Source organism: Chitinophaga sp. MM2321 (genome assembly GCF_964033635.1).
Taxonomy (GTDB): domain Bacteria; phylum Bacteroidota; class Bacteroidia; order Chitinophagales; family Chitinophagaceae; genus Chitinophaga.
Genome location: NZ_OZ035533.1, coordinates 2,825,894 through 2,941,236, shown reverse-complemented (window position 1 = coordinate 2,941,236; position 115,343 = coordinate 2,825,894). Strand labels below are relative to the sequence as shown.

The following is a 115,343-nucleotide window of genomic DNA, read 5'->3' as shown; positions in this document are numbered from 1 at the left end:
GCTGCAATGGCCGTGAAAATGTTGTTGCCATGCCAGCCAGATGGCCCGCCTGTTTTACCTGGCTGCTATTATCTGCTGCCGTCTGTAGTTTCCGCTGTGCAACAGTTTCTACCCTTTGATCAGTATAGCGGGATGACGATCCATCTTTCACACTACCGGGATGAAAATCATTTACCACACTTTTGCGGGGATCATGCGTAGCTGAGGGAGATTTTAAAAAGACGGGTTGCATAAGAAATAAAGGTTTTGCAAAAGAAACAGGTATGCAGAAAGGGTTACACAAGGGCCGGGCTGGTTACCTGTATACACAACAAAGTAAGGTAAAAATCTTAACTTCAGGGATGTAATTTTGAGGCATGACCACAGGAAATTGTATCCGGGGTTGTGTGCCTGATACGGACCATGTAAATTTTATACAAAATGATGGTGAGGGGAGATCTGATAAAAGTAATACGCTTTGTAAGCCTGCTGTTTGCAGGACTTACGCTGGGGCCGGGTATGGCGCATTTACTGGCAATGCCCAATAAGATGGCGTTGTCTGAGGAGGCCTATAAAACGGTACAAATGATTTACAGCGGATGGGCAGTGCTGGGAGTTTTCCAGATGGGCGCTATCCTCTTCAGCTTTTTACTCCTGCTGCTGGTGCGAAAAACCGGTAGCATATTCCGCCTTACACTTATTGCACTGATCTGTTATATCGCTGCAATGATCCTTTTTTTCGCTTTCACTTACCCCGCCAATCAACAAACTGCCAACTGGACCGTTATGCCCACCAACTGGCTGCTGTTACGCCTGAAATGGGAATATGCCCATGCTGTATCTGCCATATTGGAAATAATTGCATTTATACTATTATTGCTGGCTGCACTAAAAAAGAAGCCCATAAAGTCAGTATACCGGTGACCGTTACTTCCCGGCAAGCCAGGGAAAATATCTTAACTTGATCTTTTTAAAATTATTACCAGTCATTTAATATCAGTATGCATGATCACAGGCAAACCACCCTTAAATGTTTATAAAGCCTGCCAGGATAAAGCCCCTGTAATCATATCTACTGTTGATACATCAGCCAGGATATGGCAAAGTCATTCCAATTATTTCAGCATATTATGGGTGCAGGAAGGAGCGGGGATGATTGAAACAGATTTTTCAGTAACGGCTTATACCGGCGGTACTATTTATTGTTTTAATAATTACCAGGCCTTTGCATTACAGCCTGAAAGCAGAACGAAGGCCCTGTTGCTGCTGTTTCATCCCAACTTTTTTTGCATTGAAACCTATCAGCATGAAGTAGGCTGTAACGGCGTTTTATTTAACCAGGTATTCGATATTTTCCCCATCGTTATTGCAGCGGGAGAAGATCAGGAACTGCTGCAGTTATTAAGTCATATTGAAGCGGAAACAGCGGTCGATGAAATTGCAAAAGGGGAACTCGTTTTTTCTTACCTCAAAATTTTCCTGGTAAAACTAACGCGGCTAAAGACGGCGCAATCACCGGTGATGGGGCCTGTAAAAACAATTCCACCACAGCTGGAGAAATTAATTACATTAATCAACGAGCATTTTTCTGCCCAACATAAACCTTCATTTTATGCAGATAGCCTGCACATTTCCCTGAAAGCCCTCAGTAATAGCAGCCGGCAGTATTTCAGGAAAAGTATTTCGACCCTGATCCATGAAAAACTTTTATTAAGAGCAAAATGGGAGCTGTTGCACACCAGTAACCAGGTGAAACAGATAGCAGCCGTCCTGGGATTTAAGGATGAATACTATTTCAGCCGCTTTTTTAAAAAACATATCGGCCTGTCGCCAAAACTGTTCCGTGAATCTGAGTGGGACATACGCAGGGGGTATTTGTCCATCCCATAATGCCATTTGTCTATTTATTAAGAAGAAATAGTATGGCAACTTTGCATATTAATAATCAGGTAATGAATATGATGAACAGATTTTTTACATATGCGGCTTCCCTTCAGAATACAGGTATACATTTATGCCGCATCGGGCTGGTGATAGTATTGGTATGGATTGGCGGCTTAAAAGCCTTTCCGTATGAAGCTACGGGCATTGTACCTTTTGTGGCGAACAGTCCTGTCATGAATTTCTTTTATCACTATGATGCGCCGGAATATAAAAAACACATGAATAAAGAAGGGGAGTATAAACCCGACAACATCAGCTGGCATGAAGCCAATAATACCTATATATTCTCCTATGGTTTAGGTGCTGTTATTGTGTTGATAGGGGTACTCATCGCCTTATATCCTCTTTTTCCCGGTGTCTCTGCTGTAGGCAGTTTCCTGAGTTTTGGCATGTCAATCGTTACGCTTTCATTCCTGGTTACGACACCGGAAACATGGGTACCGGCTTTGGGAGATGCACAACACGGTTTCCCTTATTTAAGTGGCGCCGGGCGGCTGGTTATTAAAGATGTCATCATGTTAGGCGCCAGTGTGGTGACGATGGCGCAGGCAGCAAAGAAACACCTGGAAAGACGGTGATACGGACCTGTCACATTTAACCCCCTTAATTGTCAGATTTACACCCTCTTTTATTCAACTAATCGCCTTTAATTTGTATTGTAAAATCCAATTGTGAACAATTTGATTTATAGGGGAAATACATCACCATACGGGTGGTTTTATGAATAACCCAACAGGGGATGCTTTACTAATACTAAGGGCAAATCAATATGGCTGACAAAACCAACAATATACCGGACCAATACCAGGTGCCGCGGCCTAATCCTGCGCTCAGAAGCCTGGATGTGCTGGTGGGTACGTGGAATATGACAGGACGGGATTTCAGCTCTCACGAGGAGTTACGCGGACAGTTTTCTTTTGAGTGGATGGAAGGCGGATTTTTTCTTGTACAACACATACATCTTGTGCATAGCAAGGGAATCGAGATCATCGGCTATGATGAACTAAACAGGGTATGTACCTCGCACAGTTTCGATAATATGGGGAGTGCTTTCACGTATACTTACGTAGTAACTGCTGATACCATTATCATCAGAGGACTCGGATTTCTCCCTGGTATCAGCACCACTACTTTCGATTTGTCGCCGGGTGCGGCGGCTGTTTTCAGGGGAAGGATCAGTAAAGACCGCAACACCATTACCGGCGCCTGGAAGTGGCCTGGAGGCGGCTTTTCGGCAACCAGTACAAGGGTAGGGTATCTTTCCCTCCAGTGATATGGATCTCTTCTATTGCTTTTCCAGTACTGCTTTAAGATTGTCGAGCCCTGTTTGCAGGTCCTTGCCGATCATGCCTTTTATGTCCATAAAAAGCAGGAAGAGGTTAAAAGGATATTTGATTTCACTGCTAAAACCCCATTTTACGGTTGTCTGGTTTTCACTTAAAGGTTCCGTAATCATGTAGGCATCCGCTTCGCCTTCCATAGGTGCTTTGAAGCGGAGTTTGGTATCCATTCTTTCTCCCGGTGTAATTTTCAGGATCTCCTGTTCACCTTTGCCGGCTTCTTTGGTATCGCTATCCCATGCCATAATAAAACCAACAGTACCATCAGTGCCGCTGTAGTTTTTCTTCATATTCGGGTCCAGCTTATTCCACACACTGTAAGCATCCTGGTTTTTTAACTGGCTGATATAAGCAAAAACTTCTTGTGCAGGCTTGTTAATCGTAATCTCCCGTTCTACTGTATAATCCTTTTTTATAAATAATGCAGTGATCAGGGCAATGACGATGATAGTCACGATGACTAATAAAATTCTTTTTAAGATTTTCATTTTTCAATTTTTAGTGGATAATGAATACGTGAGAGGAATGCTATCAGCATTTATTTTGGTTCGCGGCTCTGATGCTAAGGATAGCATTTATAATTTTACGCAAAATAACGTTTTTTATGAACCTGAAGAAAGTTTGTATTTTTTCCAATACACCTCCTCCCACAGCTACTTTGCAGGCAAAATAACCGGCAATTTAGTTCACCCTGTTGACTGTTTTCTCCCGGCAGGGTCCTCCACTTTTTTGGTAGCTAAGTCATGATGGCCTGGTTTGTTTTGCGTGCATGTATCAACTCACAGGGCTTTGCTCATAATAGGAAGAAAATTACCAGTTTTTCTTATTATAATTACTATCTAAATAGTTTCATATGCCCCGATCTCATTGGCCTGATGCCCTGTTATTTGCACTCCCGTTTTTAATCCTGTCTGCCTGTGGTCTATTTGATACGGCGCAGGAGAAAGCATATAATGTTGGGTACAAAATAGCGCAGACCATAGACAGATCCAGGGTTTATAAGCCCGACACAGATAGTAGTGATGCCCTGCATTATCGTCCTTTAGACATTGATATATGGTATCCTGCTGAAACCGTTCAACCTGATTCGCTCCTCGTGTTCAGTGATTTCTTACATGTGCTGGTAAACAGGGCTAATTATTATACTGCTACCAACACCGCCACAGGTATGAGCGGACAAATAGCCCAGTCATTTTGTGAAGGTGTTAAGTGTTCCGATTCCACCAGACTACTGCCTTACAAGACTGCCTCTTATAGAAATGCCGTTCCTGCCAAAGGGCGTTTTCCTTTGGTCATCTATCTGGCGAGCTATAATAGTATGGGGTATGAAAATTATATGCTGTTTGAAACGCTGGCGAAAAAAGGGTTTGTGGTGCTGTCCGTGAATTCAATCGGGCGTTTTCCCGGTGATATGACCATGAAAAATGAGGATATGCTGGAACAGGTCAATGATGCAATTGCTTCCCTGAAATATGTAGCAGGGAGTCCGGATATAGATTTCTCCAGGATTGGCATTGTAGGCTATAGCTGGGGTGGTTTATCAGGTACGTTGCTGGCCGGTAAGATTCCGGAGGTGGATTGCCTGGTTTCACTGGAGGGGTCTGAATTTCATCACTATGAACAGGCGGCAGACGAAGATGCCGACTTTGAAGAGATCAGAAATTCCGGCGATTTTAAAAATCTCGCCATTAAGGTTCCTTATCTCCGGTTCGAAAGTGCGCCTGGGGGTGATGCGCAACAGGATTCTGTCTATAATTTTGCCGAAAAAGTGGCAGCAGATAAAAAACTAATCCTGACCGTTGATTCAGCCACCCATCAGGATTTTAGCTGTCTGCCGGATGTTGTAAGAGCATCAGGGAACTGTAAGGATAACCAGTTGTATCATACTGTTACAAAATTAACGGTGAGTTTCCTGGAAGCACACCTGAAAGGAAAGGATTCATTTTCACGTGCCCTTGCGCAGGAAATGGACGAAACCGTGCGGAAGAGGGATTGAGTAAAACATGTCCATTTTTGCAGGAATAGATTTTTGGGGAGATGTTATAACTTGATAAATAACGCGCAGACCTTTAAAATTTAAAAACCGCGCAAAATATAGGCGTAACTTCCTGTTGAATAGATCTTTTAAAGATCCCATTTTGATTTTCCAGCTATAAGTATTAATTTATCCCACGGCTATACACAAAAAACCGGCCTTCCCACGTATGAAACATGCACTGATATTGGCTTTATGCCTGTTTGCAGGTACAATATTGCAATCGAATGCACAACAGAAATTGCCGGTCATCGGCCTTACTACATCTTATGGAAATGATAGTCTTGCTAAAGCAAGTGGATTTACCTGCATGGAGGAGACAGTCAAAAAGCTACTTTCACCCTCACTTACCGAAGCAGAATTTAACAAACAGCTACCCTTGATCAGGAATACCCGTTGCAAACTGGAGAGCTGTAACGTATTCATTCCCGCCAACATCAAAATTGTAGGTCCCGAAGTAAATGAAGCACAGGTGCTGGGTTATGTAGATACAGTAATGCAACGCGCGCGTATAGCCGGTATCCGCATCATAGTATTGGGAAGCGGTGGCTCCCGCAAAATGCCGGAGGGTATTGACAGAGAAGCCGCAAAGCAGCAGTTCATCCAGCTGGCGCGCAAGATGGGCGTTGTAGCTGCTAAATATGACCGCACCATTGCCATGGAAAATCTCAACAGCACAGAAACCAATTTTATAAACACCCTGGCAGAAGCCAACGAAATCGTTACCGCCGTTAATCATCCTAATTTCCGCCTGACGGCAGATATCTATCATATGCTGAAAGAAAATGAACCAGCTGCCAATATTGAAAAGGCAAAAGGTAACCTGGTACATTGCCATATTGCAGAAAGAGAGAAAAGAACACCACCGGGTGTAGCAGGAGATGATTTCCGTCCCTACCTGGCCGCACTGAAAAAAATAGGCTACAGTGGACGTATCATGATGGAATGCCGCTGGACAGACCCGGTTACAGAATACAAACCCGCAGTAATCTACCTGCAACGCCAGCTAAGAGAGGCTTACGGCGTTGATCCTAAAAAATAAAACAACTACTCTAAAATTTATATCAAATGTCTCAATCCAAAAAATCAAGGCGGGAGTTCCTGCAACAATCGTTGATGGCAGGCGCCGGTCTTACCATCACTGCTATGGGCGTTCCTGCCAGCAGCTATGCACGCATCATGGGCGCCAACGACCGTGTAAACGTAGGACTGGTAGGCTTTTCCGACCGTGCGCGGCAAGCCCTGTTACCATCTTTCTTTAATAATAACAAGGAGCTGAACTTTGACCTGGTAGCAGTATCAGATATCTGGAACAGAAGAAGGGAAGAAGGAAAGGCTTTCCTGCAACAGAAAACGGGTCATAACGTACAGGCATGTATGAATAATGATGAGCTGTATCGTGTGAAAGACCTGGATGCTGTTTTCATTGCTTCCCCTGATTTCCAACATGCGCATTTTACGATTGAGGCGGTAAAGAACAAGTGCGACGTGTACAGTGAAAAGCCTTTCGCTGAAACAATGGAAGATGCACGCAATGCCCTGAAAGCGGTGAAAGAATCCAAAAGGATTATGCAGGTAGGTACTCAGCGCCGCAGTGGTACCAGCTATCATGCTGCTGCTAACTTCATCAAGGAAGGTAAGTTCGGCCCCATTACTATGGTGGAAATGACCTGGAATGTAAATCAGCCCGGACGCTGGAGAAGACCAGACCTGGTGAAGTCCATCAAGGAATCCGATACCGACTGGAAACGCTTCCTGGCCGGACGTCCGCAAGACAGCTGGGATCCGCGCAAATATCTTGAATACCGTTTGTTCTGGCCTTATTCTTCCGGCATCTTTGGCCAGTGGATGACTCACCAGATTGATACCGTGCATTGGTTCAGTGGACTGAAACATCCACGTAGTGCTGTTGCCAACGGCGGCATTTATATGTGGAAAGATGGCCGCAAGAACCCTGATACCCTCACCGCCGTATTTGAATATGGTCCGGAAGATGATCCCACCAGCGGATTCCAGGTGATGTATAGCAGCCGTTTTCATAACTCTGCCGGTGGTACGAAAGAAATCTATTATTCCAATGGTGGTACCATTGATATGTCTACCAATAAAATAAATTCTACCGGTGGGCTCACTGAAAAAGAAGCAGCAGAAATGGGCATGCATGCCAACCTGCTCCCTTCCATGACGCTGAACACACAGGAGAAAGTAGAAACAGGTGCCAATACCGGCGGTGACTCCCTCACCAATGCACACGTCCGTAACTGGATGACGTGTGTGCGTGAACGTAAGCAACCCAATGCGCCGATTGAAGCGGCCTATTCACACTCTATTGCCCTGATCATGGGGAACGCCGCTTACCGCACCGGTATGAAGGCTACCTTTGATGAGGCTACACAGGAAGTAATGGTAGGCGGTAAGGTATTTAAGATGTAAAATGAAAGCGAACGGGTGCAGGAGGCACACAATAATGATTTTTAAGAAGGCTGGAAAATGCTTGCATTTGTGAAACGGGCGCGTTATATTGTATAACAACCCTCATACAATTGGAAGCTGCCTCAACCCAATTAAATAATCATTGTTATGAAAAAACTCATTTGCATCCTCCTCGTTTGCTGCTCATTCGCCGTATTACCTTTATTAAGTACGCACGCAGAAAAAAATGTTATAAAGCCTTTAAGTATTGGCCTGAATGTAAGTAATGGCACAACCTATACGTTGGCTATTTACTTATACGGACCAACAAATTTAAGTGCATATGTGAATCCTGGCGGTGGGTCCTACGGTCCGCTGACAGCCGGAAATTATACCATAAACATGTATTGTTCCGCGCCGGGGTCGCATACATTTTATTTTAACGGACAATCTATTACTACATCTACCGGTTCTGTTACATTTAACAATGTAAGCATAACCGGTACTTCTTCCGCAGCCGTTTATTAATCATAAGTAAGCCAGCTGTGAAAGCATTACGGGGATTATCTTCTGAGGTAGCCGATCATTGTAATTGCTTTCGCAGCTGGTTATTAACACGCCCCTCCATTCCTTGTCCGTTTAAATAATTATTAAATAGCGAACGGATTTTATAAATTTAGGCATGCGATTACTCTTCTCTGCATTTTTAGTGCTCCTGTGGCAGCTCTCCGCAACTGCCCAGCCATTGCGGGTAGCGGTTGCCGGTGTGGCACACGGCCATGTGGGCTGGATCCTGGGACGCCCGGATAAAGGCGATATTCAGCTTGCCGGCGTATTTGATAAGGATACGGCGCTTGTAAACGGCTTTTCCCGTCACTATGGCTTCCCGGCTAAGATCGTGTACAATAACCTGGAACAGATGCTGGATGAAGTAAAGCCGGAAGCGGTGCTCGCATTCGGATCTGTATACAGTCATATGGAAGTGGTGGCGGCATGCGCCCCCCGCGGCATTCATGTGATGGTGGAGAAACCGCTGGCCACCAACCTGGCAGACGCGCTGCGGATGGAAGCACTGGCGCGGAAACACCATATTCATCTCCTTACAAATTATGAAACCAGCTGGTATCCTACGGTGGCCAAAACTTTTCAGCTCGTGCAGGACAGCAGTTATGTTGGACAAGTACGCAAAGTAGTGATCCACGATGGCCACCAGGGCCCGAAGGAGATAGGTTGCAGTCCGGCATTCCTGGCCTGGCTTACGGACCCTGTACTCAATGGCGGCGGCGCCTTAATGGATTTCGGATGCTATGGCGCCAATCTCATGACCAGCATGATGAAAAATCGTTTGCCCGTTGCCGTTACTGCCGTTACCCGTCACTATAAACCATCCATTTATCCAAAAGTGGAAGATGATGCCACCATCATCGTAGATTATCCCGATACGCAATGTATTATCCAGGCCTCATGGAACTGGCCCTTCAGCCGCAAGGACATGGAGGTATATGGCGACAAAGGCTACCTGATGGCAGCTGATAAAAACACGCTGGTACTACGGAATAAAGAATCATTGCCCGCCACCACCCGCCGTATAACGGCAACGGATATACCTGTATATGAAGATCCGTTCCTTTACCTGTCGGATGTTATACGCGGTAAGATCACCGTACCTGATAACAGCTTCTATGCTTTGCCAAATAACGTAATAGTGGTACGCATCCTGGAGGCGGCAAAAGAATCGGCACGCACTGGCAAAACAGTACGCCTCTGATCAACAAACGGAAACATTATCATCAGGATAAATAAATTAACATATAATGAGAATTCTTTTTTGCATCACGTTACTGGCTTTTTGTGGGTTGACCGGAAGCCTGTCTGCACAAACCGTAGAAACCGTTCAAGCTGCACCAGCTGTCAACCATTTCCAGGGAGACATTGATGCCATTCGCCGTTACGACCAGATCTACACGCCACCGGCTAACCCCATCCTTTTTATAGGTAGTTCCTCTATTGTAAAATGGCACGACCTGGAAAGGACTTTTAGTAATTATGTGGTGATGAACAGGGGCTTTGGTGGTTCTGTAACCAATGATATCATCTACTTTGCTAAAGATATTATCTTCCCTTATCATCCCCGTCAGATAGTAATATATGTGGGAGACAATGACCTGCCGCAAGAGGGGGCCACTGCCGATACCATTTTAAACCGGTTCAAAAACCTGTATGCACTGATCAGAAGTCAGCTGCCGCAAGTGCCCATCGCTTATATATCTATCAAACCAAGTCCTTCCCGGGCTGTGTTCCTGCCTAAAGCCATGGCTGCTAATAAGCTGATCCGCGAGTTTTTGGAAAAGGAAGCAAATACGAAATTCATTGACATTTATACACCTATGCTGGATGATCAGAATAATCCGCGTAAAGAACTTTTCCTGGGAGATATGTTGCATATGAACAGCCAGGGATATGATATCTGGCGTAAAGCGGTGGAGCCGGTACTGGTACCACTTAATCAGCAATAAGTGTTGCTGTCAGGGCTGTCATGCCTGTTAAAAGGCGCTTGTATTTTAGCAGGCATGACGGTATACAGCTGAGTCGCTGTAATCATCTTACTACTTAAATTTTCTCTTCAAAAGTAAGCTGGTTATAAAAAGGATCTATCACGGTCATCATTAATATGTCAGGATTCCATTCTGCTCTTTCCAATCCCGGGTTCATGTATTTATAGTTCTTGGTAGCCAGCTCTGAATGAAATGCTTTGAGTCCTTTGAAATCGGCGATGATTATTTTCGCACCGGGACTGCAATCACCATGATGTTCTGACAAGTCTATAACAGCATCTCCTTTTGATATCTTCATATACACAGGATTGCCCTCCGGCTTATGTTCCCATACGATTTCAAAGCCCAGCCAGTCAACATAAAACTGAATTGTTTTTGTATAATCAAAAATCCTTAAGATTGGAATAACCTGCGACATGCTACGTGGATTAAGTACTTAAATATAAAAAATATTTGTGAAGAAAGGAAGGCGTTGTAAGGACTCCTCGTAGTTAACAGAAAAACAAAAGGCGTCTTCGGTTGGAAGACGCCTTTTGTTTTTTACAGATCAGTAATATTATTGTGAAACACTCTTCTTCTTCTTGCTATGGTCTACAATGGCTCCTGTGGCGGCACCTGCGCCAGCGCCTATCAATGTGCCGATGGCAGCTCCTTTCAGGTGGTCTTTATTGACGATTGCTCCGGTAACAGCACCGGCGCCCGCACCTACTACAGCTCCTTTAGCAGTATGGCTCCATCCTTTTTTCTTTGCAGGAGCCGGAGCTGCCGCAGGCGTTTCCGTTGTTGCAGGAACTGCTGCGCCGCTATTTTCATACTGACTGTTGCTGGTTGCTGTAGCAGCATGTCTGCTGCGACCTGCATTAACAGTATTCATTGAATCAATTACTTTTTGTTTTACTGCACTGATCGTATTCATAGAATCAATCGTTGCTTGTTTCGCATTTTCTATAGCAGTGGCCGTTTCTGTGGCTGTATTACCCTGACAGGAAAAGAGTGCTACTGAGGTTGCTAAAGCTATCAATACATGTTTCATGGCTAAAATTTTTGGAATAATGATCATCTACCCGCAACTGTCCAAAATGATGCCAAATCGTTATAGTAAGGCTGGTAAAGGCTTGGAATGGCTTATGCTATACGTTGATTTTTTATAAATCCGGATAATCATCTCTATTTATTTAAAAATATTATAAGATTAATATGTTATCTTAATACATCAAACATTATAAAATATATTCATTAATAACAAGTAAATATTCCACCATTGTCTCACAAATTATCTTTCTTACTGATCAGCATACTGCTCAGCACTTACTTTGCCAGTGCACAAAAAACTTACCTGTTTGTCGGTTCTTATAATGAAAACAAGGACAGCAGCGGCATTTACGTTTACCGGTTTGATCCTGCAAACGGGCAACTACAGCCGGTAACCACCGCAAAAGGTATGCTCAATCCATCTTATCTGACCATCTCAGAGGATGGTAACTATATTTATACCGCTGCCCAATCAAAAAAGAAGGATGATGGCCGTATCGGGAGCTATGTCTTCGATCGTAAGAATGGCTCCGTTGGTTTTATCAATGAACAAAGCAGCGGCGGCGCCAACCCGGTATATGTTACCGGTCATAAGAACGGGCAGTGGCTGGTAAACGGCAATTACAGCGGTAGCAGTATCTCCGTTTTTCCTTTGAATGATGGTGGGAGCGTAGGGGCTGCAAAACAGGTCATTCCGTTTGTCGATAGCAGTGTGATGAAAAGCAGGCAAAAACAATCGCATATACATGCCGTTTTCTTTTCACCGGATTTCCGTTATATATTTTCACCAGACCTGGGCGCCGATAAAATCAGGGGGTATCGCTTTGATGAGCAGCAGGATGAGCCTTTACGCACAACTGACCGTCCCTTTACCAGGACCGCTCCTGGTAGTGGCCCCCGGCATATGGCATTTCATCCCAATGGTAAATATGTTTACAGTATAGAAGAAATGTCGGGAACGGTGACTGCTTACAAATATGCGGCAGACAAGCTGGATAGTATACAAACGATTACTGCGCACGTTGCAGAAGGTGTAACAGATTATGGCAGTGCGGATATCCACTTTTCTCCGGATGGCCGTTTCTTATATGCCACAACCCGCGGAAAAGAGAATCTCATTTTCACCTATTCCGTGAATGCGCGTAATGGCAGGATAAAGCTAATAGGTTCTGAAGGAACGGGTGGTAATCATCCCCGGAATTTTGTGATTGATCCCACCGGGAAATTCCTGCTGGTAGCCAATATGATCAGCGGAAATGTGGTTGTGTTTGAGCGGAATATGAAGACAGGGAAACTGCGTAAAACGGGTACTGAACTAACGATGAAAGGCCCATCCTGCCTGAAGTTCAGGGAATATGCCGATTAATTTTATCACTTACCGATATACAAAGAGGGCATCTCCGGAGCGGAGATGCCCTCTTGTATTTATAAAGAAATGTCTTAGTTCCGGTCCCAGAAAGGAGGGGGCGCAATTCCCAGGGCGCGGAGATAAACGTATCCCTGTCCGCGGTGATGCACTTCATTATCGATCCAGTAAAGTATAAATGAATAAATAGGGCCTTCATATTGTCCGAAGGCAGTGTCAAGCTCCGCGAAACGGCCGGGTGCTATCTGGGGCCAGACTGCATTGATCTTATCCGTCATCTCATCCCATTGTGCTAGGATTTCCGCTTTTGTCCGGGGCGGGGTTGCTTTTGCTTGCTGCACCTGTTCGCCTGCCTGCTCCCAGTCGCCGGATACAACTGCCGGAAGACCTAATGACTGTATCAGTATCTCTGTCGCCAGCTCCGAAAAAGGGCGCATGCCGCCAACACTGTAAGTAAAGAGTTGTTCTTCGGGGAATGCCGCTATCACGCGGCGGGTCAGCCGGCGATGTCCCTGCCAGTGTTCGAGGACTGCTGCAGGATTAATAAACAGGGGTGCTATAACAGGAATAGTGTTGTTTTCCATCTGCTGAATGTATTTAGTGGGTGATTGTTTGTTTGTAATACAAAGAAAACATGGGCAGGTGACAACCCTATGTCAGCAGTGGAAAATGGAATAAAATATTTTTTCAGGATACGCTAAAAACAGCAGCGGTTACAAAGTCTAAGACCTTGTAACCGCTGCTGTTTTTACTACTTTTTACTGTATAAATTTCAGCCATTCCAGCGAAAACAAATGCTGATCCGGCTTGTCCTTTTTACTGAAAACAAAATAAAGATCATTTTTACCACCGGGATCTTTGATGGGAACGGTTACCTCTTTGTATTTTTCCCAGCTACCTGTGGCTTTGTAGTCCAGTCTGCTGATCACGGGGCCTGTGGCGTTTTTAACATGCACTTCCAATGTGGCATCCTTGTCCAGCGAGGAGTAGCGGTAAGCAATCCGGTTGATCCCTTTCAGGTCAATATCTTTCAGTACAAAGAATGACTTGTTATGGATAGCTCCGAGATGTTCATTACTGCGGTTGATGTTGTGTACTTCATCTGCATCCCCTGCCGGTACCTGTGGCGAGCGGAGGGCGAGCAGGGCGGTGCCGGTTAGTGGTACTGCGTTGCCGCCGCCATCAGTGTAGGTAGCAGCAAGCATATAGCTGCCCTTATTGCCTTTGGCGCGGGGATCTTTCAATGCTACGCTGCCTTCAGTTGGTAAGCTCACCGTTGGTTGCTGTGTGGTCAGCGTCATAATGTATTTCACAATTTCAGCTGCATTGTCGGTAGACAACTGTGGATGCGCACTCATAGAATGCTCTCCCCAGGCGCCGCCGCCACCTTTGATGATTTTGCTGGTGAGATAGGCCAGGAAATTTTTATCATGCTGATATCTTTTGGCTACTTCAATGAAAGCCGGTCCTACAGAGGCTTTATCCAGCTGGTGACAGGCTTTGCAGTCGCTGCCTTCCATCAGGAGCTTACCCGGATGTGCCGGTACCGTTAGCTGGTGACCTGTTTGCGGTGCGCCTGCTACACGCGGTACATAGTGCAGTCCGATCATCAGCCTTTCGGGGCTGATCGTTACATCTTCCTTATCTGTTACTGCTACCTGGTAGTGTAAGGGCTTTTGGTCAAAATAGAAAGTGCTGTTATCCGGCGTGGTGATCTTTACTACCGGTAAGGTGTTACCTACTTTTATAGCTATTGTATCTTTGCTGGTTAACCCGGCAGGATCAGTTACCTGTAGCACCACCTGGTATACACCGTTCTTTTCAAATGTATGAACAGGGTTAGGTTCAGCAGATCCTTTCTGATTGCCTTCAAAGTACCATGCATATGTCAGCTGATCATCTTCATCAAAATCATAGCTGTCTTTACTGCTGAAATTTACTTTCAACGGCGCGGTGCCTACAGTGTCAACGGTAGTGATATTGGCTACGGGTGCGCGGTTGCCGCCATTATAAGTGATCCGTACCAAACGGGCATCCACATTATCTATCCCGTATACGGAGCCGTATTCCAGCATATAAATATCGCCATCGGAACCAAAGGCCATGTCAATAGGCCGTCTGAAATCGCCGTTGGTAGACATGAACGGCTCCATGCGTTTGTATTGTTGCTGATCATCCAAACGTACGGCAAACACCCAGTTGCGCATCCAGTCGAAAATGAAAAGGGCTTTATCATAGTATGCCGGCAGCTTGGTGGCAGACTGTAAAGCAGCATCGTAATGATATACAGGACCCGCCATAGCAGAGCGGCCACCATTGTTCAGCTCAGGAAATTCAGTGGACCGGTTGTACGGATACCAGATCATCGCTTTTTGTGCGGGCGGCAGTTCTTTCAGACCGGTGTTGCTGGGCGAGTTATTCACCGGTGCGGCTGCATTGTACAGGGCGCCTATTTTTTTGGTGGCAAAATCATACTGGAAATATGCTTTGTTGTCGCCAACAAAATAGGGCCATCCGTAGTTGCCTGCTTTCTTCGCCTGGTTGATCTCATCATAGCCACGTGGGCCCTGCTCTCCGTCCTGTCCTGCATCCGGGCCTACTTCTCCCCAATAGAGGATGCCGGTAGCCTGATCCACCGAAATACGATAAGGGTTACGGCAACCCATGACATAGATCTCCGGTTTGGTGCCGGCTGTTCCTTTTGGAAACAGGTTGCCGGCGGGAATGGTATAACTGCCGTCGGCTTCCGGATGTATGCGCAGCACTTTGCCACGCAGATCATTGGTATTGCCGGCAGAGCGTTGTGCATCAAACGTAATGCGGCCGGGGATTTCGTCGATAGGGGCGTAGCCGTTGGATGCGAAAGGAACGGTATTGTCGCCGGTAGAGATAAAGAGGTTACCATCTTTATCCCAATCCAGTGAGCCGCCGGTATGTGCGCTCACTTCATTTTCCAGCGGCACTTTCAGCAATACCTTTTCAGATGCCAGGTCAAGGGAATCTTTACCGATAATGGTAAACCTGGAGAGATGTTGAACCGGTACGGCCGCCGGTGGCGTATGAAAGCAATAGATATAATGATTGGTAGCAAAGTTCGGATCAAGGGTGAGGCCAAGTACGCCGTTACCAAATCCTACTTTCGTATCGGGCATTACCGGGAACGTATATACGGTTTTGGTCGTGTTGCTGGCCGGATCATAGCGGTATAATTTACCGCTGCGCTCAATAAAGTATACACTGCCATCGGCGGCAACCGCCAGTTCCATCGGTTCATTGAGGTCATCGGAGAGGATGGTTTTGGTAAAGCGGTTGTCTTCCGGTGTTTTAACGGCGTAAGCTTTACTGTAGTCCAGTGGCTGTCCATCGCCCATGGCGTACTGGATGCCTCCCAGCAGGTGTTGGAGGAACAGCGGCTCCTGGTAGGTTTCATCCGTATGTCCGCCACCGGTATAGAAAGCGCGGCCACCATCATAGGCGTGGTACCAGGCAATCGGATGATTATCTCCATTCTCTCCACCTTCATAACTGCTTTCATCCAGCTTTGCCAGTACTTTAATATCCGGGTTGATATTTTTATAACTATACCATTCATCGGTACGTTCCCATTGTGTGGGGAGGCCCTTCATGGAAGGATGAGCGGTATCTGTAACGATGATCATGCCTTTGCGCACATTCGGGTCGTGGGGGTGACTTTTAAAATAAGCGCCCACCAGTTTATTATACCATGGCCATCCATATTCCGTGTCTGCGGCAGCGTGTACACCTGCAAATCCGCCACCAGACTGTATATATCTTTCAAAAGCTACCTGTTCATCTGCATTGAGCACATTACCGGTGGTACTCAGAAAAACGACTGCCCGGTATTTTTTTAGTTTGCTCTCCTTAAACCAGCTGGCATCACTGGTGGTATCCACCTTAAAGCCATGCTCACTACCCAGCTTTTGGATGGCTGTTACCGCCATTGGTATGGAATTGTGGTGAAAGGCGCTGGTCTTTATAAATACCAGGATGCGGGGAGATGAGTCACTGCATGCCTGTAAAATAATTGTCAGACAAACGATGAAAATGAAAGAGAAAGCATAACGCCCCGATTTGCTGCGATAGATCATGTATTTCTTTTAAGTTTAATAGGAAAGTATAAAAATATAATAATATCGCATTTTGCTACCTTAAATTATTTGAGCGGATAGGGGCCATGTAACCTTAACGTCTGTACGTAACCGCAAATTGTAATTATCAAGTAAGAAGAGAATTGTTTAAATTTCTTTTTGGATGAGAGATGATACATGTAAACATATAACTTTGCAGCATTTATGCCCGGAACCTTTTTGAAATATACGCGACTTATTATCTGGCGTTACTGGAATCTGGTGATCAATATAGGTGTGCATCCCCTGATGTCATTTATTGAAATCCGTCGTATCAAGTTATTGAACCTGACGTCATTGCCCGCAGTCGTTTTAACTTTTTTCTTTTGTGTGCTGAATATCATACAGGGGCGGTTCTTATTGGCCGGGATAAACCTGCTGATGATGCTGGGCGGCCTTGCTGTGCTGTTCCTTCACTACCGGAGTAATTACCAGGGTGCCAGGATCTGGGTAATTAGTTATGGTATCCTGCTGTATGGTTTTTCTGCATTGGTTTTCCATAATGGGTGTGAATATTATCTCATCAATATCCTGATCCTCGTATTCCTGATCTACGACAATAAATGGGTGCTACGTTTTTTTGCTGTTCTTATCATTACCACTTTCATGTTGGTGCACTTTGCGCCGGTTGACTGGGCGCCGGCTGTTCCGGTACCTGTGTCAAGGATTATCATTAACGTTGTTATTTTCTTCCTGTTCGCCATTATCATATTGACGTATTTCAAGCAGGTACATGAGGATTTTCAGAAAGAAACAGAAGCACAACGGCAGGCATTGTATCGTATGAACCGGGATAAAGAGAAACTTTTTTCGATTATCGCTCATGATGTCCGTAGTCCGCTGGCCACGCTGGAAGTATTACTGGATATGTTCGGGAAAGATGAGTACCCCGCCGAAGATATGAAGGAGGCGGCTGCCAGTCTGAATGAAAAGGTGACACAGGTACGTGGTTCTCTGGATAATTTGTTGCAGTGGAGTGCAGGACAAATGAAAGGCATCCGTGCTGCGCCGGTTAGTTTTGACGTATACCCGTTGGTGTTGGACATACTGGAATTATTTGAGGTAAGTATTTTGAAAAAAAATCTACAGATATCTACAGCTATTCCGGAAGGACTGTCAATGTATGCCGACAAAGACCACGTGAGCGTCATCTTCCGGAATTTGATCAGCAATGCTGTTAAATTCAGCAAACCCGGCGACACTATTGAGTTGCAGGGAACGGTATTGAATGGAAATACCCTGTTCAGTGTGGCTGATAGTGGCGTAGGCATAGCACCGGATAAGCTCAGATCATTGTTTTCATTTAACAATGCACCTGCCTATGGTACGGATGGAGAACGCGGTACAGGGGTGGGGCTTATGTTATGCGACGAATTTGCCCGGCAAAATAAAGGAAAAGTGAAAGTAAAGAGTGAAATAGCCAAAGGAAGTACGTTTACCTTGCAACTACCTACGGGTAAAATACATTAGTGATATTTATTATGTTTTTTGTTTGAAACTTTTTGTTTAATTTCCACCTACTATGAAGGACCCTTAACTAAATCGGTCTGCACTAACCAAAACAATAATGCCTCAAACGTATCGTAATATTCCCGGTTCCCATGTAGTATAAGTATGACGGTTCATTTATTACGGTTTAACTATGAAGTAATATGCGTCGATCACTAGTTTTGTTTATTACCGGCTTGCTGGTAGCATTTGTGTTGCTGGCTGTTTTAACATTGTCGGGCTACAAAGTACACCGGGAGAGCACCCGCGGGTTACTGGCAGCTACCGATGACCTGTCACGCGAGCACCCTGGCATGCGGCTGATGGATGCCGCCTTACTAACCCTGAATGATGCTGAAAATAATTTCAGGATGTTTACGGTGTTGTATGATAAAAAGTACCTGCAAACTTTCTCTACACAATTGGGTGATGTATTATCGATGGTAGATACCATCAGCGTCTCCCTCGACGGATTAAACAACACCAGGCAGTTTGATGAATTGATCCGGGAGAAAGGAGCTGTGTCTGAGAAGATCGGTGCGCTTAAAAAGTCAACGGATTCTATGTTGAGCCGTTCCATCAAAGATGACAGGATAGATAAATTATTGAGCAGTATTCCCGCCTACAAAGTATCGCAGATTAAGAAAGAAGAAGTGACGATGGATACCGTGAGCAATGTGCAACAGGACACCGGTAAGAAAAAAGGCGTTTTCAAAAGACTGGGCAATGCTTTAGCTAATAAGAAAGACACGGTTAAAGCACAGATGGCAATCACGGTGAAAACGAAAAGTGGCCAGGTGATCGATAAAGAGGAATATGACGCGCAGCGGATGCGCAACATCATTACAGACGTCAATAGTTATTACAAAAATATATTGAAAAAGCAGCTGAGCAGCCGGCTGCAAATCAATAGTGCAGAACAATCCCTGGCTGTGACCAATATCGCCATGCTGGAGGAGCTAAGGACATTGATTACGGCTCTCAGAAACCAGACGGCCACCGCACTTGCCTTGAAAAAACAGGGAGCAGAAGGCGTTGTAACTGCCAGCGTGAACAAGATGAAAAGTATTGCTGCCTGGGCTTTGGTGGCATTGCTGCTAAGTCTTGCAGCCATCGCCTTATTTATTTATGTGGTGAGGAATAATAACCGCAGACTGGAAGCGGCCAGGCTTGCAGCAGAGGAGGAGGCGCGTGTACGCACAGATTTCCTGACGAATATGAGCCATGAAATCAGGACGCCACTCAATTCCATCGTGGGTTTCAGCGAGCAGTTGTCGTATACCGCATTGGATACACAACAGCAGCGCATCCTGCATTCCATAGAAGTAGCCGGTGATATGCTGATGCAGGTAGTAAACGATGTACTGGATTTCTCCAAACTGGAGAAAGATTATATTTCTATCCAGCAGCAACCCTTTGTATTGTACCATGCTTTTGAAGAAGTGATGAACACCATGCGTGTACAGGCTTTTCAGAAGAAGCTGTCATTTAATACCAACTTTGAGGGCGATGAGCAATGCCAGGTAAGCGGCGACATCTTTCGGTTGCAGCAGATCCTGTTGAACCTTGTGAGTAATGCCATCAAATATACAGACCAGGGTAATGTAACGGTAACGGCTAAACTGAAAACTGAAAATGGCAAGGTCATGTTCAACCTTACCGTATCAGATACCGGGGAAGGGATCAGTGCAGCAGCACAAACCCACCTGTTTGAACGTTTTTACCAGGTGTCATCTTCCCGCACCGCAGTGAAGGGAACCGGATTGGGACTGGCTATTACGCAGCGACTGATAAAATTGCACGGGGGAGATATCTCTTTGACCAGCGAGGTGAATAAAGGAACCACGTTTGTCTGCCATATTCCTTATACGATTGCAGCTGCACCGCTGGCAGCCGTGAGTACGCAGCAGGATCCGCAACAGGTAACCGGCGCTTTAATGGAAGGCCGTTATGTACTCGTTGCTGACGATCAGGAAATGAACCTGTTGCTGCTGAAATTGATCCTCACCCGCTGGAATTGCCGCTTTGATATGGCGATAAGCGGGCAATCGGCACTGGAGCTGTTTGACCGCCACCACTACGACCTTGTGCTCCTGGACCTGCACATGCCGGGAATGAGCGGCCTGGATGTGATGGAAAAGATCAGGAAAAATAAAGATCCCGAAAAAGCAGGGGTGGTGGCATATGCGCTGACCGCCAATATCTCGCAAACGGCCATTGAAGAATTTAAAAGGGCCGGCTTCAACGACTGGCTCATGAAGCCCTTCCGGGAAAAAGACCTTTACGGCCTTATCCTGAAGACATTTAAGAAGGCGTAAACGGAGTAGGGGAGCCGGGTGAAGAAAAAGGTGTAAGGTTCCTGTATTTTAGTTATATTCACCTTATGTCGAAACAAAAAGATGTAATCGTTACGTTATCAAAGAAACACCCCAAGACCGGAGAACCGGCCCAGACCGGCCATATGTTCGTTATCGGGGTGTTGGGTCATAAAACGGACTGGTATGAAATAGATACTGAGAAGTTGAATAACCTGAAAAATGAAGACCTTCAAAGAGATCTGTTTGCACTCCTCCACAAGCGAACACATTAATCCCGCCCACCTGTCCTTTCCGGCTGCTTTCCACGAGATTTAATTTTTAAGTAATTTGCAGCCGAATTCAAAGGTAACTATGGACACAAGTGTTAACAAATACATTAGCGAAACAGGCTTTTGCAGCAGAAGGGAAGCCGATAAATACATAGAACAGGGCCGTGTAACCATCAACGACAACATTGCCTCCAAAGGCAACAGGGTAAAGGATGGCGACGTAGTGGAAGTTGATGGCGAACCGCTGAAAAAGAAGAAAGCTACCGTATACATTGCCCTTAATAAACCCAAAGGGATCACCTGTACCACTGACCTGAAGGACAAGACCAACATTATTGATTATATTAATTTCTCATCCCGCATATTCCCGATCGGGCGCCTGGACAAGCGTTCAGAAGGGCTTATCTTCCTCACCAACGATGGTGATATCGTCAACAAAATTCTGCGGGCAGGCAACCAGCACGAAAAAGAATATTTTGTTGCCGTAGATAAACCCATCACCCTGGAATTTATCAAAGCGATGCGCAACGGTGTGCGGATCCTGGGCGTAACCACACAGAAATGTTTTGTGCAACAGGAAGGACCCCACAAGTTCCGTATCATCCTCACCCAGGGGCTAAACAGGCAGATACGCCGCATGTGTGAGGCGCTAGGCTACAACGTAGAATCGCTGAAACGTACCCGCATCATGAACATCTCACTGAAAGACCTGGCCCCCGGCAAATGGCGCTATTTCACCAAAGACGAAATAGATAGCATCAATGCAATGGTCGCTTCCAGCAGCAAAACTGCCGGCGCTAATAACAGTGATGGAATGGATGAATAGCCGGTACCTAAAATACTTATCGGGCCGCCATGCTGCAAAGCTGGCGGCTTTTTATTTAGCCCAGCTTCTTGGTATAGGTAAATGAAGAAGCTATTTTGTTATAGGAATTACGGGTATGCCTATATTCTTTTGTTGGTTGGCAGGCGCCCGCCAGTAATGCTACAGCGAGTATGGGGATTGTCTTTTTCATATAGGTAATCGTACCTAACTTTAATTTTTTGCGAAAAAAAATTTGGTAGAGAAAGTTTAATTCCTATTTTTGCACCCCGCTTAACAGCAGTACAGTAAAGGATTCCCTAGCTCAGTTGGTAGAGCAATACACTTTTAATGTATGGGTCTTGGGTTCGAGTCCCAAGGGGATCACAAAAGGAGACGTTCAATTTTGATCATCTCCTTTTTAGCTTTTATCAACTCATCATTTTTGATCCTTTAAGAGCCCCTTCTCCGGGATCAATAGCCATTACTTGCGTATTAAGATGATAATACCGGCCCCACCATAAAATATTCGCTCAATTACTTGTCATAGTTGATTTTCTATAAGGCTAAGTGTATCCTGTATAAGATGGTCTAATTCAGGTGCGGAAATCGTATTAGGGTTCATTCCCAAAGTCGTGTAGTCGGGAGCTGGATCGCCATGATGTGTCTTCCAGGAAACCCCATTGATAAGATTGAGTGAAGATATAATTGATGCTCGATTAGCATTATTTCTAAAGGTAACCGGATAGGTATTTAAAAACATAATTAACCTTCCAAAGGTTTGTTGCCCCGTCATAGAACGGATTTCCCGATAGAATTTGAAGCGTAGGTGGGATTCAAGTACGTTTCTCAACCACCCTAATACCGAATCTTTTATAGAATGATCAGGATTTGTTCTGAAGCCTTCCAGAGCTTCGATTTGTTTAAAGTATTCTGTTTTTACTAACTCGTTTAAATCACAAGCTTCTATTTCAGATGCCTTAGCGGCAAAATTTTCCTTAATACGAAGGGTACACTTATGGGCTAGTGCAATGTCTTTACCAATTTCATGTAAGAAATATTCATTATGGCTTAATACTACGATTTGTTTTAAATGTTGAAACAAATGTTTTATTATACCAATAGTATAAGTTCTGCGATTGGTGTCCAAACTGGATAATGGGTCATCAAAAATTAAAATCTTATTATGCTGATTCGGGTCAATGTCAAGTTTGGACAGGAAAAATGCTAAAGCAATGGTACTTTTGTCACCTTCGCTCAAACATTCTTTTGCGTGAAATGGCTGATTGGGGGTAAATGAAATATCTTTCCCGTCAATTGTCAACTTGTAAGATATTTTACTTTGAGTTGCCCTTCCTTGTGGAGGAACATGAACAACATTGTCTATTCTAAAATGGGTTTTGAAAACAGTTCCTAAATAATGATTTATTCGAGTTTGGTAACTACTGAAAAATGTTGTTGCTGCTACCTGCTGTTGTTGAGATAACTGTGGATAGACAGCTTCTAAACCCTTAAGGGTTTGTCTTTCAGTAGACAGTTGATTGCAAAGTGCAATTATAGAAGGTTCAAATCTTTTTTTTATTCTTTCTAGTTTATCAACCTCGAGTTGGGCTGCTGGAACTGCCTGAATAGTCGAACGAAAAGCTGTGATTGCAGTGTTATAAACTGTGACGCTTTGGTTGTAGTGATATGTCTTGGCCTTAATGGCTTCTCCTGAAGCCTGAAAAGCGGTAACGGCATCGGTAGTAACGGCTATTGTAGGGTTTAGTATTTTTTGTTGGACAGAAGCAATCAAAATTTGAAATTCTGCATTCAACGCTACTTCGTCAGCAACAATGTTAAATATCGGTGGTTGGGAGGTGTTTGGTAAGTGTGTAGCCCACGAAGCTATCCTTTCTGAATTAGTCTGGTTGATATTCTTCATAGCTTGTATGGCCGCTTCCAGGTTAAAGTTTTGTAGTGTGTTGAGGTGTGCTTGAAGCCGTTGAACCAATGCGTTGAAATTTTCATTGAATTTACTGATGTATGCATTTAATATCTCAACATTTTCATTAATGGTCTGTTTGCAAAATGGACATGAAATTGTCGCTTCATTCGCTGTCTGCTTACTCTCCACATATGCAAACCCTTTGCGCAGCCAATTTTCGGGCCCATCAAGAGCGTTGGCTGCCAAGTCTCGACAGTGGTTTGAAAACAAGGCTTCCAAAGTCTCATTTTGCATAGCTTGAGACGTTGTTTTTAGGTCCGTGATGAGAGACGCGAAATTAATGCCCGAAGTTGTTTGCTGTATGGGAGAAAGAGTATGTAGTGATTGTATAATAGCATTTGCATTTGCGGCCGCCAATACTGTTTTTGCTGTTGCAATTTGTTGATCAATACCGGTTGTTAGTGCTGGAGGAATCGAAAGAAAGTTGTTAATTAAAGTAGAGGTTAAGTTATTCCCGACTTGTTGAATTAACTGTGATTCAACATTTACTTGAATTTGTTTTGAAGTAGCCTTATCAATTTTATTTTGTTCGATTTGATTCTGAATAGAGACACCTTGTGCGCCGACAACAAATTGATGTAGTTGTTTTTTTTGATCTTCATTGAAGTCAAAACCAGAATAGATATTATCATTGACAAAGTGAATGTCGAAAATTTCAATATCAGGGAATTGATTAGTCCAGCCGGCAGCCCCGAAAGTATGGAATATAGCTGGCGTCCCGATTTGGGTTATCTGGGCAGCTTGGGCTGCCGTATGATTTGTTGAAATTCGGCTTCTAATAATCTCCGGCCTGTTTGTAGTTAGAGAACGGAATACAGAAGTTAGCGTTGTTTTGCCACCTCCATTGTCTCCATAGATTAAAGTCATTTTTTTAAAATTGACTTGGCCAGTTGCCCGATAGTTTCGGAATTTACCAATGGATATTAGTTGTTCTACTTTGTTTATCATTTCTTAGGGATTAGCTTTGATTGTTTGGTACAGGGTAATTTTAATTTACGGTGTTGATCATAGTTGTGAAGCTCAATCCAATATACATAAGTTTTAAATGAATAAAGAACAAATACTCAAATCATTTTTGGGCCAATAAGATTTTCGTTACTAAAGCCATGCAAGACGCTCGTATAGCGCCTTTATTTTATCAATTAGGCAAATATCAGGATTTGCTGTAAAGCATTATTGGTGTAAATCAGAAGGTCAGGAAATTGTTGAAAAAAGCAGAGCCATCGAATAAAGATGCTACGTTTTTTGAGATTTTGACAGCATTGCTATGGATGCGAAACGGCTGGGTAGTTTTGTTTATTACAGATTCATTAATTGACCTGAAGTTGGAGACACAAAAACGAAGGTATTGACTTTCAAAAATGCTCGATTTGAGCGAGTTTGCAAAGATCCAAAAGTAAAAGGTTCGAGTTTTGTACCAGTGGGTCACAAAATTTGTGTAGTTAGCAAAGCTAAGGCCGGACGAATGCCGGCCTTAGCTTTTTTTATCCATCAGCCTATAAAAGACATGTTAATACTGTGTCTTATTTTAGTATAATCGAGTAGAATTACAGCGGATGGTTTAACCTGGTGTCGCTACCGCGGGCTGGTGCCTTATGAACGGATGTTTTTTGCAACGGTGGAATACTACCTGACTGCATCGGAAAAAACATCTGGTCATAAAGCACTTTTGTTTTGTGGGATGCCTGTTTTTCCTTTCACCAGCAAATACGCTTCGGAGAGCAGATAAAATGGGTAGCCTTGCTACTCGTTTGCGAAGATTGAACTGGCGGCGTTGCCACCAGTTCGGGAAGATTATACAGGTAGCTTCGCAACCTGTATGCAGAGATAAACCGGCCGGCTACGCCATCCGGTTGCAGAAATTGAATGGATCTTCGCTCCATTAGCAAGCTGTTTTTGCTACGCAAAAACAGCTTGCTAATGGAGCCCGGTGGTCACAAAAGGGAAATCTAATTCGTTAATAATACTTCTGTCCACCAATTTCTTGTATCCTGGTCGCCGTCTAATCAAGCAATAACCTTAATTCAAATTCAATTGCCAGGAAATTCCGAATTGATCGGCAACCCATCCAAACTTCTGGCTGAAGCCATAATTATCCAATGGCATCATCACAAATCCATTTTCCCCTAACCTGGAGAAAAGCGTTTTCAATTCACTTTCATTTTCGCATTCCACCCAGTTGGAGATCGCTGGGGTGAAGGTCCAGTCATGTTTGATAAAACTATCACTACATATAAATTCCTTTCCATTAAGTTTAAATGTAGCTTTCATAACAGATCCTTCTTTCCCTGGCCCATCTTTTTCGTAACGCTGGATGCCTATAATTTTGGAGTTCTCGAATAAACCGATGTAAAAGTTCATCGCTTGTTCAGCGTTGTTTTCCTGGAAGGTCAAAAATGTGGTTATCTGTGTTTTCATGTCCAATGTGCTTTAGTTATTTATTGAATAGGTCTTTACTTTTTTCTTTAATATAAATCCACTCACCAAGGCAACTGCGAACCCAATAGGTAATGCTTCTGAATAGGTAATTAAAATCACGAGTAAGGGATTTTTGTACATCACTTTAAAGTTTGCCATCTTCCTGGTTTCTCCGGCAGATAGGAAGGCGAACATTGTTTTAGGACATCCATGAAATCAGGAACAAAAAGATAATAATAAAAGAGTCCTAGCACAACATAGACAGTAGAGCCTTATGTAATTTAACTAAAAGTTTTATCCCCGTCAAAGATCTTCAGTGCCCAGATTAATTAGAAGCATGATGTTATCCTTCGAAATATTGAAGTTGTATAATTTATCGGATTCACTATTGAAGAACTTACAGTTCCTGTTGCACACCGCCATACATTATAAATTCGAAAATGCCAGATCCCTGTAAGCGATACCTTTTTTTCTACTGTTTGGGCAGAACAAAAAATACAACCTGACAATAAAATCAACGTAAAAAAAACTTATTATCATTACAGAATTATTTGTACAGTAATTGCTGAATATCCAATTCGCTTTCATTTATCGATGCCATTGAAAATATTTTGTCGCTCCATGGCCAGGTTAATCCTTTATCAAAGCTGACCGCAGGTCCGTGAACACCAATCACATTCATTGGAGGATATTCCTTCCAGGGATGCGTAAAATGAAAAGTAAGCGTACGTTTTTGGCCATTGTTAACACTGAAACACGATGAAGGGGAAATGCAGCGGGGATGGGAGGGGAGATCGGGTTGCCGGTGAAAAGAAAAAGCCAGTGTTTTGTTATTGAATATGATTGAGATGGATTGCCTACCAGCTTGGTTACCATAGTTACAGATGGGGGAAGACCTTTACGACAGCCTTTCCGGGCAATTTTAAAAAGAAAATATCATGAGTACTAAGCTAAAGGAATGCGAAAGCATGAAGAATAACGGTTTTGGTATTACAAAAACATAAGCGGCTATAATTTAAAGGAGGGGAAATACTTTGGATAAGAAAAATAAATTACTTTTAAAGGCATTAAATTTATAATATATCTATGAAGAAATGTTTGTTCTCCATCGCCCTAGGTTTTATTATTGTACATGTTCATGCGCAAGACTTACAAACCGTAACTACAAATGGGAATAAAACCACTAATCGTATAGTACTAGGAGCTACAGATGATGGGTTTAGTAAACTTCAGGTAACTGGTGGGGTATCCATAAACTCTGGGTTGACCAATACCAGCAATCGCCCTGCTATTGTTAATGGTACTTCTAATGAAATCCGGGGACAGAGCGCCACATCTTATTACAGTGACGATGGTTTTTTAAGGCTGAGTGCAGGTGGAGGTACCGGTGGAAATACGAAATCGTATATTGACCTAAGTGGCTATTCGACAATACCTGACATGCATCGGAATATAGTTTTTGGGACTTTCGGTACAGAGCGTGTGCGCATAAATTCAGCAGGAAATGTAGGTATTGGTACACCTAATCCTCAGTCATTACTAGCTGTGGCAGGGACCATTACCGCCCAAAAGGTAAAAGTAACATTGACTGGTTGGGCGGATTGTGTATTTGATTCCAGCTATGTTCTGCCATCATTATCTGAATTGGAAATGCATATTACCCATAATAAACATCTTCCTGACATTCCTACTGAAGCTGAAATTGTCAATGAGGGTTTGGATATGGGTGAGATGCAACAAAAACAAATGAAGAAAATAGAAGAATTGACGCTGTACTTGATTGATCAGAATAAGAAATTGGAAAAGCAGCAACAGCTGATATTGAATCAGGAGCGATTGTTATTAGCGTTAAATAATCGACTAAAAGAGTTGGAAGGAAAACAATCTAAGTAAAGTTACATTAAGTTGTAAACGGGGATGACTGTTTTTTTAGACACCGCTATTCGAAATAGTAAAGCTTTTAATACATAATTTTCTGTATTAATAAATTTGATAACTTTATTATCTGTCAAATATATCGACAAAATCCACAATATGAAAAAACAAAACATTAGCAGGCGCCAGTTTATCGGTACGGGGGCAATTGCTGCCACTGGCATGCTGTTCCTTTCAAAAACATCTTTCGCGGCATCATTTTTAGGTGCTGCCAATAAGCCAAACTCAGTAATAAATGGGGTGCAGATTGGGGTGATCACTTATTCGTTCCGCAGCATGCCCACCACGGCTGAAGACCTGCTGAAATATTGCATCGACTGTAATATAAATGCCATTGAACTAATGGGCGATGCTGCCGAAGATTATGCAGGCGCACCTAAACGGGCTGCCAGCCAGAGCAAAGCAGATTTTGCACCAAAAATGGCCGAATGGCGTGCAGGTGTGGCCATGGATAAATTTAAAGAGTTGCGCAAAATGTATAACGATGCCGGTGTAAGCATTTACGCCTGGAAACCAAACGCCCTCGGTGCAACAAATACCGATGCCGAAATTGAGTACGCATTTAACGCAGGCAAAGCCCTGGGTTGTAACCACGTTACTGTTGAACTGCCCAACGAAGCCCAAACCAAACGCCTTGGCGATTTGGCTACCAAACATAAAATGATGTTAGGCTACCACGCCCATACGCAAGCCACCCCAACACTTTGGGATACTGCCTTAAGTCAATCAAAATATAATGGTATAAACCTTGATATTGGACACTATGCTTCGGGTACCAGCAGCAGCCCAATACCATTCATGGAAAAATATCACGACCGTATTACGAGTATCCACGTTAAAGACCGTAAGTTTCATGACGGACCAAACGCGCCATGGGGTGGGGGAGATACACCAATAAAAGAGGCATTGCAGCTGATGAAAAAGAACAAATATAAGTTCCCGGCTACGATTGAGCTTGAATATAACATCCCTGCCGGATCTGATGCGGTAGCTGAGGTTAAAAAATGCCGCGCTTATGCAGTGGATGCATTAAAATAAATAAGAGGTGCGTTTTCCCGGAAAAACGCACCTGAAAAGCATTCAATTGGAACGCTGAATGTAACGAACATTTATATGATTAAGCCTTCGGGTTTCGTACCAGAGGGAAGTGAAGCTGAACCAGTTTTTGTTAACTTAAAACAAGTGTTGTATGACCCGTTTTTCTGTTCTTTTCTGGCTGATGAAAAATAGGAATATAAATGCATTAGGGGGAATGCTGGGGCTATTGGCCTTGTTCACCATGGCCGGCAATGCATATGCCCAGCCTTTAACAGACAAAAAAACAGATACCATTCATTCACTGGAGAAAGTCACACTGGGTGGGATCAAACAGACAATCCTGATTACCGGTTCCGATACAATTAATAATCCCATACTGCTGCTGCTTCATGGTGGGCCAGGGTTTTCTGAGCTCCGGTTTTTCAGGTCCTATAATACGGCTTTAGATTCCGGCTTTACGGTCGTGAACTGGGATCAGCGCGGCACAGGCCTTTCCTATGATCCAAAGATTCCGGTATCCAGCATGACCCTGGACCAACTCATTGAAGATACCCATCAACTTATCGGCATACTAAAAAAAAAGTTTAGCAAGCAAAAGATCTTTCTGGTTGGACATTCCTGGGGCTCACTGCTGGGCATCAGTGTTGCACAACGTTACCCTGAAGACATTCAGGCCTATGTCGGGGTCGGTCAGGTGGTCAGTATGAGGGAGAGCGAAAAAATTGGTCTCGCCTATGCCATAAAAATGGCAGAAAAAGAGCATAATACAAAAGCATTGCTTGAACTTCGCCCATTGACAGCCCGTTACCCATCCACGGGGACTTCAGGACTGAACGATCTCTTTGTTCAGCGCAAATGGTTAATGTACTTTGGTGGGGTGGTTCATGGAAAGCGTAATTACAACGATATCTTTAAGGGAATTACTGCCGGCGAGAATAAACTTTATAATGATTCTTTGAATGCAGAAGGTGAGATGTTTTCCATAAACGCCCTCTGGCCAAGTCTTTTAAATGCAGATCTTTTCAAAAGCATACCAAAATTAACAGTACCCGTATTTTTTATTACCGGTAGGTTTGATTACAATACCAATGCTAAGCTTATAGCGCGTTATTTCAATTTCCTCTCTGCCCCGCACAAAGAACTGATTTGGTTTGAAAATTCCGCCCATATAATGCCCTTTGAGGAACCGGAGAAGTTCAATGAGGTCATGAAAGAGGTGAAAAATAGCGAGTACATGAAGCAGTAAACATTTATTAGCCGGATTTTCCTGATATTCTCTCTACACGATTCATTCTTTGCAATAATATGGTCCCCTACAGTCCATGCACCAGTTACAGGCGTGTTATTATCTATTAGAGCTTTCCTTATCCTGTTCCCGGATTCATCCAACTGTGCGCTACGGAGCATTCAAAAATTTGGCTGAAAGCCCTACCGCGAGGACACATTGTTTGTAAGCATTCACCTTACAACATATTTTTCAACCCAGTGGAACTTAATGATTTGTGGTAGGCTAAGTGTATCCGACCACTCTTGCCAGCATCATCTATGAATCAACGGTGTATAGTCAGGTAGTCAAAAAGAGGTGGCAGCGTTTTTCCACCCCTTTTTTCCATTTTTGACTTATAGATGTACGTTAAAGTTTGACCATATGGACACCTGAAAACACCCCTCTTGCTTCGATAAACCTGCTGCCTGAGGACAATGTACCCAGATCGACAGGAGCAAAACCGATTGTATTGATTAGTTCGATTGTTTCTGCTTTTGCACCTTCATCATCTCCGGCAACGAAAACTACCCGGCGGCCTTCACCGACTACCGGATCTGCTGCAATCCTTGCTGCAAAAAGGGTATTGAATGCTTTGACAATACGGGCACCCGGAATCTGTTCCAGCACAATGCCGGTTGATGTTTTATCTCCTAAGTCAGCGATCTTACCACCCGGCAGGAACTCGTTGGTGATATCGATCACAAGTTTATCTTTCCAATCAATCAGGCCGGTCAGTTTATTAACTTCCCACCAGGGCAACGCCAGCACCACAATTTCAGCTGTGGCTGCTTCCGCAGTTGTTACCGCCTTTGCATCCTTGCCTAATTTGCGAATGACAAGTTCAAGAGTTTGAGGCCCCCTGCTATTACTGATCAAAACTGATATGTTATTTTTCAGCAGTTGTCCGGCAACAGATTGTCCAATATGGCCGGCGCCAATTATCCCGATTGTTTTCATGCTATTCTTATTTACTGATATTTAATGAAGATTGTTAAAATGCAGATTTGATCACTCCGCCGTCGGCACGAAGTGCCGCGCCGTTTGTGGCCGCTGAAAGCGGGCTGGCGATGTAGGTTACGAAGCTCGCAATTTCTTCCGGCTTGATAAAACGCTTAAGTAGTGAGGTGCCACGCATGCTTGTGAAAAACACTTTTTCCATTTCCGCACCGCTGATGCCTTGCTGTTCAGCGGTGGCTTTCATGAAATTAGTAATGGCCTCAGTTGATGTCGGTCCCGGTAAAACGGTATTCACCGTAACTGCTGTGCCTGCGGTCATTTCTGCTAATCCACGTGACAAGCCGATCTGCGCGGTTTTGGAAACCCCGTATTGTATCATCTCCGCAGGGATCTGAACACCCGATTCGCTGGAGATAAATATGATGCGGCCCCAGTTGGCTTTCAGCATCTGTTCTATATAGGCACGCGAAAGACGCACACCACTCATTACGTTCACCTGATAGATATCAAGCCATTCCTCATCCGGAATATCTTTGAATGCTTTCGGCTGGGCAATACCGGCGTTGTTGACCAGGATATCTACTTTCGGATATTGCTGAATAAGGGTATTTACCTGGTCCACCTGTTCTAGATCTGCCACCGCCGCATAGATGTTCAGGTTACCGGTTTCCGTTTTGATCTGCTCAACAGCTGTATTCACACGCTCGGGGGTGCGCCCATTAACAATAACTTTTGCGCCTTCATGTGCCAGCGACCTTGCTATGGCAAAGCCAATCCCGGTAGTTGAGCCGGTAACAAGGGCGGTTTTTCCTTTTAATTGCAGATCCATGATCTTTATGTTTTAATTGTTTTGATAATTGCTTTTATAAAATGTAACCTGAAAAAGGAACAAACGCCTCTTCCTATGGTCTTTCCTTCCGGGATTTATTTGCCTGCTGCCATTGCTTCGGCTGCAACTTTAAGCCTTTCCACCCAATACTGGTGGTAAGTGTAAAGGCCTCCCGGATGTTTGTGGCCCAATATGTCCAGAAACCATTCACCCTGCTGTGTTTCTTCGGTCAGGACATGGACGCCCTCTTCCGTGGGTGTGATCACCCAGCCGTGGTAAGCGGTTGAACCGGTCTCGTCACCGTCAACGGTCGTTTTCCAGGCCAGTCTGTGGTTAGGTTCAAACTCGGTTACGGTCAGATGCATAAGGAAACCAACAGTTGTGCGGGTCCATTTGGTACCCAGTTCCAGTTCTTTTTTATTACCTAATATCTTCACTTGGTCTTCAGGCGGGAAATATCTCACCCAGTTTTCCGCGTCGACCAATAATTTCCAAACCACCTCTGCCGATGCTTTAATATCGATGTCATTCAGCGCATAGATTGCAGACATTTTTGGATCCTGATCTGCCGGCCAATTTGTTTTGTTATACATAATATTATTCTCCTTTATTTTTTACCAAAGTTCCGATAACCTGCTCCAAAGGACGAGGACATTTGAACGAATTTGTATGTGATAAATGTCACAGTATATGATTCCAAACGAATCTGTGTGCACATGAGAGATCCATAAAATCCGGTCGGCTTTATCCCGATTCTATTTGCTGCAAGGCGGATTATATTCAGCGTGGTATTATGTTTTGTAGCTGTCTGGTACAACTCTATAATGATCACGTACAGCTAAGAATCAATTTTGACTGTTGGAATTTATCGGAAATGAGAACCGGTTTTGCAGAGCCATTTGTTCATTGGCTACAGGAGGATTTTATGATACATGGAATTCAGCTTATTGGGTGCGGATCAGCGCTAATTGCCCTGCATGGTGAAAAAGGTGGGCATTTCTGTTCAGCAGCACATTGAATTTGTTCCTCTTTGGTTCAAAAATAAAATCAGTTTCGCTGATATAATTATGTTTTGATTTCCAGTCAGCCGGATTCAGTTGCCTGAGATAGGCAGACAATACTTCATTGATGGAAACCCATTGCTGCAATAAAAGCTCATAGGCAGGATATTCATTGGCATGATGCTGAGGTGTAAGAAAAAGCGCCTCGTATTCCGGATAACGTCTTGCGTCAGGCTCCAAAGCCGCCAAAAAGCAGTCACTCGCAACGATCAGGTGGCCTAAGAGGTAAATCACCCTGTTTTTTCCCGGAGCCACCGGTTCCATTGCAAACTGTTCTCCAATAGCTACAAACAGATCTGTCGTTTCCTGTATCTTGTTTTCCCATTGATCCAGGAGTTGATCAATCATAAAATTATAATTTTCCATTGACCCTATTAGAAAAGCTATTTAAATAAAGTACGGAACAATATCTGTCTTTTCTGTTGCAAAGTTGCTAATATTGAAGCCTGGTTAACAAGGACATTTAACACAAATTGAGCGTGACATTTATCACATTAAACGTTCGCCTGAAACATTTTGTGAACGCGAAAGGAAAACTTTAAGAAGCCTGTTTTGGGAATTGGCTGTGCATAACCAGTATAGTTAATGCGCTTTGGCATATTGCGTTCTGATCCGGCTTAATGTCTCGCGGGAAACACCAAGAAAAGAGGCGATCATATGAAGTGGTACGCGGTTAAAAATGTCCGGATAAGATTCTATAAAATTTATATATTTTTCTTCGGCAGTGTCGCTGATATTGCTCATGATCCTGTTTTGACTGACATCATAACTCTTGGCTTTTAAGGCATCCCTGAAAGTCCTGAAGTTTGGAAAGCTACTGACTATACGGTTGAAATCATTTTTTTCGATCAGTAAAAGTTCACTGTCTTCGAGTGCGTCAATATTATTTTTGGAAGGAATTCCATTATTATAACTCTCCTGATCGCTGATCCACCAATTTTCTACTGCAAACCTCAGAATGTGTTCCACGCCGTCATCGCCAACACGGTATAATCGCAGGCAACCTTTTGCCAGGAAACAATTATGGTGACATACATCGCCCTCTTGTAGGAGGTATTGCCTTTTACGCAATCTTTTGTTGATTGTAACGGCACGTACTTCTTCTAATTGCTCGTCGGTAAGACTGGCTTTTTCCTTTAAATACGCTGCAAACTTTTCAAACATTCAGGTCACGTTTTAACAAATCTATTTAAAAAAAGTCCGATGATAAGAGCAAATTACAAAAATGTATTTAATGTGACTAAATTATAAAATGCGTAAATGATACAGAAAAATATTACAGATATTGCCTGGATGTCGATTAAAAGGTTTGATAAGAGCCTGCGCGTTACTTCAGAAAATAAGTTGGTTTTATTTTACGACTTCACTTACCAAGATGATAGGAATGACATTGGTATAGTTTACAAAATCTGCACGAATCGCATCTCTATTTGGAGCGACGGCCGCTTGATATTCACTTAAGCTTTTTACATAAAAAGTGCCAATAGCCATAAAAGGTAAAGGTTGCTTAGGAATACCACTGGAAAGCCCTTTTTCAATAGTATATTTAACCAAATTTGACCCTAAAAAACTCGCAACCATAGGCATGTGCTTAGTTTCATAGTATTCCATATTGAAAGTTTTACCCTCGGCATAAGGGTACATGATCGATATCTTAATTAAGCCCTTTTCAGCAACAGAAATATTATCTTTTTGGGATTCTCCAGATCGCTTTTCTTGACTAAACGCAACAAAACAAGCTGTTAAAAGCAAAAATGATAAGATAAGTTTGAACATCATGATTAGTTAGATTTAAGTTAAAAAATACTTTAATTATTTTGAATATAGAAACAATGAATCACATTGTCAATGGATTTAGAGGTAATCGAATTCGAACCGGTCTGATCTTCCTGCTTTATTGTGCGCTATCATTTTGAACCGGCAAAAGCCAGGACTGCAACCCGTGTTACAAGTTATTTCAAACTTTTGGACCACTGTATTGTTACTCATTCGGGATATAATCGATAGACTCTTTTAATTATTTACTTGTGTTAGCTTGTTCATAATTATTCAGTAACCAAATAGGTAATAAATATGAAATGTATTTTCCCCTTTATTGTTGCAACATTCCTTTTCGTTCAGGAGGCAACACTGGCCTGTACACGGGTTGTGTACAAGGGGCCGGATGGAACCACTATAACCGCTCGGAGCATGGATTGGAAGGATGATATTGCAGCTAACCTATGGGTATTCCCCAGGGGAATGGCCAGAAATGGGGAAGTCGGCCCCCAGTCTTTAAAATGGACATCCAAGTACGGCAGTGTGGTGTCAAGTGCTTGGGATATCGCAACGGTAGATGGCTTAAATGAGAAGGGACTAGTGGCCAATGTATTGTGGTTGGTAGAATCCAGCTACCCAAAATTTGATCCAAGCGGTACGAAGAAAGGTATACCACCAACTACTTCGCCGATGAAATTTCTAAGCGGGAGTCCAGACTTTCAATTTGCTGTGTTTAGCAATTTGGTCAAAGTCCGCATCGGCATGTACGAAACCCAGTTTATAGGTAATCGCATATTAGACAATGAGGCATGGTAGCTCCTTTCTTTCTTATACTTCTATATAATTGGGAAGCACCACATTCAAAAAACGGGGCTTTAAGCCCCGCTTTTATTAATAATATTTTTTATACGACACCCTGGGCGATCATGGCATCTGCAACTTTTACAAAACCTGCGATGTTGGCACCTTTTCCATAATTTACATAACCGTGATCTTCTTTACCGTATTTCACACAGGATTCATGGATCTGCCGGATAATCAGTTTCAGTTTGTCATCGATCTTTTCCCTGCCCCATGAATAACGGAGTGAGTTTTGGGACATCTCCAGACCAGAAACTGCAACACCACCTGCGTTGGCTGCTTTGCCTGGTGCATAAAGAATTTTTGCCTGCTCGAACACAAGGATGGCTTCAGGTGTGGAAGGCATGTTGGCACCTTCAGCAACACAGATGCATCCATTTCCCACCAGTGTCCTGGCATCGGCTTCATCCAGTTCGTTTTGGGTAGCATTAGGGAAAGCAATGTCACATTTTATACGCCATGGTTTCTGACCGGGAAAAAACTGGCAGCCAAACTTGTCCGCATATTCCTTAATTCTTCCACGCTGTGTATTTTTAAGTTCCATGACAAAGCGCAGTTTATCTGTATCAATTCCCTCAGGATCATAGATAAAACCTTCAGAATCTGAAAGTGTAAGCACTTTAGCACCTACCTCTATACATTTTTCAACGGTATACTGTGCTACGTTTCCTGAGCCGGAAACCACAACAGTTTTTCCTTTAAGTACATCTCCACGCGCTTTCAGCATTTCCAGCACAAAATAGACTACACCATAACCAGTTGCCTCCGGACGGATCAAACTACCGCCCCATTCATGACCTTTACCTGTTAAAACACCCGTAAACTCGCCCTTTATCCTTTTGTACTGGCCAAATAAGAATCCGATCTCCCTGGCGCCTACACCAATATCACCTGCCGGTACGTCAATATCCGCACCTACATGGCGATACAGCTCGGTCATAAAGCTTTGGCAGAATTTCATCACTTCTGCATCAGATTTTCCCTTAGGATCAAAGTCTGAACCGCCTTTACCCCCGCCCATAGGCAGACCGGTAAGGCTGTTTTTGAGTACCTGTTCAAAAGCAAGAAATTTAAGGACGCTCAAGGTTACGGAAGGATGGAAGCGCAACCCCCCTTTATAAGGACCAATCGCACTGTTCATCTGTACCCTAAAGCCACGGTTGATTTCAACTCCACCCTGGTCATTTAACCAGGGAACCCTGAAAATGATTACCCGTTCGGGTTCAGTCATCCGCTCTAAAATCTTGTTGACCTTATATTTTGAATTTTTTTCGCTAAAAGGGACCACTGACTCGGCTACTTCATATACTGCCTGTAAAAATTCGGGTTCATGAGCATTCCGGATCTCTATTTTACTCATAAACTCATTAATCGATAAATCCATGCGTTGGTTTAAATATTAAAAAAATGACAAATAAATGCCAGCACATCAAAATGTGTGACATCATACTTCAGCGTTAATTTGGATTTTCCATAGGAAACGGATCAGTATTGAAACCGTCAGTGTAGTGAATTGCTGCATCTAATTTTATTGGTTTCGCTATAAAAATATGTTTTTCTCTATAAAACCAGTAAAAAAAATGCTACTCATTTAGAAATTGAATAAAAAAACATGCAAAAATGTTATAAATCAGGTAATCTTCCGCTGTTATGGAATCCCTGATATGCCAATGCATTGAATATGGGGGGTGGATTTTGTTTTGTAATCAAAAACCGCTAAAAGTTCATTTTTAGCGGTTTAAGAGCTCTTTTGAGGCAATCGCAGGATCATAAAAATTTTGGCCCTCCGGGCCATATCGGATTTTGATCATGAAATCTGATGATGATTAAATAGGAAGAATATGTTGATCATTCGTTTTGATAAATCGCTTTGATATGGCCCGGAGGGCCTATACAATGGTAGCCCGGTGGCTTTAGCCCCGGGCCAGGTTGCACAATGACTGAAGATGTGTCCTAACGGTAGGTTTTAACCCCGGGACCCAGGTGGTAAACTGTAAACTTTTTTAGGACAAGAAATACTTTGGCATCGAAATTTATGTTAAGTTGATTTGGCAAAGCCTTGGGAAAGCCAGCATGGAATTAACCAACTATTGGGAATAATACGCAATTTACAGGTCGAAAAATTACATAACGGATTTTTTTGACTAAAAAGATTAATTATGGAGAAAAAGGCAATAAAGTTGTTTTTGAGATTTGCTATTTCAATCGGATTTTTATCAGCAGTTGCGGATAGATTCGGAATGTTGAACAAAGAAATTTCTGTTTGGGGGAATTGGGATAATTTTTTGGACTATACCCGGTTAATAATTCCTTGGATTCCAAATTCATTAATACCAATAATGGGTGCTACAGCAACTGCTGCTGAAATTGTTTTTGCGATTTTCCTTATAATCGGATTTAAAACAGAACTGTTTGCGAAATTGAGTGGATTTCTATTGTTAATATTTGCGCTATCAATGACTTTTTCGACAGGAATAAAGGGCGCTTTTGATTATTCTTAGTGCTTCTGCCGCAGCTCTCGCTTTAAGCCTTATGAAAGAGAAATATCTGGAACTGGATAACTTAATTATCTCTGTACCTAAATCATCCTTTGAGGATTAACCATATGTTTTTTGCAAATGGCAACCATTGTTAGCCCTGAAGTTTATAAATAAATTCTTCAATTTCTGCTTGTCGGGCATTAGCAAATCCTTTTTCCTTTCCGATTTTTACAAACCCACATTTTTCTAAAACTTTTTGTGAGCCATAATTGTCAAATGCAACACGTCCATAAATTGGCCTGATTTGTTCAATTTTTAAAAATTCATCGAGTGCAGTTGTGGCAATTCCCTGTCCCCAAAATTTTCTGTCGATCCAATACGTAATCTCTGCTTCGTTTTCCATAACAAATTTTGCTATGCTACCTGCGATTACATCATTTACTTTTATTGTCCGCATATTTATGGTCGGATCAGCTAAATGCTTTGTATACTTTTCAATGTAAGCAGTTTTGTCGTTTGGGTCTTTAGGTGTGAACGCTGCTAAATAATTGGCTTCTTTGTCAAGCTGAAATTGAAAAAATGCGTTTAAATCATCTTTTTCTGTTTCAGTCAATGTGATATTGCTCTTTGTCATTGTTTGAAAGCTTGTAAAATTTTGTTGTTTTGCTGGTGGTGGATCAATATTATTGGTTTAAGGCGCTCATAAATTTTTCCGGATACCTGTTACCTGAAACACTACCCGCAGGCATGATGTCTTCAATACTTTTCAGGTCTTCGGCAGTGAGGTTTACCTTTTCTGCTGCGATGTTCGCTTCCAGATTTTTGATCTGCCTGGTGCCGGGAATAGTAATGATATCTTCTCCTTGCGCAAGCACCCAGGCAATCGCCAACTGAGAGGGCGTGCAGCCTTTTCCATCAGCCAGTGATTTAATCTTCTCTACCATTTCCAGGTTTTTATAAAAATTTTCACCCTGAAAGCGCGGCATATAAGCGCGGCCGTCCTTTATGTCTTCCGGCTTCTTGTATTCTCCGCTGAGAAAGCCCCGGCTTAAAGGTGCATATGCGACCATACTGATGCCGAGCTCTCTTATAGTGGGTAATACCTCAGCTTCAATATCGCGGCTCCAAAGAGAATATTCTATCTGCAATGCCGTGATCGGATGAACGGCTGCAGCCTTGCGTATACTTTCAACAGATGCTTCAGAGAGGCCAATATACCGGATTACTCCTTTTTGTACCAGATCTGCCATAGCGCCAATCGTCTCTTCAACAGGCACGTCCGGATCTATGCGGGCAAGCGTATAAAGGTCAATATAGTCAGTTCTGAGGCGTTGAAGGCTATACATCACAGCATTCCGGATGTATTCAGGGCGGCCGGTTACCGAACCAGGTCCCACAGCGCCGTTTGGACCGGGAGCAACCAGCTGGCCTGTTTTTACAGAGAGAAAAGCTTTGTCACGTTTGCCTTGAATTGCCTGACCAATCAATCCTTCGTTATGGCCAACAAGATAATAATCGGCTGTGTCCAGAAAGTTGTGCCCAAGCTCCAGGGCTCTTTCGATTGTCGATATCGATTGTTTATCGTCGGATTGTCCGTAAGCACCGGACATTCCCATACAGCCTAAACCTACAGATGAAACCAGCGGCCCGTTTTTTCCAAGTTGTCTATCCATGATTTTTAAATTTATTCTGGTAACAAAATTCGCGGAAAGAATGGATAGAGAACTGGACAAAAGCCGTTAACTTCAGGACAAATCCTTAAAGAATGCCGCTATCGTTTTGCCAGTCACTTTTTTAAATATACGGGAGAAGTAATCAGGGTCGTTAAAACCCAATTCAAAAGCAAGTTCCTTTACGGAAGAACTTTCACCATAAGACATCCGGCGCCTGGCTTCCAGTATAAGGCGGTTTGTAATAAATTCTTTGGGTGAAAGTCCTGAATACTGTTTAACAATCTGGTATAAGCTATCGGTACTTAATGCAAGTTCGCCTGCGATATTTTTAATTGTAGGATGATCTACCAGGTTGTTCTCTACAAAAACCTGGAAATCGATATACTTGGAAAGCCGGTCATCGGCCGGGCTTTTATCCGTGGCAAAATACATCAGATTGACCTCGGTCAGCAGACTGTTAAGGTGCGCCAGGATAAGCTCAGGATCAGTATCCGGTATGCTTAATAAACCAATGAGTATTTCGAAGATGGCTTTGAGCCTGATAGCAGTTCCCGGGGTGACGCTTATCTTTTGTTGATTTAAAGGGTTAATTAAAAACGGATATTGTTTAGGCAAACGGGAAAGACAATTTTCATCAAAGCCTAATTTAAAGTAATCGGTCCCATGTCCGGAAGCTGAATAACGGTGGATCTGGTGCGGACGCACTGTAAGTAATTGATTACTTTCAATATCGAATTCTTCAAGGTCAACAACATGCCGGGCACAACCGTTTACCATAAATAGAATAAAATAATAAGGCGAACGATGAGTCAGCTCAATCTGATCCGCGATCTCTTGGGCAAGGTGCCCAAAATTTGGGGAAACAATCCGGATGGGCAGTTTATCGTTTTGCTTATGATCATCAAGCAACGACTTTATAGTTTGCATAAGCAAATAGTAATAATGAGTAGACTGTATAAAATTACATAAAAAACGGGGGAATAAGATATAGAAAGTAGCAACCGATAGTACGACGGCAATGTTCCGGTTAACCAAGGAGCAACAGTAGCCTGCCGCCCAAAAGGAGGGGGGCTGGAAGTGTAATCCGAAACTTTCTGCAAAAAGCGAAATGAAAAAATAATTGTAATTAAAACCAAAAAAAATATGAGAAAACTAGTTGCAGCAATCAATATGACACTAGATGGTTTTTGCGACCATACGGCAGGCATTGCAGATGACGAACTACATCAACATTATGCTGACCTGTTAAGTAACGCAGGCACCATTCTATATGGAAGAGTAACATATCAGCTTATGGAATATTGGCGAACTGTGGTGGAAAATCCTACAGGAAACAAAGCAATGGACGAATTTGCTGTGATAATGGACTGCATTCCCAAAATTGTTTTTTCCCACACGCTGAAAAATGTGGAATGGGAAAGTGCAAGGTTGGCAAACCGGGACATTGAAGAAGAAGTTTTAGCACTCAAACAACAATCGGGCAAAGACATTTTAGTTGGTAGTCCGGGTTTAATTGTAGCCTTAACGCAACTTGGCTTAATTGATGAATACCAACTCTGTGTTCACCCCGTTATAATAGGAAAGGGTTTACCCTTATTTAAAAACATAAACGATAAGATTATTCTTAAACTCTTAAAGACAAAATCCTTTAACTCTGGTGCAATAACGCTTTACTATGAGCCATCAGAACAATAAACAATGCACGACTAACAAGCACGGTAATCATTATCACATATAAATCAAGGTCTAATCCTGGCTAAAGAAAAAATCGCTATTTTCCGATACTTTTTTCGATTTCAGTAAGAGATAAAAACTATTAATAATGAAGAAATGGTTGTTTGGCCTGCTCATCGCTACCGTAGTAGTAGCTGTTGCTGCATTTACGCCCCGGAAAGTAACCTGGGTGGCCATCGGGGATTCTTTCTGACCCTTCAATCATTGAAGTAAATTTTATTTCTTTTTTGGCTTCTTTGATGGGTTGGATAAATTTTCCATTAATCGGTATTTTACAATTTTTGATATTAATTTAAAAGGTATAGGTTGATCGAGTGGGAACTGTACAGATCCTTTCCCTGTTTTATACAGAGAAAGTTCTTCCTTGAATTTTTCAGTAGCAGGTGGTATCGGATAAAAGCCAATATGATTTTTGTACGCTGCAAAGTAAGCGAGGTATCCATTTTGTTTAAAAGCAGGCATACTGTAACTGATGGTTTCTTCTGCATCAGGGGCTGCCTTTTTGATGGTGGCGCGGACTTTTTCCAGTATTACCTGCATCTCTTCCGGAAAGCCGGCAATGTATTCATCGATCGTATTGATTTGGATAGCCTTCATGGTGATTGTATTTTAAGTATCAGAGGTCTTATATAAATTTACCTAATCATTTCAATGCAAACGCGGTGTAAAAGCGACATTATACGGTGCCGGATGCGACAAAAAAACAGGGATAAAATATAAACACCCATAATAAATCGCTATTTTCCTGTACTTTTTTCGATTTCAGTAAGAGATAAAAACTATTAATAATGAAGAAATGGTTGTTTGGCCTGCTCATCGCTACCGTCGTAGCTGCTACTGCATTTACGCCCCGGAAAATAACCTGGGTGGCCATCGGGGATTCTATTACCTATCTGAATGAACACCTGGATGAAACGGGCAACAGAATTACCAAAGGATATATGACCCGTGTGGCAGAAAAGCTGCCCGGTATCCGGTATATCAACAAAGGCTATAATGGCTGGACTTCCGGAGGCATCGCCGATGCTATAGAGAAGCTGGACCTGGTAAAAGCAGATGTATACTCCGTGTTCCTGGGCACAAACGACTGGTGGGCGGGTCGCCCGGTAGGCCATTTATCAGACTACCTCGATAAAACGGGGAATAGTACCGTGTACGGCGCTTTCCGGACCATCACTGATAAATTGAAATCACTGAATAAAAACGCTCGTATCATATTGATTACACCCTTGCAGCGCGGCGATTTTGTATACATCGCCAATATGAAAAATAATGCCTGGGGTTCTTATAAAGCAAAAAATGGTCAGCAGCTGTCGCAGGTGGTAGCGGCCATTGATTCCATCGCAGACTATGAACACTTCGATAGGGTAGACCTGTACAATAAAAGCGGTATCACGCTGGAAAATATGGTGAAATACAAACAGCTGAAAGACCCTGCCACCGGCAGTTACCGGGAATACCGCTGGCCGGATTATAAAGAGATACCATTTCATCCGGATACTGACGAGTACCCGTACCCGATAGATGCCATTGATATGACCTACGATGGTTTGCATCCATCTGATAAAGGCTTTGCGGTGATTGCAGATATGCTGGTAAACATAATGAAGGATTATTAACCGGGCAGCTGCTGGTATTTAAAAATGATATCCGCGCGGCTAATTTAACCTCTCCCTACCTGATTCTCTTTTATATAGCGCCGTTGGTCAATTGTAAAATCAGTATAAATACGCAAAAAAAGGTATTTATACTGATTTTGAATGCGTTTAGATTTGGTTAACAAATTGATATGCGCTAAATCTTAATATTGCCCCGTATTACTTATTCATGAAAAACCAAAGTCTGAATACATGGCGCATCTGTAATTAAGCCATTGGGGCAAATTGCCCGTTACTAACCATGATCACCAAAACCTATCATATGGATCAACATTATCAGTTGTCGTTTTTTGAAAGGCTTATCCGTGTTGAACTTAAACAACATGCCATCACATTGGGGCCGCCGGATAAAAATCTTTTCTCTTCCACAACGGCCCAAGCGATTCGTGAGAAAGACAAAATGTTACAATGCTTCGGAAGGGACGTATATGGTATGGGCAATGATAAGCAGGTAGAATGGCATATCCAGATGCACCAATATCAACTCGTTGTACTTATGGACCAGATAACCGGTCTTCTTTCACCGGCTGAAATTGCCACGATCAATGAGCTGACCGCTGACCTTACATGGAACAATTTTTACAAAATTATTTACGCTAATCTTGCTGAATTGCTATCTTTCCTGGAACGCGAATTTTCACGCTATCTGAACCTTAGCTATAAAATCCCGATCACTCACTGGCTTTCTGCTCGAAACGGATTTGTAAATGAGATGAAGATCATATCAGACGGCTTTACAGCGGCGCAAATCGATGAACAGTTATCATCCATTGTATTGCAGTCGTTCCTTGATTTCCCCTCCGCCGAAAATAATGACAGCCTTATTACTTATCGCCAGCTCTTCTATTTAAGAAGATTACAGAAAGAGTTATCCGCATTATTGATAAATAATAACGGTGGTCCGGATCTTGCTGAAAAGCTTAAAGACTTGTTGCTATATCTCAATTTTAATAACGTGCACTATTTAAGATATTGTACCGATTCCATCACGATGGAAATAACGGAATTACCTACCATACGTGAAAAGTTGGATCACCTGATTTTCCTGCAAAAGAAAATTAATCAGACCAACATTAAGCCGGGATTTATTTTCAATAAACTTCATCCTACCCTTCAAAATCAGTTGAAAGCCTGGTTGAACGAGGAGATTTCATATCTGCATAGAAAAACGCATTTATCAGCTCCGGGCCATTCTCCTGATGAATTAAGTCGCTGGAAAGACTTTAAAGTTATTACTGTTCTCTCTGTAGCGCAGCTGGGTTACATCATAAAACTGCTGCTGGGCAATGGTGTTTTTCTCAACAGGAATAAAACAGAATTACTGGATTTCTTTTCCCAGTTTTTTACAACAGTTAAGCAGGATAATGTTTCTTCCGGGAGCCTGCGCACTAATTTTTATAAAGAGGATGCGAACGTATCGAAAGCCGTAAGAGGAATTTTTATGGACCTGGTTAATTACTCACTTAAAGGGGTAAACGTAGCTGTATATTTTGTGTTGGATTTTTTCCTCCGGCAATTCTAAAGTTCCCGAAACGATAACATAATTCTTATTATAAAAAGAACTATATAAAATTAATATATTAATTATCAAATGGTTACAGGGGGTACTGTCACCCCTGTGACTGTTCTTGTATTGATAATAACCCTTCTTTTGCTGCCATACCAAACAAACCTAAATCTTATGGCAGCAGAAATGCTTACGCGGGATGATCTCGCAACTTTTAAAACGGAACTATTCTTTGAATTCCGTAACATTCTAAAATCCGCGTCCACACAGCCTCGCAAATGGCTTAGGTCTTTTGAAGTCCGGGATTTGCTGGGCATTTCCACAGGTACCCTACAGCATATGCGTGTTAACGGTACCCTTTCCTACACCAGGATTGGCGGGATCCTATTTTACGATTACGATGACATCATCAAACTGATGGAAGGCTCCAGGAAAAATATCAAAGGTTCCTGATGGCGGCATCACCTACACAAATCAACTACATCCGGCATTTAAATGCCTTCTTCGCACAGGTGAGGGGAGAGGATCGCTTACATGCAAACCATGTAAGCCTGTACCTGGCCTTGTTTCAGGTATGGAACTATCACCGTTTCCAGCATCCCTTTCCCATCCTGCGCGAAGAAGTGATGCGCCTTTCCTGTATTGGCTCACGGAGTACCTATGTACGTTGTCTGAAGCACCTGGATGATTGCCGCTATATCATCTATGCACAAGCGAAGCAGGCTTATGCGACCAGCTATGTGTCCATCATTCCCCTGGCCGATTTTATAGCGGACCCTGATCCCGAACAGTTAGTTCTTTTTCAGGACCCGAAAGCCGGCACTATGCGACCCAAAAGCGAGCCACCGGACCCGTGCAAAACAGGGCCACATCAGCGGCTCAATAATGGGCCTGATACAAGGACCAATTCCGGGCCACGTGCAGGCCCAAAAGTGGGCCACTTTAATAAACATATAAACAATAATAAACGAGGGGGAGAAAACAGGCTCCCGCCCTCAAAAAAAATTTATAAAAATGAAACTGAAAATCCTCCGTTCGATCCGGGCACACCCGGCGCGGAAAATGCACCCGGCGCCGCCCGGATGCTCCCCACCTTATCCCAGGTGCAGGAACTTTTTAACGCCCACGTCTACCCGGAGATGGAAGCAGGTAAGTTTTTCCATCACTACCAGGCCAACGGCTGGCGGCAGGGTGGCAAAACGCTGATCACCGATTGGCAGGCCGCCGCCCACAAATGGATACTGAATATTCATCCTCGAAAAACTGAAAACAATGACAAATACACCAAATCTACAGCCAGGCCAGGAAGGCTTCATGTCAACGAAAACAAAAGCTACTCAGACCCGCTATGATTATTACGACCTGGTGATGCATGTAACAGCGCGAGGGAAGGCTATTTATGGCCCTCACTTCGAAATTGAAGATATTGACAGACCCATTGTATTAAAGCTATTGACCTACTTCCTCCGTGATGAACGGGTAGCCCTGGATGAAGGGATTGACCTCAACAAGGGGATTTTACTTACCGGTAAAATAGGATGCGGTAAAACCTCGCTGATCAGTATCATACGCAACCTTAGCCAGGAAGCATTTAAGCCGGCCATTATCTCGTGCCGGGATATCAGCTTTGAATTTGGAAAAATGGGGTATGATGTGATAGCAAAGTATAGTAAGAATGCTTTCTATCCATACACCAGTATCCCTCGTATCCATTGCTTTGATGACCTGGGGTTGGAAACCACGATTAAGTTCTGGGGTAACGATTGCAACGTCATGGCGGAGATACTGTTGTCACGATATGATTTGCTTATTTCTCATAAAATGCTCACGCATGTGACCACGAATCTTGTTAGTCAGGAGTTGGAGGATTTATACGGTAACCGATTGCGCAGCCGCATGAGGGCGATGTTTAACCTCATAGCTTTTGACGCTGGTACAAAGGATAAACGGCGGTAGAAAAGTGTTTAAAGTGGGTTGTATGTAAGCGTACGCTGTTTCCCAAGTTGCAAGCAGCTAATGGAAGGTTGGTTACCTTGTTATTTCAATTCTTAAAATGAGAGATCGGATGCTTTGACTCTTGTTTCCTAATTTCCTCTTATTTTCTCCCCTTGTAATCAATTTTAATGCTGGTTGAAATTAGATCGGGAAGCTTTTTTTAAGGTATCCTCCATATAATTCCGAAAAGTTTTTGCATGTACTGTCACACTCCCGCTAAGAAAACTATGTACATTTTCTGATAGGTTTTTAGGGAAGTCTGAGTACATTCTATCTGAGGCTGCAAAAATCTTCAGCATAACCATTAAATCAAACTCATTCTTTTTAAAGGAAGGATCTATTATTTCGATGTGTAAATTCTTATTTTCCTGTAATGCTGTTCTTATGCTAGAATTTATATGCTCGTCACTAAAAGAATAACCAATAATAATCAGTTTGTCGCAGAATATGCAATCTCTGTCGAATGCCGCCTGCATCTGCCTGAAAGGTGAGAATATCGCTCTTTGGGTTTTCTGATAGCCGGTGATCAGGTTTGTCAAAAAAACTGTCTTCCCTTTTTCACTTTGAAAGGTTGGGAATTCGTTTGTATTCTGCTCTAAGTAAGCACCACAGGCTAGATAGAATTCAGGCAGCTCTAATTGGTATTGATTAAGTGCCCTAACGCGCCAAAATACACTTCCGTGCAGGTTATAATGTGTGTTAGAATCTTGATCTGCGAGGATGCGACGGGCTTGCGGTTTCAATTGATCAGTGTATCCAACTACATCACCACAATCAAAGCCTTCAAAAATTTCATATTGGTATTTTGATCTTGCAAGTAATATTTTAAAGTTCCTGTCATAGTTTAGTGTGTACATCCTTAATGTATCATTTCCATTGACAAGGTGAATCCAATCTTGGAAAAGTTCGTTAATCTCCTTATTCGATTCTGTAATTACATTGGATTTGCTAGCAGTATGGTAAGCATAATGATCTATCTCAATAGTAATGCCAGTAAGTAGATGGGCAAGAAGCTGTTGTAAAAAGAATTGCTCTGGTGTTTCTTGGCCGTGATTCATTAATGCCCACTCATCATCTTTCCCAGGTATGTGAAGCTTATAGAGTTGCTTTATTTCACCTCCAATAACTGAAAAATTTAAGATTTCTTGCTCAAAATTAGGGCTAAAGAATGGTTTCATCAATGCTGGTACCTTTTTTCGTTGACCGTGATTTGCATAGTAAACGATTAGTTCCTCAATCACATTAATGATTGTCTCAAAATTTATATCATTTTTATCATAGCCAGGGGCATTAATAAGCTTATTATATATGAACTCAGTAATTCGAGTTTTACCATCCCTAGTGTAAAAACCACAGTTTCTAACAAAATCAGTGAGATCGGGGGTTTTAGGGCCTCCCCAATCAATTACAGCTCCTGCACCAAATAAGACAACATTTCTCTTTTTAGTCATTGGGGGAAGTTCGTGGGTATAAAGGATTTTTTCATTTGCTAATTATTTGCTTTGCTATTCTTCTTGATAAGATATGAATGTATTGTCATCAATATTTATACCATTGATATTCAGATTGATCGTCATATTAATCGACTTCATCGAGCTAAAGTCTTTATCTGACCAATCATGGAATAATCTAACTGAATTGAATTCTTTCCAGTAAGCTTGATATTCGGTTTCAGAAGTATAGTTCTGATTATCATTATCACAGAAAGGTATTAAGAATATAAACACCATATCGGCGTAATGAAATTCGCCAATCATATAAGGCGACGTTTGATCGCCTTTGCGTTGGAAATAACAAATCATAGATTGCTCGGAATAGAAGGAGTCTGTCTGCAGGAATGATATCTTCGGTAATGCATCTGCATCAAACGTCCCGTTTACCCAATCAATCGTCTTCGAAAATAAAGACATGTACTTTTCATCAATCAGGCTCAGTACAAATTTTACCAAACATCTGTAAATATCCTGTGGAATGATGGTTTCTTTTAAGTTCAAATCAGTTTTGATATGGTCAATATTAGTTTCAGAGTCTATTATTCCATCATATTGGATGTCAAGTCCTTTGTTAGGATCTAAGACAAAGTTTTCACCGACCAGCTTTTTAACACCATTTTTGCCTTTTAACCCATAAAGGCTTCTAAAGACAGTAACATAATTTATCAAAGAAAGCTCAATGTTGCGACTGAATCGATCGTTACAGGCATCACACTCGTCAAGGCAGACAACAGTTTTATTACCCAGTGCTTCTGAAAAAGCGTGGGACTTATTTCTAAAAGTCACAACAGAACCGAATTTATTGGTCTGGCTGTTAATTGTGTCGCAAAACCTGCAAACACGACTTTTTTTTTCAATACTTCCACCAATATTTCTCCGCTGGTGCCCATAACTATGCATATTGTAATGTTCGAAGGTGGTTCCCCAGTCAAAGGTTTTCTCATGAATTTCTTGCTGCATCCCTCGCTCATTATGATATCTTGTTAAGAATGCGAAGTGTTTCATGATTAACGCAGTATCAGTAATCTTGCCTTTTACAATAAGAAAATAATAATTTTCGGGTAATGGCTTCAGAAAAGTCCTGAATCCATTCAATGCTGGGAATTCAGATGAGTATTTGTCGATGAACTCATGAATTTGTACCTTCAATTCTGATGTATATTGTTGTACCGGCTCAATCAAATAGGTGAATCCATTTATGTTAGTTGAATGCTTAAATAATTTTAATAGCTGGCCTAACAGGTGACCACTTCCGGTAGATTTGATATAGCAACTCTCTTTAAGCGATATCAATGAAATTGTTATGTAGTTGTTTGGTTGAGGTTTTAATTCCATCTTTATTGATGTTTGTATGCTATGGGAATCAAAATAACATTTCTAGACTAGTAGGGAGCGGGATAAAGACCTGTATTTAAAAAGCTCCATTATCTCGTGTTTCCTGTCCGTTATTTTTGAAAATCATAATGCTGCTTTTGGATATTCTCCAAAATTTCTTTAGCAGCTGTAATGTACGCATTGACATACTCTTCTTTACGAATAATGTTCTCTTGCACAAAAACCTTTTCGGGCACTAGATGGCTCAGATAGGAGACGATTTTCTCCTTTTCAAAAGATAGAGGAGCAATTTCCAAAAACAATTCATTCCGGGCTATGTCCACTTCCTTCAAACGCTCAAAAGCTTCATGCTTCGGCTTGTTCATATAACTTGACTCCACGTCGGGTCGGTAAGACCGGGCGAAATAATTATTTGCCTCGCAACCGTCCCAGTTGGCTTTGCGGTACTGTTCACACAACTGGGCGTCCCGTGCTGCGTGCCTTTGTTTTGCTGTTTTCATACTTTATCGTTGTTCTATAACCTAAAGATAAAAAACCATCTTTTTATCTATAATATAGAAAATGAGCGGTGGCCACATAAAAGTATTATCTATGGCGAGTCTCGAAACTTGGAAAGTCCAAATTCGCTAAACTCCAATCCCCGTCAGCTATTACTAAAGGCAGTGTGAGTTGTCTGCGTAATAAAGTATTTACTGTCGGCCAGGTCATTAATATATAATTTAAAATTTGTATGCTGCTTATGAAATTTACTGCAAATCTTTTTTCAATCCGATAAGAGACCAATAATACACATACGTTCTATTTTCCATGCTTACGGTTTGTTCATAGTCCTTAGCGATCTCAGGGAATAAATTTAGTACTTCAGTTATAGTCACACAGAGAATCATTATAGTGAATTCTAACGTATGATACAGTGCTTCCTGTAAATCTTTATTGTCCAATAAGTAGCCATTAAACTGAATTCCCCCAATGAATTCTGAATGGGCGAAATTGGAGTAAAGTTTCCAAGTTGAAGCCAGATAATTCTCTTTAAATCTAGTTAATTCAATTATTCTTTCCCATCCGATTAGCCTGGCCGCCGGGTATTGTTTATCTACTTTTTTCTTATCTCCCTGAGAAAGATTTTGATACCAAACATTTTGTGAAATTTTATGCCGTAGGACATTTATTTCGTTTGCCTCAGTATGTTTTTTGGCAAGTGACTCAGGCATGGTACAAAAATAACTTTGCCTGTTTGAAAGCCCGCTTAACTCATACAGCATTTGTTTGAAGTTCCCTTCGTCATTATTTGTTGGAGATAAAACAAAATAAAACAAAGTCAGGTAACATTCCATTTGCGCTCGCGACAAAACATAAATAGAACTTATGTCCTGTACCAGCAACACCTCACCGTTATCACCTCTAAAAAGCGGTACTGGTATCATAAGTTTATTAATTGATGAGGCATGCAAACATTGCTTAAGCAACAATACTTCAGATGGCTTCATCCAGTTTTGCATTAAGACATTTTTGCTATGGAAAAGATCAACCAGTTTGGTCAACGTATATATAACTTCGTTCAGTTTTTTTCTAGCTTCATCAAAATTCAGCTCCTTCGCTGATATTTCAATCATATTGGAACACTCTATAAATGGTTTCTGCTCGACTTCTATTCCTGGACGGTAATTAAAACTCATATTTTCATTTTCTACCTAAATATCGCTACTCTACTACGCAACCTAATTGCGCATTTACACATTGTTTTCAAAAAGCACATCAAATATTAAATAATGTATAATTATACATTGTTTAATATTAATCTTTAAGCCCCATTTTAATAAAACTCAGCCCTTAATATTTTACCTAAATAATCAACAAAAAATGAGCAGGCGGAACAAATGTTATCGGCGCAATAAGTGATTTTTTAGCATACCTGTCTTCCATAATTGTAAAAGTGCAAGCTTAGGTGTTTATTAAGATTCTTTAGACCAAAATCTTCCGACACAAGAAGTGGGTCTTTCCCAGCTGGTTTAAGATTGTTTAAGTTGCAGACTTAAATCATAACTATCTCAAAATCCATCTCGGAAGTCCTGAAGCATATAGTCCTGCATTTCTAGTTGATGCAAAGACAACATATCAATTTTAGGAAGAGCTAGGGCTGCAGGTTTATTTAGTGCCAGGTATGGATAATTTTTGTACTTTGCTAGTAATGTGGTTTTAATATGGTTAGAAATTGCCTGCCGATTACTTATAAATACATCGTATAAATTTGTTACCGACATATCAGCTTTTCTGTTCAAAAACAGATTACTTATCTTCCACACATCATCGAATAATTTATCCCAGTTCATTGAGCGTAACTGACCCTTATCGCGAAGCATATTATGTAGATAAGTCATAATATATTGAATTCTGATTACTGGATGTGGGTGCTTGAATTTCTCTACATAAAAATCTGCTGTTGGCAACAAGGAGAAAAAGCAAGCAATGCTAGCTATGCCCGAAGTAATTAATATCCGTAGGTATTCTTCCGTTTTTTTACATTCCTCTGTGCTATCCCAATACCCTAATATGGCTGAGGTTGCCCCAAATGCTCCTCGAATATCAGCATCGAATTCCCTGATGTGACTTTCTTCCGAATATATCTCATCGCAATTTGTCAATTCATTAAATTCTTCAATTGACCAACTTGATCGATTGTCTGATTGCTGTATAACATGACCGAATTCATGGTCCATAGCGAAGCGAAGGCTAAAATCTCGCATTAATGACTGCAAACTATTAATACCAATTTCATTAAGGTTGGAAAAAGCATCGTCAGCGAATCGGATGAAAATATCCTCATTATCTTCGATAAAAAACTTTTTAAGCTGATATACCATTCCTGCTGAGATACCAACTATAAAACATCCTTTGTCAAATCCTCCTATTGCTTCCATGCTGGTCTTGTTTATATAATAAAATCTGCATGGGCGCACATTTAAAAGGCGGTCATAATAACTCATAGAAGTTTGCCATGTCCAAAAAAAATTTAAATAATCCTTTTTATCCGGGCTTGCAAAAGGGTAGAAAATATCTGATTTCTTAATGCCTGCATTAATAAGATCAGCGGTGGTTTTAGTGTAGTCTAAATATAAAATTGGCTGACTCATTTGGATTGTATTTAAGTGATAGGGGTTTTAAACGTGAATTTATTTTAAAAATTAATGTCCATTATTGGCAGATAGGTCTTGTAATAAATTCGCAGCACCAATATATTGAACAAGAGTGCACTTCGTACTATCTTTGGTTTTATTATTCACTGGCTTCGCAGATCCGACTAATACATAGATTGCATCGGTATATTTAGATATCGATTAAATAGATAAAGGGTATTATTTCCTGAATTAATGTAATGCTAGTGTTCCTCATCCCGCGCAAAATTATTTGTTCCTTGGGAGAAATAAAATAGTTGTGGTAACCTACTAAATATACTAAAATTTTGTATGGCTAATAGGAGAATGTTATATATAGGGGAATGTATGAAAAGACTCCAGTGTTTGGTGTCCTTTACTACTTTTTGATCTGTCATTAAATGAAGGTTCAAGGGGCACACTGCGGCTTCAGTGGGCATAAATCGCGCCAGGGCTCCGCTGCGCTCCATCCTGTCACGCTTTATGTGCTCCTTCTGCCTCCGTTCGGCCAGCTCCGGTCTGGCTAGGGCTATCACCAGCAAGGTGGTTTTTATAGCTGGCATCCCTTCGCTGTCCATTTTGTTCGCTGTGGCCTTCCATCTTTGATTTTGCCATCCGCTGCGCTCCCGGCTAGATAAAGTTCAAAGGCGCCAGCTGCGGCTCTTACTTAGCTTGCCCTTTCCGCTGCGCTTTAGGCGCAGTACGTGCGCAATGGCCGGGGCGGAATGGCAGTAGGGCGACAGTAACGCTATTTAGCGGGAGAATCAGGCGCGCGAACACCAGCGCCGGTACCCTGATCAGCTTTGCACTATCTTGCGGCGTCCGCGAGAACAAATGATGCGGGCATCGGTAGAAAATAGGCTCAGCATTATCACTTCGATCGGCAGTAGATCATAGTCCCAGCAACTGTAACGCATCATCTATTCTCCCGGACGTTAACCGCTTTTACTGAAAGATTCGTATGACGTTCTTGCTGATCAATACGATAGTGCCTACTCACATGCCACCTGACCGATATAGGAAGCCGGCAGTATCGATGATGTTTTTGGCGCAGCACCTTATAACTACGCATAGTTGCATAGTAGTGCAGGCCGGCACACCATCGATTTCAGCCGGTATTCTTTTTAAATTCTAAGAATTGATTGTTTACTGCGCTATCTGGAGTTTCATTATAGAGAGAATGCAGCTATGTAATTAATGGTTTCTCGCGTCCTTTAGTCGCTGACTATATCTTTCTCTTACAGCTTTAAGGTCTTTTAATAACAAATCAGGATGCCCCCAATATTTCAGGCTTAACTCTTCCCTGATTTTTCTCACCTCGGCCACTGCATCGTACTTTTTACCTTTTTTCATGGTCGTTTGGTTTTAAAATTTCTCTTGGTGTTCTGATTTCAATTACCCTGTAACCCATCTGCAAATTAATGGAATTATATAACTTTATCCGGTCAAGGTTTACAATATGCTTAAAATTCCAACTGGCAAGTATGTCAGCACTGTGAAGCGTAGCGAGTGCAATATGTAGAGCATCATTATAACATTTGTTGCTTAGTGCACCTTCTGCTATATAAGTTGCAGCCAGCTTCGAGGCTTTTAGTGTGCTTTTAATTTCAATTTTATACCGCCTTGGTACTTCATCGGGCTTTTCATTAACCTCTCTGCTAGCTAATTCAAGCTCCATTTTGACCAGGTCGGATAAAATCAGTTTTTTTGCTCCCCTTTTGAACTCTTCAAAAAGCGCCAGGCTGTGTTCTTTAAACTCTTTATCAAAACAACCTCCCACTACTGAGGTGTCAGTATATACATGTATCATAAAATTATAAAGGAAATTGGATTAAGAGAGAGGGTTAAAGACGGTCTGCCCGTTGTTCGTTGGTTGCGCCACCTCCAAAACACTGGTTGCTGCTGTTCCGTAGTGAGCATACTAATTCTGGCGCATCTTCCAGGTATTGGGTAAACATTTTAAGCCGGGCTTTAATAACAGCCCGAACTATTATTGTTTCTGCCTCATTAAGCCCTTTATGATTATAACCAGCGAGTGGTGGCAGTACCCTTTGAAAAAATTCTTCCTTCGTCCAGCCCAATTCACGGGATAAACATTCCTTTATGTAAATCGGGAAGTTGCATAGCCTGGTATAGCTATCATGCAATTCATTTTCCGATAAGGGTAAAAGAGGGAATAATTTAGACAAAGATTGCTCGAACGCCATCTGCTGGCGATTGTGTTTTTTGGAGTTCATAAAATATGTGTTTGGGTTATAAGGTCCTGCCCTTGGGGAAGTTTGGTAGGATGCCCGTTGTAGGGTTAACAGAATGTTGTTTAGTCTTCCATATATTCTTCATATTCTTCTTGTTTGGGAGCCTTAGTGGCAATCTTTATCACCAGCTTATTACGTTCTACGGAAACAGCTATGTTATCTCCGATTTCGAAACCAGCGTTTTGCAACCAAAGCCCCGCTAGAGATATGAGGGGTAATGCTTTTGAATTGTAAGCACGTTCCTGATAAACATACTTTACGGTTAAGTTTCTCGTTTTCTTTATGCTTTTCATAATTAGTATTATTGTGCTATAAATATAGCTATAATTCTATTGTTAAACAAGTATTATCGCTCTTTTATTGGAGTTTTATGTCTTTAAATTGTCAAGTTTTGATGGTTCTAGATTAGTGTTATAACTCTATTTTGCATTAAATAAATATTTAATTCAATTGTTATGTTGTTTCTTATTCCTAGATTTAAGAGAATTGAATTTTTTATAAATCAATAGAATACTATGACTTTTGGAGAACGCCTAACTATTTTGCGGAAACAGAAAAAAATGAAGCAGACAGAACTAGGGGATCATATAGGTACCAGTGGGGATATTGTAAGCAAGTATGAAAGGGATACAATAACACCATCCATAGATGTCGCTTCTAAAATGGCTAAAGCCTTAAATGTTTCTTTGGATCATCTTATCAATGGAATTCCTAAAGGCAGTACTGATTCAAACGACATTCCTATACAGTTAAAGCAATTTGACAGTTTATTAGCAGAAGATAAAGCTCACGTGATTGCAGTCATTGAAGCCTTTAGTACAAAAGCAAAGCTACAATCCCTGATTGGATAAAAAAGCCCTCTGCTATCTGGCAGAGGGCTTTTACACCAAACAATCCGTAAGGTAACCACACCTTTAGCCGGAAGAACTATTTCTTAGCGGATGAACCGCTCTTATTATCTACTGCCGCCTGACTTACTCCCGCCATTACAGTACCAGCAACCGCCAGGTAACCGGCAATTTTGGCAACTATAACGGGGAGTACCGGTACCCCCAAAAGGGCGCCGCTGATGGCTGTCAGGATCAAGCCTATATTTCGGACCTTGCTAAAAAAAGGCGGCGTAGATGATGTAAGACGTTGCGCTATTTTCATACACTTTACTTTTAGATGTTAAAAAATATGGTGTCGTTCAATGCCATAGAAGAACTATGGCGCCGTTGCAACACCTGAAACAGCAACCAACGCCAGTGCATTGTAAGCGCCGTTCTTGATGCTATACAGCACACCGTTTACTTGCTGGTAAAACACGATGCCCAAAGCCAGGAACAATGGTTTTGTACTGTTTGCCGTAACATTTATCGCCAGACTTGCAACATCAGCTGTCGCTGCATTAGTAGCCGTTTCAGGAGTCGCAGCATTTCCATTGATAAACGTTTCCGCTTCGAAATCTATCTCAGCGCCAGCGGCCACAATTTTAAAATGTGTGGCTCCAGCTGGTGCTGCCACCATATTAACAGGAATGAAAGCTGGAACGTCTACCGTAAGCATGCCGGCAGCACGATCAATTGTAGCCGTGAAAGGTGCATAAAACGAGCCTTCTAAACGTGCATTGCTATTGAATTCAAACCCGTTCAGCAACTCGGCTTCACCATCGATAATGTTGCGTTGCCCCCGTACATTGGTGGCATCTGCCTTGATGACCTTCATCATCTCACGAACCAACCGCGCTGCCATGTAACTATCCCGGGTGTTTAACAGCATTGCCCGGAAGGCGGCCCGCAGCACTTTCCCCGCCTTACCGGCACGGCCAAACTCTGCACCATTTTCACGGGTACGTATAAACGCCGGATCTGTAGCGATACGGTTGCCATCAACACCACCTTTCTCACGGGCGAGGTGACCGACCTTTGTTTTATAAAAGGTGATATTGCCAATTGTTCCTTTCAAAGGAATTATTCCGTTTTGTCTTGCCATTGGAAAATAATTTTAGATAATAAAAAAGGGCTTTCACATAGCCAGCCCCGTTAGGCTCACATCTGCGCAGAATGTTATAAATTTGCATTTAACCACACCAAACTAAGCCGGCATTTTAACCCTGCAAAATTTCCATTCCGATTATGCCGAATTTGCACATATTAGTACCTAATCGCATAGTGATTTATGCAAAAGACATCCAGAATATTACCGGTAGGAGTGAGCGTACCGCCCGGAAAATGCTGCAGCAGATCCGTAAAGCCAATGGCAAAAAGAAAGGAGAATTTGTGACGGTGGCAGAGTTTTGTATTTATGCAGGATTGAAGGAGGAGATTGTTGCTGGCTTTCTGAAATATTAATATAGCCTGGTGGACCATGAATTGGCTGCCCGCTTTTATGGAAAAACAACTTTTTATCATCTTATACTCCAAAACTAAAAGTGGTATTCTACTATTTTGCCTGCGGTAGTATCTGCCTGTTGTCGTTTGTATTACTGAGCGATGCAACTAAAACAAATACCATCGCGAACCGTTGGCTGGGCGCATTTTTCCTTTGTGCCGGAGGTGCTTTGTTGGCCTATATTGCAGAACATACGGGGTTGGATAAACGCTATTCTTACCTGGTACCCCTCACAGAAACTGTGCGTTTTGCAATGGCGCCTTCGCTGTATCTTAGTGTGCGGTATTTTACGGCCATTACACCCGGGCCGGTAAGGAAAGAGAGCTGGCATTTTCTGCCCACAGTTTTATTTCTTCCTTTGCTGATGGGAGGAAGTGCTTACATGCCGCCATTTATGGGGGCTGTTGTTGGAATTGGCTTGAAACTGCAAATGCTGCTCTACTGGTTGTTATCTTTCTGGCTGCTTTGGAGGCACCAGCGGGAGCTGAGACAATTTACCGGCAATACCCATGTGATCAGCCTGAAATGGCTGCAATGGTTGTTGGGAGGTATTGCCGCCATGATATTGTTATGGTATAACCAGGTATGGCAGATCAGCACTGCGATAATACCCGTTGCGGGTATAGGTTATTGCATCGCCGTATACCTGGTTGCTTATGCCGCTTTGCAGCAGCGGGAAGTCTTCGATTATACGGAAAACGACCGGGCGGCACTCAGGAAAGTGTTGACTGTGGCGCCTGTTGCTCCGCGACTGCAACCCCGGGAATTGGAACACCTGAAAGAAAAGTTAGCCTGCCTGATGGAGCAGGAGCAGGTATACCGGGATAGCGATCTCACATTGCCCGGACTGGCAAAGCAAATGAACATTTCTATTCATGAATTGTCCTGGCTTTTAAATAAGGGATATGGTCAGAACTTTTATCAATATATAAATCACTATCGCGTAGAAAAGGCAAAAATGTTGTTGCATGCGGAGGAATGTAGTCACCTGAGTATACTGGGAATTGCATTTGAAGCAGGCTTTAATGCAAAAACTACTTTTAACACCGCCTTCAGGAAAATAACTGGTATGTCGCCCAGGCAATACCAGCAATTACAGGTTCGGACGGATACAGACGGGCATTGAAACATTTTTCCATGGCTATTATTGCTCAAAATAAATATGCTATGGAAAAAGTAAAGTTCTCTAAAAAGTTGTTGGTTTGTTTGCTGGCCGGATTACTGAGTGGTGCCGTCTTACGTCGTTTGCTGAGCCTGTCTGCTGATGGCTGGATGCCCATGATAGTGATCTGGGCATTGGCGTTATTGCTGGTGTTTGGTTGCCTGGAATATGCCTTCATCTGGCACCGCCGCGAAAGAAAAGGAAAGGGCAACAGCCTTGTTACCCTTTCCTTTTTGCATGGGTTACTGCTGTACACACTGGCTTATGATTTTTCGGCCTTTGGCTGGCATAAGATCTTTCACCTGCAAATGGTGGTGCCACTTGGTGTACTGGATCTGCCGTTCGGCAGTCTTGACAGTGAAACGCTGACCTGGGCCTATTTCAGGAGGTCTTATCCTTTTACAGTAGCGATTGCTGTGTCCCAGATCTCCAGCGCCTATCTGCTTTTATTCGCCCGTACCAGGCTCCTTGGCCTCATCATTATGGTGCCTGTGCTGCTCAATATTATTCTGATAGATATTTTTTACCAGCTGCATCCGGGTGTGCTGGCACACGCGCTTATTCTCTTTGCCTGCGTGATATATTTACTGATGCAGTCTTACACCAGCCTGGTTAACTTTTTCTTTAAAACTATTCACCTGGTATCGTTGCCGGATACGACAAAATATACGAAGCAATGGCTTCGGGCGGCTGTAGTGCTGATACCGTTGGCGTTGCTGGCTGTCCATCGGTTCCCGGACAGGCATCCGCAGTTCACCGGGAAGTATACCGTATCGGATCTGAAAGTGAATGGAAAACCGGTAGCAGCGCAAAGCGTTAAAGACAGTGTATTGACTACCGTCTATATGGATTTGCAGGATGACCTGGTCCTGGAATTTAATCATTATAAGAGCCGCTATATCGGCACCTACCACTTTAACAAGGCCACAGACAGTATCAACGTAAACTGGCGATTCCCACGGGACTTTAAAGCCGGCTTTGCAGGTACGTTTCTGCCTGCAGGCAAGCCGGGTAGCTACCATTTTTCAGGAACGTTGCAGGAAGATAAAATAGAGATGAACCTGAACAAAGTGCCGGAGCCATAAAACGTCGTGTTAAAAAATCCGGACTATCGGAGTACCCGCCATGGCGCCGCTAATCAGATAGTCCGGATAAAATTATTTTGGTATTTCTATGCGTCGTTTGGGATTATCTAGGGCTCGAATCTCCTGTGACGATCTCCTGATGGGATTATTCGGAAACGTAACAAGCGTGCTTTTAGCTGCGATCTTTTATTTAATTTGCTGTATCGTATGTGGAAGCAACTATTCAAATTCAATAAAACAGACCGGGCCTGGCATCTTCCGGTTGTAGCAGGATTTTGTGTCGCCATTCCATTATTACTAGGCCTTTTGTATGATGATATGAATGCAGGGAAACTCGCATCAATCGGGGCATTGGTCATTCTGTATATTCAATCCAACAGGCTGGTTAATCGCATGATGATTCTGATGGTTTGCGGATTCGGCTTTATTTTCTCGTTTGCCATAGGTGTAGTTTTTTCATTTAGTGCGTGGTTGACTCCCTTGATGTTGGCGTTATATACTTTCGGCGTGCACTATTCGCTGAATCGGCTTGAGCTGACCCGTCCACCGGGAAACTTTTTCTTCATTATGGTAGCTTCGATAGCAATATCGCTTCCCCACAACCGGACAGATATAGCCAGCAGCATCGGAAATTTTTCCATTGGCGTAATGATTGCCTGTATGATAGCATTGTTTTACAGTATCCTTGTCTTACGGGAAGCCACTAACAAGCCTGATGTAATGGTTTTACAGAAAAACACCTATATAAACATGACAGAATCGATAATTTTTGGTGTCATGGTAGGATTGGCGTTGCTGACAGCCATTTTACTAAAACTTGAAAATCCCTATTGGGTACCCATTTCCTGTATGGCGGTCATGCAGGGAGTAACTGCCAAACACATCTGGATGAGAGCAGCACAAAGGGTATTAGGTACTTTTATCGGTCTTGGCTTAACCTGGTTCATCTTGCAAATGAACATTACTACATTAGGAATATGTATAAGTATTTTGATCCTTCAAACGATCGTCGAATTTCTTGTTGTGAGAAATTATGGGATAGCTGTTGTTTTTATTTCCATGTTAACCATATTCCTTGCGGAACCTAATATAAGTTTAATGGGACACCCTGATCATCTGATAGCAATAAGGTTTTTGGATATATTAATCGGAAGTGCAATGGGCGCTGTCGGAGGTTGGATGCTGTATCATGAGCGAATACATTTCTTTACGAAAAAGCAGCTGTTAAAGTCTAAAGTTCTATTAAGGAAATACAGACCTTGATAGGGGAACTGATGCCGCCATCAGTAGTCGTGAAGGTCATCTATTTTTTCCTTTCTATCTGGTCTATTTGGCCGGTTCTGCTTTTAAATATATTCCGCTTTTTAACTATTTAGTGACTAAGCATCTGATCTTACGTATTAATGTAGTTCTTTCAATAATTATTCCATGATTACTGTCTTTTAATATATTGATAATCATAGTTTTATTTTGTTTTTTGTCAAGTTTATTACGCTAAAAACTTGACAATTGCCTGAATTTTCTTACTTTTATCTTAGTAAGCAAATGATAAAGCAACAAACCATATCAAATAAAGTAAAGCGTAAAGTCGCTTCCATCCCATTGGGAGAGGTATTTACGTATCGGTATTTCTCTGGAGGTCCGGACGAGGAACAGGCCCTGGCCCAGGTTTTAAGCCGGTTAACCCGTGCTGGCAAACTTGTAAGAGTAGGGAAGGGGAAATATTATAAACCGGTAACCACTCGGTTTGGCACCTTACGCCCATCTGAAGCTGAAGTTATTAAAACACTAACCCAAAAAGGAAATGAAAGTACAGGATACCTGACCGGCACTGGTCTATACAATCGTTTGGGGCTTACTACGCAGCTCTCCAATGTGATCACCATTGCCCGTAATAGTCGTCTGCCGCTGAAAGAATTAAAAGGATACAAAATAAAATTTGTCATCAGGGCCTTTAAAATCAAGACAGCAGATATCTCTTTATTGCAGTTATTGGATGCTTTTACTGACATTAAAAGGATTCCTGATACTTCCCCATCAAAAGCAATTCCTGTACTTGTAAATAAAATCAAAGGTTTTCAGGATCTGCAAATAAAGCGGATGGTTCAATTGGCAATGAATTATCCACCGTCTACCAGGGCACTATTGGGCGCTGTTATAGAATATTACTTCCCCACGCAGGCCACAGACAAGCTTAGTAACTCACTCAATCCAATGACCCGCTACCGTTTAGATATACAGGAAAGTATTTTACCTAATAAAGCCAAATGGTATTTTAAATGACGCTACACCAGGATAAACAAATGTTCAAGGAAGCTATCGAAGCTACTGCCCAGTACTTTCAAATGCGCCCTGTATTTATTGAGAAAGATTACTGGGTGACCTATGTGTTGAAAAATTTGTCACGTTCTGTGTATGCCGACAACATAATTTTTAAAGGAGGTACCTCTCTGTCAAAAGCCTATCAATGTATAGCCCGTTTTTCAGAAGATATTGATCTGGCTATTCTTTCTCCAGGTGATTATACCGGAAGCCAATTAAAGGCACTCTTAAAAGACGTGACAGAGAACATCACGCAGGGAATAACCAATGTTGCAGGACACGTCGCTGAAAAGAAGATGGGGCGTATGAGAGCTACTGTTTATTCCTATGATAAATTAATTGAAGATGCAGATTACGGTGTTGTAAAAGATTATATCCTCATTGAGATTAACTGTTTCACTGATCCGGTACCATATAACGTAATTCCCATTGAATCATATATCACCCAATTTTTCAGCGAGACAGGAAATGAGGCGCTGATTCTGCAGTATGAACTCTCTCCAGTCTCAATAAAAGTACTTTCCCTGGAAAGGACTTTCTTTGAAAAATTATTGTCTATCAATAGGCTGTCTTACGAGGGGACCGCCATCTTGTTGGAAAAAATACGGCACTTTTATGATTTACATCAACTATTCCATTACCCACCACTAGTTGGGAAGATATTGATTCAAGAGAATATGGGCATTTTAGCCAATGCACTTAAAGATGATGAGGCCAACCGAACAATGGACGGAGCCTGGCAGGGGCAGCGCCTTCAGGACTCTCCATTATTTAGTCAACTCGAAGATCAATGGACAAGTCTAACACCTGGATATACATTGGGATTAGCAGATCTGATCTGGATAGGCGAATTACCAAAACCAGCAGCCATCCTGGCTGTTTTGCAGGCGGTAAAAGCATTCGTGGTAGTATTCGATGAACTAAATCCTCTATCACATTAACTTTCCGAAATCCGTCTAACTACATCGGTCAGCATGCTTTTGATGAAGTCATGTCAGTGAATCAGTTTACGCACACCATGGAAAAGCATCAATCCACCAGTGGCAATGCGTAAAATAAGAAGACCTGAATCTGTGTTTTTATATTTTGGAAATGTATTCATTTTCCTTTCTTCATTTTATGAATCCAACGCTTTCTTAATGGTATCAGCCAAAACTGTGGTTGGGCGGCCGATCAATTTCGAGAGTACCTTGTTATCATCGAACAGGTCATCTTTTGATGCCCCAATATCCCAACCGGCAATGGCTTGAGCAAGTCCTTCAGGTAAACCTAACGATTTCAATACACCTGCATACTCCTCTTCGGACAGGTTGTGATACGGAATGTCTTTCCCTGTCTGTTTAGATATCTCCAGTGCGAGATCTTTTAGCGTATAGGCCACATCGCCCGCCAGCTCGTACACTTTTCCCTGATGCCCTTCGCTGGTCAATACTACCGCAGCAGCTTCGGCATACTCTTCACGTGTAGCTGAGGATATCTTGCCCTCACCTGCACTACCTGTGAGTGCACCGGCCTCTACTGCACCCGGTACAGAACCTGTATAGTTTTCTGTATACCATCCATTTCTTAGAATGGTATGAGGAATACCCGAAGCATTGAGCAATGCTTCCGTTTCTAAATGCTCCGCAGCCAAGCTTAATGAGGAGGTGTCAGCATGGAGCAGGCTGGTGTAAACGATCCACTTGACATGAGCCTGCTGGGCGGCCTTGATTATATTTTTGTGTTGAGCTGCGCGCTGACCAACTTCGCTTCCCGAAATCAGCAAAAGGTGATCGATCCCTTGTAAAGCATCGGCTAACGCTCCCGATTTTGTGTAATCGAATTTACGTGCTTCAATTCTTAGGTCAATAGCTTTTTCAGGTGAACGCACCAACGCTACCAGATCTTTCGCATTCACTCTTTGTTTTAATTTTTCTACTACCAAACGACCTAGTTGTCCCGTAGCTCCAGTAATTCCAATTTTCATAATAATTTGTATTTATATTTGTAATAAAACTTGTTACATTAATGTTCAAATTTTTTAAATGAACTGCTTCACAAAACTTTCCAAGGTCCGGTGCTGGAGGGCGTTGAATACGCTTTCATCGATTTCCATAAACAGGTCTTCCAGCTCCTTATTGATATCCTTTCCAATAGGGCATTTCGGATTAGGGTTGAGGTTCTTTTTCCCCAGCACATCCAATTTTTTTACGGTCTTGTAGATGTCTGCCAAGCTGATTTCTTTACTCGGAACAAGTAACATGTAGCCCCCTTCTTTTCCCTTTCGGCTGATTACCCATCCTTGATCCTGTAACGCACTCAGCTCTTTTCGGACAATAACCGGGTTAATTTGGATACTGCCCGCAATCCAGTCCGAGCTTAACCATTCGCCTGGGCTTTTGGCTAAAATGGTCAGGATATGTATAACCGTTGCAAACTTTGTGTTGTTCATATTGGTAACAAAGGTAAGAAGATTTTTTAATTGTAATATATTTTGTTACAATTAAATTACTAGCTTTATTCCTGGCTTCGGCTTTTACTTCATTCTATCCCAGGTAAATAGGGTATTATTATTCTTCCTGTCGAATAATAAATGGTTATCTCGCCATCCATATTTCCCTCTTCGTAGGTGCTTCGTTGCTTTAGTCTATTTCCGAGAAAAGACTTGATATTAATTCCATCAAATTCGATGGAATTAAAAGTTCTGTAAATTAGTGTCCAAGGTTTATAACTAAAATCAGAATTATGGCAAAAAATAAAAAGATACAGGTTGAGGGCAAAGAAATCACAATAATTATAGACAAAGAACAGGAATACATCTCGCTTACTGATATGTTGAAAGCTAAAGATGGAGATTTCTTTATTTCAGATTGGCTTCGTAACAGAAATACGGTAGAATATCTGGGGATTTGGGAAACCGTTTACAACCCTAATTTTAATTATGGCGAATTCGCCATAATTAAAAGGACCAAAATCTCTAATTTACCGCATCCAAGATTGAGGCAAGCGCAGGGGCTGTTTTGCGCTCTTTTTTTTTATTTCCTTAATTTTAGTTAGATAATACTGTTTTTTTTAATAAAATTATTATTACTTTTAGGGTCATAACCTGGTTTAAGAATTAATCGCGTAGGATTAAATCTAAATAAAATATCTATCCATTTAATTTTTATGAGATGTTAACTTTTATTCCCTGATGAAATAAATATTGTTGTTTTATTGACCAATTTCTGATCCAATATGGCTGTTCTAAAGCTGGTAGTTTAAGTCAATGTCTTGAGAGAACTGGAGGCATTGTAAGCATGTTGACCTGTTTTGTTTTTTGGTAAGTATTATATGCCTGTACTCAGAGTATTACCTATGAATCTTTTCTTAAACCAGAACTGGAACCCTCCTCAATTGAATTTTAAAAAAAAGTTCATAATATCTATGCAAGTAAAGCTCTCACTTAAAAGAGGAAGTAACTTATTATGCTTTCTTTTGACTCTTTTTGTTGTGCGATCTTCGGCACAGGTAAATTTCGTTACCGGTAGTGCGGAAGTTAGCCTTCCAATGTTCAATTATTCCGATGGAAATCGTTTGGCTGCTAGTCTTTCTCTTATTTACGAAGCGGGATCTGGTGTTAAAGTAAACCAGATGGCCGGTGACGTTGGATTGGGATGGCTACTTAGTGGTGGTGGAAGCATTACAAGAATTGTAAAAGACCAGCCTGATGATCAAATGGGAGGGATGTATGATGGGGTGTTGTATGCTACGGGGAATTTATACAAAACTTCCCGGGAAACGTCTTCTGTTTTTCCGGAAGGCATAGGATTCACTCCAATGGCCATAGGATTACTGTCCAACTATAGATTCAGTGCACAATCAATCGTTGATCGACAGCAAGATGAATTCATATTCCAGTTCAACAACCGATCGGGATCTTTTGTTATTGGCGGGTATGGGAATAGATTTTACATAGCGGATGATTCAAAACTTAAAATTGAGAAAGTAGAAGAGGACTTGACCGGGCAGAAAATTACCACCAGGATCAGTAAGTTTATAATCACAGATGAATCAGGTGTGAAATATATTTTTAGCAGTAAGGAGACTTCAAAAATTCTAACTTACCAAGGTGGAGTCCGGAAATTGGCTAATTCTACTTTTACCCTGCCTTATTATTACACCAAACAAGGGATTATTGAGAGTAACTATTCTGTAGTAAGTAAATGGAACCTAACGGAAATATATGATCCATTGACAAGAAAATCCATAAAGTTTAATTATGAATCATATAACGTACAGTTTTTAAGTGCCATACATGCCAGCCGGACTATTACTTTGTCTGGCAGAGGTGTGGGTGATGAAACACTTACAAAAACGGATAGTAAGATAGTTGGTACAGTGAACAGATTAAAGGAAATGATACTTCCTGATGCAACAAAAGTGAAATTTACTTATGCGGCAGTTGAAAGAAAAGATTTACCGGGAAGTACACCTCTTGAACGTTTAGTAGTTATTAAGAATGGTATGGAGAATACCGGATTTACCTTTTCGTATAAATATTTCTCCGGATTGAATTTAAGGAATTACGATTATAACTTCCCTGCTGAAGAATTGTCAAAGGCACGTTTAATATTGGATAAAGTGCAACGCTTTGGAAAAGATAACTTACAAGAACGGCCTTACAGCTTTGAATATTTTAATGGCTTCTTAGGAGTGCCTGGCCGATGTGAAGGTACTACTGATCAATGGGGGTATTTTACAGGAAGTTATTTCCTTCCCTGGGCTGGCCCAGGAGTATATGAGAATAATTTGATAAATAACCTTAATGATATTTGTAACCCATCAAAAAAAACACCTTCTAATCAACTCAGTATAGTTAGCCTGGGCGTTTTAAAAAGGATAGTCTATCCGGATGGTGGAAATATGGAGTTTACTTATGAATTAAACGATGCACAGATTGCTTCTTCAAGGGTATTTACTGGTGGGCTACGTGTTGCGAAAACTGTCTGGAATGATGGGATAAATGCTAGTCCAAATGTTGTCAGGGACTATAAGTATACAAATGCCAGTGGGGTCAGTTCCAGATGGGGGTATGAAATACCAAGTTATGAGTTCAACGTATCTAATTTTACTACGATTCCGACAAAAGGAACATATAGCGCGGGAAATGTTGCTGTGGATATTATGAATACCTGGGCTTCTGCTACTACCAGGGCCGGTAAACAATTATATTCTAGTCTTGAATCAAAAAGCGCATCTGTAAGTAATCAGATAGCTACCTCAATCATATTTGCGCTGATAATGTGCGTATACAATAATTTTTTTGCTCCTGATTCATATGAAGTAGAATCCCAGTACAAAATAATTTCTTCTATTCAAGGAGAGCGTCTGAATGCTTTACCAGCACAGTATAGCCAGGTAACTGTATTTAATGGTACAGAGACCAACAATAAAGGGAAAGAGGTGTATGAATTTACAAATGATAAGGATTTTCCTATCCTTTATCCAACTACCCCTTTTACAGTGAAGAAAAGATATGCACAAGGTTTGTATGGGTTACTGAAACGTAAGCGCACCTATAACAAGAGTGATGAGTTGATAACTGATGAATATAATAATTATAGTGCAAATGTACGCGAATTGAATAGCCCTGATAATTATTCAGCGTACTTTGACGTAAAGGTCACAGTATCTTGTCCAATAGGATGGTATGATCAATACGAGTATAGACGGGGTGGACCAATTACAGAATTTTACCCATTGGCAGGCCATCCTCAATTGAATTATACAATTAGAAAAGATTATAAGGACGGTACAAATTATATGGAATACCGGACTGATTATGTTTATGATGATAAACTAAATATTAAGAAAATTATTTCAAGTAATAGTCAAGGAGAACAACTGGAAGACCGTATTTACTATCCTTACGACTATAATATTGAAGGCGCCTTAAAAGTAATGAATGATAATGGCATAATTTCAGTTCCTGTGAGCACTGAAACATGGAAGTTAAGCAATAATGAAGAGAAGCTGTTGGCAGTCAATATAGCAAAGATGATTGTTGTTAATACAGGAGAGATTAAACCTGAAGAAACGTATATATTAAATAGTAAGTCTGCAGTACCTAAAAATGTTGCAGGTAATTTTGATGGAACAAAGTTATTACGTAGTACGTCTCTTTTTTCATTAAAAGATAAGAAGGTTTATAATGATAATGGGGATCTTGTGGAGACAGTAATCAATAATCATACAGAAACTAATATTTATGACGATGCTGGGGAAGTGGTTATTGCAAAAATATTGAATGCGGGGGCAACAGATGTGGCCTATAGCAGTTTTGAAAAATATGCTAAAGGAAACTGGAATATTATTCCTTTAGGTCAGAATGTTGCTGAAGTGGTGACGGAAACTGTAAGTGGTGCACAATGTCTGAATTTGTCGATGGTAACCAAAATTGAAAAGGCAGGATTGTCTGCCTCCAGGAAATATTTGCTTTCCTATTGGAAACAGGGAGGTAATGTTAATGTAACCGCATCTGTCAAAGGGAACGAGACTACTGTTATATCAAGAGGAGGTTGGGCCTTGGTTACAGTCGTGGTGTCCAACTCCACTATTGTGTCATTAACGGGTACCACTCGAATTGATGAATTACGACTTATTCCCATAGATGCAATGATGACAACCCAGACATTTAATGATCTCAATAGGGTTACTACTATCATAGATGCGCAAAATCGGGCTACATACACGGAGTATGATGGATTAGGAAGGACAACATGTGTGCGTGATTGTGATCGTAATATAATTCAGACTTATTCATATTCTTACAAATAACATTGCCAATTGCAGCTTAAATGTATTGTTGAATGAAAAATATTATTAAAGTCCTTATTGCTTTAATCATTGTATGTACGATTGGACTTTCAAGTCAATTACATGCACAATGCACTGTTGAGTTTCCGCGATTTATGGATAATACAACCGGGTATTATACTTTGCCAATTAGTAAAAATCCGGATTGGTCATATTGGAGTGTAAGTGGATATGCCGATGTTATCAATGGAGGTGCCGCAGATGATAAATTTATTGAAATACGTTTTACGCGTCCAGACCATTACATTATATCTGTTGATTATCAGGTGGAGGGGGTGTCATATAATAATTGTTGGGAAATCACTATAGGAGAGCACTTGGTAGGAGGTACTATCAGTGGCCCACTAAGCTCTCAGGGGAGTGATGTGTTTGAGTATTCTTCACTTATAAACGTTCAACCAGCTTCGTTTGGAATTGGTACTACGGCAGGTAATGAATATCAATATGAGTGGCAAGAGTCTTCAGATGGGATAAACTGGGAGAAAATATTGGTGGCATCAGGCCTGAATTGTGCTGGATCCGGATATTTGATTAGCAAGGTTTATTTTAGAAGAGTTGTTGCAGATGGTATAGAAACGGCCTATTCTAATACTATATCTGTAAATCCTATACCTGTATTAAAGGCTGGCACAATTAGCGCTTCACAACAACTTGCCTCGCAAAATTCCCCTTCAGCTTTTAATAGTACTACTCCATCAGGTGGTTCTCAAAGCTATACTTATAAATGGGAGAAATCTGAAGATGAAATTAACTGGGTAGTGATTAGTGGTGCAACTTCGCCTAATTATCAGTCTCCTGCAGTTAGCAAAACTACATACTTCAGAAGAAAGTGCATTTCTGATTTGCAATCGGGGTATTCTAATACGGTGCAATTGTTGATAAAGGATGACCTTGAACCTAATATTCCAGCGCAAAAAAATATACAGGCATCAGCACCGAATATTCCAATTGCTGATTATTCTTCATTTACCACTGCTAATTTCAATAAGGTTGTTAAGGCCACTTTTTTTCGCCCTGGTATTAAAACTATTTCTGATGCTGAATCACTCAACAATCAGAGAGATGTTCAGCGCCTTGTAAGCTATGCAGATGGTTTAGGAAGAATAGTACAAGGTATTGCGGTCGCAGCCAGTTATTCCGGAAAAGACCTGGTGGCAGTAAATTCTTATGATCAATTTGGACAGGTACCCACTAACTATCTTTCTTATTACACTGAGAGTAATACTAATAATGGCGCTTTCAGGGCAGATGCTGCAGTTAAACAACCGGCCTTTTATAAGGCACTTACCGGAGATGATTATTTTTATCAAAGAAGGATTGCAGAAGACGCACCAGAACCTCGCTATATCATGAACCAATTGCCAGGTAAGGCATTGGTAGGAAATAATATTGGTAAAAAAGTTGAGGCGCGGGTTAATTCTGCAGTAGATAAAGTACGTTTATGGGTAGTTGAAAGCAGTGACAATTCATTGCCGAAAAGTGCTGTAGTTTACGAAAGCGGACAGCTGGTTGTAAAAGTTACTACCGATGAACATCAGGTAAAAAAGACCAGTTATATAGATAAGCAGGGTAAACTTATAATGACGACAGAACAGGAGAAGGCCGACAATGAAGATGGCCAGTTAAGAACCTGTTATGTTTACGATGAAATTGGTCAGCTTCGATATATTTTGCCTCCACTAGTTGTTAAGTACTGCATCACAAAGAATATGTGGGATTTTTCGGATGCAGAATCAAAGCGCGTTTTATCAGAGCTAGGTTTCCAATATCTCTATGATGAAAAAGGAAGAAATATTTCTTACAATTTACCTGGAAGTAAAAGCCCGGATCTTTTGGTTTACGACAATAAAGATCGGATTGTTTTCTTTCAGGATGCATCTTTAAAAGGTGGTATTCAAGGAGGATGGATACTGAATATTTATGATAATCGTGATCGAATCGTGATGAAAGCGATTTACAAAGATATTAATGCAACAAGAGAGAGTTTGCAAACAATGGTAAATCAATGGACTATTGCCAGTCAAACAATTACATACAAGAATGCTGTTCCTGCAATACTGAATGTTGATAAGTATGAAATGCCAGGGGTATACGAGGCAAAACAAGAGATTCTGTTTAATGACGGTTTTGAAACACCTGCCGGGGGCATAATGGAAGCTGGGATTAATCCCTTTGCAGCTGATAGGATAGAGAATATTGTTGTTAATAGCTATGTTCCTGCTATTACTGGATATGACCCTTTGATAGTTTATTACTATGATAACTATAACTGGGACGGAAGGAAATCATTTAGTAATGACTTCGTGCTTGCTGCGGGATCTAATCTTTATCCAGAGCCGGTAATTCCAACCCAGGACGCCAATGGTAAGGCAACGGGTATGAAAGTAAAGGTATTAGGCAAAGATAAGTGGCTAAGTTTTACTGTTTACTATGACGAAAAGGGTAGAATCATACAATCATTGTCAGAGAATATTGCCGGTGGGACCAATATAACTACTGGTCAATACGATTTTAAAGGAAATCAACTTTCTTTATATCAGGTTTTAGGTGTCCCGTCAAGTACAACAGATCCTGTAATAAAATGGCAACTACGAACTGAGTATGATGCATTAGGTAATCCATTGAATAGCTATCATACTCTTTATAACACGGCAACTCCTGTCACAAAAACAATTATATCTAATGTCTATAGCGATTATGGACAGCTAAAATCCAGTAATATCGGTAATCTTGAAACATTAAATATGAGCTATGCACTGGATGGAAGTGTAAAAGCTATTAATGGTAATTTTGTAAGCAATAAATCTGCAGGTAATTTTTTTGGTATAGATTTATCTTTTGAGAATGGATTCTCTCGTACAAATTTGAGTGGTGAATTATCAGGAACTACCTGGAGACGTAAAGGAAATCCTGATGAAATGCATGCTTATGGGTATACTTATGATAATGCAAAGAGGCTTTCAAAAGCTGATTATTCCCAGAATGTCGGTGGAAATTGGAATACATCATTGGCTGACTATTCTACGGGTATATCTCAATATGATGAGAATGGAAACATAAAAAGATTAAAGCAGGAGGGAGTATTAACTGGAAACATAAAAAGTACAATAGATGACTTGACATATTTCTATGGAAATAATGGATGGAGCAATAAATTAGAAGGAGTAACAGATGCCCAGGGAGATAAGAAAGTTGGGGATTTTAAAAATTATAACGGTAGAGTCACAACATTGGACTATGACTATAATGATGAGGGTAGCCTGATTAAAGATCGTAACAAAGGCATAACTGTCATTAATAATTATTTGTTAAATAAGCCTGAAAAAATCACTGTAGATGGAGCTACTGTCAGGTCGGTTGAATTCGTTTATGATGCTACAGGAGTCATCTTGCAGAAAATTGTTACTGACGGAAATACTGTTACTACATATACTTACATTGGGGACGCGGTGTATAAGAACAATGAATTAATGTATATGTCGCACCCGGCTGGCCGGGTAAGAAAAAATGCAAACGGCAAACTTGTTTACGATTATTTTTTATCAGATCATCTTGGGAATGTAAGAACGGTATTGACAGAGGAGACAAATGAGCTTTTATATAGGGCTACACATGAAGATAATCCACAACCAACGCCAATAATACCAGAAAGAGAAACGTTTTCTTTCCCTGTAAATATTGATGTAATTCCATCGGGGCATAAATTCTATGATTACCAGGGAGTTACTAACAGACGATATGTTAAACTTAATGGATCTGTAGTTGATAGAAGAATAGGTACCGGTAAGGTCCTGAAAGTTATGGCAGGTGATAAAATTGACGTATCAGCGTTATACTATTATCAACAGAATTCCCCAGCGAATAATACAGCCAATATGACTCCGGCTGAAATTGTAAACCAACTTATTAATGTTCTCCTTGGACCGGTAACCGTAATTCCCAACGGGCATGGTAATTTGATGACCAGTATCGCCAGTGGGGTTACATTAAATAAAGATAATTTTACTAGCTTTATAAGTAATACACAGGAGGACAACCCTTCTTCAAGTGTCCCAAAGGCTTATCTCAACTATGTTTTGTTTGATGAAAACCTTAATTTTGTTAATGGTGGTGCCAGGCGGGTGGAACAGCCGGACGAAGTGCTCCCGTTACTCGGGCATTTAGATATCACGAAGAATGGGTATCTGTATGTTTATTTAAACAATGAAAGTCCGTCAGATGTATATTTTGACAATCTTGTTATAAAACATACTACAGGTCCTTTGTTGCAGGAGGACAGTTATTACCCATTTGGTTTACAGATAAGAAACCTGTCCAGTAAGGCACTGAACAGAATGCAGAATAATCAGTTGTTTAATGGGATTGATAAACTGGATGAATTTGAGCTGGAACTTTATACTGCATTTTATCGTACTCTTGATCCACAGATAGGAAGATGGTGGCAAGTAGATCCTGCAGAAGAGAAGTACGCCGGTATTTCACCGTATAATCTTAGTAATAATAATCCGGCAAATTTTTCTGATCCTTTAGGAGATGATTGGTTTACTAACGGAAGCGGTGCATTTATTTGGTTGTGGAATAACGATAGGACTGCAGTTGTAGCAGGTGAGATTTACAGGAACGTAGGTAAGAATTTAATTCATCAATATGGAGATCATCTCTATACTTTCATTGAAGAAAAATTAATGAGTATAGATAAGATTCCGTTGAATAACCTGGGAAAAGAATTTGTGACGTATTTCTCTAATCTTAATCAAGAATATCTCCAGGAATTTAGAGATGAGATTCGAAGAGAGAAAATTTCCTTGGAACAATATGCTGGGTACCCATTATTACCAGAAGATCGAAAAGATCAGCTTCGAAAGGATGCAGATGTTGAAACAATGTATAAAATTAAGACTGGCTGGACAGCCAGGATGTCTGGAACTGATCCGGAGCATTGGAGCTTCTCTTTGAATCCATTGGCGAGAGCTAATTTTAATAGCTACAGAGCCTATGCCGTTACATCAGTAGAGGAAGGTCGTTGGTTAGCTACTTCAACGCTGGTTGACGTAACTGCAAGCTGGATAACAAGTAGGGCAGCAACAAGGATTATAACAAGTGCTATGCCAAGTGCCGTAATACCAAAGCCCAATGTTGCAAATAGTAGTTTGGCCGCTAAGGGGGGAATGCAGGCAATAGAGGCAGGAGAATATACGATTACCAAGACAGTAGCGAATAATCTTGCCACTCGACCATACATAAATTCTCCGTATACAATTACAAATATTATGAAATCGGGTAAGGGTGTGCCTGATGCCTTCTTTAAGGGAGGGGTGAATTATAAAGTACCTGGTGCTTTCAATAGCTCAAATGGAATATTTGAATTAGGTATCAATCCTGAAACAAATACAATCTATCACTTTCTTTTCAAAACAGTTAAATAGTTGTACTATGAAATTCGTTATAGAGTATGGAAATCCCGTAGAACAGCGATTACTAACGTATATCCCGGAAGAATGTTCTTTTGATATGGAGCCAATAGTAAGCGGAATTGATTTTGAATTGATACTAAATAAAATAAGCCTTTCCGTTGTTGATAGTAAGATTATTCAACTATGGGGTTTTTGCGGCTTAGATAAATCAATGAAATCAAACTATCAAGTTCCTGAATACAAAAAAGGAGCTTTACGTGTTAAGCACAATTTGAACTTTGGTTTTGCATATGGAATAAATGACGATGATTTACCAGTATATGTAAATGTTCAAACAGGTTGGGTATGTATTGGAAATCCCGAAAAGAAAGGTAATGCAGTGGAGTTTATAAATAACTGCGTTGCAGTTATAGATGATGATAAGGGATTTGTTTCTCTTTGGCTAAAGCCCGAAACATTACCTGATATTTAAGACAAAGCCCCGGACTTCCGGGGCTTTTACATTTAATTGGACACTATCTCAAAAAGACACTATCTCAAAAACTGCGTAACCATAAAAATCGAAGCTTTTTTCAGCCCACCCCGATTTTTATGTTTACGCATTTTTTGGGATAGTGTCGAACATCTATTCGAAGGAGTTACAAGTCAGCTATGATCTGGCACTAACGATGAAATTATGTTTTCATTTAACAATGTCTACCTGTTTGGCGGCTTTTTTATAATTTAGAGCTATCATTGTTAAATATTTATTTCTAAAGTATTTCACTCATATTGCTATGCCTCAACCAATATTGTATATCAGTTATAGCCAATTGGTCAAAGGACTTGTTGATCAGGGGGTTCCTCCTGGAGAGATCTTTGACTACATCGGTACTCCATGTGAGCAGAAATTCCGTAGTTTGTTAAATACTTTGCAGTCATTCTTATATTACTATGAAGAGGATCTAAAAATAAAGCCAGCAAAAATATACTTCACGAATCATAGAACTTTTAATGCTCGTGCGGGATTTGCTTACGATCATTTTTTAATTAATTTTCACTCCGGAATTGTAGTTGAAACATTTGAATTTTTCCGATCTAAGGCCGAGGAGCTCTCAAAATGGGGTTTAGAGATCTTGGAGACAAATCAGCCTTTTAAAGATCCCCTAAGCGACCTAATGGGTGATTTTTGTGTTAGATTCTTTTTTGACCATGAATTAGCACATCTCATCCAAAAATCTGAGCCGCTTAATAACTTGGCAGAAGATGAATACCCTGAAGGCCCTGAACAGATATATTCGCTCGAACAGCATATTAAAGAATTTGATTCAGATTTCAGAGGTTCTGTTGCGCTCGCATCTGTTATTATTGATTACTGGATAAATTTACCAGAGGGTACAAAGACAAATGCCAGTCTTAGTGTACTTGTATCTTCCGGTATTGCGAGTGTATTAGGCTCATTTACTGAGTTAATTGGAATTGATGAAGATTTTTATATGGAAAAATATAAGCATCCTCATCCACTGGTAAGGGTAAACTATATACTTAATTTTTTAGAAAATATTTTCAACACAAGTAACGTTGAAAAAATTGACTGGAAAGCTACATTAGATAATGCACTCGTCCTAACAACGAAAGTTCTAGTTTCTGATGAAACTAAGTTTAATAAGAACTTTTATTTAATGAATACCAACCATCAAGAGGAAATAAGAAATTATATTAATAATGTACTCATTGCTAATCTTCATTCATACCCATATTTAGGAATTTATAATGCCAACGCATTCCCAACAGAGGCGATGAATTGGCAGCGTTTTACAGAGATGATATCAGACGATAAGTTTAGTGGACACCAAAGGATCAATTTTAATAATCTACATGAATTTTTCCCAGAGGCTTAGATGTCTGGAAAAGTGTCGAAATAAACTGAGGATCTTAAAACACCCTCTTTTTATATCACTACTTCCTGACATTCTTTCCTCAAAGCTGTTCTCTTTTTCTTCCGCTTACCCCACCAGATATAAAAACCGGTTACCGGCAAACTGGCCGCCACAAAAGAAGCCAGGAAGTAAATCAGTTTTGAAGGAAATCCCCATATAGAGCCTACGTGCAGGGAATAATTGAGCCGGCGCAGCTGATCACCACCATTAGCTTCGCTAAAACGGGTAACGTCGGTGCCGGTGCCTTTTAGTAAAGCGCCGCTTACCTGGTCAAAATAATGCACCTGGTAGCGCGGACCTTCTGTATTGGTGTATACGTATACAGCTTCCTCCTTACTATCGGGAATGCCGATGATGAGGGCTTCACTGAGGGGAGATGATAATTCTTTGATGGATTTTTCCCAGACCTGATCAATGACCGTCAGCGGTGTACCACCGGCAATCAGCGTGGTATCAGAGTGCGGTTCATAATAGGCCGGCATTGACTGTCCGCCGGAAGCTATCCAGTAGCTGCTTTTAGCCACCCAGCCCAATCCCATGAACAACCCGGAGTACGCAATGATCAGGGTGACAGGCAGGGTATAAAAGCCCAGTACATTATGCAGATCATAGTTGACCCGTTTAAACTTTGCTTTCCATAAAATAGTAAAGGCGTTGCGGATATTGTACCGGTTCCATTTCTTTGGCCACCATATTATCATGCCGGTGATCAGCAGGATGGTAAATACCAGCGTGCTGTAAGTAACCACCATGCGACCGGCTTTGGGTGGCAACCACAGCGAAGTGTGACCTTCCGTGATTTCATGGAAAAAATCTTCATGATCCACAATAGCCGTCACCTTTGCGGTGTAGGGATCGACGTACACAACAGAATCGGAGCGGAAAGACACTTCCGCTGCTCTGCCCGGGCCCTGGTACCGGATGTTATTGGCCTGGAGGCCGGGCATCCGCTTTTCTGCCGCTGCTGCCAGCACAGAAGGTGGAAGAAGGGGCGTATTGGCCGATGCTTCCGCATGCATATAAGGACGGGTCAGTAATTTTATATCTTCTTCAAACACGAGTATACAACCGGTCACAGATATAAAGAAAACAATAGCCCCTGAAACGAGCCCCAGCCAGAGATGCAGCCAGGCATTTATTTTTGAAAAAGACATCATGCCGATAAAAAAGAGAACTTTCCTGCGATAAAGCAGGAAAGTCCGGTGAACAGTAATAAGAGGTATTATTTAAATTTATCAACGCGCAGCATGTAATCGTAACCACCTACGATTTCCAGGCCAGGCTTCACGGTGCCGGCTGCAATATCATACACCCATACATAATCTTTTCCGCTTTGTGCATTCACCATAATATAAGCTTTTTCGTTGCTTACCGTTACGGTTTCCAGCATTTCGCCTTTATCCAGCGGAAGGTCGGTGAGTTTTTTCGCAACGGTACCGTCGGAGAGATTGATAACGGCATAGGAATAAATATGATTGGCGTCAGCGTCATCTTTGGTAGCGTCCGGGTTTTCGTATTTAACGATCGCCTGACTGTTGCCAATACCCCAGAGGGCAACAGTAGCTCCTGCAAGAGAAGAAGTACTGAGATTAAAGAAGTAGGCCGGATCAAATTCGGTTGTACCGCTTTTTATCCGGTATATCGCCGACGGGCCGGTGCCCATCCAGCTCGGGTTAGCGAGCATGTACAGGTCGCCTTTCTGATCTACCACTGAGCCGGACATCCACATATCGGATTGTCCCATGCCCACGGTACGTGCATCTTCGATTAGTTTTACCAGCGTAAGGGAAGCGTAATCGTAAATGGCTACAATGGCTTTTGCATAAGCCGGTGCGGGCCAGTCGGTGGTATAAGCCATGGCGATGAACAATTTACCATTGAGGTATTCTACACTGCTGGTAGAGATATATTTAAAGCCTGCTGGAATCGGTTGCCCCGGTAGTTCCACATTCTGAATACTCAGGGTATTGCTGTTGACTACAGAACATAATATTTTATTGCGATCTCCATTGGTGCCGATCAATACAAGCGCCGTATCGTTGGCCCACGTATAACCGCTTACGCCTGTCTGAAAAGTAAACGGCACCTGCTTTACAGTAGCGAGGGAATTCATTTTCATTTCAAATTTGGAGAAGCGGCCGTTGGTAGAGCTGGTACTCGGGTAATAATAGAAGCCATTGTGCGGGATGATACCGTAGTCCGCTTTGTTGGTAACGTTGGCGCCATTGCCGATGAGGCTCACGGTACCACTTTCTAGTGAATTAACGCCCACCACATATTGGGTGGTGTTGGGCCAGCTGCCTAATTGCAGCCATATGCCGTAGTCGGCCGGTACATCCGGTTCGGGGGTGTCGTTTTTGGTACAGGAACTCAGTAAACTGATCAAAGCACCGGTATATAATAATTTCTTTTTGATAGCTAACATGATCTTATCAGTTTACAATTTTATTTAAGGAAGTAACGGAACTTAACAAACAATGCCCTGCCTGGTTTTTGCAGGCGGAAGTTGTCGTAAGCCAGTGCATCGGTGAAATTTTTGCATTCGGCAGAAATATTGTATTTGCCGTTCTGCAGGGAATAGGTCAGCGAAGCATTCTGGATGTACTGATCCGGTATTTTGTTATTACTGTATTTGGAACCGTAAGATTCCCAGGTTAAATAAAACCAGTGTACATACTGCATATCCCAGTTCAGCTGCAGGCGGGTGTTTTTACCCAGCAGGTCATTTTTACCAATGCTGATAGCGGCGTTCCCGTACAGCCAGGGCATATTGGGGATCTTATTTTTATAGGTAGCCTCTATGGTACCGGAGTTGCTGCCTTGCGGATATTTGGTATTGTTGACAGCATTCTGATAGCTGCCGTTTATATTCATGTGTAACAGATCTTTGTAATCATACTGCAGTTCTGCTTCCAGTCCGTTTACCTGCACTTTGGAGGTATTTTCAAAGCGACTCACTTTTGCATTCGACTGGTATACTACGGAGTAGATGAAGTCGGCTGCATCCCGGAAATACCAACCTGCTTCTGCAAAGAAGCGGTGGGGGCCTTTCTGAACGGCGTAGTAGGCGCCGGCGTTAAAGTTGTTACTGTTTTCAGGTCTTAGTTTGGGGTTGGCGATCTGGTCGTAGCCGTTACCAAACATTTCTCCTACTTCCTGTAAGCGATAGGCTTTTTCGTAAGATGCTTTTATGCCGAGGGTTGATGTAAGCTTCAAACGGGAAGCGACACCATATCCGAATTTACTGGTGAAATCAGAAGCAGTGGTGACAGCACCGGTGCTGGAAACGGTTTCGGGCTGGCGCATATCCATGCCATAGTATTTACCAAAGAAGGTATTGGTCCATCGTCCTTCCAGCAGGTTTTGCTGATAGGCGAGTCCCAGTATATGCTTGCCGATCTTGCCGGGGTTATGGTCCTCGTCGGTGATCAGTTCATTATAGTTATGGTTCTTTACCTGGTCAAACGTATAGTTCAGGTTCAGCGAGTGTACGGTATTGATGTTATAGCTGAAGTTCATCCTGGCAAAGTTCCGGGGACGGTTAATATGGGTAAGGGCTTTTATGGAGCCCATTTCAGCCTGGTTGGTATATATCCGGGAACCATCCCAGAAGTAGCGGTATCCTGCGGTATCAGTCACCTGGTATTTATCGGCTGTATGGGAAGCGAATATGCTCAGTTCCAGTCCTTTGGTAAACAGGTCAGTCTTTTTGTAGCGTAAGGAAGCGTTGAAGGCGTCCCCGTTTTGGGTGGCGTCACCATATACGTTGTCAGGGTTGGTACCGGTTTGTATTTCCCGGTCGGTGGCAGAGTAGCCTGCCCCCAGGAAGAACACATCAGCCCATTTTTTATGGGTAATGCCGATTTCTCCCTGTACCATGGCGGAGCGGTATTGGTCATGAAAGCGGCGGAGGTCTTTTTTCACATATTCCTGCTGGTTATCATCCCATATCTCCATGCCTTTCATCTTATAATCGTTGTTGGAGTAATTATAGAAGGCGCTTAAACGGGTAATGATACCGGTTTTCTGGTTAGTGGCCTGTCCGGTGATGGCTGCGCGATGGGTATTAAAAGAGCCAAAGCTGTAGCTGGCATCCAGGTAATTCTTTACAGTTTGGTTGGTGACCAGGTTAACAGCGCCGCCCAGGGCATCCGCGCCGAGAGACACTGGCAGCACGCCTTTATATACTTCAATCCGTTCCGCCAGGTTGACGGGGATATTATTAAGGGTCATGGTGCTACCCATTACATCCATAGGCACGCCATCAATAAAAAAGCGGATGGCTTTGCCGGAAAGACCATTGATAGAGAAGTTGAAATCGGAGCCTACGCCGCCCTGTTCCCGTACTTTCACGCCGGTAGTGCGGTTTAGGACACTGTTCATATCAGCGGTGGTATTGGCAAATATCTTGGTGTCGATGGCATTTACAGCAAAGCCGCTTTCCTTTAATTCACGGGTATGTGTTTTAGATATAACCGTGGCGCCTTTCAGGAGCACGGTGGTATCTGTCAGGGATTTTTGATCGTTTGCCCGTCCGCGGCCATTAGTAGCCGCCTGGGGAGCCTGTTGTGCCTGTGTAATGATCACCTGCAACAATAAGGTGCCGGTGATAATGAAGTTCTTTGGTTGCATTGAATTTATTTTCTGCTATCGATTTGGATGGCAAAGGTGCGGATAACTATCCCTGATGGTTTATGTATTCGGGAAAAAAAGTATGTTAATGCGGAAAAAATTCAGCATTGGACTAACGGGAAAGGCAATACGTTATTAAACAAAGACTTGTTTCGCTGATCCCCGCGGCCATTATTAAATAACACGAACGTGTTGTTCTTTTTTAATTACATATAAATATTTACGCTTTGGGAAAAAAGAAAATATATCTTTGATACAACAATTTAAATTTTACCCTATCCTTTTTCAAAGACCTCTTATTGTTTTATCTGTTTTTGCGAGCCTGAGTTTAATCTTTATATCCTAATAGGAATTCTATCGTATGCATAAACCCAAGCAGACGGCATTTTTGAAAGAATGCTGCTATCCTGGCTCCTGTACTGTCATTTTTACCCACATCATTGGTCACAGCCACCGGTTCCCGTATCGCTTTTTCAATAGGTGTTAGCCTATGGAACAGCAATATCTGTCACATTTATTATTCCTGATCAGTGAAAAGGAAGGCGCTATGATGCGAAAGAATTTGAATTGATCCATAACGAACCTGTATGAGGATGGCAAACCTCCTTTCTCTGTATCTAACTAATATGTTCATATGAAGAACACTTTTACAAAACTTATCAGCAGATTATTGCTGATGTTATGTTTTTTATTCACCGGCTATCAAGGCTTTGCGCATTATACTGCTACAACTATAGCAACCGGTGGAGCTTATGGACCAATCGTACGCCTCGTTCCACCTGCATCTTTGGTTAACGCTGTTACGCGCTTAAATACAACACCAACAGCTGGTACCAGTGTTAATTACTCGGTAGTTTTCGATCAGGCCGTTACGGGTGTTACCATCTCATCATTCAGTCTGGTTACCAGTGGCGCTATTACAGGTGCAGCTGTTACCGCTGTAAGCGGCAGCGGAACTACCTATAATGTGACCGTGAACAACGGCACCGGCGATGGTACGCTGCGGCTGGATGTAGCAGGAACTGGCGTTACGCCTGCTCCTATCAATGTTCCTTACACCGCCGGTGCTGCATATACAATAGACAAAACATCACCAACGGGTTCAATAGTTATCAATAGTGGTGCATCGGTTACCAATAATGCCACTGCAACATTAACACTTGCAGCTACAGATGTGACTACCATGCAGATGCGTTTCTCAAATGATGGTTCCACATGGAGTGGTTATGAACCACTGGCACCCGGTAAATCCTGGCCGCTTACAGCAGGTGACGGATTGAAAACGGTATACGTGCAGTATCAGGATGCTGCGCTGAATGTACAGGGTTATTCCGCTACGATTACACTGGATCAGACAGATCCGGTAGCAACAATATTAACGGGTCCGGACAATCCTGTCAATAGTACAAGTGCAACTTTCACTTTCTCTTCCGATGAAGCTGGCAGTACTTTCCAGGGTAGTCTGGATGGAGGAAGCGATGTAGCTATTTCGTCTCCGGCTACCATGAGTGGTATTGCTGCCGGTGCACATACGATTTCTATACGCGCAACAGATCCTGCCGGTAATGTTTCAACACCAGCTACTTACAACTGGGTAATTGATCTCACTGCACCAACTGTTACATCAGTTGCCCCACCTGCTGTTGGGGATTATGGGATCGGCTCACCGATGAATTTTGTTGTTAATTACTCAGAGAATGTGATCGTAAATACTGCAGGGGGAACACCATATATAAACATTATACTTACTTCGGGTACGGTGAAAGCATATTACATAAGTGGCTCCGGTACCAGCGCATTAACATTTTCATATGCTGTTGTGGAGGGAGATGCAGAACCTTCCGGCCCGGCCTTTGGTACCACCTTACAACTAAACGGTGGTATAATAAGAGATGCGGCTTCAAATGATGCCGATGTCATATTACAGAATACAGGTAACACCAGTGGAAGAATAGTGAATACGATCAGACCAACTGTTACATTGACGACTACAGAAGCGGCTGACGTAAGTTATTCAATTACAACTGTTATCACGTTTAGTGAAGAGGTATACGGGTTTACAAAGTCTGATTTGATTCCTGTGAATGCGATTGTTACGTCGCTCGTTACTTCAGATGGTTTTACTTTCTATGCAGAGTTAACTCCAATTGCTGAGGGCCCTGTACAGTTAAATATACCTGCTGCTGTAGCAGCGAATCTGATTGGTAATCCCAATAAGGCGTCTACGAATACACTAACCTTTAATTATGATGTTACCAGTCCGGTTGTGACTTCTGTAGATGTACCAGCGGATGGTTATTACAAAGCGGGCGATATACTGAACTTCACTGTTCATTTCAATGAAACAGTGATTAGGGATGGTGGCAGTGGGAATCAATACCTTGCTTTAATGGGGGGTGGTTCTGTTATAATTGCACCATTAAGCAGTGCTACATCCAATTCACTGACATTCTCTTATACGGTAGTAAATGGGGATTATGGTGGTGTTTTAGTACTCAGCCTGGCAGTAATCAGCAACACTTTAAGAGATGCAGCGGGTAATAATGTAACGAGTGCATTGAATAATGTAGGCAACACTTCCAACGTGCTTTTGAATACGAGACATCCTTACGTGGACTTGTCCACTACCGCTCCTGCAAATGTAAATGCACCATTTACGGTTACTATCACTTTTAGTGAAGTAGTGACAGGATTTACTATTGGCGATATTACGACTACCAACGCAACCCTCAGCAACCTGCAAACAACAGATAACAGAATATTTACGGTATTAGTTACACCAACTGCAGATGGTACTGTTAGCCTGAATGTAGCTGCAGATGTTGCACAAAACATAGGTCTTAACGGCAACACAGCCGCTGCGCAGTTAAGTGTTTTGTATGATATAACATCGCCCGTTGTCAGCGCCGTAAGTGTACCTGCAAATGATTATTACGTGGCAGGTAACAACATGGACTTCACCGTTACATTCGATGGACTTGTTAGTATAAATACTGGTGGCGGTGACCCATCTCTTAATATCACCATTGGAAGCAGTGTTGTACAGGGAGCATTTCTCAGTAAAACAGCATCGTCGCTTACATTCAGGTATACCGTAATGGATGGAGATCAGGATATGGATGGTATTGCAGTAAACAGCCTGGTATTAAACGGTAGCACTATAAAAGATGCAGCAGGTAATAATGCAACGCTTACATTGAATGGTGTAGGCAGCACTTCCAACGTGTTTGTGAATACGACACATCCTTCAGTAGTATTGTCCACTGGTACTGCAAATGTAAATGCACCATTTACGGCTACTATCGCTTTCAGTGAGGTAGTAACAGGATTTACCATGGGCGATATTACGGCTACCAACGCTACCCTCAGCACCCTGCAAACTTCAGATAATACAACATATACTGTACTGGTTACACCAGTTGCAGATGGCGCTGTTAGCCTGAATATAGCGGCAGATGTTGCACAAAATATTGGTCTTAACGGCAACACAGCTGCTGTACAGTTAAATGTTTTGTACGATGCAACACCGCCTGCTGTCATCGCTGTAAGCGTACCTGCGGATGGTTATTATGTAGCAGGTAGCAATATGGAATTCACCGTTACTTTCGATGGACCTGTTAATATAAATACTGCTGGTGGTGCCCCATCTCTTAATATCACCATTGGAAGCAGTGTTGTACAGGGAGAATTCCTCAGTACAACAGCATCTTCGATTACATTCAGGTATACCGTAGTGGATGGAGATCAGGATATGGATGGTATTACAGTAAACAGCCTGGTGTCAAACGGCAGCACTATAAAAGATGCGGCGGATAATAATGCAACGCTTGCATTGAATAGTGTAGGCAGCACTTCTAATGTGCTTGTGAATACAACACATCCTTCAGTAGTATTGTCCACTACAGCTCCTGCAAATGCAAATACAGCATTTACGGCTACTATTGCTTTCAGTGAGGTAGTAACAGGATTTACCATTACAGATATCACGACTACCAACGCTACCCTTAGCAGCCTGCAAACAACAGATAACATCACTTATACGGTACTGGTAACACCAACCGCAGATGGAGATGTAAGTTTAACTGTTGCGGCCAACATTGCAATAAATATAGCTGACAATGCTAATACTTCATCCAACACCATACATGTAATGTATGATATAACAGCACCTGTTGTTTCAACAGTTGACGTACCTGCTAACGGATATTATAAAACAGGTGCTACGATAAACTTCACCGTTAATTATTCAGAGAATGTTGTGGTGGATGTAACAGGCGGTACTCCTTATCTCAATGTGGTACTCGCTGACCATACGGTATATGCCGGTTATGCAGGCGGCAATGGTACAAATGCATTAACCTTCAGTTATACCGTGCTGCCCGGCGATCTTGATATGGACGGACCAGGTCTGGGAACCAGTCTGCAAACGAATGGTGGTATCATAAGAGATGCGGCTACCAACGATGCGGATGTCACATTGCAGCATATAGCTAACCTGACGGGTGTATTTATAAATGGAATAAGTCCAGCTGTAGTACTGTCAACTACTGCGCCGGCATTAGTGAACCATGCAATAACAGGAACCATCATCTTTACTGAAGCTGTAACAGGTTTGGTAACTGGAGATTTCATTGCAACGAATGCAACGCTGAGCAATCTGCAAACTGCTGATGATATTACTTATACGGTACTTGTAACACCGGTTGCAGATGGTGCCGTGAATTTCAGTGTTCCTGCTGCTGTGGCGCAGAATGTTGCTGATAATAATAATACAGCGTCCAATATTGTAAGTTTCACGTATGATGGAACAGCACCTGTTGTTTCATCTGTAGCAGTGCCTGCAAATGGATATTATAAAGCTGCCACCACGCTTAATTTTACAGTTAATTTTGATGAAAATATTATCCTGAATAAAGCAGGTGGTACACCTTATATTAATGTAACCATTGGTGCTACAGGTATTCAGGCAGCATGCACCGGTACATCAGGACCGGCTGCATTAACCTTCAGTTATACCGTGCAGGACGGAGATATGGATATAGATGGTATCACAATAGGTAGCCTGGTATTGAATGGGGGTGCTATAAAAGATGCAGCTGCCAACGATGCGATACTAACACTGAATAACGTACCAGGTACAGCAGGGGTGTTTGTCAACACATCATATCCTTCGGTGCTACTGTCTACCACAACTGCTTTATTTGTGAACGCGCCATTTACGGCAACGATCACATTCAGCGAAGTGGTAACAGGATTTGTAATTGGAGATATTGTAACATACAATGCCACATTAAGTAATCTGCAAACTGCTGATGATATTATTTATACGGTACTGGTAACACCGGTTGCAGATGGCCCGGTGAATGTCAGTGTTGCTGCTGCTGTGGCGCAGAATGTTGCTGGTAATGATAATATAGCGTCCGGTACAAAAAGTTTCATGTATGATAGAATATCGCCTGTAGTTACATCCGTAGCAGTGCCTGCAGGTGGATATTATAAAGCTGCCACCCAGCTTGGCTTTACAGTTAATTTTGATGAAAATATCATCCTGAATACAACAGGTGGTACACCTTATATCAATGTAACCATCGGTGCTTCAGTTGTACAGGCAGTATGCACAGGTGCATCAGGACCGGCTGCATTAACCTTCAGTTATACCGTGCAGGACGGAGATATGGATATAGATGGTATCACAGTGGGCAGCCTGGTATTGAATGGAGGTTCCATAAAAGATGCGGCTGCCAATGATGCGATACTAACGCTGAATAACATGCCAGGTACAGCAGGGGTGTTTGTCAACACATCATATCCTTCGGTGGTACTGTCTACCACAGCTGCTGCAACTGTGAACGCGCCATTCACGGCAATGATCACATTCAGCGAAGTGGTAACAGGATTTGTAATGGGAGATATTGTAGCCTCCAATGCCACATTAAGTAACCTGCAAACAACAGATGATATCACTTATACAGTATCGGTAACACCTGTTACAGATGGTCTGGTGAGTATAAATGTCCCTGCTGCGGTGGCCGTGAATATAGGTGACAACGATAATACCGCATCTGCCGGCTTAAGTATAACTTATGATGTTACTGCACCTGTTGTAACTTCTGTAGCTGTACCGGCGGATGGATATTATAAGGATGGCAATACACTTAGCTTTGTGGTTAATTACAATGAAAATGTGGTAGTAAATCCGGCAACAGGAGTCCCTTACATCAATCTTGTGCTGGCTACCGGTACTGTAAAGGCTACCTATGCAAGTGGTAGTGGTACCCCTGCGTTGGTCTTTAGTTACACAGTGAAACCAGGGAATATGGACATGGATGGTATCTCATTGGGCAGCCTGGTATTGGATGGGGGGACTATAAAAGATATCTCCACCAACAATGCTGTATTAACACTGAACAATGTAGCCCCTACTACCGGAGTATCGGTCAATACAGCCACTCCATCAGTAGTGCTCTCTACTACAGCAGCGGCCCGTATCAATACAACATTCGACGTGAAGATCGTCTTCAGCGAAGCGGTATCCGGCATGGTGGCTGCTGACCTGAATATAACAAATGGTACAGCGGCTAATCTGCAAACAACAGATAATATCACGTACACCGCTACTATCACGCCAACAACAGATGGTATCGTACAGGTATACATACCAGCAGGTCAGGCTGAGAATGTAGTGACCAACACCAACACTATTTCAAATACGGTTAGTCTGGTGTATGATATCACTGCACCGGTGATCAATGCTAATCAAACCTTCAATAAGCCGGAAATAAGCCCGGTAGGTACACTGATAGGTACTGTAACAGCTATGGAAACGGCCGGTACTTTACAAGGCTGGACCATCACCGGCGATGATTCCGGTGGCGCCTTCTCTATTGATAACACAGGTCAGATCCTCGTAAAAGATGCAGCGATCCTGAACAGTAATGATAACGCCACGGTCCACCTGACCATCACGGTAAGCGACGGACTGAATACCAGCAGCGGAGCATCAGTGGCCATCATCATCAGCCTTGCAAACAAGGCGCCTGAACTGGATGCTATCACCAGCGCAGTAATGTGTGCGAATACAGATGTGCAAACTATCCAGCTTACTGGCGCATCAGCTGTAGAAACGGATCAGACATACAGCTTCTCAATAATGACAGACCAGCCTTATTTTGATGCACTCGCTGTTTCTGCAACAGGTCTTGTTACTTATCAGCTGAAAGCAGGTGCAACCGGAATGGCAACCATCACCGTAACAATAAAAGATGACGGTGGTACCAGCAATGGTGGCGTGGATTCATTACGCCGCAGCTTTACGGTCACAGCTAATAGCTTACCAGTTATCAGCATCAGCTCAGATAAAGGAGCAACCATCTCCAAAGGGGATATCATCCATCTTACAGCAACGGGTGGTAACCGCTACAGTTGGGCTGCTGCAGACGGTAACATCAGCGGAGAGCAGAGCGATATCCTCGAAGCAAGACCAATGAATACCACCACTTACAATGTAACCGTTACTTCAGCTGCTAACTGTTTCGATACCGCAAACTTCACCGTGAAAGTAATAGAAGACTTCAAAGTGGATGCAATCAATATCCTTTCACCAAATGGTGATGGTAAGAATGATAAGTGGGTGATCCGTAATATAGACAGCTACCCTAATAATGAAGTAAGGATCTATGATCGTACCGGCAAAATGGTATACAGTCGCAGAAACTACAATAATGAATGGGATGCCACAATGAATGGTAGTCCACTTGCAGAAGGTACTTACTATTATATCCTAACCGCTGCCGGTGGCAAAATTGCGAAAGGGTATATCACTATTATCAGAGATGCGTATTAACTAATTATATGAGAAACATACAAACGTTATTACTGGGCTGCTTTTTTCTGACAGCAGGTCTGGAAGCAAGAGCACAGTCGCTTAGTAATGCAGGGGCATTGCTGGAGCCATCCGGCACCCAGTACTTTCAGAACCAGTACCTCGTCAATCCTGCTATGGCAGGCTTTGAAGAAGGATTACACCTGAATGCTGCCTATCACCGCCAGTTAAATGGCATTGATGGTGCACCGGTTACTAAATTCTTCACGGCAGACTATGCAGTGGGGAACAGGGTAGGAGCAGGACTCAACGTCTTTAATGATGTGGCAGGTCTGATCAATCGTACCCGTATTGCGCTTACCTATGCGTATCATCTGCCCTTCAGCAATCCGGATCATCAGTTACACTTCGGTTTGTCAATGGCCTGGAATGTTCAGCGTATCGACTATAAAAACCTGAATGGTGAGATAACGGATCCTTCTATAGGTGCATTCAACAGCCGGGATGATTACTTCGAAGCAGATTATGGGATGGCGTATACCGATACTAAACTTACCCTGCAGGCATCACTGCCCAACGTGAGAAGCCTTTTCACCGGTGATAATAAAGTGGTAGATGGAGGTGGGATCTTTTTCGCGGCTGCCGCTTATAAGTTCGCAGTGGATGAAACGATCTCCTTTGTGGAACCTAAGCTTTGTTACCGTGGTGTAAGAGGTTATGATAACATCATCGATGCAGGTGTGAATGTAGCATTCCTGAACAACGTTGCAAACGTTATGGTGATGTACCACACGTCTAAAAGCCTGACTACAGGAATTGGCGTGAATATCATGAAGACAGTAGCGATTCAGGGTATGTACACCGTCCAGACCAGTAAGGTTAGAACAACAGTAGACGGTACCTACGAAGTAGGGGTAACTATTGATCTGTTCAAATAAGGAAAATACTTTTATAATAGCAAAGGAAGGGTTGCCCCATTGGCAACCCTTCCTATTTTACAGGTAATGTGTAATATCATTGAAGGGGTGAACGCACCACCGGAAGATGCTGCAGCATCTTCGGTTTCTCATCTATTGATGGCGCTGGTTCTAGGCTGGTATAAGCCGTGTATACTTCGAGGTTATATAGCGTGTTAACACAGTGAAAATCTATTATTTCAATTTATGGTGAGTTTGCGTGCCGGGGGTCTCAAATACCACGATAACACAATAAAAATGGTCAGTAAAATGGGGGCAATTATTTGTATAGAAACATCCCCGGCGGCAATATGCGAAATCACTGCGCCGCTCATTACAAAAAATAAACCCGCATACGCCCATTCCTTAAGCAATTGAAATTTCGGGATTAATATCGCAACTATGCCCAATACTTTCCAAACACCTATAATCGAAATAAAGTAGTCAGGATATCCCAGGGGTTTGAAACCCTGCACCACCTCTTTTACCTGCACTGCTTGTGCGAATCCGCCCGAAAGAAGGCAAAAAGATAATATGGCAGTAATTATCCAATACCAGATCAGCTTTCTCTTTTCCATTTTTAGTTATTTTAAAGTGTTTAATTTTAATATTTCCTGTATCCGGTTATGCGCCATATTTAGGTTCTGAGCAAAGGGTAACTGTAGCAACTGGTCTCTTTGCGCAACGGATTCATATATTACGTGCATATTGAGTTTACTGGTGTTGTCAGTAAGTTGTTCAAATTCATAAATCTCAAGCTGAACACCAAATGGCGTATGATCCATTTCAAACGTCCGTATGATTTTCTGGTTTGGAACAAATTCATGGATTGTTCCATTGGCCCTGAATACCACGTTTCCCTGAGGATCAGTTGTTTCAAATTGATAACCACCATGCTTTTTATTTTCAAGTTTCAGCACCTTCGTACCCATCCATTGCGCAACAATGCTGTGGTCTGTATACGCTTTAAAAAGTAATCCCAATGGCAAATCAAATTCCCTTGTAATCACTAATTCTTGTTTGCCGTCCCCGGCATGCATTTTTGTTTTTTGGTCCATGTTTTTTGCGGTTATATTTTTCATTAATGTTTCTAATTTGGTGAATCGGTCTTCACAAATTTTGCGGATTAGCTCAATGAATTCGGCTATCTGTTTCATTCTTAAATTCAATATGTAGCTATTTGACTACAAATATAAGTGTAGTTATTTGACTACGCAATTTTTTTTGAGAATTTTCAAAAAAAAGTTAAGCCGATACCTTTTGTAGCTACTAGGGGATCCAAATAAAAGATGCCACCTCATGTTTTGAAGTGGCATCTTTGGTTTTATTATTAAAGGCGGGAGATGGAATACTTATTTTGAATTACTTCCAACCACCTCCCAGGTTTCTGTAAATATTGACAACCGCATTCAACTCTTGTTTTTTGGTTTCTATCAGTTCACGTTTAGATTCCAGTGCATCGCGTTGTGTCATCAGTACTTCCAGGTAATCGGCCCTGGCGGACTTGAACAGATCATTGGAAATGTCTATCGACCTGGTCAGTGCATCTACTTGTTTAGACTTCAAATCATAGCTTTTTTCCAGGTTACTGATGTTAGAAAGCTGAGAGGAAACCTCGAAGTAAGCATTTAAAATAGTACGCTCATAATTATACATGGCCTGCAATTGTCGTGCATTGGCATTATAAAATTCAGCTTTGATGGCATTCCGGTTAATCAATGGTCCCGCAAGATCACCGGCCAGCGAATAAAGTAATGACTCCGGAAACTTCACCAGGTAGGAGGGCTTGAATGCCTGGAATCCTAATCCGGCAGAAATACCGAACGAAGGATAAAATTCCGCCCTGGCCACTTTTACATCCAGCTTCGCTGCCATTAATTCAAGTTCCGCTTTTTTAATATCCGGACGATTGGCCATTAATTGAGAAGGTATGCCGGTGTTCACTGCCGGAGGCATGGCATTTAAAAAGCTGCTTTTATCCCGGGTAATTTCCTGCGGATACCGTCCCAACAGGAAGTTGATCCTGTTCTCTGTTTCTTTTGTTTTTTGTAGAATGTCAAACTCCAGGCTTTGGGAATTCAGTACTTCCGCCTGGAATTTCTGAACAGCCAGTTCTGTTACCCTCGTGGCTTCTTTCTGAACTTTTACAATCTCAAGGGCATTTTTTTGCAGGTCGATGTTTTGTCTTACTATCGCCAGCTGATTATCCAGGGCCAGCAATTCGTAATAAGAATTGGATACCTCAGCGATCAGGTTGGTCACCATAAAGTTTTTGCCCTCCACGGTTGATAAATACCTGGTAACAGCGGCTTTCTTGGCGTTGTGCAATTTGTTCCAGATGTCCACTTCCCAGTTTGCATAAACGCCTACGTTATAATCCATCAACGGATCAGGGAACTCCTTGCCGGGAGCAATCTCTGTAGTCGCATCACCGGCACCCTGACTGGTATATCTACCCACTTTTTCAACGCCAATACCTGCCCTTGCATTCACCGTTGGTAGCAATGCCGCATGTCGGGAGCGGATATCATTCCTGGCAATTTCAACCTCCTGTAAGGTGATCAGCATCTCCTGGTTATTTTTCAGCGCCGTATCGATCAGGTTCACCAGGTTCCTATCTGTAAAGAAGTTCCGCCACTCGATGACGGACATATTCGTCGTTGTATCCGGGTTGTTGCCGTACGTTCCGGGAGCTGCCTTGTTTTCAGTCGATGACATCATCGCCGGCACCTTGCAGCCGGCCACAGCCAGGCAAATGCTCAGCAGACCAATGCCGCTATGTGTCCTTAATAATTTATACATTATGATCAATTTCTTCAGTTAAAGGATTTTCTTCTTCGTCTTTAACAAGTAAATGTCTTGCTGCAATGCTGCCGAATATGTAGTACAGCCCGGGTATGATCAGTACCCCGAAAATGGTCCCGAAAAGCATACCTCCGGCAGCGGCAGTGCCGATTGTTCTGTTCCCAATTTTACCCGGACCAGTGGCCATCACCAATGGGATCAATCCTGCAATAAATGCAAATGAGGTCATCAAAATAGGACGGAACCTTACTTTCGAACCCTCCATGGCGGCTTGCAGTACTGACGCACCAGAACGGTGTTTCTGCACCGCAAACTCCACGATCAGCACGGCATTCTTGCCCAGCAAACCGATCAGCATCACCATGGCCACCTGCGCATAAATATTATTTTCCAACCCTAATAGTTTCAGCAACAGGAATGCACCAAAAACGCCGGCTGGTAATGAAAGAATTACGGCTAAAGGCAGGATAAAACTTTCATACTGCGCAGCCAGGATCAGGTATACCAGACCAAGACAGATAAGGAAGATATAAATGGCCTGATTACCCTGTGCCACCTCGTCTTTGGAAATACCTGCCCAGTCAATCCCGAATCCTCTTGGCAAGACTTTCTCCGCCACTTCGCTAATGACCTTGATAGCCTCGCCACTACTATACCCGGCGCCGGTGGAACCGCTTATTTCCGATGCATTGTACATGTTGTGCCTGGTAATCTCAGACAGGCCATATACCTTCTCCATTTTCATAAAATCGGAGAAGGGTACCATCTCATCACGGTCATTCTTTACATACAGTTTCAGGATATCTTCTGGCAATGCCCTGTACTCTGGCAATGCCTGCACGATCACTTTGTACTGATGGTCGTATTTAATAAAACTGATTTCGTAGTTACTTCCCACAAGCGTGGAAAGCGTGTTCATAGCATTGTCAATGCTTACGCCTTTTTGCTGGGCAATATCGTTATCAATTCTCAGCATATATTGTGGGAAGCTGGCGCTGTAAAAACTGAATACAGATGACAGTTCCGGGCGCTTGCTCAGCTCCTTCACAAAGTCATTGCTCACCGTTTCCATTTTTTTGTAATCTCCCGATCCTGCTTTATCCAGCAAGCGCAATTCAAAACCACCGGCGGCGCCATAACCCGGCACAGCAGGAGGCTGGAAGAATTCGATGTTGGCGCCGGTGATGCCTTTGGATTTCTCTTCCAGTTCATTGATGATTTCCTGGACAGCGTGTTTCCGGTCCTCCCAGCTTTTCAGGTTAATCAGGCATGTTCCTGAATTGGACCCGGTTCCTTCCGTCAGAATCTCATAACCCGCCAGGGAAGAAACGGATTGCACCCCTTCAATACCTTCGGCAATTTTTTGCAGTTTTTCGGCTACCTGGTTGGTCCGTTCCAGGGATGATCCCGGAGGTGTTTGAATGATGGCATAAAACATACCCTGGTCTTCGTTCGGGATAAAGCCTGAAGGAAGGGTATTATTCAGGAAATAGGCGCCGGCGCAGAGCGCGAGCAACAGGAGGAAGGTGACCGCCCGCCGGTTTACAATGACGCCCAGTACCCGCAAGTATCCTCCTGTTAGTTTGTTGAAGCCGTTATTAAAGACATCCAGTATTTTATCCAGTCCTGTTTTCTTTTTGGGTTTTCCATGCGTGTTCTTCAGCATGCTGGCGCAGAGTGCGGGAGTGAGGGTCAATGCCACCAAACCTGAAAGAATAATGGAAGTTGCCATGGTAATGGAAAACTGCCTATAGAATATCCCCACCGGACCAGACATAAATGCCACCGGAATAAATACCGCAGCCATTACAAACGTGATAGCGATAATGGCTCCGCTGATCTCATGCATGGCTTCTTGTGTAGCTTTGAGTGGCGAAAGATGCTTTTCTTCCATTTTGGCATGGACTGCTTCAATCACCACAATGGCATTATCTACCACAATACCAATCGCCAGCACCAATGCAAACAGGGTGATGAGGTTCAGCGTAATGCCCAGGAATAACATGAAGGCAAATGTTCCGATAAGGGATACCGGCACGGCAATGGCAGGGATCAGGGTGGAGCGCCAGTCGCCCAGGAAGAGGAATACCACCAATCCCACCAGGAGAAAGGCTTCTATCAGGGTATGAATTACTTTTTCTATAGACGCATCCAGGAATTTGGAAACATCATAGCTAATCTCATAATCCATTCCTTTTGGGAAAGACGTTTTCTTGATCTCCTCCATTTTTGCCTTAATGTCCTTGATCACCTGGCTGGCATTGCTTCCATAAGATTGCTTCACCGTAATGGCGGCCGAAGGGCTGCTATTCAGGTTGGAATAAATATCGTACATCGAGCTCCCAAACTCCACATTCGCCACATCTTTCAGGCGAAGGATCTCCCCGTTCGGACTGGATTTTAAAATGATATTTTCGTATCCTTCCTTAGTGGTGAACCTTCCGGGATATTTTAGTACATATTCAAACGTCTGTGATCTTTTACCAGAACTTTCGCCGGTTTTACCGGGGGAAGCTTCCAGGCTTTGTTCATTCAAAGCTTCCAGTACTTCATCGGCAGAGATCTTATAGGCTAGCATACGATCTGGTTTTAGCCAGATCCGCATGGCATATTCCCGGTTACCTAAAATATCGGCAACACCAACACCATCCACCCGTTTCAGTTCCGACAAAACGTTAATATCCGCGAAATTGAACAGGAATTTCTGGTCCATCTTGCTGTCCTTACTGTACAGGTTGATGTACATCAGCATGTTCGATTCTTCGCGGGTGATCTTTACACCTTCACGTACCACCAGCGGCGGCAGTTTATTGACCACCGAAGCTACCCGGTTCTGAATATTGACCGATGCCTGGTTGGGGTCGGTTCCCACGTTAAATACGACCTGTATAGAGGCTTCACCGTCATTACCCGCATCAGAGGCCATGTATTTCATTCCCGGAACGCCATTGATCGCCCTTTCCAGGGGAATGATTACCGATTTAATCATCAGTTCACCATTTGCCCCGGGATATTCTGCTGTGATATTCACCTTTGGCGGTGAGATAGATGGAAATTGCGTAACTGGCAGATTGGTCATGGCCAGCGCCCCCAGAAATACAATGATGAGCGATATTACTATAGACAGGACAGGCCTGTGTATAAACTTATTAAACATTGATTGGCTCGTTTAGAGATTTGAACTATTCCGCTTTTAATCGCAAATGGGAAACAACTTCCTTGGGTGCCAGGTAGTCAAAACTGATCTTTTCATCGTCCTTTGCCCTTTGAACACCATCCAGCAGGATCTTGTCATTTTCCAAAATGCCACTTTCAATGACATACAGGTCTGGCATTTGACCGCGGATGGCAATGTTCCTGGATCTCACCACGTGGTTGTTGTCAACCACAAAAACGTATAGCTTGTCCTGAATTTCGTACGTTGCTTTTTGTGGGATGACTAATGCATTTTTAAGCGGAATGGTCATCATGACCTTGCCCGTTTCTCCATTCTTTAAAAGCTTATCAGGATTGGGAAATTTTGCCCGGAAGGCAATATTTCCGGTTGCATTATCGAATTCACTTTCAACGGTTTCCACATCTCCCTTATATGCCAGTGGTTGGTTATTGGCTAAAAGCAGGCTTACTTTGCTGTCTCCGCGGCCTTTTGTATTGGTTTCATAGTCGAGATACTCCGGCTCAGAAACATTAAAGTATGCGAACATCTGGCTGTTATCTGACAGGCTGGTCAGTAATTCGCCTTCATCAATAAGACTTCCCAACTTCTTCGGAATGCGGTCAATGATGCCGTCAAACGGTGCCCTGATTTCCGTGAATGACAGGTGGAGTTTAGCCAGCGTCATTTCGGCTGTTGCCTGATCCAGCTTGGCCTGCGCCATAGCCTGCTCATTTTTTGATACCACATTTTTATCGACCAGGGTTTTCGTATTCTGCAGTTCTATCTCTTCCGCTTTGACTTCCGCTTCCGCTTTCAGCAATTCGGCCTCATACACTTTCGGCATGATCCGGAACAACAGTTGACCAGCTTTCACAAACTGGCCCTCATCGATGTAGATGTTTTGCAGGTAACCCTTTTCCTGTGCCCTGATCTCAATGTTCCTGACAGATTTTATCTGCGAAACATATTCCCTGGTAAAGGAAGTATCGATGCTTAAAGGACTGGTAACAGTATATTTGGCTGCTTCGCTGGCTTCTTTCTTTTCTTCTTTTTTAGATGCACAACCTGTTAAGTACACCAGGGCAGACAAGCCCGCGAACATGACAATTTTATTCATGATATTAAATGGATATTAAGCGATGGAATGCTATAATGCAGAGATGGTTTGTGAGCGCAAAAATATCAGTCGCCAGGGTAAGACCTGACTGTAGTGCAGGAGGAAGCAATATTAATATACATCCACCATGTTGGCATGGTCATAGCTTCGGTAACTGATGTATGTGATGGATCAGATCTTTAAAACGCCTTGTGTAAGATATATAGAAGACAAATATGCCACCAGTGGAGGTGGGGCTTTAAAGCATTTATGGAGATAAAAGGAGGAGGGCGCTGTCAGATAGTACCTGTCCTGTAATTTATATTTTCTGACAAGAAAAGTACTTGCATCCTCGTCTTCAACATCAGTGACCTCTATAATAGTGACTTCCGGATTTGTATCTGCAGATTTTAGCTGTTGCCCTATATTAATATTCTCAGCCGGAGAGTAGTGGCTGTAGTTGTGGTGGGTACCTGTAAAAACATATTTATTCCCGCTTATCAGCAGGAAACATAAATATGTGAAAAATATAACTACTCTCATTTCGCGACCAAAAGTAAATAAAAGTTTGATAGCAACGAAAATCATATAGCCGGATTTATAAAAGAAACATATTTTTTAACATCTATCTATTTTTTATACGTAATAAAATGATTTAATATATGTCGGCAAGCGTATTTCACCAGTTGTGCCGGCATTTTGTCGAATAATTTATTTGTGATATTTTTAATTTGATTCTATTGTTTTAAACTCACAAACCTGCAATATGAACAAAGAAATACAAGCATATAATGATTCGATGTCAGCCGCAGATAAGGCTATTTGCCAAAAACTGGCGAAGGAAATTGATAAACATATAGCGGAAGCAGAAAATAAAATCTGGCACCGGCACCCGGTCTGGTTTCTGAATGGGAACCCGATCGTGGGCTATAGCAAATTGAAAGACAGCGTGCGCCTGTTGTTTTGGAGTGGCCAGTCCTTTGATGAAGACGGTTTGCAACCTGAGGGAAGCTTCAAGGCTGCTGAGGCCTGCTACACGGATGTAAAACAGATAGATACTGATCAGTTAAAACGCTGGCTTGAAAAATCTGTAAATATTCAGTGGGATTATAAAAATATCGTTAAGCGCAAAGGCGTCTTGGAGCGATTGCTATAGTTTCCTATGCTATTGAATTGTCGCAAAAAATGGATGCCCCTTATCCTGTAGCTTTCTGCAATAACTTCCTGCTTTCCTTATTCACAAATGTAATTGGCACAAATTTATCCGTAGGCGCGCCGATATAATATACCGTCCACTCAGGATCGTGATGCGCCAGCATTTCACTGATACAATCTGCCCGGTGTCCCATGGGGTTGGAACAATCGTCCCAATAAAACAACTCCACCCGGTAGTGCAGCTGTTGCTTCTGATTGTTGATCGTTACTTCAACCTGTATCTCTTGCTTACCGGGGAGTGGGGGAATGGGAATGACAATGTGACTCATGGTCTTGATATTATACAAGCATTTCCACAACAAAGTTGCCATATCTGAACAGTATACAAAATATATCATTTATGTATGATTCTTTTTCTGTAGCTGTTCATGTGTGGGCGTCCGGCGTCCGGAAACGGACAATTGGAGGCACTCGATTATATGATGAAAATATTTTTTGCGGACATGTTTTTAAATATATCTGATGATGTACCGAATACTGAAAGGGGAAAGGACAAAATTTATGAATCGATTTGTTTTATTTTTACAGATAATATTCTTGAGTACAACTGGTCATCATCGGTGAATTCACAAAATATCCAGGAAAGAGCATCAAAGATTTCATTTACGAAAGCAATAAAGGCAGGCAGGTCAATTTCCTGGATTCGCTGGAATTAGCCATTGAAAAACTGTCAAAATGATTACCGCCTTACTTTACTTGGGTCACCATCCCCATCCATTAACCGTGTTTCGGCTCATAATGAAGCACAACAATCCCACAGTCGAATGTTGTAGCCTTTACTAACGTCAGATTTTGTTTGCTGTCAAGTTTATTGAAGATTGCCATTCCGCTACCAATGGCAGTTGGATTAATGAATAAATGATACTCATCAATTAGTCCTTGTTGGATGAGAGCCGATACAAAAGTAGCGCCACCATAAGCGATGATGTCTTTACCATCTTGTTTTTTCAGCCTGGTGATCTCGTCAGTAAGGTCGCCTTTTGCTAAAACGGTATTATCCCATTCTGATTTGTCAAGCGTTTTGGTGAAAACGACTTTTTTCGAGCTATTCATTTTATCAGCGCCTTCTTGTTCCGGTATAGAAGCCCAATGCGGGATAAAACCTTGTGCAAGTTTCCGTCCAAGCACGATACAATCAACAGGATCTGTTATTGCTGTTACATAATCTTTAAGTTTATCGTCCCAATTCCACACCAGCCAATCCATTTCCCCATTGGGGCCCGCAATGTATCCTTCAATGCTCATTTGTACCTGAAGTTTTAACTTTCTCATTTGTCTGTATTTTTTACAAATATAGTTTGTGGAATTTATATCATTTCTGAGGAAGAATTTTTGTAAGACAGATGTGATATTTCATTATAATTAAATATGATTTTTGGATAGAAAAAAATTATATAGTCAGATATAAAATTAGAACGGGAAATTTGTACAGACGTTTGGAATTATTTGTCAACACCCATCTGACTTGACTTTTTTGAAACAATAGGATAATAAATGTTATTTTTAAGCTTACCATAATGGAATAGCTATCTCTATGCATTTTTACTGTACCTGTTTACGCCCCGATAAACGCTATTTAATTATTCTACATATCATAGCAGTTTTGTTGTTTGGAAGCTTTGCTTCTGCTCAGCCGCAACCGCCAACAATCACCTCTTTTTCACCTGTCAGCATTTGCCAGGGGGAATCCGTTATTATCACCGGAACAAATTTCACGGGAGCTACAGAGGTGAAATTGGGAAATAATGATGCAGCCAGCTTTGAAGTCACCAGTGCTACAAGTATAAGAGCCACTGTTTCCGACCAGGCTGTAAGTGGGAAGATAGCGGTCACTACTCCTGATGGTACGGTAGTCAGCAGCACGGACTTAATCATCCGGCCGGCGCCTAAACCTGCCTTAACGGACATGAATACCCAGAATGCTCCTTTTACCAATTGTTCGGGTGATGCAACTTATGATCTTATCGTCAGTAATAGTTCTGTTACATCGGGTACTGGTAATATCTATACAATTGATTGGGGAGATAATACAGCACCCTTTACACAAACAGACTGGCCCGCAAACGCGCAAATCAGCCACAATTATGCATCTCAGGGTTATTTTTCTATCGTTATCAGTATTACCGCTACTAGTGGTTGCACAAAAAGTGTAGCATACCAGTTTTACAATGGTCAGAATCCATTAGCCAGTTTTAGTACTACGTCTCCTACCACAGGATTATGCGCTCCGGCCTCCGTTGAATTTCAGATTGGTGGTAACTGGTTCAAGAACTCACCCGGTACTATTTATGTAGTTGATTTTGGGGATGGCAGTCCACTTTACACTTTATCACACCCGCTGAATCCAACAAACACTGTCCGTTTGTTAACGCATCAATATACAACGTCATCTTGCCCCAGTATTGATTTTACGGCTACATTGAAAGTAATCAATGGCTGTTTTATCACTACCTATACGCTCAATCAGATTATTATAAGAACTAAACCTAAAGCGGATTTTAGTGTAAATCCCATTAAGCCGTGTATAAATGTGCCTGTTTGTTTTACGAATCTTACAACAGACGGTTACAGTGGTAACAATAACTGTAGCAGCGCCAGTAATTTTACATGGGATTTTGGAGACGGTACCACTTCGAATGAGAAAAATCCTCCCTGTCATACCTATACAGTAGCGAAGACTTATACGGTTACCTTAACAGCTTCCAATGCCACCTGTGGAAGCGATGTTATAACAAAACAGGTTGTAGTAAGTCCTACATCCCCGCCACCCGTTCCAGGCCCCCGCGTCGTTTATTGTCAGGGACAACCTGCGGTGCCGCTTACGGCTACAGGTACCGGATTGTTATGGTATACAACTGCAACGGGTGGAAGTGGTTCAACTGTTGCACCAACACCATCTACCAATAGACCAGGCACTGTAACTTATTATGTGAGTCAGACAGTAACAGATAAATGCGAAAGCCCCAGAGTACCCGTTACTGTAACGGTTAACGCTTTACCACCAATACCCGTTGTGACTTCACCCGTGCAACTTTGTCAGAACCAGGTGGCGCCGCCGCTTACTGCAACAGGAAGCGGGTTGCTATGGTATACCAGTGCTACAGGTGGTATTGGTTCGTCCGTTGCGCCAACACCATTAACTGCCACCATTGGCAATACCACCTATTATGTAAGTCAGACTACTAACGATTGTGAAGGGCCACGGGCAGCTATATTGGTAACAGTTAATCCTTTAGCCGGCGCCCCTGTGGTAATGTCTCCCATCATTTACTGTCAGCACCAACCGGCAGTTCCTTTAACTGCAACCGGAAGCGGGTTGCTATGGTACACCACTGCTACAGGTGGTACAGGTTCGTCCGTTGCCCCAACGCCATCAACCGCCACCGCCGACAATGCTACCTATTATGTAAGCCAGGTAACGGGGTGTGGGGAAGGACCCAGGGTACCTATAACCGTGCATGTGAACGCAGCGCCATCAGCTTCAATTGTCTATCAGCCGGCAAGCTTGTGTAATGCTGCCAGTACACTCACTACGCCCAACCTGCCGGTACCGGTAACGCATACCGGAACACCCGGCGGTACTTATTCAATTAGTCCGGCAACCGGATTACCGATAAATGCCACAACCGGAGAAATCAATCCTGCCGGTGCTACGGCAGGTACTTATACTATCCGGTACACTGTTCCGGCTTCAGGCGGATGCCCGGATTATAGTGTAACCGCTACCGTTACTGTGAGCAGCACACCGACTGCTGCTATAACTTACCGGGACATTTGTACTTCAGATGCCGCCACTTTAGTTAATCTTACGGGAGTTTCCGGCGGTACTTTTACTTCCACCGCAGGGTTAACGATAAATCAGGCAACGGGAACAATTACGCCTGGTACCAGTACGCCAGGAACATATACTGTAACTTATACGATTGCAGCTGCTCCGCCCTGTGGCGGCTTTATTACCAGCACCAATGTTACGGTCAGTAAAGCGCCGTTGGCTTCCATTGCCTATCAGCCTGCAAGCCTGTGTAATGCTGCCAGTACACTCACTACGCCCAACCTGCCGGTACCGGTAACACATACCGGAACACCTGGCGGTAGGTATTCAATTAGTCCGGCAACCGGATTACCGATAAATGCCACAACCGGAGAAATAGATCCTGTCGGTGCTACGGCAGGTACTTATACTATCCGGTACACTGTTCCGGCTTCAGGTGGATGCCGGGATTATAGTGTAACCGCTACCGTTACTGTGAGCAACACACCGACTGCTAGTATAGCTTACCCGGCCATCTGTACTTCAGATGCAGCGACTTTGGTTAATCTTACCGGAGTTTCCGGCGGTACTTTTACTTCTACCGCAGGTTTAATAATAGATCAGGCAACGGGAACAATTACGCCTGGTACCAGTACGCCGGGAACATATACTGTAACTTATACGATTGCAGCTGCTCCACCCTGTGATGGTTTTATTACCCACACCAATGTTACAGTCAGTAAAGCGCCATCGGCTTCCATTACCTACCAGCCCGCCAGTTTGTGCAATGTCGTAAATACAGTCTCCACGCCAAATCTGCCGGTCCCGGTAATACATACAGGAACAGGAAATGGAAGCTATTCAATCACGCCGGTAACCGGACTTTCTATCAACACCATAACAGGAGAAATCAATCCTTCCGGTGCTACCGCTGGTGTATACACGATAAAATACACGATTCCGGGTGCAGGCGGATGCGCAAATTATAGTACTACCACTACTGTTTCCGTAAATAGTACCCCGGTTGCCACCATTACTTATCCGGGATCTCCGTATTGCGGTGGGAATACTGCTGCACAACCGGTTTCCTTATCTGGTACACCGGGAGGCACCTTCAGTGCAGGGCAGGGATTATCTGTGAATGCAGCAACAGGCGAAATTAATCCGGGTCTGAGTACACCGGGTGTTTATACTGTAACTTATACCATTGCGGCTGTATCGCCCTGCCCTGGCTATGTTACCACCACCGATGTGGAGATAACGGAAAGTCCGGTACTGACTTTTCCCATCGCCACGCAATCCATTTGTTCCGGTGATATGGCGGTATTCAGGCCATCTTCCACAGTTGCCAATACTACTTATACATGGGCTGTGGTTGGATCATTGCCTGCCAATGTTGCGGGTGTAAGCTCGGGTTCTTTATCTGGTCCCAATCCTGCTATATCTTTATCTTTTACGAATACCGGCACTGTCAGTCAATCGCTGACGGTGAGAGTAATACCTGTTAACCCTGCTCAAAATCCTTGTACGGGTGTGCCTTATGATTTAACGCTGGTCGTTAAACCGATAACGCCTGCACCAGTTACTGTCAATGCTGATTTCTGCATGGGAATGCCACCTGCGGCGTTAAGCATAAATCCATTACCGGGAACAACGGTTAAATGGTATGATAAAGATGGAGTACTGATAAATGGCGCTCCTGTTATAAATACCAATGTTGCCGGCCGGTTTGTATACAATGTCAGTCAGACGAACAGCTACGGTTGTGAAAGCCCCAAATCCGGTATAGTGGCTATTGTTCATCCAACGGCTAAAATAATCAGTGCAGCCTATACGGATCCCGTCAACTGCGGTATTCCATCGGGCGCCATTACATTAAATGTGCTTGACCTCAATAATGGTGCGTTGCCCAATGTGCCAGTGACAGTTTATTATAATAAATTTCAAACAGCCTATACATTTTCCACAAATACAGATGCATCCGGAAAAATTACCGTACCACTAACGGCAGGTACTTATTCCGGTATTTACGTGGAAACGGATGGTGGTTGTGCTTCGCAAAAGATACCGGATGTATTTGTGTTGAAAGATCCTACTCCGCCAGCAAAGCCGGTTGCGGGATACAATCCTCCGTTATGCAGTGGGCAACCGTTTACATTAACGGCTCTTTCACCTGGTAATAATCAGCCTGGCAATATTGAGTATGTCTGGGCAGGCCCTGCTTTCGGCGCATTGGCAGATACCGTCCCCAATGCGGTTGTTCCCTTTCCATCCGCTGCTTTGTCGGATGCCGGCACCTATGTTGTATATGCTATTCAGAATAATTGTATTTCACAAACGGCAAACTTCGATGTGCGCATCAATCAGTCACCTTCCAAACCGGTGATCGTTACAAAAACACCGCTGTGCGTTGGGCAAGATCTAGTATTGCAGGCCTACAGCTCTATTCCGGGGAATGCAACATTGAACTATTTATGGAAAGGACCAGGAGCAGGGTTTCCGGTCAACCTGCCAAATGCAGGGATTAACAACGTAGCTGTTAAAGATGGAGGCATCTATTCCATAACGGTTAGTTCACCTCAAACGGGTTGCAGCGTTACCACCGATACCTTGATACAGATTGGAGAAAAACCTGTTGTAGTCTTTGCGAGAGATACACTGATTCTACCTACCGGCTCCCGCCTAAACCTGGCGCCGGTAATTACAAATGCGGCTGATCCGGGTGTCTTACCGATACAAAGCTATACATGGACGCCTTTGCAGGATCTTGATTGTAATGATGCTATATGTTCCTCACCGCTTGTAACGGTAAAAAATAATATCTGCTATAATGTAAAGGTTACGAACATCTATGGTTGCAGTGGAAGTGATGATGTTTGTATCAATGTATTTTGTAAGAATTCACAGGTATTTATTCCCAATGCATTTGCTCCCAACGGAAATGTGCCGGAAAATAGAATACTAATAGTAAGAGCATCGGGGATTGCTTCTGTTAAGTCATTCAGGGTATTTAACCGCTGGGGAAGACTGATGTTTGAAAGAAGTAATTTTCCTCCTAACAGTATCGAATTTGGATGGGATGGCAGGGTAAATGGGAAACTGGCAGATACCGGTGTATATGTCTATACAGTGGATGTTATCTGCGAAAATGGTGTTCCATATTCCTTTAAGGGTAATGTTACATTATTCTAAACAACTTATTTATGAGACGGTATTATAAACTATTCTTTTTACTATTGACAGGTTGTCTGTCTGCTTCCTGTGTGTTTTCACAGGACGTAGGTTTCTCTCAGTTTTATGATCAGCCGCTCTTGCGTAATCCTGCATTAGCGGGTATTTTTACGGGAGATATCCGGGTAACAGCCTCCTACAGGAACCAGTGGCAAAGTGTTACTGTTCCGTATAGAACATTTGGATTAAGTACGGAAGTAAAGTTTCCTGTCAATATTACAAGTGATGATAACGTTACGATTGGTCTTCAGCTGCTCAGGGATGTTGCAGGTACTTCCCAGTTCAATACAACGCAGATAATGCCCGTCATTAATTATAGTTTACCGCTAAGCAGGGAACGTAATTCTTATTTATCGCTGGCCTTTATGGGCGGTTCTATGCAACAACGTTTTGATCCCACCAAACTGGTGTTTAACGATCAGTTTGTTGCCGGCAGTAATGGTAGCTTTAGCGTGCTGCCTTATACCAGCCAGGTCTTTAACAATACCAGTGTTAACTATTTTGACCTGTCTACCGGCTTAAGTTATAATGGTGTTATCAAAGAGGATATAGATTATTTTATTGGCGCAGGATTATTTCATATTACAAAGCCCAAGGTGGGTTTTTTCGAAAGTAATACAATCGTGTTGAACAGAAAATTTGCTTTGAATGCAGGGCTATCTCTTCCCACCAGCGAAACGGACCGGTTTATATTTTATGCAGATTATTTTAAACAGTTTGCTGAAAGGTTTACACCCGTAAAGATCAGCACACTGCAGGTGGGCGCCATGCTTAGCCGTGATCTTTTTGTAGGAGGGGGAGAGCAAACGATTACCGGTGGAATTTTGTATCGGATGAATGATGCGATTATACCGGTTATTCAATGGCAACAATCTAGATTTATGATTGGTATCAGTTACGATGTCAATATTGATAAGTTGGCCGTCGCTGCGCAACATCGTGGTGGATTTGAATTGGTGTTGTCTTATAGAGATTTTTTAAACAACCGTCAAAGTGAGAGAAGACAAACTATGTGTCCGAGGTTTCCTATGTAGGCTAGTGTAGCATTAAAAAAAGTATTCAGATAGTATCCCTTCCGTTAGCATCCCACATTATATACTTTACCAGTAAGCAGGGCAACAGCAGTGTTGCGCAATGAACAATGCACTAAAAAAGAATTACCGGAAGTTGTAAAAATGTCGTTATTCTTTATATTTTTAACCCCCAGGGACAACCAAGAGACTATACCACGTTATGAATTATCGCTAACTCCCAACAAATTGCTGATATTTGGAAAATTCTCCGGAATATACTTTCGTACGTCATATGGCAGATAACAAAGAGGGTGCTACCAGCTACCTGTTTGAGCTGCTTTATTCCCGTCTGTGCTTCTTTGCAGGCAAAATGACGGGTGATATGACCATCGCGGAAGACCTGGTACAGGAGGCCTTTTTCAAGATATGGAAAACAGGCAGGGAATTTCAGGAACTGAATGTAGCAAAAGCCTTTTTATATACAATGGTGCGCAATGACTGCCTCAATCACCTCAAACATTCCCAGGTGCAGCAAAAATATGCGACTGAGCAATTGCACAGAAAAGCATATACAGAGCCGGATGTTACACAGGCTATCATTACAGCGGAAGTTACCGGTGAACTGCATTATGCTATTGGCCAGCTTCCCCCGGAGTGCAGGAAAATTATCAAGCTGAGTTACCTGGATGAATTGTCGAACCAGGAGATCGCTGATACACTGCAGTTATCCCTCCAAACGGTTAAGAATCAGAAAAGCCGTGGCTACAAGCTGTTACGGGGTATTTTGAACGAGCGTTTACTACCACTTTTTTTATTGCTTGGATTATAATTACCTGTCTTCGGGGAGGTATTTTGATGTTTTCGATAAAAAACATCTGGTACACTTAGTACCTTTTTCCTGTTGAGTTGTTTTAGTATAGAAGCAGGCGATTTTGCCAACATGCCAAGAACCGGATATGAATAACGATCCATATAATATGCAATCCCTTCTAGGGATAAGCGGGATTATTGAGAAATATATCCGTACTGGCCTTGATGAAGAGGAGCAAGTGAAATTGAATGCCTGGCTCGGTGAAGATGAAGCCAATGCTGCGCTTTTCAGGCAACTGACAGATGAGCATGTAATGAAACAGCACCTGGATGAGCTGGATGCGATTGATATAGCAAAGGGCTGGAATGCTTTCCAGGAAAGGAAAACAGGGCAGGAAACAAATATCCGCGATATCCGGAAAGCACGCTGGTGGAAATATGCAGCGGCTATTCTCTTGCCACTGGTTATTGCTTCGGGGATGCTGTTTTTTAATAAAGAGAAACAAGATAACGATTACGAATACACGCCTACAGCCTTGCGTTATCATAATGATGTGGAGCCTGGCGGTAACAAGGCAGTACTGATACTGAGCAACGGGGAAAAAGTAATACTGGACGGTGATTCCCTGGCCAGTCTGGGTGAAAGAGATGGCGCCCGGCTGCAAAATGATTCGGCCAGACTGGTATATGAAAAAGGATTTTCCCAGCCGGGAGAAGTGGTATTTAATACGCTCACCACACCGGTAGGCGGAACATATTCCGTGGTGTTGTCAGACGGCACACGTATATGGCTCAACGCCATGTCATCCATCAGGTACCCTACCCATTTTACAGGAAGTGAACGGACTGTTTTTCTGAAAGGGGAAGCCTATTTCGAAGTAGCGCGTAATGTGCACCAACGCTTTATTGTAGAAACAGCGGAAGATGTGAGGATAGAGGTGCTGGGCACTCATTTTAATGTGATGGCCTATAATAACGAAAAGGAAATTGTCACTACTTTGCTGGAAGGCCAGGTGCAGTTAAAATATGGATCAAGCTCTCCAACCTATAACCTCCGGCCGGGTTTTCATGCAGTATTTAACAAACAGCAGCAGCTGATGGACATAGCCAGAGTGGATGTAGACGGGGCCGTTGCCTGGAAAAACAATCTGTTCCTGTTTAATAACGACAACCTGGAAGATATCATGAAGCAGCTGGAACGTTGGTATGATATAACGGTAGAATATAAGTTGAAAACAAAACCGAAAAGTCATTTTACGGGTGGGATGCGAAGGATGGAAAATATATCAAAGGTGCTGGAAATGCTGGAACTTACCGGCGGCGCCCATTTCGAGATAGAAGGAAGACGAATTATCGTTACTTCTCCATAAATCATAACGTTTTCTTTTAAAAATTAATATGCGTTTACAAGGCACAATTGTGCCTGCGGGTAGTTCATGTTTGTCAAAAAAACAGTGGACCGGCTTCCGTTTGCACGGATAATGCCCTTTACGAATATTTACTGGATACTAACATCGGCTAATTATTAAATTCCTCGTTTATGAAACAATCGTTACCTAATCAAATCAGGTATGGTTGGCAATTATTCTTCACCAAAATTATGTGTGTTATGAAATTGTCTGCTATCTTCTTACTTGTCGGCTGCCTGCAATTATCGGCAGCGGCTTACTCACAGGAAAAGTATTTTACACTATCATTCGACCAGGTACCTTTGGAAAAGGTATTTGCATCGGTCAAGCAGCAAGGTGATTATTTATTTCTTTATAATAACGAGAATATCAACAAAGCCGGCGCCCGTGTTTCCGTAAACCTGGAAGCGGCTACCATCAAGCAGGTGATGGATGCCTGTATGAAAGGCTTACCGCTTTCCTATAGGATCATTGATAAAACCGTGATCATAACACCCGGAGAAGTGGCGCCTGCGGAAGTGGTGCAGGATATTCGTATTAGCGGCACCGTGAAGGACAGCACAGGCAAACCGCTCATTGGCGTATCCGTTGGTGTGGAAGGTACGAGCAAAGGAACCGTTACCAATGAAAACGGCCATTTTGCACTGGATGGTGTGAAACAGGATGCCTTCCTCGTATTCAGCTATGTAGGGTTTACCAGTCAGCGTATATCCGTTGGCGGTAGAAGCGGCATAGAGATTATCCTGAAAGAAAATAATACCGGGCTTAATGAAGTGGTCGTGTTGGGCTTTGGACAAACACAAAAGAAGATTGCGCAAACAGGCGCTATTGCTTCGCTTAGCACCAAAGAACTGATGCAGAGCCCTGTTGCCAATATTACAAATGCGCTGGCAGGAAGGATGCCGGGCCTCATCTCTATTCAACGTTCCGGCGAACCGGGTGCAGATGCTTCTACGCTCTTTCTAAGAGGAAGAGCTACCCTCAATAGTACGGCGCCATTGGTAACCATAGATGGGATCCAGAAAGAATATAATGCTATCTCCCTGCTGGATGCCAACGAAATTGAAACAATCTCCATTTTAAAAGATGCATCTGCTACTGCGTTATATGGCGTAAAAGGCGCTAACGGCGTTATCATTATTACCACAAGACGCGGCAAATTAGGAAAGCCAAGAATGAACGCAAGAGTGCAACGCGCAGTTCAAACAGCGATACGGTTGCCTAAGTTTGCTGATTCCTACGGTTTCGCCACACTTCGCAACGAGGCCTATCTGAATGATAACCCGGGCGGCTCTTCGCTTCCTTTCTCTGAGGAGGCGCTGGAAGCATACCGCACACATGCTGATCCTTACCGGTATCCTGATGTAGACTGGGTAAAGGAAATGATGAAAAGCTCAAACCTTACACAGGCAAACTTTGATATCAGCGGCGGTACTACACTCGTAAAGTATTTTGTGAACGTAGGCTATACCGACCAGGATGGTTTGTTCAGGCTTGAAAAAATGCCGAACTATGATCCAAATATCAAATACAAGCGATATAACTTCCGTTCCAATATTGATATTGAATTTGATAAGGACTTCTCTCTCAGTATGAACCTGTTTGGTGCTATCGAAAACAAGAACGGGCCCAGAAGGTCTACCGGCGAACTATTCAGTGCACTCATGTGGGTACCGCCATTGGCTACACCGATTAAATATCCTACCGGTGTATATGGCTATTCTTCTACTTATGGCGGCGGTAACCCAATCGGGGATGTACAGCAGGCCGGTTACAAGGAAGCCTTTAACTCTTCACTTTCAGGTAAGATTTCAGCTACCCGGAAAATGGATTTTATAACGAAAGGGCTTTCCGTAAAAGGCAATTTTTCCTTCGACGGCTATTTCAGGAATAACGTAGAAAGAGGCAGGACCGGATATTTTGCTTTCTATGAAGGCGGTGATCTGATGGACCCACTGAGCTACCGTTACCAGAATACCAAAGACGCACCACTGGGACCACCATGGTCTACTACAGATCAGAGTCGCGATACTTGGCTCGACTTTTCACTGAACTATGAAAGACTATACGGAAAAAAAGGAGAGCACAATGTGACCGGCTTCCTGCTGGCAAACCGCCAGCAAAGAGTGATCAGCGGGCAAATCCCTTTTGTTTCACAGGGCCTGGTAGGCAGACTTGCCTATGGTTTCCGCAATAAATATTTTGCAGAATTTAATGCCGGTCTGAATGGTACGGATAATTTCTCTAAAGGAAACCGTTATGGATTCTTCCCTTCTTATTCCGCTGCGTGGGTATTATCAGAAGAGTCTTTCATGAAGGGCAGCAGCGTGGTTGATTTTCTGAAGCTGCGGGCTTCTTACGGATCAGTAGGTAATGATCAGTTACCCGGACGGCGCTGGTTATTCATCGGTGAATTTAATCCCGGTGGTGGTTACAACTTCGGTGACCCCGCTTCGAATACAGACGGTGTGCAGGAAGGACCTATGCCTAATTCACTGGTGACCTGGGAAACTTCAAAGAAAACAAACCTGGGCCTGGAAGTACGGCTGCTCGGTGATTTGCTGGGTATGACATTGGATGTTTTTAAGGAGAAAAGATCAGACATGTTGGTAACAAGGGGCACTATCCCCGCTATGGTGGGCGTACCCACTGGCAACCTGCCACCTGCCAATATGGGCAGAACAGAAAATAAGGGATTTGAATTGGAGTTAAGACACCAGCGCACAGTTAAGAAAGATCTCACTTACTTCGTTAATGGTAACCTCACTTATGCGCGCAACAAAATCCTGTTTATGGATGAAGAGAACCGCGCTTATGATTATTTATACCGCACGGGCCATCCCATTGGCCAGATATATGGCCTCACCGCCCTGGGCTTTTTTAACGACAAAGCGGAAATTGCTGCGGCCCCCCCGCAATTCGGTACGGTTATACCGGGAGACATCCGGTACCTGGATAGAAACAACGATGGTGTAATAGATCAGAACGATCAGGGACCTATCGGAAGAAGTGATGTACCCGAAGTGTTCTATGGTATTTCCGGTGGTGTTAACTGGAAGAACCTGGACTTCAGCTTTCTTTTGCAAGGCGCCGGAAATTTCAATGTAATGTTCTCCGCCCGCGGTGCCTGGGAGTTTCAGAATGGCGGTAAAGTGCTGGAGTCGCACCTCAATCGCTGGACACCTGAAACCGCTGCAACAGCGTCTTATCCTGCTATACACTCCGGTACAAATGCCAACAACCACAACGCTTCTACTTTTTTCCTGAAAGATGCCAGCTATATGCGTTTGAAGAATATGGAGATCGGCTACACCTTCAGACAACTGTGGTTGAAAAACGGGAGAGGAATTTCTTCCCTCCGGATCTATGCTAACGGCATGAACCTCTATACCTGGGATAAAATAGGGGGTGACTTTGATCCGGAAGCACCGAGTGGTGAGGGCGCCATCTATCCGCAACAAAGGGTCATCAATATTGGTGCATCTGTTGGATTCTAATTTTCGCTTATCCTAAAAAGAATTATCATGAAGATTAAACATATAAAATTATCAGTGCTGGTCATCGCAATACTGGTCGCTTTTGGTGGTTGCAGGAAGGAGGGTTCTTTCCTTGATAAAGCGGAGAGTGGTGGTATGTCAGAATCGGTTGCTTTCTCTACTTATCTCAATACAAATGGCTTTCTGGCGGGCATTTATCAAGGGCTCTTTCACGACGAATGGATGCCGCTATACGGTTTCAGTTATGGTAATGTAACCGATGAAGCTTATTGCCCCTATCCGCAGAACGATGCGAGCGTTATATTCAGAAACGGTTCGCTTTCATCTACCTCCAATCCGCTGGACAGGTGGGGAGCACTATATGCGCTGATCAGGAAAACACACATCTTTCTGCGCAATATTGATAATGTGCCTTCGGAAACTACCAAGCAGGGTGATGAACTGAAAAGGATGAAAGGGGAAGCCTACTTTATCCGTGCCTATTGCTACTTTGAATTGTTTAAACGCTATGGTGGCGTTCCGGTGATCGATTATGTAATGGAAGTAACAGACGACTTCAACGTTCCCCGGAATACTGCTGAAGAAGTGGTTGCTTTTATTGAGGAAAACTGTAATCTCGCTGCTGACATCCTTCCGCCAACTTATACCTCTTCCGATTTGGGCAGAGCTACCAAAGGAGCTGCTTTAATGCTCAAATCCCGCGCATTACTTTACCTCGCAAGCCCGCTTCATAACAAAGGTAATGAAGTAGGCAGATGGACGAAGGCAGCAGATGCTGCCAAAGCAGTGATAGACCTGGGCCTTTATTCACTGAATAATAATTATGTAAATCTCTTTCATACCCGCTTTTCCAATGAGGTAATTTTCCAGTCCACCGTGAACTTTAATTCAAATGGCGGCGGCTGGAACGACTGGCAGCAACAGAACACGATTCAGCGTGAATGGGGCTGGGCTAACAATCAGCCTTCCCATAACCTGGTAGAAGCATATGAAATGAAAAACGGGCTGCCAATCACCGACCCTGCTTCGGGGTATAACAGCCTTGATCCTTACAAGGATCGTGACCCAAGGTTGGGACTTACCATTTACCATAACGGCAGCATATGGAAAGAACGGAATGATGAACCACGTATAGAAACTTTTGTTGGTGGCATAGACGGTATTTATAACGGACCAGATGGCGGTCCTCAGAAATATTCTTATACACAAACAGGGTATTATCTCGGCAACAAAATGCTGGACCCCAACGGTGATATGCAGCCATGGCCCGGCCATGTAGGTAGTAATTACTGGATATTTATGCGTTATGGAGAGGCGTTGCTGAACTATGCAGAAGCACAGAATGAAGTACTTGCCGCACCGGATCAAACAGTGTATAAAGCCATCAACGATATTCGTGGCCGTGTAGGCATAGGCATGCCCGACCTGCCCGCAGGACTCTCCAAAGATCAGATGCGTGCGCGTATCCGGCATGAAAGAAGAATTGAACTGGCCTTTGAAAATTTCCGCTTTTGGGATGTGAGAAGATGGGGTATCGGGGAAAGTGTATTTAAAACCATTTACGGGATGCGGATCACTAAGAAGAATGATGCTTCTCTCTCGTACGAAAAATTCCAGCTGGAGAGCCGTGTTTATCGCCCTGCTTTTGACCTGTTTCCTATTCCGCAATCGGAAATGAACAGGAACACAGCATTGGTGCAGAATGCGGGCTATAATTAAGCGCGATGTAATTTTTACTTTTTAAGTTGTTAGAAGCATGAAAAAACTGGTCTTATATTTTTTTACATACTTATTGGTACAACAAGGCAGGGCGCAGGCGCCTGATTTTCACGGCACCATGAACAGGGAGCAACTGGAATGGTACCTGTCCCGCGCCATCACCATGCAACCGTTGTCTGAGGAAAGTGTTTGTTTTTATCCACCCTGCAATCCCCCCACAGCATATGACCCCACCGGCTATCTGGAAGATATCCGGATGCTGCCCGATATCGGCGCCCGCTTTATTGGCAGGGCAGCCGGTCTTTGGGAAGGAGAGAACCGGATCAATCATGGATTTTTTCAGGCGTTGAAAAACACCGTGCAGGATATTCATCAGGCTTACAAAAAAAATAATACACCATTACCAATTATACAGGCATGCATTTTTGAAGTGGTGAGTACGGAAGTGAGTAGTGTCACCATGTCTGATGAAGTGGCCGCTGTTTTTGGTGTGCCCAAAAGAAATTTCAGGTATGAGGAGATGCTTTATACAAATGGTTATGGGGTGGATAATTGGCGCAAAGGCGCTTCCATACCGGATATGAGCAGGCAGGAAACGCAGATGTGGTTTTACTTTATGGCCACTGAATTTATTCAATGCGGGGTGGAATCACTTCATTTCGGCCAGGTAATGATCATGGATGATAATGATCCGGATCATGTGCACTGGTGGGAATTGCTGCGAAAAATAAGAACGTTTGCCAAAGGATATAACCGCGGGGTGATTTTATGTGATGCCCATACGAAAGGAGAATTTTATAAAGATACAGATACACTCCTGTTTGATTTTCATTCTTCACCCATAAGACCGCTGGAAGTGAAAGGAAGTCATCGTGGAGGAAAGAATGGGGGAGAAGTTGTTATCATGCCCAACGTAAGAGATGTGATCTATGGCAGAAGCAAGGGCGGTACTACCTATTTCGGCTGGACCTGCAGCTCATTACCATATCTCGTGGAGTTTGATAACAACGGCGTGAGTGATCATCCCAATGAGCCAGACATTGGCTGGTGGGTGTGGGGATGGGATGAGATCACGTGGTTTGGTTTACAGGATGAGGCTTACCGGAAGTCGTGGCTACGATATGCATATCATCGGGTACGGGAACTGGACAAAAACGGTTTCCTCCAGGTGCCGGGCCTGAAAGGCCTCACCCGTGGCAAGATCTCTGATGAGCAGTGGCCGGATACTTTCCGTGCGGCAAATGGTACTACAAAATATAACTACAACCTCGCCGGCACCATTAAAGCGTTATGGCAGGGTGGCCATTAATTACAAGATATGCTAAGATTATTATCGCCACTTTTGCTGATTTGTTTTTTTTATACGGCGAATGCACAGGATTGTATACCGGCTGCCATGAAACTACCCGTTGTGCAGCCGGCTATCACAGCGGATGGAGAACACGACTACGCATTGATAGACCGCTATCTCGCCCGGTCTATGATGGTAGCAGGCATTACTAATCGTTTAGGCAAGCCCGGATATTGTGAGCAGATCAATATGTTCAGGCGCCTTAAACCATCCTACCTGAGCAGGGTGGCAGGTTCATGGGGAATGCCGGAAACAGACCTGTTGCCGGGAGGCAAACTATTCAGCATAACCCGGCAGTTCATCCGCGATATTCATCTCGTTTATTCAAATGATGATACACCATTACCTGTTATAGAAGCAGGTATTTATGAAGCAATAACCACCGATGTAAACAAGATACGCGTGCCGGATCATGTACTGGATGTTTTCCGGTCAGACCCCGATATGGCCGGCCTGAAGTACAGCCCGAAACGCCCGTTGTACTTTAATGCGGAAGCGATGCGCAATGCATCATTTCCTGAATGGTTGCCACAATGCTGGCCGCCGGACATTAATCGTATCCAAACCCGCATGTGGTTTTACTACATGTGCACTATTTTTATCGACATGGGTTGTAATTCTATGCATATGGGTTGGTTTGAAATGATTACCAATCATGATACGGCTTATGTAAAAACGCATGACCT

The 115,343-nt window shown here is 42.6% G+C and carries 95 protein-coding genes and 1 tRNA gene (2 of these 96 running past the window's edge); 50 read left to right on the top strand and 46 right to left on the bottom strand.

Annotated elements, in window-relative coordinates; genetic code table 11:
- Positions 1–232, bottom strand: partial view of a hypothetical protein gene (locus ABQ275_RS11505; RefSeq protein WP_349318452.1) — the beginning only. The gene continues 1,199 nt to the left of window position 1, outside the view; 232 of the gene's 1,431 nt are visible here — the first part of the coding sequence; the start codon lies at positions 230–232; the stop codon falls past the left edge of the window.
- 188 nt (positions 233–420) lie between these two features.
- Here ABQ275_RS11505 and ABQ275_RS11500 point away from each other — a divergent pair, with 188 nt between their 5' ends.
- From ABQ275_RS11500 to ABQ275_RS11485, 4 genes are all read left to right on the top strand, one after another.
- Positions 421–903, top strand: coding sequence for a hypothetical protein (locus ABQ275_RS11500; RefSeq protein ID WP_349318451.1), 483 nt, complete (start codon positions 421–423; stop codon positions 901–903).
- A gap of 81 nt (positions 904–984) precedes the next feature.
- Positions 985–1,869, top strand: a complete 885-nt coding sequence (locus tag ABQ275_RS11495) for an AraC family transcriptional regulator (RefSeq protein WP_349318450.1) — start codon at positions 985–987, stop codon at positions 1,867–1,869.
- A gap of 68 nt (positions 1,870–1,937) precedes the next feature.
- Positions 1,938–2,501 carry a DUF417 family protein gene (locus tag ABQ275_RS11490; RefSeq protein WP_349318449.1) on the top strand — a complete coding sequence of 188 codons (564 nt, stop codon included), beginning with the start codon at positions 1,938–1,940 and terminating at the stop codon, positions 2,499–2,501.
- A 191-nt stretch (positions 2,502–2,692) separates the two neighbouring features.
- On the top strand, positions 2,693–3,196 hold the full coding sequence (locus ABQ275_RS11485) for a hypothetical protein (protein WP_349318448.1): 504 nt from the start codon (positions 2,693–2,695) through the stop codon (positions 3,194–3,196).
- 12 nt (positions 3,197–3,208) lie between these two features.
- Here the strand turns inward: ABQ275_RS11485 and ABQ275_RS11480 are convergent, their stop codons facing one another.
- Positions 3,209–3,751 (bottom strand): SRPBCC family protein, encoded by a 543-nt coding sequence (locus tag ABQ275_RS11480; protein ID WP_349318447.1) that lies wholly within the window; start codon positions 3,749–3,751, stop codon positions 3,209–3,211.
- A gap of 365 nt (positions 3,752–4,116) precedes the next feature.
- Between ABQ275_RS11480 and ABQ275_RS11475 the strand changes: the two genes are divergently transcribed.
- From ABQ275_RS11475 to ABQ275_RS11450, 6 genes are all read left to right on the top strand, one after another.
- A complete protein-coding gene (locus ABQ275_RS11475; RefSeq protein WP_349318446.1) occupies positions 4,117–5,259 on the top strand; it encodes a CocE/NonD family hydrolase in 1,143 nt (380 codons plus the stop codon).
- A 208-nt stretch (positions 5,260–5,467) separates the two neighbouring features.
- Positions 5,468–6,340, top strand: a complete 873-nt coding sequence (locus ABQ275_RS11470; RefSeq protein WP_349318445.1) for a sugar phosphate isomerase/epimerase family protein — start codon at positions 5,468–5,470, stop codon at positions 6,338–6,340.
- A 26-nt stretch (positions 6,341–6,366) separates the two neighbouring features.
- Complete coding sequence (locus ABQ275_RS11465; RefSeq protein ID WP_349318444.1) at positions 6,367–7,731, top strand: Gfo/Idh/MocA family oxidoreductase; 1,365 nt, start codon at positions 6,367–6,369, stop codon at positions 7,729–7,731.
- 147 nt (positions 7,732–7,878) lie between these two features.
- The gene (locus tag ABQ275_RS11460) at positions 7,879–8,238 is read left to right on the top strand and encodes a hypothetical protein (RefSeq protein WP_349318443.1); all 360 of its coding nucleotides are present in this window, start codon (positions 7,879–7,881) and stop codon (positions 8,236–8,238) included.
- Positions 8,239–8,392: 154 nt separating this feature from the next.
- Complete coding sequence (locus ABQ275_RS11455; RefSeq protein ID WP_349318442.1) at positions 8,393–9,478, top strand: Gfo/Idh/MocA family oxidoreductase; 1,086 nt, start codon at positions 8,393–8,395, stop codon at positions 9,476–9,478.
- A gap of 46 nt (positions 9,479–9,524) precedes the next feature.
- Positions 9,525–10,226 carry a GDSL-type esterase/lipase family protein gene (locus ABQ275_RS11450; RefSeq protein WP_349318441.1) on the top strand — a complete coding sequence of 234 codons (702 nt, stop codon included), beginning with the start codon at positions 9,525–9,527 and terminating at the stop codon, positions 10,224–10,226.
- Between the two features lie 94 nt (positions 10,227–10,320).
- On the opposite strand, the gene ABQ275_RS11445 is transcribed toward ABQ275_RS11450, so the two are convergent.
- Together ABQ275_RS11445 and ABQ275_RS11440 are read right to left on the bottom strand one after the other, a co-directional pair.
- Positions 10,321–10,683 (bottom strand): glyoxalase superfamily protein, encoded by a 363-nt coding sequence (locus ABQ275_RS11445; protein WP_349318440.1) that lies wholly within the window; start codon positions 10,681–10,683, stop codon positions 10,321–10,323.
- A 138-nt stretch (positions 10,684–10,821) separates the two neighbouring features.
- Positions 10,822–11,298 carry a YMGG-like glycine zipper-containing protein gene (locus ABQ275_RS11440; RefSeq protein ID WP_349318439.1) on the bottom strand — a complete coding sequence of 159 codons (477 nt, stop codon included), beginning with the start codon at positions 11,296–11,298 and terminating at the stop codon, positions 10,822–10,824.
- Positions 11,299–11,526: 228 nt separating this feature from the next.
- On the opposite strand from ABQ275_RS11440, the gene ABQ275_RS11435 reads away from it, so the two are divergent.
- Complete coding sequence (locus ABQ275_RS11435; protein ID WP_349318438.1) at positions 11,527–12,663, top strand: lactonase family protein; 1,137 nt, start codon at positions 11,527–11,529, stop codon at positions 12,661–12,663.
- Positions 12,664–12,737: 74 nt separating this feature from the next.
- Here ABQ275_RS11435 and ABQ275_RS11430 read toward each other — a convergent pair whose 3' ends face one another.
- Positions 12,738–13,247 (bottom strand): DinB family protein, encoded by a 510-nt coding sequence (locus tag ABQ275_RS11430; RefSeq protein ID WP_349318437.1) that lies wholly within the window; start codon positions 13,245–13,247, stop codon positions 12,738–12,740.
- 174 nt (positions 13,248–13,421) lie between these two features.
- Positions 13,422–16,772, bottom strand: a complete 3,351-nt coding sequence (locus ABQ275_RS11425; RefSeq protein WP_349318436.1) for a ThuA domain-containing protein — start codon at positions 16,770–16,772, stop codon at positions 13,422–13,424.
- Between the two features lie 204 nt (positions 16,773–16,976).
- Here ABQ275_RS11425 and ABQ275_RS11420 point away from each other — a divergent pair, with 204 nt between their 5' ends.
- From ABQ275_RS11420 to rluF, 4 genes are all read left to right on the top strand, one after another.
- Positions 16,977–18,281, top strand: a complete 1,305-nt coding sequence (locus ABQ275_RS11420) for a HAMP domain-containing sensor histidine kinase (protein ID WP_349318435.1) — start codon at positions 16,977–16,979, stop codon at positions 18,279–18,281.
- Positions 18,282–18,463: 182 nt separating this feature from the next.
- Positions 18,464–20,617 (top strand): ATP-binding protein, encoded by a 2,154-nt coding sequence (locus ABQ275_RS11415; RefSeq protein WP_349318434.1) that lies wholly within the window; start codon positions 18,464–18,466, stop codon positions 20,615–20,617.
- Between the two features lie 65 nt (positions 20,618–20,682).
- Positions 20,683–20,889, top strand: a complete 207-nt coding sequence (locus tag ABQ275_RS11410; RefSeq protein ID WP_349318433.1) for a hypothetical protein — start codon at positions 20,683–20,685, stop codon at positions 20,887–20,889.
- 79 nt (positions 20,890–20,968) lie between these two features.
- Positions 20,969–21,712, top strand: a complete 744-nt coding sequence (rluF, locus tag ABQ275_RS11405; RefSeq protein WP_349318432.1) for a 23S rRNA pseudouridine(2604) synthase RluF — start codon at positions 20,969–20,971, stop codon at positions 21,710–21,712.
- Positions 21,713–21,767: 55 nt separating this feature from the next.
- On the opposite strand, the gene ABQ275_RS11400 is transcribed toward rluF, so the two are convergent.
- Positions 21,768–21,902: a hypothetical protein gene (locus tag ABQ275_RS11400; RefSeq protein ID WP_349318431.1), complete on the bottom strand. Its 135-nt coding sequence runs from the start codon at positions 21,900–21,902 to the stop codon at positions 21,768–21,770.
- A 100-nt stretch (positions 21,903–22,002) separates the two neighbouring features.
- Here ABQ275_RS11400 and ABQ275_RS11395 point away from each other — a divergent pair.
- Positions 22,003–22,075, top strand: a tRNA-Lys gene (locus tag ABQ275_RS11395).
- A gap of 157 nt (positions 22,076–22,232) precedes the next feature.
- Here the strand turns inward: ABQ275_RS11395 and ABQ275_RS11390 are convergent.
- From ABQ275_RS11390 to ABQ275_RS11380, 3 genes are all read right to left on the bottom strand, one after another.
- Positions 22,233–24,623 (bottom strand): AAA family ATPase, encoded by a 2,391-nt coding sequence (locus ABQ275_RS11390; protein ID WP_349318430.1) that lies wholly within the window; start codon positions 24,621–24,623, stop codon positions 22,233–22,235.
- A 749-nt stretch (positions 24,624–25,372) separates the two neighbouring features.
- On the bottom strand, positions 25,373–25,558 hold the full coding sequence (locus ABQ275_RS11385; RefSeq protein ID WP_349318429.1) for a hypothetical protein: 186 nt from the start codon (positions 25,556–25,558) through the stop codon (positions 25,373–25,375).
- Positions 25,559–25,694: 136 nt separating this feature from the next.
- Positions 25,695–26,093: a VOC family protein gene (locus ABQ275_RS11380; RefSeq protein WP_349318428.1), complete on the bottom strand. Its 399-nt coding sequence runs from the start codon at positions 26,091–26,093 to the stop codon at positions 25,695–25,697.
- A gap of 1,086 nt (positions 26,094–27,179) precedes the next feature.
- Here ABQ275_RS11380 and ABQ275_RS11375 point away from each other — a divergent pair.
- The 3 genes from ABQ275_RS11375 (at position 27,180) to ABQ275_RS11365 (ending at position 30,312) form a co-directional block, all read left to right on the top strand.
- Entirely contained in the window at positions 27,180–27,986 is an 807-nt protein-coding gene (locus ABQ275_RS11375) for a hypothetical protein (RefSeq protein WP_349318427.1), read from the top strand.
- A 141-nt stretch (positions 27,987–28,127) separates the two neighbouring features.
- On the top strand, positions 28,128–29,066 hold the full coding sequence (locus tag ABQ275_RS11370; protein ID WP_349318426.1) for a TIM barrel protein: 939 nt from the start codon (positions 28,128–28,130) through the stop codon (positions 29,064–29,066).
- Positions 29,067–29,217: 151 nt separating this feature from the next.
- The gene (locus ABQ275_RS11365) at positions 29,218–30,312 is read left to right on the top strand and encodes an alpha/beta hydrolase (protein WP_349318425.1); all 1,095 of its coding nucleotides are present in this window, start codon (positions 29,218–29,220) and stop codon (positions 30,310–30,312) included.
- A 387-nt stretch (positions 30,313–30,699) separates the two neighbouring features.
- Here ABQ275_RS11365 and ABQ275_RS11360 read toward each other — a convergent pair whose 3' ends face one another.
- The 6 genes from ABQ275_RS11360 to ABQ275_RS11335 all read right to left on the bottom strand — a co-directional run bounded on the left by ABQ275_RS11360 (position 30,700) and on the right by ABQ275_RS11335 (position 34,959).
- Positions 30,700–31,290: an NAD(P)-binding domain-containing protein gene (locus ABQ275_RS11360; protein WP_349318424.1), complete on the bottom strand. Its 591-nt coding sequence runs from the start codon at positions 31,288–31,290 to the stop codon at positions 30,700–30,702.
- A 34-nt stretch (positions 31,291–31,324) separates the two neighbouring features.
- Complete coding sequence (locus ABQ275_RS11355; RefSeq protein WP_349318423.1) at positions 31,325–32,119, bottom strand: SDR family oxidoreductase; 795 nt, start codon at positions 32,117–32,119, stop codon at positions 31,325–31,327.
- Between the two features lie 95 nt (positions 32,120–32,214).
- Complete coding sequence (locus tag ABQ275_RS11350) at positions 32,215–32,712, bottom strand: SRPBCC domain-containing protein (protein WP_349318422.1); 498 nt, start codon at positions 32,710–32,712, stop codon at positions 32,215–32,217.
- A gap of 351 nt (positions 32,713–33,063) precedes the next feature.
- Positions 33,064–33,528: a DinB family protein gene (locus ABQ275_RS11345; protein WP_349318421.1), complete on the bottom strand. Its 465-nt coding sequence runs from the start codon at positions 33,526–33,528 to the stop codon at positions 33,064–33,066.
- A 234-nt stretch (positions 33,529–33,762) separates the two neighbouring features.
- On the bottom strand, positions 33,763–34,344 hold the full coding sequence (locus ABQ275_RS11340; protein WP_349318420.1) for a Crp/Fnr family transcriptional regulator: 582 nt from the start codon (positions 34,342–34,344) through the stop codon (positions 33,763–33,765).
- A gap of 186 nt (positions 34,345–34,530) precedes the next feature.
- Positions 34,531–34,959, bottom strand: coding sequence for an EthD family reductase (locus ABQ275_RS11335; RefSeq protein ID WP_349318419.1), 429 nt, complete (start codon positions 34,957–34,959; stop codon positions 34,531–34,533).
- 411 nt (positions 34,960–35,370) lie between these two features.
- Here ABQ275_RS11335 and ABQ275_RS11330 point away from each other — a divergent pair, with 411 nt between their 5' ends.
- Positions 35,371–35,754: a hypothetical protein gene (locus tag ABQ275_RS11330; RefSeq protein ID WP_349318418.1), complete on the top strand. Its 384-nt coding sequence runs from the start codon at positions 35,371–35,373 to the stop codon at positions 35,752–35,754.
- 88 nt (positions 35,755–35,842) lie between these two features.
- Here ABQ275_RS11330 and gdhA read toward each other — a convergent pair whose 3' ends face one another.
- Positions 35,843–37,183 carry an NADP-specific glutamate dehydrogenase gene (gene gdhA, locus ABQ275_RS11325; protein WP_349318417.1) on the bottom strand — a complete coding sequence of 447 codons (1,341 nt, stop codon included), beginning with the start codon at positions 37,181–37,183 and terminating at the stop codon, positions 35,843–35,845.
- Between the two features lie 775 nt (positions 37,184–37,958).
- Here gdhA and ABQ275_RS11320 point away from each other — a divergent pair.
- A complete protein-coding gene (locus ABQ275_RS11320) occupies positions 37,959–38,300 on the top strand; it encodes a DoxX family protein (protein WP_349318416.1) in 342 nt (113 codons plus the stop codon).
- A 130-nt stretch (positions 38,301–38,430) separates the two neighbouring features.
- On the opposite strand, the gene ABQ275_RS11315 is transcribed toward ABQ275_RS11320, so the two are convergent.
- The 3 genes from ABQ275_RS11315 to ABQ275_RS11305 form a co-directional block, all read right to left on the bottom strand.
- Entirely contained in the window at positions 38,431–38,913 is a 483-nt protein-coding gene (locus tag ABQ275_RS11315; RefSeq protein ID WP_349318415.1) for a GNAT family N-acetyltransferase, read from the bottom strand.
- Between the two features lie 49 nt (positions 38,914–38,962).
- Positions 38,963–39,952 (bottom strand): aldo/keto reductase, encoded by a 990-nt coding sequence (locus ABQ275_RS11310; RefSeq protein ID WP_349318414.1) that lies wholly within the window; start codon positions 39,950–39,952, stop codon positions 38,963–38,965.
- A 72-nt stretch (positions 39,953–40,024) separates the two neighbouring features.
- Positions 40,025–40,879, bottom strand: coding sequence for a helix-turn-helix transcriptional regulator (locus tag ABQ275_RS11305; RefSeq protein WP_349318413.1), 855 nt, complete (start codon positions 40,877–40,879; stop codon positions 40,025–40,027).
- A gap of 216 nt (positions 40,880–41,095) precedes the next feature.
- On the opposite strand from ABQ275_RS11305, the gene ABQ275_RS11300 reads away from it, so the two are divergent.
- Positions 41,096–41,647, top strand: a complete 552-nt coding sequence (locus tag ABQ275_RS11300) for a dihydrofolate reductase family protein (protein ID WP_349318412.1) — start codon at positions 41,096–41,098, stop codon at positions 41,645–41,647.
- Between the two features lie 255 nt (positions 41,648–41,902).
- Here the strand turns inward: ABQ275_RS11300 and ABQ275_RS11295 are convergent, their stop codons facing one another.
- Positions 41,903–42,283, bottom strand: coding sequence for a DUF1801 domain-containing protein (locus ABQ275_RS11295; protein WP_349318411.1), 381 nt, complete (start codon positions 42,281–42,283; stop codon positions 41,903–41,905).
- 191 nt (positions 42,284–42,474) lie between these two features.
- On the opposite strand from ABQ275_RS11295, the gene ABQ275_RS11290 reads away from it, so the two are divergent.
- From ABQ275_RS11290 to ABQ275_RS11270, 5 genes are all read left to right on the top strand, one after another.
- Positions 42,475–43,305 carry an SGNH/GDSL hydrolase family protein gene (locus ABQ275_RS11290; RefSeq protein WP_349318410.1) on the top strand — a complete coding sequence of 277 codons (831 nt, stop codon included), beginning with the start codon at positions 42,475–42,477 and terminating at the stop codon, positions 43,303–43,305.
- 301 nt (positions 43,306–43,606) lie between these two features.
- Complete coding sequence (locus ABQ275_RS11285) at positions 43,607–44,866, top strand: hypothetical protein (protein WP_349318409.1); 1,260 nt, start codon at positions 43,607–43,609, stop codon at positions 44,864–44,866.
- Positions 44,867–45,025: 159 nt separating this feature from the next.
- A complete protein-coding gene (locus ABQ275_RS11280; RefSeq protein ID WP_349318408.1) occupies positions 45,026–45,304 on the top strand; it encodes a helix-turn-helix domain-containing protein in 279 nt (92 codons plus the stop codon).
- Entirely contained in the window at positions 45,304–46,203 is a 900-nt protein-coding gene (locus ABQ275_RS11275; RefSeq protein WP_349318407.1) for a hypothetical protein, read from the top strand. The genes ABQ275_RS11280 and ABQ275_RS11275 overlap by 1 nt, the downstream gene beginning before the upstream one ends.
- The gene (locus tag ABQ275_RS11270) at positions 46,124–46,807 is read left to right on the top strand and encodes a hypothetical protein (protein WP_349318406.1); all 684 of its coding nucleotides are present in this window, start codon (positions 46,124–46,126) and stop codon (positions 46,805–46,807) included. Before ABQ275_RS11275 ends, ABQ275_RS11270 begins: the two co-directional genes overlap by 80 nt.
- Before the next feature lie 164 nt (positions 46,808–46,971).
- Here ABQ275_RS11270 and ABQ275_RS11265 read toward each other — a convergent pair whose 3' ends face one another.
- The 9 genes from ABQ275_RS11265 to ABQ275_RS11225 form a co-directional block, all read right to left on the bottom strand.
- Positions 46,972–48,297: an SIR2 family protein gene (locus ABQ275_RS11265; RefSeq protein ID WP_349318405.1), complete on the bottom strand. Its 1,326-nt coding sequence runs from the start codon at positions 48,295–48,297 to the stop codon at positions 46,972–46,974.
- Positions 48,298–48,351: 54 nt separating this feature from the next.
- Entirely contained in the window at positions 48,352–49,674 is a 1,323-nt protein-coding gene (locus tag ABQ275_RS11260; RefSeq protein WP_349318404.1) for a hypothetical protein, read from the bottom strand.
- A 110-nt stretch (positions 49,675–49,784) separates the two neighbouring features.
- Entirely contained in the window at positions 49,785–50,174 is a 390-nt protein-coding gene (locus ABQ275_RS11255; protein ID WP_349318403.1) for a hypothetical protein, read from the bottom strand.
- A 246-nt stretch (positions 50,175–50,420) separates the two neighbouring features.
- On the bottom strand, positions 50,421–51,350 hold the full coding sequence (locus ABQ275_RS11250; protein WP_349318402.1) for a hypothetical protein: 930 nt from the start codon (positions 51,348–51,350) through the stop codon (positions 50,421–50,423).
- A 372-nt stretch (positions 51,351–51,722) separates the two neighbouring features.
- A complete protein-coding gene (locus ABQ275_RS11245) occupies positions 51,723–52,805 on the bottom strand; it encodes a hypothetical protein (protein ID WP_349318401.1) in 1,083 nt (360 codons plus the stop codon).
- A 1,215-nt stretch (positions 52,806–54,020) separates the two neighbouring features.
- Positions 54,021–54,179 carry a hypothetical protein gene (locus ABQ275_RS11240; protein WP_349318400.1) on the bottom strand — a complete coding sequence of 53 codons (159 nt, stop codon included), beginning with the start codon at positions 54,177–54,179 and terminating at the stop codon, positions 54,021–54,023.
- Positions 54,166–54,636 (bottom strand): hypothetical protein, encoded by a 471-nt coding sequence (locus ABQ275_RS11235; RefSeq protein ID WP_349318399.1) that lies wholly within the window; start codon positions 54,634–54,636, stop codon positions 54,166–54,168. Before ABQ275_RS11235 ends, ABQ275_RS11240 begins: the two co-directional genes overlap by 14 nt.
- Before the next feature lie 34 nt (positions 54,637–54,670).
- A complete protein-coding gene (locus ABQ275_RS11230; protein ID WP_349318398.1) occupies positions 54,671–55,063 on the bottom strand; it encodes a hypothetical protein in 393 nt (130 codons plus the stop codon).
- An 80-nt stretch (positions 55,064–55,143) separates the two neighbouring features.
- Positions 55,144–55,374, bottom strand: coding sequence for a SymE family type I addiction module toxin (locus ABQ275_RS11225; RefSeq protein ID WP_349318397.1), 231 nt, complete (start codon positions 55,372–55,374; stop codon positions 55,144–55,146).
- A gap of 222 nt (positions 55,375–55,596) precedes the next feature.
- On the opposite strand from ABQ275_RS11225, the gene ABQ275_RS11220 reads away from it, so the two are divergent.
- Complete coding sequence (locus ABQ275_RS11220; RefSeq protein WP_349318396.1) at positions 55,597–55,932, top strand: helix-turn-helix transcriptional regulator; 336 nt, start codon at positions 55,597–55,599, stop codon at positions 55,930–55,932.
- 76 nt (positions 55,933–56,008) lie between these two features.
- On the opposite strand, the gene ABQ275_RS11215 is transcribed toward ABQ275_RS11220, so the two are convergent.
- Together ABQ275_RS11215 and ABQ275_RS11210 are read right to left on the bottom strand one after the other, a co-directional pair.
- Complete coding sequence (locus ABQ275_RS11215; protein ID WP_349318395.1) at positions 56,009–56,233, bottom strand: hypothetical protein; 225 nt, start codon at positions 56,231–56,233, stop codon at positions 56,009–56,011.
- A gap of 54 nt (positions 56,234–56,287) precedes the next feature.
- On the bottom strand, positions 56,288–57,055 hold the full coding sequence (locus ABQ275_RS11210) for a hypothetical protein (RefSeq protein WP_349318394.1): 768 nt from the start codon (positions 57,053–57,055) through the stop codon (positions 56,288–56,290).
- 143 nt (positions 57,056–57,198) lie between these two features.
- On the opposite strand from ABQ275_RS11210, the gene ABQ275_RS11205 reads away from it, so the two are divergent.
- The 6 genes from ABQ275_RS11205 to ABQ275_RS11180 all read left to right on the top strand — a co-directional run bounded on the left by ABQ275_RS11205 (position 57,199) and on the right by ABQ275_RS11180 (position 62,964).
- Positions 57,199–57,414, top strand: a complete 216-nt coding sequence (locus ABQ275_RS11205) for a hypothetical protein (protein WP_349318393.1) — start codon at positions 57,199–57,201, stop codon at positions 57,412–57,414.
- Between the two features lie 80 nt (positions 57,415–57,494).
- Positions 57,495–58,580, top strand: coding sequence for an AraC family transcriptional regulator (locus ABQ275_RS11200; RefSeq protein ID WP_349318392.1), 1,086 nt, complete (start codon positions 57,495–57,497; stop codon positions 58,578–58,580).
- A 41-nt stretch (positions 58,581–58,621) separates the two neighbouring features.
- Complete coding sequence (locus tag ABQ275_RS11195) at positions 58,622–59,701, top strand: hypothetical protein (protein WP_349318391.1); 1,080 nt, start codon at positions 58,622–58,624, stop codon at positions 59,699–59,701.
- Between the two features lie 207 nt (positions 59,702–59,908).
- The gene (locus ABQ275_RS11190; protein ID WP_349318390.1) at positions 59,909–60,964 is read left to right on the top strand and encodes an FUSC family protein; all 1,056 of its coding nucleotides are present in this window, start codon (positions 59,909–59,911) and stop codon (positions 60,962–60,964) included.
- A gap of 282 nt (positions 60,965–61,246) precedes the next feature.
- The gene (locus ABQ275_RS11185) at positions 61,247–61,984 is read left to right on the top strand and encodes a DUF6088 family protein (protein ID WP_349318389.1); all 738 of its coding nucleotides are present in this window, start codon (positions 61,247–61,249) and stop codon (positions 61,982–61,984) included.
- On the top strand, positions 61,981–62,964 hold the full coding sequence (locus tag ABQ275_RS11180; RefSeq protein ID WP_349318388.1) for a nucleotidyl transferase AbiEii/AbiGii toxin family protein: 984 nt from the start codon (positions 61,981–61,983) through the stop codon (positions 62,962–62,964). The genes ABQ275_RS11185 and ABQ275_RS11180 overlap by 4 nt, the downstream gene beginning before the upstream one ends.
- A 176-nt stretch (positions 62,965–63,140) precedes the next feature.
- On the opposite strand, the gene ABQ275_RS11175 is transcribed toward ABQ275_RS11180, so the two are convergent.
- Positions 63,141–63,989: an SDR family oxidoreductase gene (locus ABQ275_RS11175; RefSeq protein ID WP_349318387.1), complete on the bottom strand. Its 849-nt coding sequence runs from the start codon at positions 63,987–63,989 to the stop codon at positions 63,141–63,143.
- A 54-nt stretch (positions 63,990–64,043) separates the two neighbouring features.
- The gene (locus ABQ275_RS11170) at positions 64,044–64,454 is read right to left on the bottom strand and encodes an Rrf2 family transcriptional regulator (RefSeq protein ID WP_349318386.1); all 411 of its coding nucleotides are present in this window, start codon (positions 64,452–64,454) and stop codon (positions 64,044–64,046) included.
- A gap of 293 nt (positions 64,455–64,747) precedes the next feature.
- Between ABQ275_RS11170 and ABQ275_RS11165 the strand changes: the two genes are divergently transcribed.
- The 5 genes from ABQ275_RS11165 (at position 64,748) to ABQ275_RS11145 (ending at position 76,154) form a co-directional block, all read left to right on the top strand.
- On the top strand, positions 64,748–65,059 hold the full coding sequence (locus tag ABQ275_RS11165) for a KilA-N domain-containing protein (protein WP_349318385.1): 312 nt from the start codon (positions 64,748–64,750) through the stop codon (positions 65,057–65,059).
- Between the two features lie 369 nt (positions 65,060–65,428).
- Entirely contained in the window at positions 65,429–68,821 is a 3,393-nt protein-coding gene (locus ABQ275_RS11160) for an RHS repeat domain-containing protein (protein WP_349318384.1), read from the top strand.
- A gap of 32 nt (positions 68,822–68,853) precedes the next feature.
- Positions 68,854–74,286 (top strand): DUF6443 domain-containing protein, encoded by a 5,433-nt coding sequence (locus tag ABQ275_RS11155; protein ID WP_349318383.1) that lies wholly within the window; start codon positions 68,854–68,856, stop codon positions 74,284–74,286.
- Positions 74,287–74,293: 7 nt separating this feature from the next.
- Positions 74,294–74,746: a hypothetical protein gene (locus ABQ275_RS11150; RefSeq protein WP_349318382.1), complete on the top strand. Its 453-nt coding sequence runs from the start codon at positions 74,294–74,296 to the stop codon at positions 74,744–74,746.
- A gap of 304 nt (positions 74,747–75,050) precedes the next feature.
- Positions 75,051–76,154 carry a hypothetical protein gene (locus ABQ275_RS11145; RefSeq protein WP_349318381.1) on the top strand — a complete coding sequence of 368 codons (1,104 nt, stop codon included), beginning with the start codon at positions 75,051–75,053 and terminating at the stop codon, positions 76,152–76,154.
- A gap of 50 nt (positions 76,155–76,204) precedes the next feature.
- Here ABQ275_RS11145 and ABQ275_RS11140 read toward each other — a convergent pair whose 3' ends face one another.
- The 3 genes from ABQ275_RS11140 to ABQ275_RS11130 all read right to left on the bottom strand — a co-directional run bounded on the left by ABQ275_RS11140 (position 76,205) and on the right by ABQ275_RS11130 (position 80,825).
- The gene (locus ABQ275_RS11140) at positions 76,205–77,350 is read right to left on the bottom strand and encodes a PepSY-associated TM helix domain-containing protein (protein ID WP_349318380.1); all 1,146 of its coding nucleotides are present in this window, start codon (positions 77,348–77,350) and stop codon (positions 76,205–76,207) included.
- 65 nt (positions 77,351–77,415) lie between these two features.
- Positions 77,416–78,618 (bottom strand): DUF4374 domain-containing protein, encoded by a 1,203-nt coding sequence (locus ABQ275_RS11135; RefSeq protein WP_349318379.1) that lies wholly within the window; start codon positions 78,616–78,618, stop codon positions 77,416–77,418.
- Positions 78,619–78,638: 20 nt separating this feature from the next.
- A complete protein-coding gene (locus tag ABQ275_RS11130) occupies positions 78,639–80,825 on the bottom strand; it encodes a TonB-dependent receptor plug domain-containing protein (RefSeq protein WP_349318378.1) in 2,187 nt (728 codons plus the stop codon).
- 634 nt (positions 80,826–81,459) lie between these two features.
- On the opposite strand from ABQ275_RS11130, the gene ABQ275_RS11125 reads away from it, so the two are divergent.
- Positions 81,460–88,668, top strand: coding sequence for an Ig-like domain-containing protein (locus ABQ275_RS11125; RefSeq protein ID WP_349318377.1), 7,209 nt, complete (start codon positions 81,460–81,462; stop codon positions 88,666–88,668).
- An 8-nt stretch (positions 88,669–88,676) separates the two neighbouring features.
- Positions 88,677–89,585, top strand: coding sequence for a PorP/SprF family type IX secretion system membrane protein (locus ABQ275_RS11120; protein ID WP_349318376.1), 909 nt, complete (start codon positions 88,677–88,679; stop codon positions 89,583–89,585).
- 218 nt (positions 89,586–89,803) lie between these two features.
- Here the strand turns inward: ABQ275_RS11120 and ABQ275_RS11115 are convergent, their stop codons facing one another.
- The 6 genes from ABQ275_RS11115 to ABQ275_RS11090 all read right to left on the bottom strand — a co-directional run bounded on the left by ABQ275_RS11115 (position 89,804) and on the right by ABQ275_RS11090 (position 97,249).
- The gene (locus ABQ275_RS11115) at positions 89,804–90,181 is read right to left on the bottom strand and encodes a DoxX family protein (protein WP_349318375.1); all 378 of its coding nucleotides are present in this window, start codon (positions 90,179–90,181) and stop codon (positions 89,804–89,806) included.
- A 6-nt stretch (positions 90,182–90,187) separates the two neighbouring features.
- Complete coding sequence (locus ABQ275_RS11110; protein WP_349318374.1) at positions 90,188–90,760, bottom strand: SRPBCC domain-containing protein; 573 nt, start codon at positions 90,758–90,760, stop codon at positions 90,188–90,190.
- Positions 90,761–90,965: 205 nt separating this feature from the next.
- A complete protein-coding gene (locus tag ABQ275_RS11105) occupies positions 90,966–92,405 on the bottom strand; it encodes a TolC family protein (RefSeq protein WP_349318373.1) in 1,440 nt (479 codons plus the stop codon).
- A complete protein-coding gene (locus tag ABQ275_RS11100) occupies positions 92,398–95,565 on the bottom strand; it encodes an efflux RND transporter permease subunit (protein ID WP_349318372.1) in 3,168 nt (1,055 codons plus the stop codon). Before ABQ275_RS11100 ends, ABQ275_RS11105 begins: the two co-directional genes overlap by 8 nt.
- Positions 95,566–95,590: 25 nt before the next feature.
- On the bottom strand, positions 95,591–96,682 hold the full coding sequence (locus tag ABQ275_RS11095) for an efflux RND transporter periplasmic adaptor subunit (protein WP_349318371.1): 1,092 nt from the start codon (positions 96,680–96,682) through the stop codon (positions 95,591–95,593).
- 171 nt (positions 96,683–96,853) lie between these two features.
- Positions 96,854–97,249: a hypothetical protein gene (locus tag ABQ275_RS11090; protein WP_349318370.1), complete on the bottom strand. Its 396-nt coding sequence runs from the start codon at positions 97,247–97,249 to the stop codon at positions 96,854–96,856.
- Between the two features lie 178 nt (positions 97,250–97,427).
- On the opposite strand from ABQ275_RS11090, the gene ABQ275_RS11085 reads away from it, so the two are divergent.
- Positions 97,428–97,817 carry a DUF1801 domain-containing protein gene (locus ABQ275_RS11085; protein ID WP_349318369.1) on the top strand — a complete coding sequence of 130 codons (390 nt, stop codon included), beginning with the start codon at positions 97,428–97,430 and terminating at the stop codon, positions 97,815–97,817.
- 40 nt (positions 97,818–97,857) lie between these two features.
- Here the strand turns inward: ABQ275_RS11085 and ABQ275_RS11080 are convergent, their stop codons facing one another.
- From ABQ275_RS11080 to ABQ275_RS11070, 3 genes are all read right to left on the bottom strand, one after another.
- Positions 97,858–98,145: a hypothetical protein gene (locus ABQ275_RS11080; protein WP_349318368.1), complete on the bottom strand. Its 288-nt coding sequence runs from the start codon at positions 98,143–98,145 to the stop codon at positions 97,858–97,860.
- A 448-nt stretch (positions 98,146–98,593) separates the two neighbouring features.
- Positions 98,594–99,148, bottom strand: a complete 555-nt coding sequence (locus tag ABQ275_RS11075) for a dihydrofolate reductase family protein (protein WP_349318367.1) — start codon at positions 99,146–99,148, stop codon at positions 98,594–98,596.
- Positions 99,149–99,505: 357 nt separating this feature from the next.
- Complete coding sequence (locus ABQ275_RS11070; RefSeq protein WP_349318366.1) at positions 99,506–99,784, bottom strand: hypothetical protein; 279 nt, start codon at positions 99,782–99,784, stop codon at positions 99,506–99,508.
- Between ABQ275_RS11070 and ABQ275_RS11065 the strand changes: the two genes are divergently transcribed.
- From ABQ275_RS11065 to ABQ275_RS11030, 8 genes are all read left to right on the top strand, one after another.
- Positions 99,783–104,819 carry a PKD domain-containing protein gene (locus tag ABQ275_RS11065; protein WP_349318365.1) on the top strand — a complete coding sequence of 1,679 codons (5,037 nt, stop codon included), beginning with the start codon at positions 99,783–99,785 and terminating at the stop codon, positions 104,817–104,819. The genes ABQ275_RS11070 and ABQ275_RS11065 overlap by 2 nt on opposite strands.
- An 11-nt stretch (positions 104,820–104,830) precedes the next feature.
- Positions 104,831–105,892: a PorP/SprF family type IX secretion system membrane protein gene (locus ABQ275_RS11060; protein WP_349318364.1), complete on the top strand. Its 1,062-nt coding sequence runs from the start codon at positions 104,831–104,833 to the stop codon at positions 105,890–105,892.
- Positions 105,893–106,127: 235 nt separating this feature from the next.
- On the top strand, positions 106,128–106,700 hold the full coding sequence (locus ABQ275_RS11055; protein ID WP_349318363.1) for an RNA polymerase sigma-70 factor: 573 nt from the start codon (positions 106,128–106,130) through the stop codon (positions 106,698–106,700).
- Positions 106,701–106,848: 148 nt separating this feature from the next.
- Complete coding sequence (locus ABQ275_RS11050) at positions 106,849–108,051, top strand: FecR domain-containing protein (protein ID WP_349318362.1); 1,203 nt, start codon at positions 106,849–106,851, stop codon at positions 108,049–108,051.
- Between the two features lie 239 nt (positions 108,052–108,290).
- Positions 108,291–111,587 carry a TonB-dependent receptor gene (locus tag ABQ275_RS11045; RefSeq protein WP_349318361.1) on the top strand — a complete coding sequence of 1,099 codons (3,297 nt, stop codon included), beginning with the start codon at positions 108,291–108,293 and terminating at the stop codon, positions 111,585–111,587.
- Between the two features lie 27 nt (positions 111,588–111,614).
- A complete protein-coding gene (locus tag ABQ275_RS11040; RefSeq protein ID WP_349318360.1) occupies positions 111,615–113,306 on the top strand; it encodes a RagB/SusD family nutrient uptake outer membrane protein in 1,692 nt (563 codons plus the stop codon).
- Positions 113,307–113,343: 37 nt separating this feature from the next.
- Positions 113,344–114,615: a hypothetical protein gene (locus ABQ275_RS11035; protein ID WP_349318359.1), complete on the top strand. Its 1,272-nt coding sequence runs from the start codon at positions 113,344–113,346 to the stop codon at positions 114,613–114,615.
- A 9-nt stretch (positions 114,616–114,624) separates the two neighbouring features.
- On the top strand, positions 114,625–115,343 hold the 5' end (the start) of the coding sequence (locus ABQ275_RS11030; protein ID WP_349318358.1) for a hypothetical protein. It continues 853 nt past the right edge of the window; the window shows 719 of its 1,572 coding nt (coding positions 1–719); it begins with the start codon at positions 114,625–114,627; its stop codon lies beyond the right edge, outside the window.

Excerpts from the sequence above, each read along its gene's own strand:
- ABQ275_RS11500 (WP_349318451.1), top strand. The coding sequence starts at position 421 with ATGATGGTGAGGGGAGATCTGATAAAAGTAATACGCTTTGTAAGCCTG.
- ABQ275_RS11495 (WP_349318450.1), top strand. The coding sequence starts at position 985 with ATGATCACAGGCAAACCACCCTTAAATGTTTATAAAGCCTGCCAGGAT.
- ABQ275_RS11490 (WP_349318449.1), top strand. The coding sequence starts at position 1,938 with ATGATGAACAGATTTTTTACATATGCGGCTTCCCTTCAGAATACAGGT.
- ABQ275_RS11485 (WP_349318448.1), top strand. The coding sequence starts at position 2,693 with ATGGCTGACAAAACCAACAATATACCGGACCAATACCAGGTGCCGCGG.
- ABQ275_RS11480 (WP_349318447.1), bottom strand. The coding sequence starts at position 3,751 with ATGAAAATCTTAAAAAGAATTTTATTAGTCATCGTGACTATCATCGTC.
- ABQ275_RS11475 (WP_349318446.1), top strand. The coding sequence starts at position 4,117 with ATGCCCCGATCTCATTGGCCTGATGCCCTGTTATTTGCACTCCCGTTT.
- ABQ275_RS11470 (WP_349318445.1), top strand. The coding sequence starts at position 5,468 with ATGAAACATGCACTGATATTGGCTTTATGCCTGTTTGCAGGTACAATA.
- ABQ275_RS11465 (WP_349318444.1), top strand. The coding sequence starts at position 6,367 with ATGTCTCAATCCAAAAAATCAAGGCGGGAGTTCCTGCAACAATCGTTG.
- ABQ275_RS11460 (WP_349318443.1), top strand. The coding sequence starts at position 7,879 with ATGAAAAAACTCATTTGCATCCTCCTCGTTTGCTGCTCATTCGCCGTA.
- ABQ275_RS11455 (WP_349318442.1), top strand. The coding sequence starts at position 8,393 with ATGCGATTACTCTTCTCTGCATTTTTAGTGCTCCTGTGGCAGCTCTCC.
- ABQ275_RS11450 (WP_349318441.1), top strand. The coding sequence starts at position 9,525 with ATGAGAATTCTTTTTTGCATCACGTTACTGGCTTTTTGTGGGTTGACC.
- ABQ275_RS11445 (WP_349318440.1), bottom strand. The coding sequence starts at position 10,683 with ATGTCGCAGGTTATTCCAATCTTAAGGATTTTTGATTATACAAAAACA.
- ABQ275_RS11440 (WP_349318439.1), bottom strand. The coding sequence starts at position 11,298 with ATGAAACATGTATTGATAGCTTTAGCAACCTCAGTAGCACTCTTTTCC.
- ABQ275_RS11430 (WP_349318437.1), bottom strand. The coding sequence starts at position 13,247 with ATGGAAAACAACACTATTCCTGTTATAGCACCCCTGTTTATTAATCCT.
- ABQ275_RS11425 (WP_349318436.1), bottom strand. The coding sequence starts at position 16,772 with ATGATCTATCGCAGCAAATCGGGGCGTTATGCTTTCTCTTTCATTTTC.
- ABQ275_RS11420 (WP_349318435.1), top strand. The coding sequence starts at position 16,977 with ATGCCCGGAACCTTTTTGAAATATACGCGACTTATTATCTGGCGTTAC.
- ABQ275_RS11415 (WP_349318434.1), top strand. The coding sequence starts at position 18,464 with ATGCGTCGATCACTAGTTTTGTTTATTACCGGCTTGCTGGTAGCATTT.
- ABQ275_RS11410 (WP_349318433.1), top strand. The coding sequence starts at position 20,683 with ATGTCGAAACAAAAAGATGTAATCGTTACGTTATCAAAGAAACACCCC.
- rluF (WP_349318432.1), top strand. The coding sequence starts at position 20,969 with ATGGACACAAGTGTTAACAAATACATTAGCGAAACAGGCTTTTGCAGC.
- ABQ275_RS11400 (WP_349318431.1), bottom strand. The coding sequence starts at position 21,902 with ATGAAAAAGACAATCCCCATACTCGCTGTAGCATTACTGGCGGGCGCC.
- ABQ275_RS11390 (WP_349318430.1), bottom strand. The coding sequence starts at position 24,623 with ATGATAAACAAAGTAGAACAACTAATATCCATTGGTAAATTCCGAAAC.
- ABQ275_RS11385 (WP_349318429.1), bottom strand. The coding sequence starts at position 25,558 with ATGGAGCGAAGATCCATTCAATTTCTGCAACCGGATGGCGTAGCCGGC.
- ABQ275_RS11380 (WP_349318428.1), bottom strand. The coding sequence starts at position 26,093 with ATGAAAACACAGATAACCACATTTTTGACCTTCCAGGAAAACAACGCT.
- ABQ275_RS11375 (WP_349318427.1), top strand. The coding sequence starts at position 27,180 with ATGAAGAAATGTTTGTTCTCCATCGCCCTAGGTTTTATTATTGTACAT.
- ABQ275_RS11370 (WP_349318426.1), top strand. The coding sequence starts at position 28,128 with ATGAAAAAACAAAACATTAGCAGGCGCCAGTTTATCGGTACGGGGGCA.
- ABQ275_RS11365 (WP_349318425.1), top strand. The coding sequence starts at position 29,218 with ATGACCCGTTTTTCTGTTCTTTTCTGGCTGATGAAAAATAGGAATATA.
- ABQ275_RS11360 (WP_349318424.1), bottom strand. The coding sequence starts at position 31,290 with ATGAAAACAATCGGGATAATTGGCGCCGGCCATATTGGACAATCTGTT.
- ABQ275_RS11355 (WP_349318423.1), bottom strand. The coding sequence starts at position 32,119 with ATGGATCTGCAATTAAAAGGAAAAACCGCCCTTGTTACCGGCTCAACT.
- ABQ275_RS11350 (WP_349318422.1), bottom strand. The coding sequence starts at position 32,712 with ATGTATAACAAAACAAATTGGCCGGCAGATCAGGATCCAAAAATGTCT.
- ABQ275_RS11345 (WP_349318421.1), bottom strand. The coding sequence starts at position 33,528 with ATGATTGATCAACTCCTGGATCAATGGGAAAACAAGATACAGGAAACG.
- ABQ275_RS11340 (WP_349318420.1), bottom strand. The coding sequence starts at position 34,344 with ATGTTTGAAAAGTTTGCAGCGTATTTAAAGGAAAAAGCCAGTCTTACC.
- ABQ275_RS11335 (WP_349318419.1), bottom strand. The coding sequence starts at position 34,959 with ATGATGTTCAAACTTATCTTATCATTTTTGCTTTTAACAGCTTGTTTT.
- ABQ275_RS11330 (WP_349318418.1), top strand. The coding sequence starts at position 35,371 with ATGGATTGGAAGGATGATATTGCAGCTAACCTATGGGTATTCCCCAGG.
- gdhA (WP_349318417.1), bottom strand. The coding sequence starts at position 37,183 with ATGGATTTATCGATTAATGAGTTTATGAGTAAAATAGAGATCCGGAAT.
- ABQ275_RS11320 (WP_349318416.1), top strand. The coding sequence starts at position 37,959 with ATGGAGAAAAAGGCAATAAAGTTGTTTTTGAGATTTGCTATTTCAATC.
- ABQ275_RS11315 (WP_349318415.1), bottom strand. The coding sequence starts at position 38,913 with ATGACAAAGAGCAATATCACATTGACTGAAACAGAAAAAGATGATTTA.
- ABQ275_RS11310 (WP_349318414.1), bottom strand. The coding sequence starts at position 39,952 with ATGGATAGACAACTTGGAAAAAACGGGCCGCTGGTTTCATCTGTAGGT.
- ABQ275_RS11305 (WP_349318413.1), bottom strand. The coding sequence starts at position 40,879 with ATGCAAACTATAAAGTCGTTGCTTGATGATCATAAGCAAAACGATAAA.
- ABQ275_RS11300 (WP_349318412.1), top strand. The coding sequence starts at position 41,096 with ATGAGAAAACTAGTTGCAGCAATCAATATGACACTAGATGGTTTTTGC.
- ABQ275_RS11295 (WP_349318411.1), bottom strand. The coding sequence starts at position 42,283 with ATGAAGGCTATCCAAATCAATACGATCGATGAATACATTGCCGGCTTT.
- ABQ275_RS11290 (WP_349318410.1), top strand. The coding sequence starts at position 42,475 with ATGAAGAAATGGTTGTTTGGCCTGCTCATCGCTACCGTCGTAGCTGCT.
- ABQ275_RS11285 (WP_349318409.1), top strand. The coding sequence starts at position 43,607 with ATGGATCAACATTATCAGTTGTCGTTTTTTGAAAGGCTTATCCGTGTT.
- ABQ275_RS11280 (WP_349318408.1), top strand. The coding sequence starts at position 45,026 with ATGGCAGCAGAAATGCTTACGCGGGATGATCTCGCAACTTTTAAAACG.
- ABQ275_RS11275 (WP_349318407.1), top strand. The coding sequence starts at position 45,304 with ATGGCGGCATCACCTACACAAATCAACTACATCCGGCATTTAAATGCC.
- ABQ275_RS11270 (WP_349318406.1), top strand. The coding sequence starts at position 46,124 with ATGACAAATACACCAAATCTACAGCCAGGCCAGGAAGGCTTCATGTCA.
- ABQ275_RS11265 (WP_349318405.1), bottom strand. The coding sequence starts at position 48,297 with ATGACTAAAAAGAGAAATGTTGTCTTATTTGGTGCAGGAGCTGTAATT.
- ABQ275_RS11260 (WP_349318404.1), bottom strand. The coding sequence starts at position 49,674 with ATGGAATTAAAACCTCAACCAAACAACTACATAACAATTTCATTGATA.
- ABQ275_RS11255 (WP_349318403.1), bottom strand. The coding sequence starts at position 50,174 with ATGAAAACAGCAAAACAAAGGCACGCAGCACGGGACGCCCAGTTGTGT.
- ABQ275_RS11250 (WP_349318402.1), bottom strand. The coding sequence starts at position 51,350 with ATGAGTTTTAATTACCGTCCAGGAATAGAAGTCGAGCAGAAACCATTT.
- ABQ275_RS11245 (WP_349318401.1), bottom strand. The coding sequence starts at position 52,805 with ATGAGTCAGCCAATTTTATATTTAGACTACACTAAAACCACCGCTGAT.
- ABQ275_RS11240 (WP_349318400.1), bottom strand. The coding sequence starts at position 54,179 with ATGAAAAAAGGTAAAAAGTACGATGCAGTGGCCGAGGTGAGAAAAATC.
- ABQ275_RS11235 (WP_349318399.1), bottom strand. The coding sequence starts at position 54,636 with ATGATACATGTATATACTGACACCTCAGTAGTGGGAGGTTGTTTTGAT.
- ABQ275_RS11230 (WP_349318398.1), bottom strand. The coding sequence starts at position 55,063 with ATGAACTCCAAAAAACACAATCGCCAGCAGATGGCGTTCGAGCAATCT.
- ABQ275_RS11225 (WP_349318397.1), bottom strand. The coding sequence starts at position 55,374 with ATGAAAAGCATAAAGAAAACGAGAAACTTAACCGTAAAGTATGTTTAT.
- ABQ275_RS11220 (WP_349318396.1), top strand. The coding sequence starts at position 55,597 with ATGACTTTTGGAGAACGCCTAACTATTTTGCGGAAACAGAAAAAAATG.
- ABQ275_RS11215 (WP_349318395.1), bottom strand. The coding sequence starts at position 56,233 with ATGAAAATAGCGCAACGTCTTACATCATCTACGCCGCCTTTTTTTAGC.
- ABQ275_RS11210 (WP_349318394.1), bottom strand. The coding sequence starts at position 57,055 with ATGGCAAGACAAAACGGAATAATTCCTTTGAAAGGAACAATTGGCAAT.
- ABQ275_RS11205 (WP_349318393.1), top strand. The coding sequence starts at position 57,199 with ATGCCGAATTTGCACATATTAGTACCTAATCGCATAGTGATTTATGCA.
- ABQ275_RS11195 (WP_349318391.1), top strand. The coding sequence starts at position 58,622 with ATGGAAAAAGTAAAGTTCTCTAAAAAGTTGTTGGTTTGTTTGCTGGCC.
- ABQ275_RS11190 (WP_349318390.1), top strand. The coding sequence starts at position 59,909 with ATGTGGAAGCAACTATTCAAATTCAATAAAACAGACCGGGCCTGGCAT.
- ABQ275_RS11185 (WP_349318389.1), top strand. The coding sequence starts at position 61,247 with ATGATAAAGCAACAAACCATATCAAATAAAGTAAAGCGTAAAGTCGCT.
- ABQ275_RS11180 (WP_349318388.1), top strand. The coding sequence starts at position 61,981 with ATGACGCTACACCAGGATAAACAAATGTTCAAGGAAGCTATCGAAGCT.
- ABQ275_RS11175 (WP_349318387.1), bottom strand. The coding sequence starts at position 63,989 with ATGAAAATTGGAATTACTGGAGCTACGGGACAACTAGGTCGTTTGGTA.
- ABQ275_RS11170 (WP_349318386.1), bottom strand. The coding sequence starts at position 64,454 with ATGAACAACACAAAGTTTGCAACGGTTATACATATCCTGACCATTTTA.
- ABQ275_RS11165 (WP_349318385.1), top strand. The coding sequence starts at position 64,748 with ATGGCAAAAAATAAAAAGATACAGGTTGAGGGCAAAGAAATCACAATA.
- ABQ275_RS11160 (WP_349318384.1), top strand. The coding sequence starts at position 65,429 with ATGCAAGTAAAGCTCTCACTTAAAAGAGGAAGTAACTTATTATGCTTT.
- ABQ275_RS11155 (WP_349318383.1), top strand. The coding sequence starts at position 68,854 with ATGAAAAATATTATTAAAGTCCTTATTGCTTTAATCATTGTATGTACG.
- ABQ275_RS11150 (WP_349318382.1), top strand. The coding sequence starts at position 74,294 with ATGAAATTCGTTATAGAGTATGGAAATCCCGTAGAACAGCGATTACTA.
- ABQ275_RS11145 (WP_349318381.1), top strand. The coding sequence starts at position 75,051 with ATGCCTCAACCAATATTGTATATCAGTTATAGCCAATTGGTCAAAGGA.
- ABQ275_RS11140 (WP_349318380.1), bottom strand. The coding sequence starts at position 77,350 with ATGATGTCTTTTTCAAAAATAAATGCCTGGCTGCATCTCTGGCTGGGG.
- ABQ275_RS11135 (WP_349318379.1), bottom strand. The coding sequence starts at position 78,618 with ATGTTAGCTATCAAAAAGAAATTATTATATACCGGTGCTTTGATCAGT.
- ABQ275_RS11130 (WP_349318378.1), bottom strand. The coding sequence starts at position 80,825 with ATGCAACCAAAGAACTTCATTATCACCGGCACCTTATTGTTGCAGGTG.
- ABQ275_RS11125 (WP_349318377.1), top strand. The coding sequence starts at position 81,460 with ATGAAGAACACTTTTACAAAACTTATCAGCAGATTATTGCTGATGTTA.
- ABQ275_RS11120 (WP_349318376.1), top strand. The coding sequence starts at position 88,677 with ATGAGAAACATACAAACGTTATTACTGGGCTGCTTTTTTCTGACAGCA.
- ABQ275_RS11115 (WP_349318375.1), bottom strand. The coding sequence starts at position 90,181 with ATGGAAAAGAGAAAGCTGATCTGGTATTGGATAATTACTGCCATATTA.
- ABQ275_RS11110 (WP_349318374.1), bottom strand. The coding sequence starts at position 90,760 with ATGAAACAGATAGCCGAATTCATTGAGCTAATCCGCAAAATTTGTGAA.
- ABQ275_RS11105 (WP_349318373.1), bottom strand. The coding sequence starts at position 92,405 with ATGTATAAATTATTAAGGACACATAGCGGCATTGGTCTGCTGAGCATT.
- ABQ275_RS11100 (WP_349318372.1), bottom strand. The coding sequence starts at position 95,565 with ATGTTTAATAAGTTTATACACAGGCCTGTCCTGTCTATAGTAATATCG.
- ABQ275_RS11095 (WP_349318371.1), bottom strand. The coding sequence starts at position 96,682 with ATGAATAAAATTGTCATGTTCGCGGGCTTGTCTGCCCTGGTGTACTTA.
- ABQ275_RS11090 (WP_349318370.1), bottom strand. The coding sequence starts at position 97,249 with ATGATTTTCGTTGCTATCAAACTTTTATTTACTTTTGGTCGCGAAATG.
- ABQ275_RS11085 (WP_349318369.1), top strand. The coding sequence starts at position 97,428 with ATGAACAAAGAAATACAAGCATATAATGATTCGATGTCAGCCGCAGAT.
- ABQ275_RS11080 (WP_349318368.1), bottom strand. The coding sequence starts at position 98,145 with ATGAGTCACATTGTCATTCCCATTCCCCCACTCCCCGGTAAGCAAGAG.
- ABQ275_RS11075 (WP_349318367.1), bottom strand. The coding sequence starts at position 99,148 with ATGAGAAAGTTAAAACTTCAGGTACAAATGAGCATTGAAGGATACATT.
- ABQ275_RS11065 (WP_349318365.1), top strand. The coding sequence starts at position 99,783 with ATGAATACCCAGAATGCTCCTTTTACCAATTGTTCGGGTGATGCAACT.
- ABQ275_RS11070 (WP_349318366.1), bottom strand. The coding sequence starts at position 99,784 with ATGTCCGTTAAGGCAGGTTTAGGCGCCGGCCGGATGATTAAGTCCGTG.
- ABQ275_RS11060 (WP_349318364.1), top strand. The coding sequence starts at position 104,831 with ATGAGACGGTATTATAAACTATTCTTTTTACTATTGACAGGTTGTCTG.
- ABQ275_RS11050 (WP_349318362.1), top strand. The coding sequence starts at position 106,849 with ATGCAATCCCTTCTAGGGATAAGCGGGATTATTGAGAAATATATCCGT.
- ABQ275_RS11045 (WP_349318361.1), top strand. The coding sequence starts at position 108,291 with ATGAAATTGTCTGCTATCTTCTTACTTGTCGGCTGCCTGCAATTATCG.
- ABQ275_RS11040 (WP_349318360.1), top strand. The coding sequence starts at position 111,615 with ATGAAGATTAAACATATAAAATTATCAGTGCTGGTCATCGCAATACTG.
- ABQ275_RS11035 (WP_349318359.1), top strand. The coding sequence starts at position 113,344 with ATGAAAAAACTGGTCTTATATTTTTTTACATACTTATTGGTACAACAA.